Genomic DNA, 100,597 nt, shown 5'->3' with positions numbered 1-100,597 from the left:
GTTCTTATTTTAATACAAAAAAATAATCCAGATGCCAATCAATTTGACTGGTATCTGGATTTTTCATTAGGACTTATGTCCCAAGCTCTTTTATCATTAAAAATTACAGAACATTCCGTGTCGTGTTGCTCAATAATTTTTCATAAGCATATTCAAATTTTTGAACGTCACCGGCACCCATAAAAATAACTACTGCATTTTCATAGTCAAGTAGGGGCGAAACATTTTCCTCTTTGATTACTTGTCCGCCTTTTTGGATTTTGTCTCCTAAATCTTCAATCTTGACATTGCCTTTCGTTTCCCGTGCAGAGCCAAAAATGTCACATAAATAAACATGGTCAGCTAAATCCAAGGCTTCTGCGAATTCATCCATTAAAGCAATCGTTCGTGTGAAGGTATGGGGTTGGAAAACGGCAATGATTTCTTTGTCTGGGTATTTTTGACGAGCACCGTCGATCGTTGCTTTAATTTCAGCAGGATGATGCGCATAATCGTCTACAATGGTCATATCAGCAACTTTTTTTTCACTGAACCGGCGCTTAACACCTTGGAAAGAAAGCATTTCATCTGCAACCTCTTGCATATCAATTCCTTCCAAATAAGAGATACCAATTACACCTAGTGCATTGAAAATATTGTGTTGTCCAAAAGCCGGCAATTCAAAATGTCCGATAAATTTGTCTTGGATGTAAACATCAAACTCTGATCCTTTTGTTGTCCGTTGGATATTTCGCGCTTGAATGTCGTCGTTTTCATTAACCCCATAGTAATAAATAGGCACATCTGCTTCCAATTTCCGCAGATATGGATCATCACCAAAAGCGAAAATACCTTTTTTCACTTGGCTAGCCATCGTTTGAAATGCGGAGTATACATCCTCAATACTCTTGAAATAATCAGGATGATCAAAATCGATATTCGTCATAATTGCATAATCAGGTGCATAGGCTAAGAAATGCCGACGATATTCACAGGCTTCAAACGAGAAAAATTCTGCATTCGGTACACCGTGTCCAGTTCCATCACCAATCAAATAACTGGTTGGACGAACACCACTCAACACATGAGCCAACAAACCGGTAGTACTGGTTTTCCCGTGGGAACCGGTGACTGCGATACTGGTATAATCTTGAATGAAACGCCCGATGAAATCATGATAACGAATCACTTCAAGACCTAATTCTTTTGCCCGAACAATTTCTTCGTGGGTATCAGGAAAAGCATTTCCGGCAATCACAATCATGCCTTCTTGAATGTTATCTGCACTAAATGGTAGTAATTTGATATGATTTTTTTCTAAATCTCTTTGTGTAAAGAAATATTCTTCCACATCGGAGCCTTGTACGCGATAGCCTTTTTCAAAAAGGACCAATGCAAGAGAACTCATGCCTGAACCTTTGATTCCAACAAAATGATACAATTTATCGTTTTTCATTTATTCTATATCCTCTTTTCTCGATTTGCCTCTGCTCGATAGAGTATTCTTCTTTCATACATTGACACGACCATCATTATCTAACAAATCCTCCAAAATTTCAACGAGTTTATCCGAATTTAATGAATCGTCAAACTCACGACACACTTTCTAAAGGCTGGACATCTGTTTGTAGCAATTGTAATTTTCCTCTACAACGGCCGCAAACATAACGTTGGGTATTGATTTTTCGCTGTCTTTTTATCTTTTGTCCGCATTGTTGACACTGATACGTCAACTGTTTTCCAACTGTCGCTGGGGCATAACGACTGCCACCGGTTTCTGCCAATAATTTTTTAAAATCTTGATCTTTATGGCGATACCCTTTATTTTGCAAATGCAAATGGTAGTGACACAACTCATGTTTGATGATTCCCACGATAGCTGACTTATCCGCTGACAAAAACATTTTTTCATTGAAATCTAAATGATGATCTGACAAGTGATACCGTCCGCCGGTTGTTCGCAAGCGAGTGTTAAAAAGCGCACGATGAAGAAACGGACGATGGAAACTTTCTAAGGAAATTTTTTCCACTAACTGTTGTAATTCTTCTTGGGTCATTTTGATTTTCCAGGATCAAGCATCGTCAAACTGATGCGTCCTTTTTTTAAATCTACTTGTTCAATCCAAACCGTAACAATATCTCCCACTGCAACCACATCTTTGGGATGTTTCACGAATTGATTGCTTAGTTTGGAAATATGAACCAGTCCATCTTGCTTCACACCGATATCGACAAAAGCACCAAAATCAATTACGTTCCGAACGGTCCCTTTTAATTCCATTCCCGGTTGCAGATCTTCCATCGTCAACACATCTTTTCGTAGCAATGGTGCTGGCATTTCGTCTCGCATATCCCGTCCCGGTTGCAACAATGCCGCTAAAATATCCTTCAAGGTTTCCTTACCGGCATCAATTTTCCCATTCAAATCATTGACCGATACTTTTGAAAGCCGTTCTTTAGCAGCTTCCGTTCCTAATTCTCCAAGGGATACATCCAGCAGAGCAAGAATTTCTTTGGCAACCCCATAGCTTTCTGGGTGAATGCCTGTATTATCCAAAATATTTTTGCCATTTGGAATGCGTAAAAATCCGATAGCTTGTTCAAAGGCTTTTGGTCCTAAGCGAGGAACTTTTTTTAATTGTGTTCGTTGAGTGAACGCCCCATTTTCTTCACGATAGGTGAAAATATTTTGTGCAGTCGTTTTATTCAGTCCGGAAACGTGTTGCAACAACTGTGGGCTGGCAGTATTCACATCTACTCCTACTTGGTTAACAGCTGTTTCAACAACAAAATCCAATTGTTCAGCCAAACGTTTTTGTGAAACATCATGTTGATATTGCCCGACACCCACCGCTTTGGGGTCAATCTTCACTAATTCAGCAAGCGGATCTTGCAATCGACGTCCAATACTGATTGCGCTGCGTTCTTCTACCTGCAAATGAGGAAATTCTCCCCGAGCAATATCGCTGGCAGAATAAACAGAGGCTCCGGCTTCATTTACAATGACGTAAAAAACTTCCCGAGAGACTGTTTTTAATTGCTCGGCGACAAACTGCTCAGACTCACGACTGGCAGTTCCATTTCCAATCGCAACCATGTCCACCTGATATTTTTCAATCAAACGAATAAAAGCAGGACCGGCAGCTTTGCGTTTTTCCTGATTGGCTGGTTTATGAGGATAAATCACTTCAATTGCCAACACTTTTCCTGTGGCATCTAAAACCGCCAACTTGCACCCAGTTCGATAGGCAGGGTCAAAACCAAGCACGACTTTCCCCTTCAAAGGTGACTGTAATAGCAAGTTTCTCAAATTTTCACCAAAAATATGAATTGCCTGCTCATCCGCTTTTTCCGTCAATTCATTACGAATTTCCCGCTCGATTGCTGGACCGATAAACCGTTTATACGCATCTTGATAGGCTTCTGTAACAAAAGGAGTCGCCACTGAACGGCTATCTTTAATTAGTTGCCGTTGAAGATAGTCAAAAATTGTTTGCTCATCCACGACTAGCGAAACTTTTAAAATATCTTCTTTCTCTCCTCGATTCGTGGCTAAAATCCGATGTGAAACGATTTTACTGATGGGCTCAGCAAAATCATAATACATTTCATAAACTCCTTTTTCATCCTTCTCCTGATCCTTCACACTGCTGGTGTAGCTTCCTTTATTAAAAGTAAACGAACGAATCCAGGTACGGAATTTTGCTTCATCACCAAATTGTTCTGCCAAAATTTCATGGGCACCGGCTAAAGCTTCCTCCCCAGTAGTGATTTCATTTTCGCCTACGAATTCTAATGCTTTTTGAAAAACATCTTCCTTTAACGGAAATGTCAGTAGCCATTCTGCCAACGGTGCAAGACCCCGTTCTTTGGCAATCGTTGCTTTGGTTCGGCGTTTTTGTTTATAGGGACGATAGAGATCCTCCACTTGCTGCATCTTGGTTGCCTGCGTGATAGCTTGGGTCAATTCCGGCGTTAATTTTTCTTGTTCATCAATCAAACGCAGAACTTCTTTTTTCCGTTTTTCAATCGTTTCTAAATAATTATACCGTTCTTCGATTTCACGAATTTGAACTTCATCAAGATTCCCGGTTGCTTCTTTTCGATAGCGTGCAATAAAAGGAACCGTGTTGCCTTCATGCAGCAAAGTCAAAACCTTTGTCTGCTGTGCTTTCGTATATTGTGTCAATTCTTTTTGTAATAAAAGAAGGATTTCTTGATTCATCATCTCTGCCATTTTATTTCTACATTCCTTTCCTTTTACTGAGTTATTTTACCACAAAAAAAGAGTTGCAGCAGTCAAATCTACAACTCAAACCCTCTCGGTATGTCCTGTTGATGGGAAAAATTAAAAATCCGGTTGCCAAGGTCCTCGCAGATTTTGATACTCGATATCTTGCAGAATACCTTTTTCATCAAATACCACACCGTGAACGGAACCGCCAAAAACTGCTCCCCCATCAATGCCGATTTTATTATCTGATAGCCACAAATCAGTCGTCTGCATATCGCCATGAAGCATTGGTGTAATTGTATGACCAAAGACGATGGTTTTCCCTGTATTGTTTTTTCCCTCATGAAAAGGTTCCCTGATCCAAATAAAATCATGGTCACTGGTATCATGCCAATCTTTTTTTGTTAAATCGACACCGGCATGTACAAAAATATACTTTTTCCACTCATAATACAAAGGACGCTCGATTAAAAAAGCAACTAATTCTGAGTAGCGGCTGCGAATCATCATCGCAATCTCGGTAGGAGAATATTCCTCCGTGGCGCCTTTATGCAGCAGACTTTCCATCGTTTCTTTGCCACCATTTCGAAGATACGCTTGAAACCAATCTTCTGGGTGAACCAAAAATTGCAAAAAATATTCTTCGTGATTCCCCCGCAAATAAATGGCTCCATATTTTTCAACCAGTTCTTTCCCTAATAAGAAGCACTCCTTAGAATGAGGTCCTCGGTCGTTCAAATCCCCAATCAGCACCAACTGATGCAATGTCGGGTCAAAATTTGCCACTTCTTTAACAAATAAATCATATTCTCCATGAATATCGCTGATGGCAAACACGTAAGGTTTCATCTTCATCGCTTCTTTCTTTTTCTTTAGTATAACAAATTCGTAAAAATAGTAAAAAAATTACCCATTTTTAGTTTTATCGGTTCTTAACAAAAAGTAAAAATCATTGCGGAACATTCTCTTTCCTTGATAAACAGGTATACTAAAAGAAGAATGGAAGCGAGGAATTGCGTGAATCGACTAAAACAGACATTCCAACGTGTGACAAAAGAATTAAAAGAAGCCGTAGCGACTGGTGCGATTGCAACGGACCAAGCAGGATTTTCTAAAAAATGAAAAAGGACCCGTTCCTTGTGAACAGCTCCTTTTTCATTTTTTAGTTTAGTTCACTGACAGCATAATAATTTTCATCATTGTCAGCAAAGTTAAAGACTAATCGTTCTTCGAGTTGAACCATTTCGCCTACTGTGACACCTAATCCCTGCATTTTTTTATACAATGAAAGAACGTCTTTGGCAAAAAACATAATTGACGGTGTGTTGGAAGCAACTTCCGGTGAATGCTGCATAATGAATTCTCGATCATACAACACAAACCGCGCTTGCGCATTTTCAGAAGAGGCAATTTCAACTACTGCTGTTCCATCAACTTCTTGGCGATCAACAACAACAAAATCCAAGGCTTCCCAAAATTTTACCGAAGCATCGACATCTGTTACATACAGCATAATCTGCATTTCTGTACTAAACATTTTTCTTTCCCCCTACTGTTCCGTTTCAGGTTCTGATTTAAAATTCAATTTGATACCCGGTTCATCCGTTGTAATCTCCGTTACTTCGTAGGTCAAGCGCTTCACGATATCAAACAAAGGAGCGACCAATTCATCGATTTCTGCTTTTGTGACATCTTCTTGTGCTTTGATTTGACGGTTGATCACATGATTGATTTGACTTACTCTTCCTGCAAGAATAAAGGCATCAAACACAAGACGAAATTCCAATCTTGCACCCAAAATACTGTTGGTCTTAGGATAATTCGGTTCACTTGCTTCCAATGGGGCAAAGCCCACCTTTAATTCAGTTTGATATTCTTTGTCAGGAACACGTTGATCATAATGATACGCTTCCACGACAGGTTTTTGTCTTTGGATTTCCAAACGACTCACTCTCCTTCAAAAAAATTATAGCATATTCTGCAGTCCACGTGTCTTTTCCCGCTAAAAAGTTAGTCAGCCAAAGATTCCAAATAATCCAAGGCATCCTGAACATTTTTCACTGGAACGATTTTCATTTTTGTCTTCAGTTTTTTAGCCGCTGCTTTAGCTTCTTCATAGTTTGATTTTAGTTTTGGCTCATCTGATACATCATCATCCGGTGCAAAAAAGATTTCGGCACCGCTCTTGCTGGCACTGGCAACTTTTTTATCAATCCCACCAATACGACCAACTTCTCCTGTAGTGCTGATGGTGCCGGTTCCGGCGATTTCTTTTCCTTGTCGCAGATTTTTATCTGTCAATTGTTCATAAATTTCCAAAGTGAACATTAAGCCAGCGGAAGGCCCTCCGATATTGTCTAAATCAAAGTTGATTTTTTCCTGACTGGAAACTTCGGTATGATCTGTCAACGTGATACCAATTCCTGGTTTACCAGTCGTGGGTAACTTCATCAGTTTTCCTTCTGCTGTTTTTTCTTTGCCATCCTGCAAATAGGTAACCTGCATTTTTTGTCCGATTTTTTGATTTTGAACATATTTCATAAATTCTTCACTGCTTTTAAACGACTGACCATCCGCTGCCGTAACCGTATCACCGATTCCAATTTTTCCGTAAAAATCGGAATTTTTTTCGACACCCAATACATAAACACCTTTATAGCTCATCGTATAGTCTTTGTCTGCTAATTTTAAAGCCTGTTCGATTGCAGTATTTTGTGAGGATTCCATATAAAAAGCTTGAATTCGATTGTACTCATCATCTGTGGCTCCCCCAAGCAATTCCTTTTCACTGACCAAATCTTCAAAATCTGTAAGCTTGGCTTTAATCATCCGAAAAACTGTGGCTTGTCGAATTTCTACTGAGGTTAAGGAAAAGGAACCAGATGCCTCGTCTTCTTTACCATTGACAGTAATCAATTCCTTCAAATCAATCGTAGCTCCCGGCGCTTCCACATAATACGATGTAGGAATAATTGCACAGGCGGCAAGGATTAAGGCAGCCAACAACAGGAGGAGTCGTTTTAACGATACTTTATTTTTCACTAGAATCACGCTTCTTTACAATTTCTTGGTATACATTTGGTGGAAAATATTTTTGAACATCGCCACCAAAATGCAAAACCTCTTTTAAAAGACTGGAGCTAACGTGACTGTATTCCGGACTGGCCAATAAAAAGACCGTTTCGATTTCTGGTGCAAGATGGTGGTTCATCATCTGAATATCTTTTTCATATTCGTAATCTTTCACACTTCGAACCCCACGCAATAAAAAGTTGGCCCCTAATTTTTTTGCCGTCACAACTGTCAATTCTGTTTCCTGAGCAATGACTCGAACATTTTCTAAGTGAGCAACGCTTTTTTCAATCAGTCGTTTTCGTTCCTCTGATGTAAAAAAACTTTTTTTATTCGTGTTGACAAAAATGCCGATGATCAGTTCATCAAAAAGTTTGGCGCCCCGTTCAATGGTTTCTAAATGACCATTAGTAAACGGATCAAAACTTCCGGGAAATAATGCAATTTTCTTCATTTTAGACCTCTTCTCGATAAATCGTGATTTCAGTGATGCCATAGGTTTGGCGGCGAACGGCGGATAAGCGGCCGATTTGCTCTGGTAAAGAAACCTCTTTTGCTGTTTCGCAAACGATTCTGGCATTTTTTTTCAATAGCCCACCTGCCAGTAGTCCTTCAATGTCTTTGATGATTTCTTGTTTGGCATACGGCGGATCAAGAAAGACCAAATCAAACGTCTGTCCTTGTTTTTGCAGCTCATTGATAGCTGCTTTTGCCTCCATTTTTAAGGTATAAAATTTTTCTTCCTGTTTCGTCAAAGCAATATTTTCTTTGATGACCTTCATCGCAGAAAAGCTGCGATCCACACAGACTGCCTGTTCCATCCCACGAGAAATGGCTTCAATTGCCAAACCGCCGCTTCCTGCAAACAAATCCAAACAGTTTCCCCCATCAAAATATGGACCAATCATATTGAAAATCGATTCTTTGATTTTATCAGTCGTTGGCCGCGTATTGGCTCCTTCCAAACTTTTCAGCCGGCGACCGCGAAATTCTCCTGAAATTACACGCATCTGCTTTCCTCCAGTAAAAACTTTTCTTCAATTATACACAAAAAAGGTTGGCTTCCAAACCAATGGACCCCAACCCGTTTTCTATCAAACATTTTCAGCCAAGCGGATTTTTGTATTGATTTCTTCGTCATAATCCTCTGCTTGGTAAGCAGCCCTTGTTCCAATTTTGTCAGCAAAATTCATTTCAATATCTGGACGATAGGAAGGCTCAACTGAACGGACAAAGTGTAATCGTTCGATTTTTTCTTTCATTTCTCCAAAGTTTTCTTCATTGAGATAAATCACGACATATTTCATTTTACGGGAGACATAATGCACAAATCCCAGTCTTTTTAAATTTTTTAATTGTCGCAAACTGTAAACCCAAACCACCAATCCTCGTCGTTTGATCAATTCAAAGTTTGCTGTTGTATCAACTTGCATGACAACTTCCTCCACAACCGGAGTGTCCGCCCGTTTCAAAAAACGGATTTCCGGCATCAACTTTTATTTCATCAGAAATCGTTTGCGCAATCGTCAAACCGATTTCATCTAACAGTTCTTGCAAATCAGTTTCTGCCAAACGAAAATCTGCCACCGTTTCATTTAAATCCAGTGCTCGTTTTGCTTTACGTACCGATCTCTGTTTTTCCCGATAATCAGGTGCAAAATTTCCATAAGAAGCAATTTGCTCAAACTGATTTTTTTTTGCCTCAAAGACTGATTTTAACTGCATAGCAGCAGAGTCATTATAAAGGTTTTCTCGTTTCTGCCGATAAGTCGCAAAAACCGCAGAAGATTTCACCATATCCAGTACTGCTGTCAGCTGATCTTCTATTTTGAAAAAGTGATCATCATAAATCATTGTTCTTCACTTTCCTCTACCTTGGTTTCTCGTTCCTGTAATAAGACTACCATATTTTCTTTTGAAATGGCAACGGCTATTCCTTCAGAATCATCACGGAAAAATTTGGTATGTAAATATGGATCACTATAATAGGTCAATAACTGAAAGGTTGGATCATACACGGGAAATTCCATAACCCCTTGCGCTTTTTCGATTTTATGTTCTTGCAGTATTTTGCCCCACTCCTCTGAACTCAAAAAGAAGGGTTGGAGATTTCTTTTTTCTTTTACATCCTCAAAAATTGCCAATCGTTCCTCATTAAGAAATTCCTGTGGCGTTTCTAAAAAGTCTTTTAAAAGTTTTTCTGAAGACTGTTGCAAGTCAAAATCTGACTGATACTCCGGCAGTTGATCCATTCCTCGTAAAAGATTCAACAGCACGAAGGAATTTTCTGATTTTGCGTGATCGATTGGTGCCCAATCATCTGCTTCTTCCACGAAACTCGGCAGATTTCCATCAACGACTTGATAAGGAGCAAGCTTTAACAACGTTTCTTCATCGACAAAAGCGGCTGCAAATAATTTGCTATTTGCCTGATCAAAAAATAAAACTGCGAAACTGCCGTTATCAAAAGCAATTAATGGGCGATAATTCATATCCTCTTCCATCAGTTCCAAAGAAATCGATTCTTTTTGATACTCCAATAAAAAATTAGGGTAAATCATTGTTAATTGAGAAAGCTCACTCATGGTCATCCCCATAGCAAAAGGTTCTAGATTTTTTGCCGCTGTACCGGTGGTTTTGACCATCGTGATTTTTCCGTTTTTGCTGTTTACTTCAAGATATTCTTCCTCCAGCGTCGGATAGAGACTGACTGTTTCCCCATACCCCGAAGAATAGGATTTGATAGGTGTACCAAATTGTTGGTTGAAGGCTTTCACCGTCATGCCAATCGACGTTGCATATCCCTGTGCTTTAATGGGTTCATAATTCATAGTGGTCGGAATCCCGTCCACTGAAGTCGTCACCGATTGTCGAGGTTTTGACGGACTTTGGGGAAAGAAAACAGGCTGCAGATAAACAACCGATAAAGCCAGCAGAAACAACCCGATAAATAATCCCCCTCGCTTCACGCCAAAACCTCCTTCTCGTTATTTTTCTTTAACTTCAATCAGCAAATCATCGGTGGTGATTGCTTCGCCTTCTGTCACATAAATATGTTCTACCACACCATCAAAACGTGCTTCAATCGCTGTCTCCATCTTCATTGCCTCAGTGACCATCAGGGTATCTCCTCGTTCCACACGGTCCCCTTTTTTCACTAGAACACTTAAAACAGAGCCCGGCATAGTAGCGCCAATCTGCTCTTTATTCGTTGGTTCTGCTTTTCGCTTGGTTTGAACCGAGCTGATGATGGAATTATCTTTGATTACGATTTCGCGCCGTTGCCCATTTAAATTGAAAAACAATACTCGATTTCCTTCGATATCTGGTTCACCGATTTCGTCCAGTCGAATAATCAGGATTTTTCCCTTTTCTATTTCGACATTGATTGTTTCCCCTAAGCGCATTCCTTGGAAAAAGGTCGGTGTATCTAAAACTGTCACATCGGCAAATTGCTCGTTTGCTTTTTGATAATCAAGAAAAACTTGAGGATACATCAAATAGCTGAGCACTTCTCGCTGGTTAGGTTCATAATTGATTTTTTCTGTTAATTCGGCTTTTACCTTTTCAAAATTCACTGGTGCTGCCAAAGCTCCCGGACGTTCTTGAAATGCAGGGCGGCCTTTTAATATCGCTTTTTGTAGTTTTTTAGGGAAGCCTCCAACTGGTTGCCCCAGCTCACCTTGGAAGAAAGTCACCACGGATTCTGGGAAATTCAAATCTGTCCGCTCGTAAATATCATCTTCTGATAACTGGTTTTGTACCATGAACAATGCCATATCTCCAACAACTTTTGAAGATGGAGTAACTTTAATGATATCACCAAACATCAGATTGACTTTTTGATACATTTTTTTGATTTCATCCCATTTTTCGCCTAAGCCGACCGCTTTTGCCTGTTGTTGCAAATTCGAATACTGTCCACCGGGCATTTCATGGAGATAAACTTCTGTTTGTGGTGCATTCAACCCATTTTCAAAGGGTTTATAAAACATCCGCACATCTTCCCAGTAATGATTGATCTCTTGTGTATTTGCCACATCAATTTTTGGCTGACGAACATTTTGATCCAGCGCATAATACAAACTGCTCATACTTGGCTGGCTCGTTGATCCACTCATGGCACTCATGGCAACATCGACGATATCCACGCCGGCTTGTGTAGCGGCTGAATAGGTGATAATCCCATTTCCACTAGTATCATGGGTATGAAGATGGATAGGAATATCCACCGTTGCTTTCAGCTCACTGATTAAGCGATATGCAGCTTTAGGTTTCAATAATCCCGCCATATCTTTGATGGCAATTATATGAGCCCCAAGATTTTCCAGTTCTTTTGCCATATCTTTATAATATTGAACCGAATACTTTGCTCGGCTAGGATCGTTGATGTCCCCAGTATAACAAATTGTTGCTTCCGCAATTTTGCCAGTGTCACGAACTGCTTGAATACTTTTTTCCATTTGAGGAATCCAATTCAAGCTGTCAAAAATCCGAAAGACATCGATGCCTTGCTGTGCAGCTTCTTTGATAAATTCAACAAGAACGTTATCTGGATAGTTGGAATACCCTACCGCGTTTGATCCACGAAAGAGCATCTGTAACAGAGTATTCGGCATCAATTGACGAATTTTCTTCAATCGTTTCCAAGGGTCTTCATTTAAAAAGCGATACGCAACATCAAAGGTGGCTCCGCCCCACATCTCTGCAGAAAAAAGTTGTGGCAAAGCCTGCTCTGTCGCCGCAGCAATTTTTTCAAAATCATGCGTCCGTACTCGCGTTGCCAATAAACTTTGGTGGGCATCCCTGAAAGTTGTATCGGTTAAAAGTAATTCTTTTTTCGCCGTTACCCAGTTTGAAACTGCTTCTGCTCCGTCACGATCTAGAATTGTTTTTGCCGTTTCATGGAATCCTGTCACGATTTTCTTCGGCAACCGAGGTTCCGCAAAGAAATGTTTCGTGGTTTTCTCGATTCCCGGGAAACCATTAATCGTAATTTCACCAATATATTTCATGGTTTTATTGCCGCGGTCCCGAAGTCTTGGAAATTCAAATAACTGGGGTGTGCTGTCAATAAAGGTAGTTTTGGCATTTCCTGTTTGAAAAACAGAATGATTGATCACATTTTGCATAAAGGGAATATTGGTTTTGACTCCCCGAATCCGAAATTCCCGTAAACATCTTTGCATTTTTTGAATCGCCTGCTCAAAGGTTGCCCCATGAGTACACACCTTAACCAATAACGAGTCAAAATAAGGGGTAACTACCGCTCCCGCATAAGCATTTCCTACATCCAAACGAACACCAAAGCCGCCGGGTGAACGATAAGTATCGATTTTTCCCGTATCTGGCATAAACTGATTCAATGGGTCTTCTGTCGTAATCCGACATTGGATTGCCGCACCTGTGAATCGTAAATCTTTTTGTTCAGGAATTCCGATCTCTTTGTGAAGATCTTTTCCTTGAGCAATTAAAATCTGTGACGTAACAATATCAACATCAGTGATCAACTCTGTAATCGTATGCTCCACCTGAACCCGAGGATTGACTTCAATAAAATAAAATTGATCCCCTTCCACAAGAAATTCAACAGTCCCTGCATTGATATAACCGACATGCTTCATTAATTTTACTGCCGCTTGACAGATTTTTTCCCGTTGGTCTGCATTTAAGGAAACACATGGTGCAACTTCTACGACTTTTTGGTGTCGTCGCTGAACAGAGCAGTCCCGCTCAAATAAATGAACCACATTGCCATGGGTGTCTCCTAAAATCTGGACTTCAATATGTTTCGGATCTTGAACATACTTTTCAACATAAACTTCATCACTGCCAAATGCAGCTTTTGCTTCGCTTTTTGCTCGATCATAGCCATCACGAGCTTCTTTATCATCCCGTGCAACCCGCATGCCACGACCACCGCCGCCTAGTGCCGCTTTAATCATGATTGGATACCCATGAGTATTTCCAAAGGCCAATACTTCTTCAATGGAAGTAACCGGCCCCTCTGAACCGGGAATTGATTGGATACCTGCCGCAACGGCCGCTTCTTTGGCTTTGATTTTATCGCCGAAAATATCTAAATGATGGGTGGATGGTCCAATAAAAATAATGCCTTCTTGTTCACAGCGTTGGGCAAATTCCAGATTTTCTGAAAGAAAACCGTATCCGGGATGAATCGCCTCTGCTCCAGACTCTTTTGCGATACGCAAAATATCTTCAATATCCAGATAAGCATCAATCGGTTTTTTTCCTTTACCTACTAGATAAGCCTCATCTGCTTTAAAACGATGGACAGAATACTCATCTTCTGCCGCATAGATACCTACTGTTTGAATATGCAGTTCCGAGCAAGCTCGAAACACTCGAATGGCGATTTCGCCTCTGTTCGCAACAAGAATCTTTTTCATTAAACCACTCCTCAAGCATTTTTAGTTTGCCAAATCTAAACCATATTTTTTTCGTTTTTCTTCTGCACTAATGTTCAAAACAAATCCGATACAGATGGAAAGCATTAATAAACTTGAACCGCCTTGGCTCAGAAAAGGAAAAGTGATACCGGTTAAAGGAATCAAACCAGAGATTCCTCCCAAATTAACGAAAGTCTGAATCATAAACAGTGCACCAATACCGATACACATCATAGAATTAAAAGGATCAGAGGAACGAATTCCTACAAGAATGATCCGGGCAATCATATAAAACAATAATGCCAACACCAAAAGCGCGACAATTAACCCTAATTCTTCAATAACAATGGAAAAAATATAATCCGTATGGGCAAATTTCAAGAAACCTTTTTTCTGGATACTGTTTCCTAACCCGCGACCAAACAATCCGCCATTATAAATAGCGTAGTAACCGTTGACCATTTGATGACCTTTATTGAATTCATCAGCAAAAGGATTTTGAAAAGTTGCAAATCGACTATACACATGGGCGGGTAAAAACTTGCCATGGGTAAGGTTGATAACCTCAATAATTCCTATACTACCAAGAATTCCTGCGATTCCTAAAATCCATGTATAGATATAATTGATCCCGCTGGCAAAAAGAACCGTAAGAACGATCAATGCAATAATCGTAGCATTCCCAAAATCGGGCATCAACGCAATAATAATCAATGCAATAGCGATAGGAAACAAGGGTCTGCGTACCGTCTCAAAAAATGTTTTCCCTTGGATTGCCGATTGTCGATTGGATAATTTCAACGAAAGATACCAAATAGAAACGATTTTCATATATTCAGCCGGCTGAATCGAAAAGCCGCCTACTTGTAACCAACCTTTTGCTCCATTACTTTCTTCTCCGATAACGAGTACTAATAATAGTAAAGCGATGATTGTAATCATCGCCATCCAGGCAAACCCTTTTGTGCGAAAGACATCGGTTTTCATTTTATAGATCACCATGATTACCGCAAGACTCAAAACCCAGAATACCGCTTGGTTGATTACCGAAGACATGGTATTTTGATTGGTCTCCAGTAATACATATGAAGTCGAACTATAGACCATCACCAAGCCTAAAATACATAAAATAAGATATGGAATCAAAATTCCATAATCTAAAAGATGACGTTTTTTTATTTGCTTTGGCAAGTGTTAAACCTCCTTGCCGGATTCACTGTTTTTTGCTTGTTTTTCATACACTTCGCTGTATAAAATATTTAAATCCCGTTCAACATCACTTAATAATTGATGCCCCGCTTCTTTAGAAACAATCCCTAAACGAATTGCGTAAGCAACTTGACGAGAAAGACCATACATCTGCGTGTCGACAACTTCTTCAAAGGCTTTGCATTGAGAAATACACAAACTATTTTTTTGATCACGAATTAACCGTTTGATACGGTCGGCATCTTGTTTTAAAACATCTAGAGCAAACTCTGGAGAAATAGATTCCATTTTGCACCGAACCCCCTCTTTTGTTTCATCATTATAGCATATCTACAAAATATTTTGGATAGCTGGAAAGAAAGCTTTACTAGATTTTTCTGTAAATTCACGAAAAAGCCGAACGATTTTTCTAATTTATCGATTTTCAACTTTTTAATCACCCTCCGCCGTGAAACATCAATAGAATATGAAACATTCAAACAGAATATTTCTGCCTTATTAAAATCTTTTAAAAGTTTTTTCCATTAGAATCACGGTTTCTCATTCAAAAACCTATGAAGTTTTCCACAAAAAAACGTCGAAATGATTTCTCATCTCGACGTTTCTAACCATTCTATAAATCACTTACCATTTTTTTCTTTTTCGACGCTTTTTCCCGTTCGTTTTTGTTTAGGATTTGTTTCCGTAAACGAATACTTTCAGGAGTCACTTCACAGTATTCATCGTCATTCAAGAATTCCAATGATTCTTCTAATGTCAAAATCCGTGGTTTCTTGATTACAGAAGTTTGGTCCTTATTTGCTGAACGAACGTTGGTCATTTGCTTCGCTTTTGTAATATTGACAGTTAAGTCATTATCCCGAGAATTTTCGCCAACGATCATTCCTTCATAAACTTCCGTACCTGGTTCAACAAAAACGGTTCCCCGTTCTTCCGTACTCATGATGGAATACATTGTTGCTTTTCCTGTATCAATAGATACCAAGGCACCTTGGCGTCGTCCGCCAATTTGTCCTTGCAACATTGGAAGGTACTGATCAAAGGTGTGGTGCATGATTCCATAACCACGAGTCATTGAAAGAAATTCTGTCGTATAACCAATCAATCCACGAGCTGGTGCCAAGAAAATCAACCGTACTTGTCCATTTCCTGTATGGATCATATCTTGCATTTCAGCTTTACGCATCCCAAGAGATTCAATAACTGATCCCATGTATTCTTCCGGTGTATCGATTTGTACTCGTTCAAAAGGTTCACATTTCACACCGTCAACTTCTCGTTCAATAACTTCTGGGCGAGAAACTTGCAGTTCATAACCTTCACGACGCATATTTTCGATCAAGATCGACAAATGCAATTCACCACGACCAGAAACAATCCATGCATCCGGAGCAATTGCTTCTACTCGCAAAGAAACATCTGTTTGCAGCTGAGCCATCAAACGTTCTTCAATTTTACGAGCTGTTACGAATTTACCTTCACGACCAGCAAAAGGTGAATTGTTTACTAAGAAGGTCATTTGTAGGGTTGGTTCATCAATATGCAGAATTGGTAATGCTTCTTGATGATCGACTGGTGTCACTGTTTCACCAACAAAAATATCTTCCATACCTGAAACGGCAATCAAATCCCCAGCTTTTGCTTCTTGAATTTCTAAGCGTTTCAAGCCAAAGAAACCAAACAATTTTGTTACTCGGAATTTTTTCACTTCGCCATCCAATTTCATCAAAGCTACTTGGTCCCCAACACGGATTGTTCCACGGAATACACGACCAATACCGATACGTCCAACGTAGTCATTGTAATCCAATAATGAAACTTGGAATTGCAAAGGTTCTTCACTATTGTCTACCGGTGCCGGAATGTGTTCGATGATTGTATCAAAAACAGGCTCCATTGTGTGTTCTTGCGCTTCAGGATCATCAGAAAGACTTGATGTTCCATTAATTGCTGATGCATAAATCACTGGAAACTCTAATTGTTCATCATCTGCACCTAATTCGATAAATAGTTCTAACACTTCGTCAACTACATGTTCAGGACGTGCAGAAGGTTTATCAATTTTATTTACAACCACGATTGGTATTAAATGTTGTTCCAATGCTTTTTTCAACACAAAACGAGTTTGTGGCATCGTTCCTTCATACGCATCAACGACAAGAACTACCCCATCAACCATTTTCATGATCCGTTCAACTTCACCACCGAAGTCCGCATGTCCAGGTGTATCCATGATGTTGATTTTTGTTCCTTTATATTCAACCGCTGTATTTTTTGCTAAAATCGTAATTCCACGTTCTTTTTCAATCGCATTGGAGTCCATTGCCCGTTCTTGTAATTGGGTATGACTATCTAAGGTATCTGATTGTTTTAGCAATTCATCTACTAGCGTTGTTTTCCCGTGGTCAACGTGGGCAATAATGGCAACGTTGCGAATATCTGTTCTTAATTTCAATGTAATTTCTCCTTCTTTGTTCTCCTCAATAGCACTCGACGGCTAATTATAACAGAATATCTTTCTGAAATATAGTGAAAAGTTTTCATTTTTTTGAAAAAACGGTTGTCATCATGCTATTTTTGCTTGTGAAACTATGCCTCTTGAATAATTGCCCGCATTTCTTCATATGCTGCCGGAGTTCCCGCCAGAAAAAGTTCTCGACCATCCAGCTTTAGAGGTTCCCCATCAATGGCAGAAAATTTCATTCCTAATGCTTCCAGCAGGACATCTCCCGGTGCATAATCCCAAGGTGCTAAATTAGAAATATAGCCATTGCGACGGCCTAAAGCGATACCGATCAATTCTTTACCGGCACAACCAGACATCCTCACTCCCATAGCAATGTCGCCGATTTTTTGACAATTAAATGCATTTTGCTTATACAAGTTGGTATTCATCCCAACCATTCCTTCATTTAATGCTAAATTTTTTGGTGGTGTGATTTTACGGTCATTACAAAAAACGCCGATTTCCTTACCACCCCAAAGAAATTCATCCTTCATGACATTATAAACAAAACCAAAACGTCCGATGCCCTGTTCATAGACTGCTACCATGATACAAAAATTTTCTTGTTCCAAGACAAAGTTCATGGTTCCATCAATCGGATCGATAATAAATACGCGGCCTTGCAAATCCATTAATTTATCGCGACCATTTTCTTCTCCTAAAATTTTCGCCTCCGGATCAAAGGCTAAAATTTTGGCTGTCAAAAAGTCTTGTGTTGCTTTATCAAGATTAGTCACGAGATCTTTACGACTTGACTTGGTCTCCACCTGCAAAACTGTCTCATTCAAATTTTCTTTGATCGTTTCTCCAGCTTGGTAAATCCAGCTTTTAATCTGGTCAATCATTTCATCCATCACAAATTCAACCTTTCATTCTTAATTGTCCATTGGGTTCTTTTTTCGCCTCTTGGAGAGTATGATAAAGCGAGTAGCCCGAAAGCTTCTCAAACTCGCGTCCCAATTTCCGTTCTTCTCCCAGACTTTTGACGACGGTCTTAAATTTTTGATAGCTTTGGAGAAAAACTTCTGCTTTGAGCCCTTTTTCATTGGCGCGCTCCAGTTTTTCCCACATATCCATCACGATCACCATTTCTTCTGTTGACCAATCAAGATCAAGGGGATATTGATATTCCCGCATCTTTTCTCACCTCAAACATTCAATTCTTAGTGTAGCATAAAGTCTGACGAAAAATATAGAAAAAGAGCAGGTTTTCACCTGCTCCTAATCCTTTATTAAAATTTAGGTTAGATATGGATTGGCATACCTAAAGCAAGTTCTGAAGCATCCATCACGATTTCACCTAAAGATGGGTGTGGATGGATCGTCAATGCGATATCTTCGGCATTCATGCCAGATTCAATTGCTAACGCTAATTCAGAGACCATGTCACTTGCACCGACACCAGCAAGCTGTGCACCAATTAAGACATTGTCATCAACCGTCGTTACCAAACGAATGAATCCTTCAGTTTTTCCTAGAGATAATGCACGACCATTACCAGAGAATGGGAATTTGAAGGCTTTCGCATTCAACCCGGCCTCTTTTGCTTCTGCAATCGTCATCCCAACAGAAGCTAATTCAGGATCAGTAAAAGCAACAGCTGGCATTGCTTTGTAATCTACAGCAACTTTTTTACCTGAAATTGCTTCTGCAGCAATTTTTGCTTCATAGCTGGCTTTGTGAGCCAAGGCAGCACCGGGAACAATATCACCGATTGCAAAGATATTCGAAACATTCGTCCGACCTTGTTTGTCTACTGGGATCAAGCCACGTTCACCAATTTCAACGCCTGCTTGTTCCAAACCAAGATCATTTGTATTTGGACGACGCCCAACAGTAACCATGACATAATCAGCAGTGACAGATTCTTGTTTGCCATCTACTTCATAGTTAACGGTCACACTGTCACCATTGTCGATTGCTTCCTTCGCCATTGCTTTAGTAATGACTTTCATGCCTTTTTTCTTGAATTCTTCTTCAACGATTTTAACCATATCTTTTTCATAGGTTGGCAAAATTTGAGCTGTACCTTCAAGAATTGTTACTTCTGAACCAAGATTGGCATACGCGCCGCCTAATTCTGCACCGATAACACCGCCACCGATGATAACAAATTTCTTAGGAACTTCTTTTAATGCCAGACCGCCGGTAGAATCTAACACACGACCGCCAAATTTAAAGCCAGGAATTTCGATTGGACGAGAACCTGTTGCGACAATTGCATTGTTGAAAGAATACGTTTGTGCTGAATCTGGATGCATTACTCGCAACGTATGTTCATCAACAAAAAATGCTTCACCTTCAAGAATTTCTACTTTATGTTTCTTCAATAGGAAGCCAACACCGCTGGTTAATTTGTTAACAACGCCATTTTGTTTCCATTCTTGTGTTTTAGCAAAATCCAACGTAACGTTTTCGCTAGTTACGCCAAACAATGATGAATCCAAAGATTCTTGGTAATGATGACCAGCAGAAATCAATGCTTTTGAAGGAATACAACCAACGTTTAAACAAACGCCGCCAATATATTCCCGTTCAATGATTGCCACTTTTTGTCCCATTTCAGCAGCACGGATGGCAGCTACATAGCCGCCAGGTCCCGCACCGATTACAACTGTATCTAATTCAATAGCAAAATCTCCAACTACCATTTGTTTATCATCCTTCCATCAACATTAATTCTGGGTTAGCCAATAGACGTTTAATGTTGTTCATTGCTTTTTGAGCTGTTGCGCCGTCAACGATTCGGTGATCGAAACTCAATGATAATTTCATTACACGACCGACAACGATTTCTCCTTCTGCATTGACGATTGGTTGTTGAGAAATAGTTCCCACGCCAAGGATCGCAACTTCAGGGTAGTTGATAACTGGAGTGAACCAGCCGCCGCCGACAGAACCAATATTACTGATTGTAACTGTTCCGTTGCGCATATCATCTGCTGCTAATTTACCATCATGAGCTAATTTTGCTTTATCATTGATTTCATCAGCAATCGCAAACATTCCTTTTTGATCCGCGTTCTTAACATTTGGTACATATAAGCCATGATCTGTATCCGTTGCAATACCAATATTGAAATAATGTTTGTAAACAACTTCTTGGGATGCATCATCAATAGATGCATTCAATACAGGGAATTTTTTGACTGTCGCTGTCAAAGCTTTTACAACATAAGGTAAGAAAGTTAATTTTGTGCCATTTTCTGCAGCAACTTCCTTGAATTTCTTACGATGATCCCATAATGCAGAAACTTCCACATCATCATGCAATGTAACATGAGGTGCTGTGTGTTTGCTTGTAACCATTGCTTTTGCGATAGCTTTCCGAGTCGGCGTCAATGCTTCGCGTGTTTCCAAATCACTTAGATTTGAAGTAAATGCCTTTGGTTTTGCCGCAGGAGCTGCCGCTGGTTGTGCAGAAGCTGAAACGCTTTGTGCTGGTGCGGCTGCTGGAGCTTTTCCACCGCCGGACAAGAATTGATCAACATCTTCTTTAGTTACACGTCCGCCTTTTCCTGATGCTGTTACTTGAGAAATATCAACATCTTTTTCACGGGCATATTGACGAACAGAAGGCATTGCCAATACACGTTTGTTTGGATCTGCTGCTTCAACCACGGTAGCATTAGCTGCTGCTGGAGCTGCTGCTTTTTCTTCGCTTGCTGGTGCGGCCGCAGCAGAAGCATTATTGTGTCCCGGTGCATCGATTTCAACAAGGACATCGCCTACGTTTGCAACGGTGCCTTCTGGAACAACAATATTTTTCACTGTGCCTGTAACAGGAGAAGGAATTTCTTCTACTGATTTATCATTTTGTACTTCTAATAATGTGTCATCTTCGTTGATGGTATCACCGGCTTTAACGAACCATTTTACGATTTCGCCTTCTGCGATTCCTTCACCGATATCAGGCAATTTAAATTGATAGACGCCACCGGAAGTACTTTCTGTTGGCACTGCTGCTGGTTGTGCAGGTGTTTGTTCTTGTGCAGCTACACCGGCATCTCCTTCATTGTCTTCATGACCAGGTGCATCGATTTCAACAAGAACATCCCCTACATTTGCAACGGTACCTTCTGGAACGACGATATTTTTTACTGTACCTGTGACAGGAGAAGGGATTTCTTCTACTGATTTATCATTTTGTACTTCTAATAATGTGTCATCTTCATTGATGGTATCGCCTGGTTTTACAAACCATTTTACGATTTCACCTTCTGCAATTCCTTCACCAATGTCTGGTAATTTAAATTGAAAAGCCATTTTATTTTCTTCCCTTCTGAGTTAATTAGCGTTGATTAAAAATTCACGATTTCTTTCACTTTTGCTTCAATATCTGACGCATTTGGTAACCAGATATTTTCAGCTTGACCAAATGGGAAGACCGTATCTGGTGCAGAAACCCGACCAATCGGTGCTTGAAGTGACAATACTGCCCGCTCAGAAATTTCTGATACTACTTGGGCACCAACGCCGGCTTGTTTTTGTGCTTCTTGAACAACAACCACACGACCGGTTTTTTCAACGGATTTGATAATCGTTTCAACGTCTAAAGGTGCAACTGTACGCAAATCGATAATCTCCACATTGATATTTTCTTTTGCTAAATTGTCGGCAGCTTTGATTGCTTCACGAACCATTGCGCCATAAGTAATGATTGAAACATCGGAGCCTTCACGAGTTACTGCTGCTTTGTCCAAAGGTACTTCATAAGCTTCATCCGGCACTTCTTCCCGGAAGGAACGATATAGTTTCATGTGTTCCAAAAAGACAACAGGATCATTGCTGCGAATGGATGCAATCAATAGTCCTTTTGCATCGTAAGGATTTGATGGAATAACCACCCGAATACCTGGTGATTGAGCAATCAAGCCTTCTAAGTTATCTGAGTGCAATTCAGGGGTATGCACGCCACCACCAAATGGTGAACGGATTGTGATTGGCAAGTTGCGTGTTGCACCCATACGATAGCGGGTACGAGCCATTTGTCCTACGATTTCATCCATTACTTCAAAAACAAACCCAAAGAATTGGATTTCAGGTACTGGACGATAGCCTTCTAATGCTAAACCAAAGGCTAATCCGCCGATACCAGATTCAGCCAACGGTGTATCAAATACGCGTTCTTCGCCGAATTTAGCTTGCAGACCTTCCGTCGCCCGGAAAACACCGCCGTTTTTCCCAACGTCTTCACCAAATACTAAAACATTTTCGTCTTTCTCTATTTCAAGAGCTAAGGCATCAGTAATTGCTTGAATCATTGTTTTTTGCGCCATGACTATTTCGACTCCTTCGCTTCATAGATTGCAATTTGTTCTTTGATATTTTGTGGTTGTACTTCAAACATACTCTTCAAGAAATCTGAAACTTTTTGTTTTGGTACGCGATCGGCTTCTGCAATCGCAGCTTTGATTTCTTCTTTTGTTTGTTCGATTACTTGTTCTTCTTTTTCTTCAGACCATAATCCTTTGTCCGTCAAATATTTACGCATCCGGATCAATGGATCTTTTTGTTGCCATTCGCCATCTAATTCTTTCGAACGGTAACGGGTTGGGTCATCCCCTGACAATGTATGCGGACCATAACGGTAAGTCAATGTTTCAATTAAAACAGGTCCATTTCCGTTAGCTGCCCATTCACGAGCGGCTTTTGATACAGTATAAACAGCTAATGCGTCCATCCCATCAACTTGGATACCTGGGATACCAGCGGCTACTGCTTTTTGTGCCAAAGTTTTTGCTGCAGTTTGTTTTTCACGAGGGGTTGAAATAGCAAACCCGTTGTTTTGGATGAAGAATACTGCATTTGCATGATAAGCGCCAGCGAAGTTGATTGCTTCATAGAAATCACCTTGGGAAGAACCGCCATCACCAGTATAGACAAATGTAACATTTTTACTGCCACGTTTTTTCAATCCTAAAGCAACGCCGGCTGCTTGCACATATTGTGCGCCGATGATAATTTGTGGCGGCATTGCGTGGAGATCTTCTGGGTATAGGTTTCCGGCAGCGTGCCCTCTTGACCACAAGAAAGCTTCTTTTAATGGAAGTCCATGTTGTACAAGTTGAGGAACATCACGATACCCTGGGAATAGTCGATCTTCTTTTTCAAATGCGAAATGACTCGCTAATTGGCTGGCTTCTTGCCCGGCTGTCGGAGCATAAAAACCTAACCGTCCTTGTCTGTTGAGTGCTGTTGAGCGTTGGTCCAGTACACGTGACCAAACCATTTGAGTCATTAATTCTACTAGTTTTTCATCAGATAAATCAGGTACTAATGCCTCATCCACCACATTGCCGTCTTTGTCCAAAGCTTGGAATGTTGGAAAATCTGCATTGATTTTTTCTAACAAACTTTCGAAATCAATTTGTTTTTGATTCTTTGCCATCTTGTCACACTTTCCTCTCTTAGAAATTCTAGTCGGGTGAAACAGCCACATTAACTGTATCACTTTTTTTATCACTTACATTACTAAACTATCATTTCTCTGCTAGAAAGACAAGTAAAATGCAATCGTTTTAATTAAATAATTTTCAAAAAGCCCAAGTTTCATCAAAGCTTTAGTGAAACACATCACAATTACACAACCGTTTTCACTTTTCTTGCTGTATGAGAAATCATGAACAGAAATATTAATACAGTTTTTCAAGTTATATCATACAGTTTGTATTTTTTAAGCAGATTCTAGTGAAAAATATTCGGGAAGTTTTCAAAATGATTTCTTTCACAAAAAAATCCTTCGCCAAAAGACGAAAGATTTTAAAAAAATGATTAAATCCAATTATTTGTTTTCTTGATATAGATTTTTTTAGCAATTTGGACCACCAGCAGGTAACTGAGGATAATTCCAACAAACCAAATCCAGTAACTTGCAGGAAGCAAAACGAAACCAAAAACATCTCGAAGGGGAGATAAGACGACAAAAGTTCCTAAGGCAATAGCTATCATACTTGCTGCCAACACTGGTAACGAGGCCATACTTTGAAAAAATGGAACTTTTCTAGTTCGCAGCATATGCACCACTAGTGTTTGACTGACTAGACCGACCATAAACCACCCGGTTTGGAAAAGGCTTTGTTCAGCAAGCGTGTTACCGCTAAAAATAAACCACATCACAACATACGTTAAAATATCAAAGATACTGCTGACTGGACCAATAAAAAGTGTAAATTGAAGCAGGTTGCCAATCTCCCAGCGAACAGGCTTTTGCAGTTCTTCTTTATCCACGTTGTCCCAAGGAATCGTCAGTTGTGCCATATCGTAAATCAGATTTTGCACCAATAACTGAATCGATAGCATTGGGAGAAAAGGGAGAAAAGCACTGGCAACTAAAATTGAGAATACATTTCCAAAATTGGAACTGATTGTATTTTTGATGTATTTCATCATATTATTAAAAACTTTTCGACCTTCAATGACTCCTGTTTCCAAAACGTTTAAACTTTTTTCCAAAAGAATAATCGAACTGGCATCCTTCGTGATATCTGCCGCTGTATCTACAGATATTCCCACATCTGCTTTTCGTAGTGCAGGAGCATCATTGATTCCATCCCCCATAAAGCCTACGGTATGTCCTTTTTCTTGCAGACTGGCAATGATTCGTGATTTTTGCATAGGATTCAATTTAGCAAAAAGATTAGTATTTTCCACCAATTCAGCTAATTCTTTTTCGCTGATTTCTTCTATATCAGAGCCTAGTAAAATCCTGTTGACTTCGATCCCAACATCTTCGCAAACTTTTTTGGCAACGATAGGATTGTCGCCAGTCAGCACCTTGACGTTGACACCGTGTGCATGCAGAGATTGAATTGCTGATTTTGCTGATGCCTTGGCTGGATCAAGGAAGCCGACAAAACCGATTAAAATCATGTCTTGCTCATCTTCGATGGAATAGGTCGCGGCTGTATGAGCGTCCCGTTTGATTGCCACTGTCAGAACCCGCATACCTTTTTTATTCATTTGAATATTGACTTTCCGCATTTGTTTTCGCAGTTCATCCGTCAGAGGAATTGTTTTGCCGTCAAGTTCTGCATATTGACAAATTTGCTCCATCTCTTCAACAGCACCCTTTGTTACCATGATTTGATGCCCATCTGCTTTAACCACGGCGGTCATTCGTCGCCGAGAAAAATCAAAGGGAATCTCATCAATTTTAATTACTTCATTAAAGGGCAACGTACGATCCGTCTCTTGATAATAGTTGATTACCGCGATATCCATCAAATTTTTCCAACCGGTTTGGTAATTGGAATTCAAGAAAGCCATGTCCAATACTTGTTGATTTTCTTGACCTAACGGATTGAGATGTTCCACTAAGACCACCCGATCTTCGGTGATTGTTCCGGTTTTGTCTGTACATAAAACGTCCATGCTACCAAGATTTTGAATCGCTGGTAATTCTTTGACGATTACTTTTTTCTTTGAAAGCGCCAAGGCGCCCTTTGCTAAATTGCTGGTAACAATCATCGGCAACATTTCTGGCGTCAATCCTACAGCCACCGCAATTGCAAAAAAGAAGGCCGAGCTCCAATCACCTTTCGTAAAACCATTGATCAAAAAAACGACGGGAAATAATACAGCCACCATTCGCAATAACAGTTTGCTGACCTGAGTCAGTCCTGTTTCAAAAGCAGTTTTTCCTTTTTTTTTGGTAGCATTTTTGGCAATATCACCGAAAAAGGTCATCTGACCGGTCTTTAAAATAATGGCTATTCCTTGCCCACTTAAGACATCCGTTCCCATAAAAACCAGGTCCTGCATGTCTAAAGCTGAAACATTTTGTTCTTTGTCGATTCCTGCCTCGACAAATTTTTCTACCGGCATAGATTCTCCTGTCAATGAAGATTGATTCACAAAAAGGTCTTTCGTCCAGACTAAAATCGCATCTGCTGGAATCATATCACCGGTCGCCAAAGTAACAATATCTCCCGGTACGACTTCATCCATCGGTATTTCCCGTTTGATTCCTTCTCGTGTGACGCCACAAGTATTTTCGATCATTTCCTTGAGGGCCAAACTAGCTTTTTGGGAGCGATATTCTTGAATAAAAGTGATTAATACGCTGGCTAAAATCATAATTCCCATAACAATCGCCGCTTCAAAATCACCGGTAGCAGCAGAAACAATCATCAATAACGCTAAAACTAAAACAAAGGGATCTTTAAAACCACCAAAGAATAATAACCATGCTGGAGTTGGTTTTTCTGCATCAATCCGATTGGGACCAAATTCAGCCAATCGTTTTTGAGCATCCTCTTCCGAAAGTCCATTCAGTGAAGTTCGCAAATTCATGAATAGCTCTCTTTCTGAAAGGAGAGCAAGTTTTTTTAATTCCAATTCTTTTGAGTCGTTTTTTTTGTTTAACATTTTCTTTCCTCCTGTTTGCTAGGAGTTTAAGAAACAGAACTCCTAGCACTGATTTTCATGACTGATATTCTTATCTGGGGACTGGGGACTGGGGTGATCCATAACCATCATCCTTTCATTTTGTCACTGGTCAAGCACTAGAATTTCTTTTGTCTTTTCATCGAAAATATATGATTTTTCACAAATTCGATGACCAATTTTCCCTTCAAAAACGCAAAGAAAATCTGTATCACTGTACGAATTCAACAAAACACAAAAAAACGCGCGCTCAACAATGAACACGCGTAATACGAACGTTTTTGATCATCGTAGAGCTTTAGCACTATATAGCGTAGATCGTCATTATGACTATCAGCTGCATTATGGATGACCTTCACGATCTATCCCTGTTCAAACCAAACTAAGAATCTCTCGATCCTTTCGCGGCAGCAGCTTGTTTCTATATAGGAGCCTCACCTAACAATTATTTAATTACACTTCAACTATAAATCAGGATTACAAAATAGTCAATAAGTTGTTTATTTTATCTTGATTTTGACTATTTTAATTCGTTACAATAATAACGAGGTGATGGTTTGAATTTACGCAATTTATTGAAAAAAGAAGATAAGAGACGTTTGCTTTTGCTTGAATATCTTTACTTTAACAAAAAAGACGCAACCAACATGGACTTGCTGCAGGTGACAAAAAGTTCTCTTCCCATCTTGCGGGAAGACATCCAGCAGATCAATCAACAGATTCCGGAATTGAAGATTGAGCGAGTGCAAAGCGGCTATCGTTTAAGACATCTTCCAGGATTTGGTCTGGATTCGCTTTATAGTCGTTTGATTGGTCAAACCACCGAAATGCAGTTGTTGCATCTTTTGTTGCAAGAAAACTGCAAAGTACAGACGGAAGCCGCTGAACGATTATTTATCAGTACTACTTCCTGTAATCGCCTTTTAAAAAAATTAGCAGAAATTTTAGCAGAAAAAGAAGTGCGAATCGAAAGAAATCCTTTACGCTTGTGTGGAAATGAACCCTTCATCCGTTACTTGTTTACTAAATATTTCAAAGAGCATCGTAAAAATAATGTCACTTTTTTTCCAGAGACAGATCTGGATCAGCGTCTGAGTCAATGGATTGTTTCTTTTCTGAAAGAAAACCGACTGGATGAACAATATCTGCTCCATGAACAACTGGTCATTGCTGCTTCCGTAGCTATCCTCCGTTTGCAGAAGGGGCATTCGATGGTTGCTTGTTCTGCAGATAAATCCTTCATTCTATCAGAACCACAACTTCTGACAGAAATCCAACAGGAAGCACTCGGTAAAAATATCCCTTATTTTATTGAAGAAATTCTTTGGCCCTATTTTACCGACAGCTATTTCTTATCAACCAACCATTTTACCACTGCCAAAAAAAATAATCCTTGGGTAGCAAAAGTCTACGGTTTTGCAGAATACTATTTACAAGAATTAGAACAACACTTTTCTCTTTCCCTTCCATCACAAAAAAGACAGCAGATCTTACAGCTTCTCTGTGATGAGAATTTGATTTATACAAAAAATGGCGATATCGTGACAATTTTGAGGAATGATCGGCACCATTTTATCGAGGACTACCAGCAAAATTATCCAAATGAATTGCAGCAACTTCACCAATTCATCGATCATTTCCGATTGAAATATCGCGTACGAATTACGTCTGATCAACGATACCATCAACTCTTTATCTTACTGACGGCTCTGCCGGATTTATTGGAAAAATTGATGCCGCCGTTACGTATCCTCGTCATGTCAGACATCGCACCTTTTCATGGACAATTTCTAAAAGAAAAAGCACATCAACTTTTAGACGGAAATTTAATATTTTCAACTATTGAAAATATTTTTGATCATCACCATTTGATTCAGCAACAGTTACAGCAATTTGATTTGCTTCTCACTACCTTTGAGTTGCTCCATACTTTTCCAAAATTACCCGTGATAACCATTAAAGCTGCCCCGTCATTGGAAGACTTTCAGAAAATTCAACGTACCATCAATCACCTAATCCGAACTCGAGAACCCAGCTGAAGATGAAAAAAATCCAAACGATCGCCAGATTCTAGCGTTTGGATTTTTTTCTTATTTAAAATATTCTGCGATGGCAGCGGCAATTCGTTCACTTGCAAATCCGTCACCGTATGGGTTATTCGCCTGCGCCATTTGCTGATGGGCAGCGGAATCTTCCAATAATTTCTTCGTTTCCTGATAGACAATGGTCTCGTCAGTCCCTACTAATTTCAATGTTCCCGCCGCAATTCCTTCTGGACGTTCGGTCGTTTCTCGTAATACAAGAACTGGTACGCCCAAGGATGGCGCTTCTTCTTGTACCCCACCGGAATCAGTTAAAATCAGATAGCTCTTTGCTGCAAAATTATGAAAATCTACGACATCTAAAGGTTCGATCAACCGAACATTTTCAGCATTTCCCAAAATTTTTCGGGCAGTTTCCCGCACGCGGGGATTTTTATGCATTGGAAAAACAATCGAGACTTCCGGAAATTCCCTTGCGATTTTTGCCAACGCTCGAAAAACATGGACCATCGGCTCACCAAGATTTTCCCGCCGGTGCATCGTTACTAAAAGCAGTTTTTCCTTTGTTGAAAGGTTTTGATGATGATAATCTGCTGAGACCGTATATTTCATTGCATCGATTGCTGTATTTCCGGTAACCACGATGGCCGTTTCTTCTCGATGTTCCCGCCGTAAATTTTCGGCACTTTCTTTCGTAGGGGCAAAATAAAGATCTGCCAAAACATCTGTCAATTGGCGATTCATTTCCTCAGGATAGGGTGACCATTTGTTCCAAGTTCGCAAACCAGCTTCCACATGACCGATTTTTATTTGTTGATAAAAAGCCGCAGTTGCCGCCGCAAACGTCGTTGTCGTGTCTCCATGTACTAAAATAATATCGGGGCGTTCCGCAAGCAATATTGGCTCCAGTGCCAATAAGACTTTTGTTGTGATTCCCGTCAATGTCTGATTGGCGCTCATAATATTCAAATCATGATCCGGATGAATTTGAAACACCTGCAAAACCTGATCCAACATTTCCCGATGCTGTCCCGTCACTGTTACAATAGAGGTAAAACGCGGGTCTTGCTCCAATGTTTTAATCAGCGGTGCCATCTTGATTGCTTCCGGACGTGTCCCAAAGATAGACATTACTTTAATCGTCATTGTTTCACTTCCTTTTCCCCATTGTACCAAAAAAGCCCAGCAAGTCCACTCTCCTCAAAACAAAAATCGTGCCGGAAACATTCGCGGCACGATTTTTATTTACAGGTTATAGCATTGTTACTTTGTTGATAGTCGTAGCTTTTAGATTGTATCTCCGTTAAAAATTGAATTCTTAACAATCACATAGTCTACTTTGCGAATTGCTTCTAAATCCTTGCCACCAGCATAAGAAATTGATGATTGGAGATCCTGCTGCATTTCCACCAAGGTATCTTTCAATGATCCTTTGTGTTGAATCCAGATTTTTTTTCCTTCGACATTTTTCTTTTCGCCCTTTTGAAATTCAGAGGCACTGCCAAAATATTCTTTATAGACGATACCATTTTCGACTTTTGTTTCTCCCGGAGATTCTTCGTGTCCAGCAAATAGCGAGCCAATCATCACCATTGTTGCGCCAAACCGAATTGATTTTGCGATATCACCATGGGTACGAATTCCCCCATCCGCAATAATTGGTTTACGGGCCGCTTTTGCACACCAACGAACGGCAGCCAACTGCCAACCACCGGTACCAAAACCGGTTTTGATTTTTGTGATACATACTTTTCCTGGTCCAATACCGACTTTGGTAGCATCAGCCCCCGCATTTTCTAATTCGCGAACAGCTTCCGGAGTCCCAACATTGCCGGCAATTACAAAAGTTGTAGGTACTTGTCTTTTGATGTGTTGAATCATATCGATAACAGAATTGGCATGCCCATGAGCGATATCAATAGTAATATAATCAGGAATCAGATTTTCTTTTGCCAATTCTTCCACGAAGGTATATTCTGACGCTTTTACCCCCACACTAATGGAAGAAATTAATCCCCGTTGCTTCATTTTTTTAATAAAAGGAATCCGTGCCGCTTCATCAAAACGGTGCATGATATAGAAATAGCCGTTTTCTGCTAAAAATTCTGCAATTTTATCATCGATGATTGTCTGCATATTAGCAGGAACCACCGGCATTTTAAAGGTGTGACCACCGAGTGTTACTTGTGTATCACATTCGGATCGACTATTGACGATACACTTATTAGGAATCAATTGGATATCTTCATAATCAAATACTTTCATGTCAAACATAAATAGAACATCCTTTCTGTATCCAAAAAACAATTTAATCATCGGCGTCTCTTAGCGCCCTATGTAATTTAGCGCAATTAATCGGGGAAATCAATGATTTATCGAAATGTTTTTTATAAAAAAGAAAAATCGTTCGTAAATCACGAACGATTTTCGTTTATTCTATTTAAATAGACTGAAATAGCAATCTGTTTTTATGGCAAAATATTGCCTGCTGCCAAATACACACTGTACCAATCTTCTCTGATCATTTCGATTTCAGAAACTTTGGCGATTTCTTCGATTCGATGCGGCGTCATCGTTCCGGCAATCACTTGCATATTGGCTGGATGGCGTAAAATCCAAGCAGAGGCAATTCCAGTTGGTGTCGTGTTGTATTTTTCTGCCATTTCCTGTAATTTTTGATTCAATTCTGGGAATTTTTCGTTATCAATAAAAACGCCATCAAAGAAACCGTATTGATAAGGAGACCAGGCTTGGATCGTCATATCATGCAAGCGGGAATATTCTAAAATACCGCCATCGTGATCAAAACTGCCAGCATCCGTCATATTGACGTGCAATCCACGATCAATCATTTCTGAATGCTTAATTCCAAATTGTAATTGGTTTGCAAGCAATGGTTGCCGAACATATTTTTTCAACAAATCAATTTGTCCGGGATTTTGATTGCTGACACCAAAATATTTCACCTTGCCATCTGCTGCTAGTTGATCGAATGCTGCTGCTACTTCCTCAGGTTCAAACAACGTATCTGGACGGTGAAGCAATAACGCATCCACATAATCAACTCTCAATCGAGTCAGACTGCCCTCCACTGCTTCAATGATGTGTTTTTTCGAGAAATCATACATCACACCTGGAACAATGCCGCATTTTGTTTGAATAAATAAATCTTCGCGTTTGTAGTTGGTTTTTGCTAAAGCATCCGCAAAAATCGACTCACAACTTCCTTGCCCATAAATATCTGCATGGTCAAAGAAAGTAATCCCATTTTCAACTGCTGTTTCAATCACTTTTACCGGATCTTTTGCATTGTTGATCCGCATACAACCCAGAATCACGCTGGAAACTGCTAAATCTTCTGAACCAAACTTTACCTTTTTCATAAAAAATTCCTCCTTATTAACATTATGAGTTAAAATTTCTGTCAAAACTTTAACCTATTTTCATGCCGTATTCCCATCCACGAATGAGACCCGCCAAAGAATCGGCATATGTTGCTTTCATGTCAAATTGTACCACAACCATTCATGAAAAGGCTTCATTTTCTATGATAAATTTTGAAGATTAGCTTCCTGCTTTTTCTCCAATATCGTGGCGATAAAACATTTTGGACAGAGGTAATTCATCTAGCGTCTGATACACTTGCCTTTTTGCTTCATCCAAAGTACTGCCGGTCGCTTCTACCAAGAAAACCCTGCCTCCATTTGCCTGTAAGGTTCCGTTTTCTGATTCTGCAACCCCGGCATAAGACACACGAACTTTCGATGAAAGAATGGATGGAATCGGCATTCCCTGTTGGTATTTTTCTGGATAGCCTTCTGCGGCGACAACAACCCCAAGGGAAGCCTGTGGTGACCATGTAATTGTTGGTACTTTATCATTCAGCAAATCATCAATGATTTGAAACAAGCTTGAAGATAGTCGTGGTAAAACGACTTGTGTTTCCGGGTCACCAAACCGGGCATTAAATTCAATCACTTTGGGGCCTTTTTCTGTAGCAATCAAACCCGCATACAAAATTCCTTGAAAGGGAATGTTTTTTTCAATCATCCCTATGGCAGCCGGTTTCAAAACTTTTTCTACTGCTTCGGCTACCAACGCATCCGAAATTTGCGGAACTGGAGAATACGCCCCCATTCCACCAGTGTTGGGGCCATGATCACCATCGTACGCCCGCTTATGGTCTTGTGCGATGACCATTGGATAAACTTCGCTGCCTTTAACAAATGCCATTAATGAAAATTCCTCACCATCAAGAAATTCTTCGATTACGACCTTTGCTCCACTTTTGCCAAATTTATGGCGTGCCAGCATATCTTCTAACGCATGGATCGCTTGGGGCAATGTTTCTGCCACTACTACCCCTTTTCCTGCCGCTAATCCGTCTGCTTTGATAACAATCGGTACCCCTTGCTCTTTCACATATTCCACAGCAGGAGCAAGTTCTATAAAGGTTTGAAACGCCGCCGTTGGAATGCCATTGTCTTGCATCAATTTTTTCGCAAAATCCTTCGATCCTTCAATCTCGGCTGCTGCTTTAGTAGGGCCAAAAATTTTACAACCTGCCTGTTGGAAATCATCAACAATGCCATTCAATAAAGGAATTTCTGGTCCTACGAAAGTCCAAGCAATATTTTCTTTTTTAACAAAATCGATCAATGCCTCATGGTCGTCTTCTGGAATATCCACTAAACAAATCCCGTCTTTGGTCATTCCCGGATTTCCTTTAGCACAATAAACCGCAGTGACCTGTTTTTCTGCCAATAATTTTCTCGCAATGGCATGTTCTCTCCCACCGCTGCCGATTACTAATATTTTCATGGCTTCCTCCTAGAAACTTAGGTTAATGTCTAAAATGACGTACACCGGTAAAAATCATGGCAATATCGTATTTATTTGCCATGTCAATGGATTCTTGATCCTTGATGCTGCCACCAGGTTGAATGATTGCCCGGATTCCATGCTGGGCTGCAAATTCCACACTGTCACTCATTGGAAAAAATGCATCACTTGCCACTACAGCATCGGTTAACTTATTGTTTTCTTCTGCCTGCTGGATTGCAATTTTCATCGAACCTACTCGATTCATTTGACCAGCACCGATTCCCACAGTTTGGTATTGGTTTGCAAGAAGAATCGCATTTGATTTCACATGCTTGACTGCTTTCCAAGCAAATTGCAACGCTTGTTTTTCTGCTTCGGTTGGTTGCCGTTTCGTGACCACTTGCCACTGGCTTTCATCCTCTTGAAGAATATCTTGTTCTTGAATCAACACACCACCTAAAACCGAAACCATTTCTGTTTCTTTCGTTGCTGTTGAATCAAAATCGACTGTCATTAATCGCAAATTTTTCTTGCTAGCTAACACCTCAAAAGCTTCCGGCGTAAACGAGGGTGCCAGAATGATTTCTAAAAATAAACGATGCATTTTTTCAGCGATTGATAAATCAACTTCCCGATTCAACACCACTACTCCACCAAAAATCGAAATCGGATCAGCTTCATAGGCAAAATCATAGGCTTCCTCAATCGTTGCTCCTCTACCAATGCCACAAGGATTCATGTGCTTCAAAGCAACAACTGTCGGTTCAGAAAATTCTCTGGCAATCCGCAAAGCAGCATCAGCATCCTTGATATTATTGTAAGATAATTCTTTCCCATGCAACTGTGTTCCACTAGCAATGGAATAGGCAACCGGCAATGCTGATTGATAAAACGTTGCTCTTTGGTGACTATTTTCCCCATAACGCAATGACTGTTTCAACTCATAAGTGACAGTTACTTTTTCAGGAGTTTCTTTTTCAAACTTCTCTGTCAAAAACTCTGCAATCAATGCATCATAGGCAGCCGTGTGACGAAAAACTTTTGCAGCAAGCCGTTGTCTCGTAGTAAGAGTTACGCCCTCCTCAGCTAACTCCTGTAATACAACGGAATAATCGGCTGGATCAACGAGTACGGTAACTGAAGCATGGTTTTTTGCCGCTGAACGCAACATGCTAGGACCACCGATATCAATTTGTTCAATTGCCTCAGCAACGGTGACATCCGGCTGCTGAATCGTTTCTTTAAAGGGATAAAGATTGACTACAACTAAATCAATTGGCGAAATCTGATGGGCTTCCATTGCCGCAAGATGCGCTGATAAATCTCGCCGCGCCAACAATCCGCCATGAATTGCCGGATGGAGTGTTTTTACCCGTCCGTCCATCATCTCCGGGAAACCGGTGACTGACTCAATCGTAATCGTCTCGATATTTGCGTCAGCTAAAACTTTTTGCGTCCCTCCGGTGGAGATGATTTCAAATCCGGCTGCCAATAACCCTTTTGCCAATTCAAGAATGCCTGTTTTATCCGATACGCTAATCAATGCTCGTTTCATTTCTTGCTTCCTCCTGTTTGAATAGTTCTGCAATCGTTTTGGGATACAACTGATGTTCCACCCGATGAATTTTTTCTGTCAAAATTTCGAGAGTATCCTCCGGTAAGATCGATACACCTTTTTGTGCAACAATTGGTCCAGTATCAACGCCATCATCCACAAAATGAACGGTGACTCCGGTCATTTTCACTCCGTATGAAAAAGCGTCTTCGATTCCGTGAAGTCCCGGAAATGCCGGCAACAAAGAAGGATGAATATTAATAATCCGGTTAGGAAAAGCCTGTAATAATTTTTTACCGATAATTCGTAGATAACCGGCCAAAATCAAGTAATCAATCCGGTGGTCCGCAAATAAATCAAAAAGGGCTTCTTCATAGCAGTCTTTTGAAGGAAAATCTTTTGGCGAAAAAGTGAATGCTGGAATTCCATGCATTTCAGCCCGTTTCATTGCGTAGGACTCTTTTTTATCTGAAAAAAGCAAAACAAGTTCTCCGGGAATCTCTCGTCGTTGATAACTTTTCACAATTGCCTCAAAGTTACTGCCATTTCCTGATGCCAACACAGCGACCCTCATTCTGTTGATCCTTTCACCACTACTGCGTCCTTTTTCTTAGGAACAACTTTTCCGATGACAAAACTTTCTTCCCCTGATTTCAGCAAGGACGCTTGAACTTTCGCAAGGTTTTCTGGCGTAACAGCTAAAACCATTCCGATACCCATATTAAAAATTTCATACATTTCCGCTTCTGACAATTCACCGTATTTTTTTAGGACATGAAAAATCGGTAATACCGGCCAAGTTCCTTTTTCCATTTCAGCCGATAAATTTTCCGGCAGCATTCGAGGAATATTTTCAACAAAACCTCCCCCAGTAATATGGGCGACACCGGCAACCAGTTGTTCTTTAATTAATGGCAATAACGCCTTCACATAAATTTTTGTTGGCGTCAATAAAACAGTCCCCAGTGATTCATTTCCTAATTCTGGTAACTGCTGGCTTCCTGAAAAATGATGGTCGTCAAAAAAGATTTTCCGAACCAGTGAATAGCCGTTGGAATGGATTCCTGATGAGGGTAGTCCAACTAAATAATCACCGGCTTGGATAGTTTCCCCAGTAATCAACTGACTTTTTTCAGCGATACCAACAGCAAAACCAGCCAAATCGTATTCTCCCTCACCGTACATTCCAGGCATTTCTGCTGTTTCACCGCCAATCAAAGCTGCGCCAGCCTGTAGACAGCCCTCAGCAACCCCCGCTACCACTTGTTCCAATCGAGCGGGCTGATTTTTTCCGGTAGCAATATAGTCTAGAAAATACAATGGTTCTGCTCCTTGTGCCACGATATCATTCACACACATGGCAACACAATCAATGCCAATCGTATCATGTTTACCTTCTTGAATGGCAACCAGCAATTTCGTTCCGACGCCATCCGTTCCAGAAACCAATACCGGTTCTTTCACAGAAAGTGCGGAAAGATCAAAACAACCGCCAAAGCCACCCAGACTTCCCATCACACCGAGTCTTTTTGTTTTTTCTACATGTTTTTTGATTCGTTCAACCACTTCATAGCCGGCTTCCACATCTACCCCAGCTTTCGCGTATGCGTTTGTCACGTAATCTCTCCTTTAAAAAAATGATGTCTGTTCTTTCAGCGATGCAAGATATTTTTCTTCATAATCGTACAACGGCGTTGGGTAATCCCCGTTAAAATAGGCCATACACAAGCCGGTATAAGGAGCATCAAAGTTCAAGCCGATGGCGTCAATCAAGCCCTGTTCACTTAAAAAGCTCAACGAATCTGCCCCAATACATTGCTGAATCTCAGTAATGGAATGATTGGCCGCAATCAATTCTTTGCGGGTTTGAATGTCGATTCCGTAAAAACAAGGATATTTCAATGGCGGAGAAGCAATTCGCACGTGAACTTCTTTTGCTCCAGCCTCTTTTAGCAGTTGCACGATTCGACGACTTGTGGTTCCTCTGACAATGGAATCATCTACCATGATTACCCTTTTTCCCTCAACGACTCCCCGTACAGCAGAAAGTTTCATGCGCACTCCTTGTTCTCGCAATTCCTGTGTAGGTTGAATAAACGTTCGGGCAATGTATTGATTTTTTACCAAACCAAGCTCATAGGGAATTCCCGACGCTTCTGCATAGCCGCTTGCTGCCGATAAAGAGGAATTGGGAACACCAATTACCATGTCAGCTTCCACTGGTGCTTCTTTTGCTAAACGTCTACCCATGTTTTTTCTAGCAGTATGAACATTGACACCCGCGATATTTGAATCCGGACGAGCAAAATAGATATACTCCATCGCACAGATTGCTGGTTGCGTTTCTGTTGTATAAGTGGTGATGTGAATACCTTGATCATTAATCGTCACGATTTCTCCTGGTTGGACATCCCGTACAAAGGACGCACCAATCACTTCTAATGCACAGGTTTCAGAAGCAACCACGTACGCACCATTTTTCATTTGACCAATTGCTAAAGGACGAAAGCCATTAGGATCTAACGCTGCGATCAGACAGTCTTCTTTTATTAAAAGATAAGCAAAACCGCCCTTCACTTGGTTTAGAGCTTCTTTCAGTTGTTCTAAAAAAGTGGTTTGCTTGCTGCGTCGAAGTAAATGCATCAATAATTCTGTATCTGAATTAGAATGGAAAATCGCACCGTTTGCTTCTAAATCAGTCCGCAAACTCCGTGCATTCGTCAGATTACCATTGTGGGCTAAACCAATTTGGCAATCATAAAATTTGAAAAGAAAAGGCTGGATGTTGTCTACACTACCATTTCCCGCAGTAGCATAGCGCACATGTCCGATGGCTCCTTCTCCCTCCAGGCAAGCCAGTTGTCGGTCATCTCTGAAAACTTCGGATAGCAGACCTAAGTCTCGATGCCCTTTCAGCTTGCCGTTTTTATTCGCAACAATTCCTGCGCCTTCTTGCCCACGATGTTGTAAACTGTGCAAACCAAAATATGTCACCCGAGCTGCATCGGCATGCCCCCACACACCAAAGATTCCGCACTCCTCATTTAAGCTTTTTACTTCATAAGACATGGAATGGCTTCCTCCCAGGCTTCTTTTGCCATTTTCGTTGGTAACTGAATTTTGTCGTCCCTTAATTGAACCTTCAAGATGGCGTCATCTGTCACAACACCGATTGCTGTTGCGAATGAACCGACCATTTTTTCAAAGGCTTGTTGTCTTTCTGGTTTTACTGAAAGAACGAAGCGAGATTGAGTTTCAGAAAATAACCATTCTTTAGGGAAAGTCAAGGTTACATCAATCCCAAATTCATTTGGAAAAGCAGCTTCTGCAAGTGCAACAGCTAGACCCCCCTCTGAACAATCGTGGGCACTTGCAATCAATCCTGCCTGAATAGCAGCTAAAAGAATTTCTTGATTTTTCTTTTCAACGGCTAAATCAAAGGCCATCAATTTCCCCTCAATTTTCCCGATTTGCAATTTTTGAATTTCTGACCCATTAAAATCAGCTTGTGTATCGCCAAGAACGTAAATCAAATCTCCAACTTTCTTAAATTCCTGCGTTGTAATGTCGGCTACATTTTCAATCAGTCCGACCATTCCGATTACAGGAGTTGGGTAAACACTGCGGCCATTTGTTTCATTGTATAAAGAAACATTCCCCGAAATCACTGGAGTTTCTAAAACTTCACAGGCTTTTGCAATACCATCGGCCGAAGTCCACAACTCCCAAAAGCCTTCTGGTTTATCTGGGGACCCGTAATTTAGGCAGTCAGTGATTGCTAATGGTTTTCCACCGCTGGCAACAATATTTCTAGCAGCTTCTGCTACAGCCATCTGTCCGCCGATTTCAGGATTCAAATAGAGATACCGACCATTGCAGTCGGTGGTCATCGCCAGCGCTTTATTTGTTCCACGAATTCGTAATACTGCACCATCACTTCCCGGTGCCACAACGGTATTAGTTAAAACTTGACTATCATACGTTTCATAAATTGATTTTTTTGATGCGATGGTTGGTTGACGAAGCAACTCTAAATAAGTAGCAGCCCCATCAGAAATTACTGGATAAAAATCGGGAATTTTTTGAAAAGCGCTGATACGGGCAGGTTCTTTTCGCTCCTTCTGATAAACCGGTGCATCCTCTGCTAAGGCATCAACTGGAAGATCAGCGACTAAATGCCCTTTATGGTAAAGACGATACATACCGTCATCAGTTACTTCACCAATCGATACCGCCTCTAAATCGTACTTGCGAAATAAGGCAACGACTTCTTCTTCATGTCCTTGTTTGACACAAATCAACATACGTTCTTGCGATTCAGAGAGCATCATTTCATATGGTGTCATTTCGCTTTCCCGTTGAGGAACATCATCTAAAAATAGTTTTAACCCGGAACCAGCTTTCGATGCCATTTCAGAACTAGATGAAACCAATCCTGCTGCTCCCATGTCTTGAATTCCCACTAAAATATCCGCATGATCTAAAATCAATTCCAAACAGGCTTCCAGCAATAGTTTTTCCATGAAGGGGTCACCGACTTGAACGGCAGAACGTTGCTGTTCTTCCCCTTCAACAAATTCTTCCGAAGCAAATGTCGCACCATGAATCCCATCACGACCAGTTTTTGCCCCGACGTACATAATAGTATTTCCAACACCTTTTGCCTGACCCTTTTGAATATCTTTGTGCTCAATCAATCCAACACACATGGCATTGACCAGCGGATTGCCTTCATAGCAAGAATCAAAACTGATTTCGCCGCCAACTGTCGGAATACCGATACAATTGCCATACCCACTGATTCCGGCAACGATTTCTTCCAATAAATACTTTGTTCGTGAGTTGGTCAATTCACCAAACCGCAAAGAATCCAAAATAGCGATTGGTCGGGCCCCCATGCTGAAAATATCCCGAATAATCCCGCCAACACCTGTTGCCGCCCCTTCGTATGGTTCAACAGCAGATGGATGATTATGACTTTCCGCTTTAAAAACAACTGCCTGACCATCACCGATATCAACGATGCCTGCACCTTCTCCAGGACCTTGCAATACTTGTGGACCATCCGTGGGAAATTTTCTCAAAACTGGTTTGGAGTTTTTGTAGGAACAATGCTCACTCCACATGACAGAAAATAAACCAGTTTCTGTGTAATTTGGTAAACGACCCAAAATTTTCTCAATCAACTGGTATTCTTCTTCCGACAATCCCCAGTTGAGATAGGTCTTTTCTTCTTTGATCCATTCAGGTGTTGGTTCAGTCATAGTTATCATTGATTCATCGGCACCTTTCCAAAGTTTTTAATAATTGAAGCAAAGAACTTTTTGCCATCCTCAGAACCTAAAAGGTCCTCCACGGCTCGTTCAGGGTGAGGCATCATACCCAAAACATTCCCCGCCTCATTACAAATTCCGGCAATATTTGCTACGCTGCCGTTGATGTTTTCATTTTTGTAAGTAAAGACGATTTGATTGTTGTCTTGTAATTGTTGCAAGGTTTCCGCATCACAATAGTAATTGCCTTCCCCATGGGCTACTGGCAAATGAATCTCTGTTTTCTCTTCATATTCTGAAGTAAATGGTGTATTGGGATTCACTTCTAAAGAAACGGTCTTGCAAATAAAATGTAAGGAATCATTTTTTCGTAAAGCGCCTGGTAAAAGTCCAGCTTCTGTCAACAATTGAAACCCATTGCAAGTACCAAAGACCGGTTTTCCTTCTTCAGCAAAACGAATAACTTCCTGCATAATCGGTGCAAACCGGGCAATGGCGCCACAGCGTAAATAATCACCATAAGAAAATCCTCCCGGCAGCAACACACCATCAAAGCCAACCAGTGATTCGGCATCATGACGAACATAAGCAGCTTCCTGTCCCATGATGTCTTGTACCGCCCAGAGAAGATCCTTGTCGCAATTTGAACCGGGAAAAACAATGACTGCAAATCTCATTTTACTTTTCCTCCAACGTGATGATTTCAAACCGATAGCTTTCCATCGTGACATTTGCTAATAATTTATCGCAGATTTCTTCAATAGCGATTTCCACAGGGCGATTGGACGAAGCGACTTTGATTTCAAAATATTTCCCCATTCGTATTTCGGTAATTTCTTCGTACCCCAAACGATGAACGGCTCCTTTTACGGCTTCTCCTTGAGGATCCAAAACGGAATCTTTGTAAGTAACATAGACTTTCACTAAATACATGGTGACACTCCTTCACTGAATTTTTCTAAACGATTTAATACTTCTTGATAAACTGGAACCAAATCTCCTAATTCTCGACGATAGATATCTTTATCTAAATGATTTTGTGTTTGCAAATCCCAAAGACGACAGGTATCCGGGGTGATTTCATCTGCCAATAAAATCTTTCCGTTTGCTGTTCGACCGACTTCAATTTTAAAATCAATCAATTGAATATTGATCTCAGAAAATAATTTTTGCAATGCATGATTTAATTTCTGTGCCAAATGTTTAATATCATTGATTTCTTTTCCGGTTGCCAATTTCAGTAACCGAACATGCTCGTCATTGATAAACGGATCATCCAACCCATCATTCTTGTAATAAAACTCAACGATTGGAAAATCTAAAGGTGTTCCTTCTGAAAGGGCAAATCGTTTGGTGAAACTTCCTGCAGCATAATTACGAACGACAATTTCAAGTGGAATAATCTCGACTTTTTTCACTAATTGTTCGGTTTTAGATAAATTGCCAACAAAATGCGAAGGAATTCCTTCCTCCTTCAGCCATTGAAAAACCAAACCCGTAATCTGATTGTTCAAGGTTCCTTTTCCCACGACGATGTCTTTTTTTGCCCCATTCAATGCAGTTGCCTGATCTAAGTATTCTACCCATAAAACATCTGGTTGATCCGTGTAGAAAAGCTTTTTCGCCTTTCCTTCATAAACTAAACTCGCTTTTTCCATTCCTACGCCTCTTTTGTTTATATTTTCGCACACGATGCAGTTAATCGTTCGTGTTTGACTCGTGATTATTTTAACAACTTAGCAAAAGGTGGTCAATGTTACTGTGAATATTAATTATTATTTTATTAAAATCGTTCGTCTTTTGCGTAATTTACTTGTTAGATTTCTTCGTTATTATTTATTTTTTTGATAAAACGTTTACAAATAAGGATTGAAATGCTATAGTGAGAGTGTAATTTCAGGGTAAGTTTTTGAGGAGGATGTTTCATGGATTGTCAACGAAGTAACGTTGAGTATTTTTTGGCCACATTGTCAGTAGAAGATAAACTTCAATTATTCAATGATTTGCTCGCGGTCGATGAAGTCTACCATCTGAATAAAGACACATCGTTTTATACCTTTCGTAAATTAAAGCGGGCTTCTCAGCGACATTGCGAATGCCGCAAACGTACAATTCAATTCAAAAATCAAAAAAATGATGAACTCGTTATTCATCAAATTCACGAGCAACATATTTTCAAAAATCACTATCGCTTCCAAGTTTTTTATAATTTGGAAGAACAAAATTTTTCTTTCATTGAATTACTTTTAGAGGCATTGCGGGAAGAGCGAGTTTCTCAGTACACACATCAGCGGGTCGCTCTTGCATAATCTACTTATAAAATAACGTTGCTGAAATCCATTTTCTTATGGATTTCTTTTTTATTTCTTATCAACTTTACGAACTTTTCCCTTATCATAGATACCATACCAACTTGGAGGTCAATTATGGAAAAAAAGACACGTTCTGAACAAAAAAGAAAGAAAAACCTGCTGCCCCTGTTGATAGTCCTTCTTCTCCTTGTGCTTGGTGGCGGTGGCTTTATTGCTTATCAGGCATTTACTAAAAATCAAACAATGACAGCCAGTAAAAAACTAGTAAATAAGTACCTAACCACTCTCAAAAAACAAGATTTTGATACTTTGCCTTCACTTTTGACAAAAGATACCACTAAACGAAATGATTTTTCTACAAAAGAAATCGTTGAGAAATACCAAGCGATTTATCCCGGAATTGGTGCCGACAATCTCGTCGCAAAAAAAATCAAAGTCAACGAAAAAAGCGCTGATACCTATACATTTTCCTATTCCTTAACTATGACTACCTCTTTAGGTGAGTTAAAAGACTTGAATTATCAAGGGATAATCGATATCAGTGAAAAAGAACCAAAACTGGAATGGAGTCCGAGTTTGATTTTTCCGGGAATGTCTGGAAAAGATAAAATAAACGTCTCGGTTACTGATGCCACGCGCGGCGAAATCGTCGATCGAAACAACCAACCCCTAGCTGTCAATGCCACGTTAAAGCAATTAGGTGTTGTTCCCAATCAGTTAGGTGAAGGAACCGAGAAAGAAAAAAACATTCAAGCTATCGCAGATAAGTTTTCCCTTGAAAGTGACACAATTACTCAGGCGATCGAACAAGCCTGGGTCCAACCAGATTACTTCGTCCCTCTTAAAATTATCGATGGTGCAACAGATGATTTACCAACCGGTGCCAGCATTCAAGAAACCACCGGGCGAAATTACCCACTAGGCGAAGCGGCTGCCCAATTGATTGGGTATTTAGGCACGGTCACAGCAGAAGACATTGAAAAAAATCCAGAGTTAAGCAGTTCTGGAGAAATTGGCCGCTCAGGACTGGAAGCAGCTTACGATCAAGAGCTACGGGGCCAAAACGGTGGAAAGATTGCAATTACCAAAGAGGACGGTACAGAAAAAGACATTCTATTGGAACAAACTAAAAAAGATGGGGAAACCATTCAGCTCACCATCGATGCCGATCTCCAAAAAACAGCATTCCAAGCACTAGACAATAAAGCCGGTTCGACAGTCATCACACAACCAAAAACAGGTGATTTATTAGCTACGGTCAGTTCTCCAAGCTTTGATCCAAACAAAATGACGCACGGTATTTCGCAATCAGAATACGATGCCTATGAAAAAAATACAGCAAAACCCTTTTTATCTCGTTTTGCTACCAGGTATGCACCGGGGTCTACTTTCAAAACGATTACTGCCGGAATCGGCTTAGAAAACGGCACGATTGATCCGCAAAAAACAGTAGCAATCGATGGGTTAAAATGGCAAAAAGATCATTCGTGGGGAGACTATCAGGTAACGAGAGTCTCTGATGTCCCACAAGTCGATTTAGAAACCGCATTAGTGTATTCTGACAATATTTATATGGCACAGCAAACGCTAGCAATGGGTGAAACAAAATTTCGAGCTGGTTTAGATAAATTTATTTTCGGCGAAGAATTGGATCTGCCGATTGCCATGGAAACGCCGCAAATTTCTAATGAAAAATCGTTTGATTCAGAAATTCTTTTAGCAGATACAGGGTATGGCCAAGGGCAACTATTGATCACACCTATCCAGCAAGCTGCGATGTATTCCGTTTTTGCAAATCAGGGAACTTTGGTTTATCCTCGTCTTCTACTGAATGCAGAATCAAAAACGAAGGAATCTCTTTCTAAGGATGCCGTCGCTACAATCGTCACCGATTTACAGGCGGTAGTAAATGATCCAAATGGGACAGCTCACAGTCTTGCTTCCCTTGGTTTCCCTCTTGCTGCCAAAACTGGAACAGCAGAAATCAAAGAAAAACAAGACGAAAAAGGACAGGAAAATAGTTTCTTACTAGCCTTTGATGCAGAAAACAGCAATTACTTGATGGTTTCTATGCTTGAAGACCGACAAGAAAATGAATCTGCAACGGCTCTTGCAGCCGATGTTTTAACACAACTGGCTAATCAAGAGTAAAAAACAGCCCGAACAATCAAGAAGTCCTCCTCACGAAAACGTGACTGGAATATTCTCAATTGTTCGGGCTGTTTTAGGTTTATCTTTAAATCATGGTCTGCTAATCCAAACCTACTCGTTCAAAAATGGTAGCAACATTTCTCAAATGGTAGTGATAATCAAAGGCGTCGTCTAAATCTTCTTTGCTTAGAATCGAAGTGACAGCTTCATCTTCTTCTAAAAGCGGACGAAAAGCCGTTTGATGATCCCACGCATAGGCCGTTTTAGGTTGTACCAAATCATAGGCTTCTTCTCGAGTCATGCCATTGTCAATCAATTTCAGCATTACTCGCTGGCTATAAATCAATCCAAAAGTTGCATCCATATTTCGTTTCATATTTTCTGGAAAAACCGTCAGATTTTTTACGATATTTCCAAAGCGTTGCAGCATATAATCCAGTAAAATCGTAGTATCCGGTAAAATAATCCGCTCAGCAGAAGAATGGGAAATATCCCGTTCATGCCATAATGGGACATCTTCATAAGCCGTCAGCATATGCCCGCGAATGACCCGTGCAAGCCCGCTCATGTTTTCTGAGCCGATTGGATTTCGTTTGTGAGGCATCGCGGAGGAACCCTTTTGACCTTTTGCAAAAAATTCTTCCACTTCCCGAGTTTCTGATTTTTGCAGTCCGCGGATTTCGGTCGCAAAACGCTCAATACTCGTAGCAATCAAAGACATTGCAGCAAAATATTCCGCATGAAGATCCCGTGGTAAAATTTGGGTTGAAACTTCCTGTGGTCGAATACCCAAATGTTCACACACATAATTTTCGATAAATGGCGGAATATTAGCGAAAGTTCCGACTGCACCGGAAATTTTCCCGGCTTCGACTCCCTTAGCCGCATGTTCAAAACGTTCGATATTGCGTTTCATTTCTGAGTACCAAGTTGCTAATTTCAACCCAAATGTTGTTGGCTCTGCATGTACACCATGAGTCCGACCCATCATCACAGTATATTTATGTTCTTTCGCTTTTTCAGCAATAATCGCAGTAAACCGTTGCAGATCTGCTCTCAATAGATCATTGGCTTGTTTAATTAAATAGCCATAAGCTGTATCCACAACATCGGTACTAGTCAATCCGTAGTGAACCCATTTTCGTTCTTCACCCAAAGACTCTGAGACAGCGCGAGTAAATGCGACCACATCATGGCGAGTCTCCTGTTCAATTTCTGCGATTCGCTGCGGGTCGAAAGAAGCTTTTTCGCGAATCTTTTTGACGTCCTCTTTAGGAATTTCTCCTAATTCCGCCCAAGCTTCATCGGCTAAAATTTCTACTTCCAACCATGCTTGAAAACGATTCTCTTCCGTCCAAATTTTCCCCAATTCGGGTCTTGTATATCGTTCTAACATCAACCTGCTCCTTTTTAGTCCCAAATATTGGTTTGATAAATTTCTTCTAGCGTTTGATAAATATCTGTCGTGGGAATCGTTATATGTCCCATTTTTCGACCAGTCTTTGCTTCATTTTTTCCGTAATAATGAAATTGCCAATCTGGTTTCATTGCAATCAAATCATAGGTATCCGTTAATTCTTCTCCTAACACATTGATCATCACCGCATCCGTCAACAAACGTGCTTCTCCCAATGGCCAACCGCAAATTCCACGGATATGGGCGTCAAATTGGCTGAGGTTGCACGCCTCAATAGAATAATGTCCCGAATTATGAGGACGAGGAGCAAGTTCATTTACATACAAGCCGCCAGACTTCGTCAAAAACATTTCAATTGCCAATACACCACGAAGATCCAATGCTTGCGCTACAACTTTGGCGATTCGTTGGGCTTCTTCTGCAACTTCCGGCTGAATACGCGCCGGAGCAATGGTTTCATGTAGAATATTGTTTCGATGGATATTTTCTACTACCGGAAATGTGGTGAATTGTCCATTGCCATTACCTGCAATCATAACCGACAGTTCTTTTTCAAATGGAATCCACGCTTCTAATTCACAGGTTCCTTCTCTTAATAAATTCATTGATGGGGCCAAATCGGCTGTACTATAAAGAACGTATTGCCCTTTGCCATCATATCCTCCCCGAGTTGTTTTTAGCACACAGGGATAGCCAATACTGTCGATTGCATCTTGGATATCTGTGGGACTAATAATCGTTGCATAAGGGGCAATAACAATATTATTTGACTCCAAAAAAGATTTTTCCAATAATCGGTCTTGAGTGATTGCTAAAAGATCCGTTCCTTGGGGGACATAGGCTAATGGCAAAATGGCATTTAACGCATCCACACTGACATTTTCAAATTCATAGGTGATGACATCACAGCGTCTTGCTAATTCCTCCAACGCAAATACATCCTCATAGGAAGCAACGATATGCCAATCAGCGACTTGTGCTGTTGGACAATCTTCTGTGGGATCTAAAACCCCCACCCGAAATCCCATTTTTTTTGCGCTTAGGGTCATCATGCGCCCTAATTGTCCTCCGCCAACGATTCCAATCGTGGCACCAGGCATAAGCGGCTTAACCAAGTTGATCACTACTTTCCATTACAGATTCACGCATTTCTTTGCGCAATGTTGCCAGCTTTTCAGCTACTTCTAAATCATACATGGAAAGCATTTGCGCCGCAAGTAGTCCAGCGTTGATTGCACCAGCTTTTCCGATGGCAGTGGTTGCAACGGGAACACCGGCAGGCATTTGAACAATGGATAATAAAGAATCCAAACCATTTAATGTTCGTGATTGGACTGGAACGCCAATTACAGGCAGCGTTGTTTTTGCTGCGACCATCCCCGGTAGATGAGCTGCCCCTCCTGCACCAGCAATAATTACTTTGATGCCTCGTTGGCGGGCTTCTTCTGAAAAACGAAACATTTCATCTGGTGTGCGATGGGCGGAAACAACTTTTTTTTCAAATGGAATCTCTAAAAGTTCCAGTTGTTCACAGGCATGTTGCATTGTTTCCCAATCGGAGGTACTTCCCATAATAACAGATACTAAAGATTGCATATTGTCCCTTCTCCTTCTTTAGACTTCTCATTTATTGTATCGGGGTATCTACTGTCTGTCAAAATAAAATCGAATAATATCTAAATAATATTGATAATCGTTCGGATTATTAATAAAATAAAAAAACAGAACGAAAACTTTTCCGTTCTGCATTAAAAACTTATACACCTTCGATTTCTTTCAATGATTCTTCAACAGGTTCCTCTGTTTTTAGACCATTGAAAAGCAAGTTCAGAAGAATTGCTGTCAAACTACTCATGACAATGCCGTTACCAGTAAACATTTGAACCGTTTCTGGCAGCTCACTGAATAATTGCGGCATCATGTTGAAACCCAAACCAAAACCTAAGGACACTGCAATAATCAGTAAATTTTTATCATTGGCAAAATCAACCTTCGACAGCATACGCATTCCCTGAACGGCTACCATACCAAACATCACCAGCATGCCGCCGCCTAAAACTGCTTCAGGGATAATTTGAGCAAGAGCACCGATTTTTGGAAACAGTCCTAAAACAATCAAGAAAAACGCCGAGAAATAAATTGGCTTTTTCGTTTTGATTCCCGAAAGTTGAACCAAACCGACATTTTGTGAAAAACCGGTATAAGGAAATGTATTAAAAATTCCACCTAGAATCACTGCCAACCCTTCAGCGCGGTATCCCCGTTTTAAATCATCCTCTTTGATGCTTTTGCCAGTGATATCTCCAAGCGCAAAGTAAACACCTGTCGACTCCACCATGCTCACGATTGAAATAATAATCATTAGTAAAATCGACCAGATATCAAATGTCGGTTTACCAAAATAGAAAGGTTGCGGAATATGAAAAATCGGTGCATGTCCGATGGCTGAAAAGTCAACCAGACCCATTATGTACGCAAGCAATGTTCCACCAACCAGACCAATCAAGACAGAAATCGAACGAAGAAACCCTTTGGCAAAAATCTGGATACCAATAATCAATACGATCGTCACAAAAGCCAATAACAAATTATTGCGAGAACCAAACGTTTCTGCAGTTGCATCCCCGCCCCCCATTTTAGTGATGGCAACCGGAATCAATGTCAATCCAATAACGGTAATCACGGTTCCTGTAACTAATGGTGGGAAGAGCTTCTTTATTTTTGAAAAAAATCCAGCAATCAAAACAACAAAAATTCCTGAAGCGATGATCGAGCCGTAAATCGCTCCAACACCTGCTTTGGTACCAATCAAAATCAATGGTGCAACAGCTTGAATCGCACAGCCCAACACGACGGGCAAACCAATACCGAAAAACTTCGTCACCGTCAATTGCAACAAAGTAGCTATACCGCACATAAAAATATCAATGGAAATCAGATAGGTCATTTGTGATTCATTAAATCCCAATCCTGTGCCGATCAACAATGGTACGGCAACTGCTCCGGCATACATCGCCAATAAATGCTGTAATCCCAATACTGCTGCTTTTGTTTGTGTTTGTTTCAATTAAGCATCCTCCTTGATAAATTCCACCTTTCCTTCTGATAATGAAGCAATTCTTGCTAGAGAAACAACAGTTAAACCCATTTCCTCTAAAAGTTTGCGTCCATCTTGGAAGGATTTTTCAATGACAATGCCAATTCCTTCAACTTTTGCACCGGCTTGTTGGCATAATTCAATCAATCCCTTTGCCGCCTGACCATTTGCAAGAAAGTCGTCAATAATCAAAACATTGTCCTTATCTGATAAAAATTTTCTTGAAATCGAAATCGTGCTGGTCACTTGTTTGGTAAAAGAGTACACAGAAGAAGTCAACAGCTCTTCATCCATCGTTAAACTTTTAGATTTGCGGGCGAAAACCATCGGTACCTTCAACGCTTGTGCTGCATAAAGCGCAGGAGCAATCCCAGAAGCCTCAATGGTGACAACTTTTGTAATCCCAGCTTCACTAAAAACTTCAGCAAAACGGTGTCCGATTTTTTCCATTAGTTCGGGATCAACCTGATGGGTCACGAAGCTGTCCACTTTCAATACGCCTTCTCCCAATACCCGGCCATCTTTTTCAATTCGTTCTATAAGTTCTCTCATTTTTTTCGCTCCTTCTTTTTAAATACAGAAAAACACCTTTTTTGCGGGTAAGCAAAAAAGGTGCTAAATGCACTTTTTTTACTTATAGTCCGATATTTCCGGTATCGGGTAGAGACTGTCGACCAATTACGACGATATATAAGTTAAATTTTTATCTAAATATAGGCTAAAGTATGCCTGTCTACAATTAAAAACGCAAGGGATGAAAACCTTTTCTAGATAAAAAAATCCTAATCTTTAAAAAAGTTTTCTCTTATTCGTTGTCGTTTTTTTCCAAATCTCGATAATGTTCCATTTTTCGGCTGAATAGTTCGCCATTTGACGGTGGTGTATAAGTGATTGCATTAGCCCCCGCTTGAATCGTCTCTAAAATACTTTCTGCCGTAGGACCACCAGTGGCAATGATTGGTAATTCTGGATAATGTTTCCGAAAATGTCGGACTGTTTCGGCAGTTTCTTTTCCAGCACTAATATTGATGACCTTAATTCCTACCGCAATTTTTTCATCAATGGGCGTATATTTTGACGTGACTGTACTAATCACCGGAATATCTACAATTTGACAAACTTGTTCTACTGTTTCCACTGGTGTAGGTGCATTCAAAACGACACCAATCGATCCTTGGGCTTCAGCAAACATACTCATATATTGAGAACGCTGCCCCTGAGTTAGTCCACCACCAACACCAGAAAAAACCGGTATATCAGCCGCTTCGATAATGCTCTTCGTGATTGCCGGATGAGGAGTGAAGGGATACACCGCAATTACAGCATCGGCATTCGTATTGCGGATAATCGCAATATCTGTTGTAAAAATAATCGAACGAATTTTCTTGCCAAAAAAATGAATTCCGCTGGCTTTGCGAATCACATCAGGAACTCTGACGATGTCCTTGCGCAGTTCGGTGGTAATATTTGGAACAAATTGCTCAGTCATAGTGCCACTCCCTTTCTCCTACTGGTCGTACGTGTTCAACTGATATTCTTCAATGACACTTATGATTTTATCAGCATATGTTGGATCTGTCGCATATCCTGCTTCCTGCAAGGCTTGCGCCGCTTCTTTGTAATCTTTCGCCGCTAAAACCGGCTCATATTTTTTAGGATCCCAATCCACGCCATTAACAAAAAGCATCGTATGATCATCCATGGATTCCTCCCAAGAAGAATAGACCTTGAATTCCCCTTTAATGGTAATCCACTGCTCATTAACAAATTCTTTCGTTTCCAATTTGACCTTTTTTTGATCTCCAAATGCCTTGATACCAAATAAATTTTTGTACTTGCTTGCCAAAGTGCTTTCACCAAAATTCGATTCCAAGCCCGCCTGTCCTAAAATAATACTCGGTAAAATGCCATACCCTTTTTGCAGTTCTTGCGCATGTGGGGCCAGTGTGTCGATAAAAGTTTGGCGGTCCATTTCTTCCGGCTGATCTATCAACTGCTGCAATGGTTGCAACGGACTGCTTAAGCTCTTCACTGAAAAAACAAATGCCAGTCCAATGAGCAGAAAACCCGCTAAAATAGCAGGTAAGCGTACTTTCTGTTTCTTTCTTGATTTGTATTTTCTTACTGCCATTTTCCCCCTACTTTTCCGTTAATTCTCGAATAAATTCTTCGAAAGTTATATGGTGTGCCTCAATATATTCCGCACTTTCTTCTCCCACATATCGTAAATGCCATGGTTCATAAGTAATTTTGGTGATTGCTTCCTTACCATCAGGATAACGCACGATAAATCCAAATCTCCTTGCATTTTCCTGTAACCATTTCGCACCGGTGTGTTCACTGTAACTTTCGTCCAAAATCATGCTGGGATTACTTGCCAACCACTCTTGATCTACTACATCGATGGCCAAACCAGTGTGATGCTCACTGTATCCCGGCTCCGTCATTGTCTGCATTGCTCTTTTTTTCGCTGCCTCTTCAGATAAATTTTCTCGACTCATCAATTGTGCTACTCGGGTATTGAAAACCGAAGTCTGATCACTGACAGAGCGAAAAGCTGAAATCAGTTTTAACTGAATACCGGCTTTTTTTGCCGCCGCTACCAGTTCTTCATAGGGTTGCTGGATGCGCCGATCAATCTGTTGTCCGCCATCGACAGTTACTAATTGATTGGCAGAAACTTCTTTGCTGATTTTATGCTCTGGACTGACTAAAACCAATTGCCAATCTGTAGGTGAAACGTCTGGCAAGGCCTCCGCTGAACTTTCTGTTGTCTGTTTTGCGGGAGTTGTTTCTGAAGTCGTTTGCGATACCTTTGCTTTCGGCGCTGGGGCATCATGACTCATGAAAAGAGCGGTCGCTCCCACGATTCCCGCAATGAATAGTATAGTTATTCCTACTTTTTTAATAATAAAAATCCTCTCACTTTTGTTTCTGTTACTCCTCACTCATGTAGGTGTCTTCAAGATTTTGATTGACCCAGTCCAATAATGCGACTTTCTCGTTTTCAATCTGCTGTTGAATAACTGCAGGCAGACGGAAATTCAATATGTCATCAAAACCCCACTCATCATACGTGAGGGTCACCTTTAAATCAAGATAGTGCTGGTTTTTGTTTTCTTCACTATGGGGAATCATCTCCGCAGAAGCCAACTCTGACTGCAACCACTTTTGAGCAATTTTTGTTTTCATTTTTTTGTATTCACTAATGGCGCTGTTTCTTTTTTCAGGAAAAATAATGGTTTGCCGTAAAATCTTTTGTAGCAGCATCCATTCGTAATCACTGAAAAGATTCTTTATTTTCTGATTTTGTTCTGCGCTAAGGCTGGCTTTTCCCGCCTTCCACGCTACCCATTGCTCTTCTTCGCTCCCTAGAATGCCCTCAAAGAAATTTCTTTCCGTCGCATATTGTTCATGGATAGTATTCATTAATATTTGGATATAAACTTCATGCATAAAAAACGCCTCCTCAAAGTCAATTCTACTGAATTTACCGAAGAAAATCACCTGAAAAACTCGGATATTTCTCTTTTTTTAAATAAATCCATCTATGTCTGTCACGACTTCTGCTATACTTATCTTAAAAAAGGAGAGAAACGAAATGAAGAAATACAACTGGGGAATCATCGGACTAGGTGAAATCGCCCATCAATTTGCATCAGGTTTTTCACAGGAACAAAGTGTTTTATATGGTGTTGCTTCTCGTTCTTTGTCAAAAGCAAAAGAGTTTGCGAAAGAATACACTATTCAGCAGGCCTATGATTCGTATGAAGCCATGCTGGCTGATCCGGCAATCGACTGTGTTTATGTTGCTGTACCAAATCAATTTCACCATGCCCATATCCTGCAAGCGCTGAAAGCCGGCAAGCATGTTCTCTGCGAAAAGGCGATCACGTTAAATCAAGCAGAATTGGATGAAGCGGTTCAAACTGCAAAAGATAATCAGGTAATTTTACAAGAAGCAATGACAATTTTTAATATGCCTCTTTTCAAAGAACTGAATCGTATTATCCAAACCGGAAAACTTGGAAAATTAAAAATGATCCAAGCTCCTTTTGGCAGTTACAAAGAACCAGATCCGACAAATCGCTTTTTCAATCCCCAATTGGCGGGTGGCGCATTGCTAGATATTGGGACCTATGCTGTCTCCTTTGTCCGCCAATTTATGACCGCACCTCCAACCGTAGTTGCGAGTGATATGCTGCCATTTAAAACCGGCGTTGACGAACAATCTGTCACCATTTTACGAAACAAACACAATGAAATGGCGGCTGTCACACTGACCTTTCAAGCAAAAATGCCTAAAATCGGCGTTGCAGCCTTTGAGAACGGCTATATTACGGTTGCTGATTATCCTCGTGCTGACCAAGCAGAAATTTTTTATGTAGATGGTACAAAAGAATTTATTGAATCCGGCAATTCACAAAACGCATTAAATTATGAAGTCGATACAATGATCCAAACCATTGAAGGACAACCGAACCATTCGTTGCATTTGACACAAGACGTGATCCAAGTTCTAGATCAGATGCAAACAATATGGCGGAGCAAATAGCACCTTTTCCATCTAAATAAAAAAATCCGAACACTACAAAAAGAGTACTCCTCAAAACTCTGCGAGGAGACCTTTTTTACATAGCGTTCGGATTTTGTTCAATGAAATTTAACCTTCATCTTGTTTAGCAAATTCGGCTTTTATTTCGATGAAACTAGTGAAGGATTGCAAAAATTGAAACAGCATCGCCCGATTTTCAAATTCTTCTCTGCTTTGAGGCAATGGTTTTTTTCGATAATTTTCATAGACCTGCATGATTTCCGCCAAAATTTGTTTACCGTCATTGGCTTCGGCAAATTCATTTGCTGTCAGCTCCAATAAATGGCGGATATCTTCCACAAATTCTTCCTCCACAAAAATCTTATCCAATAAATCAATCATATCCCCTAATACCCGCAGCTGTGTACGCCGCATTGCAAAATACTCTTTGAAATACGCATCTGGATCGATCCATTGATTCTCCTGATCAATTTTTGCTCGTTTTTGCGCCTCATAAATGAAGCCCAACAGCCCTTGGCACTTTTCAATCAAATTCGTTTCTCCCTGTTGATTTAATTGGAGAGCCATTTGTCGTAAAAGCTTGCGGAACAGTTCTTCGATGACCAGTTGATCTTCTTTTAATTTTTTTTGAAGGTCCGGCATTGCTAAATTAAACAGCAAGGCAAAGCCCACACCAATTGTCATCAGCAAAAATTCATTCAATAAAAGCTGTGGCGCAAAGGAGACTTCGATGAGATAATGCGTCACCAAAACAGAATTGACGACGATTCCGTCTTCCAGTCCAAATTTTACTGACAGACTGATAAACAGCAGCAAATAAATGCCAAAAGCAACTGGATTGAAACCAATCACATGAAAACAAATAAAGGCGATGGCTGTTGCCAACAGCAAAGACAAGAGACGATTGAGTCCTGTCATCAAGGATGTCCGTTTGCTATTACCCACACTTAAAACAGCGATAATCCCCGCTGCCGGTGCGTAAAGCAGGTGAAGGCTGTTAGCAACAATCATTGCAAGTGCAGCGGCTGCCGCTGTTTTTATAGTTCTTAATCCAATTTTTATAACGAGCCCTCCTGATTCGTGATGATTTTCCGACTGTTTCTATAGTAACGAAAACAGTTATAACTGGCAATCATTTTGATAGTTCGATATGATAAAGGAAAAGGAGAATTTTATGTACTTCGGACGATTCAGAATTGGTATGCGCACCATGAAAACCGCCCTATCCGTCATGATCTGTATTCTGCTTTTTCGTTTTCTTGATCGAGGACAACCTTTGATTGCCGCACTCTCTGCTGTTTTCTCTTTACGCCAAGACCTAACCACCACCGTTTCTTTCGGACGTTCTCGCGTTCTTGGCAATACAATTGGCGGCATAATGGCGATTATTTTCTTTTTTATCAAGCAATATTTCCACAATGATTTTCTTGTAGAACTTTTTGTATTACCCCTCTTTGTGGCAGTGGTGATTATCGTATCTGACGGCATCAAAAACAATTCCGGTATTATTTCTGCCATTGCGACCATGCTGTTGATCTCGTTGAGTGTTCCCCAAGGAGAATCCTCCCTGTTTGCTATTCAGCGGGTGATTGATACCTTTATTGGTACCTTCATCGCCATTACGCTTAATTTCGTTATCCGTCCACCTGAAACAGAAACCGCACAGGCAATCACAGAAGATTTGGCGGTTTTAAAACGAAAGGAAGAAAAACTACAAATCATGCTAGTAGAAACTCAAAAAGAAATCGAACGTTCAAAAAATCATAAACACTAATTAACATAAAGCCCCAAAAAAACGGTTGGTCGTTTTTTCGGGGCTTTGTTTGTTTCCAATTTTTTAGTCCTCATTCATTTGATTTCAATGCCTCAATCATATCAACCTTCTTGAGTTTAAAGTAGATAACGATTCCTACCACAACCGTAAAGAAAATCGTAATTAAACTCGAATAAAGATAGCTGATAGAATGAATCGTTGGTGGAAACATCAACATATCCAGTTCCACTGTCTTCAAAACATAATCGTGTTCGATTTTTCCTAAGAATAATCCCGCCAAGATTCCTAAAATCGTCAAAATAATATTTTCCCGATAAATGTACATGGTCACTTCTTTGTCATAAAAACCTAGTACCTTGATGGTGGATAATTCTCTGATTCGCTCCGAGATATTGATATTGTTCAAATTATACAAGACGATGAATGCCAACAACCCGGCAGAAATAATCAGCACCCATACAACAATGTTCAATGTTTCGGTAGTATCGTCCAAAGCATGGGAAGAATCCGACAAGAAGGAAACATTGATAATTCCGTCATTTTCCATCAAGGTTTCAGCAATTTTTTCCTCCTGCTTTGTCGAAACTGTTGTTGAGAAGGTCAGAAATTCAGTATTGTAGGTTGGTGCTTCTTCAAATATTTTTTGATAATAGGTGGGTGTTACATAAGCGAAATGTCCGGTATAATTTTCAGCAATCGCCGCTACCTTCATCGAATACGTATGATCTGTTGATTTTAAATCGATGGTGTCTCCAATCTGTAAATTGAATAAATTGGCTAATTTTTCATTAATGATTGCCCCGTCGTCAGTCAAAGACAGGTTTTTATTCGTTTTACGATCGTTGAATAAAATAAAATCCGTTACCGAATCAGGATTTTTAGGAACATAAACTGTTACATCTTGTGGCGTTTGACCTTCTCCGGAAAGCATCAGTACCTCAGAAGAAATCGGCAACCGATCATCGAAATCAGGTAACGTCACCACGGTTTTTTCATACTTTTCCCGCTGTGTCGGTGTCACATTTTCATTGAAGGTGACGATTCCTTGATAATGCCAAATTTTTTCAAACTGAATCGGAACGATGTCGCTGATGGAATCTCTCAAACCAAAACCGGTCAAAATCATCGACGTACAGCCGGCAATGCCAAAAATCGTCATTAACATCCGCAGTTTATAACGGAACAAATTACGCATCGTTACTTTTTGTGTAAAACTCAACCGTCTCCAAAGAGGACGAATGGCTTCCAACCATACCCGTTTCCCCGCTTTAGGAGCTTTAGGACGCAATAAGCTGGCTGGCGCACTCAACAAGTCGATCCGCAACGTCAATAGTGCAACGCCTACTGTACAAACTAAGCCGACTCCGATACCGATCAGTGAATAATTCAGATACCACGGTGTAACAAATTTTTCTATATTGTAGAGTTGCCCATAAGCACTAATAATGATACTTGGAAATAAATAAAAACCTAAGGCTAAACCAAGAACGGAACCAATCAGACCTGCACTCAAGGAATAAAAGAGAAATTTCAGTGCAATTTCATGGTTCTTATAGCCCAATGCTTTGAACGTCCCAATTTCTGATCGTTTTTCCTCGATCATTCGGGTCATGGTTGTCAAACTGACCAAAGCCGCAATCAAAAAGAAAATAATCGGAAAGACAGTTGCTAGAGAAGAAATTCGATCGGCATTTTGCTTATATTCCGTATACCCCGGATTGTCCTCTCGGTCAGAGAAAAGATATTCTGCTGGTTCTAACTTATCTAAGCGAGCAGTCTCATTCTTTAATTGTAACTTTGCATCTTGAAGTTTTGGCATTTTTTCGCTGGTTTGTTTTTGAAATTCTGCCAGTCCATCCTGATACTGTGTTTCAGCTTCTGTTAATTTTTCATCAGCTTCTGCCAGTTCCGCTTCTCCAGCAGCTTTCTGCTCTGCCAGCTCTTGACGGCCAGCAGCAATCGCTGTTTTTCCTGCGTCAATCTGATTGCGACCAGCTTGGATCTGCGCTTCCGCCTGCTGAATTTGTTGTTTTTGCTGTTGCAACGTTTGTGCCGCCGTTGTTGCTTCTTGGAGGGCTTGTTCAATTTTGGCTGCTTCTGCTTGCAATGTTGAAAGTTGAGCGGTTATTTTTTGCTTCTCACTATTGACTGCTGCAACAAATTCTTGGAATTGTGCCGCATCCGTTTCCGGTGTTAAAGCGGCCGCCTGTGCAATCACTGCAGCGTCGCTTTTAATGCTTCGCAAGACGGATAACCAATTGGCTTGTTGGGCATCGATTGTTGCTGCCAGTTCTTCTTTGCTTAACGTGACCGCTTGTTGCAGTTGGTTTAACAATGTTTCGTATTGCGTCACCCCAGTGGTCGTTTCACTGATTGTTTTTTGCAATGCTTGTTGTTGCTTTTCTGCCTCTGCTGTTTGTTCCTGTCCTTCTGCCAATTTTTCTTCTGCGGCGGTCAATTGTTCTTTCTGGCTGGCAATTTGCTGCGCCTGCTGATTTAATTCTGCTTCTTTTTCTAGAAGTTCTTTTTCATTGGTGTCTAAGGTTTGTTCTGCTTGGGCGGTTTCATTTGCCAATAGAGCTCCATTTTCTGCTAATGTCTGTTTTCCCAGATCCAGTTCTTTTTTTGCTTGGACCAATTTTTCTTCCGCAGCATCTAACGCCTGTTCCCCGTCAGTGATTTGTTTTTTTACCTTGTCCAGTTCCGCTGCCGCTGTTTCTTTGACCTCGGCTAATCGTTCCTCTGGTCGGTCATCCAACGTAGTTTCCAGTTTTTCAAGTGCCCTATCAACCTTTTCTTCATAACTTTTCGTGTACGCTGTCTCATCCTTCGTGCTATTGAAAGTAACCAGAATGCGCGAATATACATCTAAAGCCAGATCTTTTTCTGAGACTACACCAAAATAATCAACGGAGCCTGTTCCAACATTGGTGTTTCCCCGCTTCACATTTTCAATAAATTCTGGTGAACGGACAAAACCAACCACTTTCAATTTGTGGGTGGTCACTTGATTTTGCGGATCATCCTCTTTAGCAATTTCAAAGGTATCACCGATTTTGTATTCCCCTTGTAAATCAGTGATTGCGTCCAGCGCAATTTCTCCAGATTTTTCTGGCAAACGCCCCTTCGTCAGGAGGTAGTCATTCAATGTATCCGACAACCCAAATAAACGAACCACCTGATTTGCTTTTGTCAAATTTAAATCCAGCATATATTGCGGTACTGCTTTTTTAACTTGTGGATCAGCTTTAATCAGATCCAGATCTTTTTGAGTAACCCCCAACGTAGATGCGACTGACCCATCTGCCAAACGTTGTTTCTGATAATAATCTTCTGCAGATTGAATCATATCCGGACCTGTTGCCCCGATGCCGGAAAAAAAAGCAACGCCTAAAAAAATAATCCCTAAGATTGAAAAAAAGCGTGCCGGAGAGTTTTTGATTTCTCGGAGACTTGTTTTAAGTAACGCTGATTTCTTCATTCTCTTCCTACCATTCTATTTCATCTACCGGTGTCGGCTGTTCATTGACCTCAATGCTGCGAACTTTTGCATCATTAATGCGGATCACTCGGTCAGCCATCGGTGCAATCTGAGAATTATGGGTAATGATTAAGACCGTCGTTCCCATATTCCGAGCCGTGTCCTGCAAAATCTGTAAAATTTGTTTTCCTGTTTCATAATCCAGCGCTCCTGTCGGTTCATCACACAACAAAAGTTTCGGTTTTTTTGCTAAAGCCCGGGCAATCGTCACCCGTTGTTGTTCTCCACCAGAAAGCTGGGCCGGAAAATTATTCATCCGTTTACCTAGACCGACCTGTAGTAAAACTTCTTCCGCATCCATGGCATCGTTCACAATTTGTGACGCTAACTCTACATTTTCTTTCGCAGTCAAATTCGGAACCAAATTATAAAATTGAAAAACAAAACCGACATCGTAACGGCGATATTCCGTTAATTGTTTTGCGTTAAATCCAGCAATATCCACTCCATCGATCACCACTTGACCACTGTCACAGGTGTCCATGCCGCCAAGTATATTTAAGACGGTGGATTTCCCCGCCCCACTCGGACCTAAGATAACTGCGATTTCTCCTTTTTCAACGGGAAAAGTGATTCCATCATTTGCCATAATCGTTGTGTCGCCCATTTGATATTTTTTTACTTCATTAATGACATCAATATAGCTCATCGTATCCTGCTCCTTTAGTTATTTCCCTTCTAGTGTACCATAATTCAGAAAGAAAACCGCGGCTATCTTTTAGGAAAGAAAAGGATTTCTTCAAAAAAAAACCGACTAATTTCTGTCGTAAAACAGAAACTAGTCGGTTCGGTCTGATTTGTTTTTATGCGTGGTAACGTTCTACTCCGTCAAGATATGTTGCGGCTAACGTCATATCTGGATTTAAAACGATAAAGTCTGCAGCACGATTTTTTGCGATTGATCCACAGGCATCGTCAATTTTACAACTGATAGCTGGTACTAATGAGCCCATCATCACTGCTTGTTCTGGTGTTGCAATTCCCCAGTCAACAACATTTTTGATAGCTTCCTTTAATCTCAAGATACTGCCGGCAAGATTTCCAGATTCTAAACGGGCGGTACCGTCTTTTACTACCACCGGAAATTCTCCCAACATATAATGTCCATCAGGCATTCCTCCGGCCATCATACAGTCGGTAATCAATGCCACATGATCATGTCCAGCTTTTTCCATCAAAATTTCTGCCGCTTGAGGATGAACATGATGACCATCACAAATCAATTCAGAAAAAACATGTTCCAATGACAATAATGCCCCAACCATACCTGGTTCACGGTGATTCAATCCCCGCATTCCATTGTAGGCATGAACGAAAACACTCGCTCCCGCTTCAACAGCGTGCTGTGCTTCTTCTAAGGTTGCATTACTGTGTCCTAAAGAAACCACCACACCTTCGCTGGTCACTTGTTCCACAAATTCTGCCACACCCTTACGTTCAGGTGCTAAAGCAATTTTTTTGATGATTCCGCCTGAAGCTTCTTGCCATTCATGGAAAGTTGCCAAATCAGGATCACCAAAATAAGAAGGATTTTGCGCACCTTTATGTTCTTCTGTAAAGAAAGGTCCTTCAAAATAAATACCTTGAATTTTAGCTCCGGTTACCTCTTGATGCACCTTGCCGACAGTTTCTGCTACATCCCGCAAACGTTCCTTGCTGGAAGTCAAAGTTGTAGGCAAGAAAGAAGTTACACCACAAGAAAGCAAGCCTTCACTCATTGCTTTGATTCCTTCTGCATCGTTATCCATCACGTCATGATTCATAAAACCGTGAATATGTGTATCCACTAAGCCGGGGGCAATCCATTTTCCGCTTTGATCGATTACTTTTGCGTCCTTGTCAGACAATTCAGAAGTAAAATCACCAAATTTTCCTTCTGTGATTTCTAAATAGCCGGGTCCTTTTACACCAGATTTCAAGAAAAACTTGTCAGCAAAAATAAATGTTTTCATTGCACTCGCTCCTTTAATTTTCTAATTTAAAACTACTCCTATTGCCAAAAGAAGTCAAGAAAAGGTCTACACCATTTTAAATTTTATTTATTTCTTCCATTTGTCGGTAACGAGTAAAATACTGTGCTGCGGCTTCTCTATTCTGAGAGGCTTCTAAAAGTTGTGCTTTTAACTGAAAGAGTTCTCCCAGATAGTAATAACTTTTTTTCGCATGAGCCAGCTCGATTCCCTGACTGACAAAAGTTAACGCCTGCTGATAGTCTTTTTGTTCCAGTAAAAAACTGCCATAGTTGAAGAAAATTTTTGTCAACCGATTATTGCGGCGTTGCGCTGGCAACCCTCCATAAAGAGTCATGCTTTTTTCCAGATGGGTTTGTGCTTGTGCTGTATCCCCTAAAGCTGAGTACACTCGACCGATACAACTAAGCAACTGGATCTCATTGGCTGACATATGGATTTTATTCACTTGAAAAGTATATGAAAGTCCCTGCTTAAGACTCAGCAAGGCACCATTATAGTCCTGATGCAGATAAAATTTGCAACTACCTTCATAGTAGTAATACAATTGAAGGTCTGTATCGAGATACAGTTGATTCAATACATGGGTCTGCTCCAACAACTCTTCTAATTTTTCATACTCATTATGAAAAAAATGATATTCCATCTGTTCTAAAATTTGTTGGCTTTTTTGAATATCATAGCGATGAAACAACATAACCTGATCAATAGTCACGTTCAAACGTTCACATAATTGTTGCATCACCAAAACATTAGGTAATTCTTCATTATTTTCGATACGACTCAAAACGCTTTGAGAACAGATATCCTGACTAAGCATTTTTTGCGATAACTGCCGCTCTTTGCGAATTTCCCGAATGACCCCGCCAAATGAAAATTTTTCCGCCATAAAACTCACCTTTTTTATATGCTAATTCGCATTATCATTATTGTTTAGTTTATCACATAATACAAAAAGAACACTAACTACCCTCTCAAGAAATCATGATTTTTTTTCGATTAATATATAGTAGGAGTTGATTACATGAGTGAAGCGCTGGTTACGTTTAAATGGAAGCACCGATTATTTAAAGGCCGGATCGAAAAGGAATATGAAAATTCTTTTTTAATCAATGTTGCTGAACCTTCCTGTGAAGAAATCACAGAAAAATTTGCAAATCGGCTGATTGTCAGCAAAAAAGATTGTGAACCTTCCCCGATATTACCTTAACAAAACGATAGCTGCTTCTTCTGGTTGCTTCTTGTAGCTATTTTTTCTCGTATTCTTATTTGTCAAAATAACAAACGGGACCTATTTTTGTCTACTAATACGATTTTTATTTCATTAATTTATCATTTAACATAAAAAACAGCATTCTCCAACACAGGGGCCGAAAGAAGTCCTCAGTTGGAAAATGCTGTTTTGCTTATTTTTGTTGATAGGTAGCTAAAAATTCTCGCATTTTAGCCGTCGTCCATTTTAAGTCGTCCATTTTTGGTAAATAAACGAGACGAAAATGATCCGGTGCTTCCCAGTTGAAGCCGCCGCCATGAACCAGCAAAATTTTATGCTGATGCAAGAAATCCAGAACAAATTGTTCATCATTCGTAATATTAAACCTTTTGGTATCGATTTTCGGGAAAATATAAAAGGCTGCTTTCGGTTTCACCGCGGATAAACCGGGAATATCATTGATTGCTTTGTAAATATATTCCCTTTGCTCATAAATACGTCCCCCGGGCAACAGCAAGTCATCCACACTTTGATACCCACCTAGAGCCGTTTGAATGATTTGTTGGGAAAGAACGTTCGAGCACAAGCGCATTGAAGACAGCATATTCAAACCTTCAATATAATCTTTTGCGTGGGCTTTGTTTCCGCTCAACACCATCCAGCCAACTCGAAAACCGGCTACACGATGAGATTTAGATAATCCATTCAAAGTAACGACAAAACGATCAGGTGCTAACGTAGCAATTGGGATATGTTGACGTCCATCCATCACCAATCGATCATAGATTTCATCAGAAAAAATAATCAAATCATTTTCTCTGGCAATCTCCACGATGCCTTCCAAAATTTCTTTTGGATACAATGCTCCTGTAGGATTATTGGGATTGATAATAATGATTGCTTTCGTTTTATCCGTGACCTTCGAACGAATATCGGCAAGATCTGGATACCATTCACTTTGTTCATCACAAATATAATGAACCGGTTTTCCTCCAGCTAAAGAAACAGAAGCGGTCCACAATGGGTAATCTGGAGCAGGTACAAGAATTTCATCGCCGTTGTTACACAACCCCTGCATACACAGGGTAATCAATTCACTGACGCCGTTTCCAGTATAAATATCATTGATAGTGACATTAGGAAATTTCTTTAACTGACAATATTGCTCGATTGCTTTGCGGGCAGCAAAAATTCCTTTCGAATCTGAATAGCCTTCTGAATCACGGACGTTCATAATCAAATCTCGAATGATTTCATTCGGTGCCTCAAACCCAAAAGGAGCCGGATTTCCAGTATTCAGCTTTAAAATACTGATTCCTTCCTCCTGCATTCGTTCTGCTTCTTCCAAAACCGGTCCTCGAACATCATAGCTGACGCCTTCAAGCTTATTTGATTTTGCAAAATTTTTCATCTTATCGGTTGTCTCCTTCAGCAATGGTATTTCTTATAACAGTAATTGAAGAAAGCCAAAATTACAATCCTTCGATTCTTCTTTTCAAAAAAGTTTTACTTTTATTCATCCTTTTGATACATCGTTATCAGATTAGCTAGCCAGTCCATGGCAATCCCGATAATTACCCCTAAAAACAAGCCAAACATCAAATTTTCTTTTGCCAGACCAATTAAGATTCCAACAACTATTCCTAACCCGGCAAACGTGCCGTCAAATTTTTTTCCATCCAAAAAAAACACCTCTTGACAAAAAAAATAATCTTGATATGATACTATTGTTGCAAAACTTGCGGTCGTGGCGGAATGGCAGACGCGCTGCCTTGAGGGGGCAGTGGGAGAAATCCCGTGGAAGTTCGAGTCTTCTCGGCCGCATACTTTTTTAAAGTAGAACGTTTCTTTCTCTTTATGTTTTCATTCATACCGTAGAAAATAACTAATTTGATAACAGCACATCTATACCTTTTTGCTTTCCACCAAAATAAAAAAATGATAAAATAACAAAGTAAGAGTAACAGATTTAAGCAGAAGATTCTTCCCCAAGACTTCGCTATCTGTTACTCTTTTTAAAAGTGATGTCTGTTGACTACTCAATAGTATAAAAGTTGTTCGATTATTGCAAGCAATAACCATTGTTTTTTGAGATGATTTTCATTAAAACTCGTTTCTTTTCCTAGAGTACCGGCTTTCTCTTGCAGCTTGGATATCTGCATTCCGCAGCAAGCTATGATAAGATAAAAGAAAGATTGGGAGGAATGACGATGAATGCGGGACTTCTACTGATACCACTTTTATTTATTCGGTTTATACTCTTGGGCTTATTGAACAAAGATGCCTTAAAGCGAGCGGCTTTCTTTCCTCCGATGAAGGGACTTGAAGAAATCTTTTATCTTCTTTATCAGCTGGCTACGCTCTTTATTTTTATTTATCTCTTCTTTTTAACCATTCATTTGGATGACTGGGTCAGTTTTGTCGGATTATCTACTTATGTATTAGGCTGTCTCTTATTACTCATGGCAACAATCACCTTTGCAGAAAAAAAGCAGTTAATAACAACCGGGTTGTTTCGTCTTTCCCGTAATCCAATGTATCTTGGGTACTTTATTTATTTTCTTGGCTGTGTTTTTCTCACTCGTTCGTGGGTTTTGTTTTTTTCGTTACTTCTCTTTCAATTTGCCGCCCACTGGATTATCTTATCGGAAGAACGTTGGTGTGAAGAGACCTTTGGCTTAGATTACCTCACCTACAAAAAGAAGGTTCCCCGCTATTTTTTATATGGAAAAGCAAAAAATTAACTAGCAGGAGGCGCTTATGCGAGCCAGTGAATTATTGACGACACTGTCTTTAAATCCCAAAAATGAGGATTACATTGGGATTTATTTTATGAAAAAAAACGTGATTCCCTTTACCACGATCAAAATAGACCAAGAGGGGCAACTGATTTTCTTTTCTGAAAAAGGAAAAGCCCCTCTTTCTATGAAAGAATTGCTACTAACCTTAATGAAAAATAAGCGACGGCAGCTGTTGTTTTGGGATGGAACGACTACTAAAAAAATTTATGGTATTCGAGAAGAAGACAATAAAATTGTCGTTTAAAAAGCCCGCGAAAATTCGCGGGCTTTTTACTCATATCTATTTGAAATAGCCGCTGCGACCCAATTCTTGTTCTCCATCCTCGATCAATCCTTTTAGTGAGCGATCCAAAACAGAACGTTTTTTCTCTTCTTTGGAAGTTCGGCGGTATTGTCCACGGGTCATGGTCACCTCAGAATGGTTGAATTTTCGCACGCTGGGGTCCAAATCATTTTTTTCCTGATAAGCTGTCGGTTCTGTATCAAAAAGCAAATAGCTCTCGCGCGATTTATTCATCGACTGAAACAATTCGTCTTCTGGAACATCACTTTGCTTTTGATCAGGAATAATCGAAGCCGGAATATATTTCGGTACAAAATAGGAGCGTCCAGAATATTCTCGCTTCACGGTGCTTTCCATTTTTTCCTGCGGTTTAGTTTTAACTTTGTACGTGGATCGGCGATGGTCCTCTCCAAACAGAGAGGTTTTACCAGTCAAACTAGGTTCAGGTGCTTGCTTTTTCCCATAATCCGGTAAATTTTCCCGATGCTTCTTTAACTCTTCTTGCTGACGAACAGAATGCCCTTGTTTTTCAGCTGTCATTTTTCGTGACCGTCGCAATGTTCGATCTGGATTATGAACCTCTGGATAGTCACTTTGCGAAGACTGATAGCCACGATTGCTCTCATGATTATCTGGAATTTTGGTTAAAATCCAATCATCCGTCTTAGAAAGCTGCCGTTTGTTTTCCCGTTGTATTTTGACCCCTTCCTCATCTGAATATGCTGGAAAGCGGTAATGTTTGCGTTTGATTTCTAAAAAATTGCCCATCCTTGTTCATCCTTTTGTCAGACTTTTCTCCATCATACCACAAAAAAAGTCCGTTGCCATTTACTTTGCTAGAAACTTCCTGAAAAGATTTGCGCCGTCTTACTGACAATAAGTTGATGATCAATAGCCTGTAATTGTGAAAGCGAAAAAGGCAACGTCCGGGTCGTTTTCAGTTCATTCACATGGATGGATTGATCGAATTCAGTTGGATTGACCACCAACAAAAGATAGTCAGCAGTATCAAATCGGAGAATCAGCAGCAAATTATGACAAAACAACACCTGTAATCCCCCCTGAGACAACAAAGGGGTTTCCTTTCGCAGCTGAAGCCATTTATAACAACTTTCATAACAACTCGTATCGATTTCCTCCCAAGGGAAAAATTTGCGATTTTCTGGATCGGTTCCCCCAGTCAATCCCGCTTCATCTCCATAATAAATACAAGGAATTCCCGGAAAAAACACCAGTAGAGCAAAAGCCAGTGAAACTTTTTGTTTATCGTTTTCTAATTCTGTAAGCAGTCGCACCGTGTCATGGGTTCCAAGGTTATTCAACGCCTGATAAAAAAAGTCTGGCGGATAATTTTCCTGTAATTGCGTCACGGCTTCAGCTGTTTGTTGGGGAGAACTCTTTCCCTTCAAAAAATTGAGCATTGCTGCCCGCAGCGGATAGTTCATCACTCCCTGCAAATGATTTCCCAAAGCATATTCTCTTCGCTGACCATAGGAAATCTTATTTGAGGCATCCTCCCAAACTTCACCGATTAAAAGACGTTCCTCATATTTTTCTAAATTTTTTCGAATCCCACGAATAAATGTTTCCGGCAATTCATCGGCGACATCTAGCCGCCAACCGTCAACGCCCAAACGATTCCACTTATCTAACACGCCATTTTCACCATAAATAAATTGCTGAAAATCAAGATTTGTTTTATCAATTTCCGGTAAGTCAGTGATTCCCCACCAAGACTTGTATTTTTCTGGGTATGAATCAAACTTGAACCAGGAAAAATAAGGACTCGCAGTTGACTGATAGGCACCTTCTTTTTCACCGTATGCCCCATCAAAATTGAAATAGCGGCTGTTTTTCCCCACATGACTGAATACGCCATCTAGCACCAGATGCATGTTGTTTTTGCGCAATGTATTAATCAACTGAACAAATTCTTCCTCGGTTCCCAGCATACTGTCGATTTTCAGATAATCGCCCGTATCATAGCGATGGTTGCTACGGGCTTCAAAAATCGGATTAAGATACAGCCCGGTAATTCCCATTTTTTTAAGATAAGGAAGTTTTTCAATGATTCCTTGCAGATTTCCCCCGAAAAAATCCCACCGTAAAATTTCTCCTTCCTCATCCTTCACGTACAACGGAGCATCCTTTGTTGTTCCGTATAAAAAAGAATTTGGTTTCGGTGCATTGACTTGCTGATTCGGATTTCCATTAAAAAAACGATCAGGGAAAATTTGATAAAAAATCGCTTCTCGGTACCATTTAGGGGCTTTATCTTCCACATAACAAGTCACTTGATAGTCAGAAATCGCTGATGCCTCTTTCACACAACAGCTTTCTCCGGCTGTATTTTTACCGTAATACAGTAGATCTTCTCCTTGAAACTGAATCTCAAAATGATAGAAATACAACCCTTTTCCTTCGTTGAAAAAAAAACTCGTATTGATATTCCGGAGAGCCAAAATTTTCAAGTTGAATACGATGGGCAGCGTGATAATCTTTATGGATAACCAAAAAAGCTGCTTCAACGTTGGGTTCCTTGATTGTTAAAGAAAATTTGACAAAGGCTTTTTCCACTACCGCACCAAAAGGATCTTTGTGCTGAATCTGCCAAGGGTCATAATAAATCTGTTTCATGCGTTTTCTCCACCACTTTTTGTTGGATTTATCTGCCAAATATCCTCTGCGTATCGTTGAACCGTCTCATCTGCTGAAAAACGACCCGCATTGGCGATATTGATCAAGCTTTTTCGTTGCCACAAAGTTTGATCCTGATACCACTGATTGATGGTTTCCTGTGCGTGACAATAAGCCTCAAAATCCCGCAGCAAGAAATATTCGTCATTGTATTTCAGCAAAGAATCAAAAATTTCCTGTCCTTCAAAATCGATATTAGGAATACTTCCATCAATCAACGCATTCAAGATTTTTTGCAGCATGGGCGATTCATCATACAGTGCTTTTGCTGAGTAATCACGGTTTTCGTAATAGGCATAGACTTCTTTTTCCGTCAAACCAAAAATAACGATATTTTCTTCTCCAACCGCATCCCGAATTTCTACATTGGCACCATCTAAAGTTGCAACTGTAATGGCACCATTTAACATCAATTTCATATTGCTAGTTCCCGATGCTTCCTTAGATGCCAAAGAAATTTGTTCACTGACATCTGCCGCAGGAATGATTCGTTCCGCTAAAGTAACATTATAATTTTCTAAAAAGACAATTTTCAATCGACCGGCAATCGTCGGATCGTTGTTTATCAGATTCCCAACCTCGTTGATTACTTTAATAATCGCTTTTGCGTAGCTGTAACTCGGTGCGGCTTTCGCCCCAAAAATAAAGACACGTGAAGGAATCGCCAATTCAGGATTTTCTTTTAATTCAAAATAAAGCTTCAAAATATGCAATAAATTCAACAATTGTCGTTTATAGGCATGGAGCCGTTTGATCTGTACATCGAAAATAGCCGTTGGATCTACTTGGATGCCGGTTGTTTCATAAATATAATCCGCTAATCGAATTTTATTTTCCTGTTTCGCAGCCGCCAACTCTTTCAACGTTTCTTCATCCTCTAAATAATTCAATAGCAAACGCAGATCTTCAGGATTTTTACGCCAAGAAGTTTTGATTTTTTTATCCAAGACTGCTGAAAGCGGCTCATTTGCCAGTTGTGACCAACGACGCTGCGCGATGCCATTGGTTTTATTATTGAAACGATCAGGATAAATCCCATAAAAATCATGTAATACTACACTTTTTAATAATTCTGAATGCAGTTTGGCCACACCGTTTGTGCTGTGACTGCCAATAATTGCTAAATGTGCCATGTGGACTTGTCCGTTTTGAATAATCCGTGTCCGTTGAATCAACGAATCATCATAAGCCAATTGCTTTTTCTCCACAAAACGACGATCGATTTCTTCAATAATTTGATACATCCGTGGCAGCAGTGATTTCATCAAGTCAATCGGCCATTTTTCCAAGGCTTCTGCCATGATGGTGTGGTTGGTATAGCTCATCACTTTGACGGTGATCTCCCACGCCTGTTCCCATTGCAGCCCCTGCTCGTCCAACAATAACCGCATCATTTCTGGAATACACAATGCCGGATGGGTATCATTGATGTGGATCGCAACAAATTCACTTAAGCAATCCAATGGTTTTTTTAATTTTAAAAAATACCGTAAAATACTTTGCACCCCAGCGGAAACAAAAAAATACTCCTGAGCCAAACGAACCATTCGCCCTCGTTCATTTGAATCATCCGGGTAAAGCACTGCGGTCAAATCCTCAAACTCCCGTCGATCTTGAATGCTTGTATATTTTGCTTCTTCTGAAGTTGGAATCTCTACCCCCCACAAACGCATGGTATTCACTACATCGTTTTGATACCCAATCATCGCCGTATCGTAGGGAACCGCCCGCAAGATTCGTTGGTTCTTATAAAACGGTTTTAATTTTCCTGACTCGTCCGGTACCATATAAACTTCTCCAGAAAAACGAACATCCACAGCTTTACTTTCTTTGCGAACTTCCCAAACATTTCCGCTTCTGAGCCATTCATCCGGCAATTCAACCTGATACCCATCCACAAATCGCTGTTTGAACAATCCGTAATCATAGCGGATGCCATTGCCGTTGCCCGGCAAACCACTAGATGCAATGGCATCCATAAAACACGATGCCAGACGTCCCAGTCCGCCATTTCCCAAGGCCATATCCTTTTCTACATTGGCTAATTCTTCTAAATCAATTCCCATCTCTGCCAACCCTTCCCGCACCAGCGGAAGAATCCCTAGATTTAATAAATTACTTTTCAGCATTTTTCCCGGTAAAAATTCGATAGAGAAATAATAAACCTGCTTTTTCTCTTCCGTTAAATAATTTTTCCAAGTTTGTCGCCAATTATCTGAATACAATCCCCGAACCACACTGCCCAACACAGTGAATAATTCTTGCGGAGAAGCATCCGTAATCTCCATTGCATATTTCTCTTTCAACCGTTGCCGCATATCGTTCTTAAACCTTTTTTTTGTCAACTGCATTTGTTTCTCTCCTTTTTTAAAAAGAGGATGCCATTGAGCGCTGTCAATGATTCATCCTCTTACTCTTTTCTTTATCTATTAAGGTTTCACCAGTTCTTTATACAACGAAAAATAATTCTCCGATGAAGTGGCCCAACTAAAATCTCGCGACATCGCCTGATAAATAAGATTGTTCCAAGCAGGCTGGGAAGTATGATACAAATTGACGGCTTTCATAACTGCCTCCAAGAAACGAAAAGCAGTAAACTCAATAAAACCAAATCCGGTTCCTTGTCCCGTAACCGGATTAAAAGGAACCACCGTGTCTTTTAGTCCACCAATTTCATGAACCACTGGCAAGGTGCCATAACGCATCGCCATCATTTGTGACAATCCACAGGGTTCAAAGGCAGAAGGCATCAGAAAAATATCTGCTCCGGCATACATCTGTTGTGCCAATTGAACATCAAAAGAAATCGATACGGCACATTTTTCCGGATACGCATGAGCAAATCGTCGAAACTGTTCCTCAAATTCCGGATCACCGGTTCCCAATAAAACAAACTGCACCTCTTGCTGCATCAACTGTGGAAATTCTTCCAACAATAAATGGAAACCTTTTTGGTAGGTCAAACGGCTCACTACCGCTAACAGTGGAATATTTTCGTCGATCGGCAAACCCATTTTTTGCTGCAATGCTTGCTTGTTCGTGCCTTTCCCTGTTAAATCATCCATCGAAAAAGCAGCCGGCAGTGCCGGATCTGTCTCTGGATCAAAGCTGTCATAATCGATTCCGTTGATAATTCCCCGCAATTTCCCAGCTTCCATACGCAAGATTACTTCCAGACCTGCACCAAAAGCTGAGGTTTTGATTTCTTCAGCATAAGAAGGACTGACGGTATTCACTCGATCGGCGTACAAAATCCCCGCTTTCATGAAATTCAAGCAGTCATCCAAACGGACAGTTCCGTCATGATACCGTTCCATCACCATGCCAAATAATTCCGGCAGCATTTCTCCGCTGTATTTCCCCTGAAACTCAATATTATGAATGGTTAACACCGTTCGAATGCCTCGATAATTTTGAATCCATCGATATTTTTCCTTCAACAAAAAAGGAACCATCGCCGTGTGATAATCATTCAAATGCAAAACATCGGGAATAAAGTTGATACGCTCCATCATTTCTATTAGCGCTTGTTGAAAATAAGCAAATCTTTCGCCATCATCGTAATAGCCATATAGATTGTCCCGAGCAAAGTAATACTGATTGTCAATAAAATAATAGGTAACGTTGCCCATAACCAAACGCTTGATGCCACAGTATTGGTTTCGCCAGCCCACGCGAACGGAAAAAGAAAACAACTCTTCACACTGTTCTTTGTATTCCTCAGGCATTTTTGTGAAATAGGGTAACACCACGCGGATATCCACCCCTTTTTTCGCCAACTCTTTAGGCAAAGCTCCGGCTACATCTCCTAGTCCACCAGTTTTGAAAAACGGGGCGCACTCAGCTGAAGCAAAAAGGATTTTCATTTTATTCGCCCCCATAAACATCAGAAAGCACGTGAGAATTCTTTTTGATGACTAATGGCATTTCCGGTGAACCGATAATTTTTACTCCCGGCTCTACAATGACATTTTTATCTAAAATCGCATATTTGACTACTGCGCCTTCGCCAATTTGATTGTTGGCCATGACGATGGTTTCTTCCACCACTGCATTTGTGGCAATTTTTGTGCTGCGGGAAACCAATGAACGATGAACGTGTCCTTCAATGATGCATCCCGAAGCAAATTGACTGTTCTCCACATCCGAAGTTTCAGAATAGTAGGTAGGTACTTCGTTTTTCAACTTGGTATAAATTTTCTGACTGGAGTACATCAGAGAACTGAACTGACGTTGATCTAACATGTCCATGTTTGCCCGATAATAGGAGGCGACATCATAAATATTACTCAAATAACCTGTATACTCATAGCTGGCGCTATTCAATTTTACGATCAATTCCCGTAAAAAAGATTCAAGGTTAACTGTACCGCCAGTTTTCTGAGCTTCTGTCAACTCATCGATCAATCGTTGGGTTTGAATCATGTAGATATCGGCACATAAGTTGACCGTTTCCGGTAACTGCAAGTCGTTTGCTGCCGTTACTGTTTCAATCGTTCCACCTTCAGTCAAATCCAAAATGATATCGGTAGGATAAACATTCTCCTTTGCAATTCGTTTATAGACAACCGTCATCTCATTCTTTTGCAGCTGATGAATTTTCAACAACGCCCGCAAATCGATATTGCATAAAATTTTGCTTCCCATAAACACCGTGTATTCCGATTTTGATTTTTCCAAATAATCAATCAACACATCATAATACTCACGGTTTTCAGCTTTTCGTTTGAGAAATTCTTGATAAACATGAATAAAGAAACGATTTTGGACACCATCAAGATTCCATTCTTTCCCACCACCGATATGATCAAAAACCGATTGAGTCTCCCCTTCATTAAATACCATAAATACTGTATTGATGTTGGCGTTTACGATACTTGAAAGATTAAAATCAATGAGGCGGTACTTGCAGTCAAAAGGCAAGGTTGCCAGTGGTCGGTGCTCCGTCAAAGGCAAAAGCTCATTGTATTGATGGAGATTTCCCAAAATCCCACACATTTTATTAGTCTTCATCGATGGTCACTCCAATCACTTCTGAATACCCCACAACTGCAATTTCTTCACTGCCGTCTATTTCTGCATTGTCACCGATAATCGCGTTTTCTCCAATAATCGCACGGTGAATTTTCACATTTTTACCGATTGTTGCACCCGGCATCACAATACTGTCGGAAATCGTCGATCCTTCTTTTACTTGAACATCTCCTGAGAGAATACTATGATCAATGCTGCCGGCAACATAACAACCGTCAACGATCAACGAATTTTTTGCCGAACCAGTTTCTGTCAAGAAATGCGGTGGAGAGATGGTATTTTTAGAATAGACCCGCCAACCTTTGTCGCGAATTTCCAGCTCCATTTCCGGCTCAATAAATTCCATGCTAGCTTCCCACAAGGAATCAATGGTTCCTACATCCTTCCAATAACCAGAAAAACGATAAGCGAATACATTCTCTCCGCTTTCCAAATAGGCAGGGATCACGTGTTTTCCAAAATCGATCATTTGTCCATCCTTTGAATAACTGCTGGTTAGGACACTACGCAGGCGGCCCCAATTAAAGATATAAATACCCATTGATGCTAAATTATTTTGCGGATGCTCTGGTTTTTCTTCAAACTCAATGATTCGATCATTTTCATCGGTGTTCATGATACCAAAACGAGACGCTTCTTTCCATGGAACTTCGATCACTGCCACGGACAATGAAGCATTGTTTTCCTTATGGGCTTCAAGCATCGCTTCATAATCCATTTTATAGATGTGATCTCCCGATAAAACCAATACATATTGCGGGTCCAATTGATCGATATACGCTATATTTTGATAAATGGCATGGGCGGTTCCTTCAAACCATTTACTGCCTTCCGAACTGGAAAATGGCTGCAAAATCGTTACACCGGAGTTGATTCCATCTAGTCCCCAACTGGCACCATTTCCAATATGATGGTTAAGAGCTAACGGTTGATACTGAGTCACCACACCTACTGTATGAATGCCGGAATTGGCACAATTACTTAAAGCAAAATCAATAATTCGGTACCGTCCGCCAAAAGGCACCGCTGGTTTGGCAATATTTTTTGTCAATTTACCCAATCTTGTTCCTTGTCCCCCAGCCAGGATCATCGCTAACATTTCTGTCTTCATTTTATTTCGGTGAAAACTCACCTGCCTCCTTTCTATCTCTTCCTAGTGACTGCCGACGTGTGTTGATTGTTTCTGGTTTAATAATCAATGCTCCAAGTGCCGGAACGATTGTTTTGATCCTGTACGAAAACTGTTTGAAAGCCTCTGCTTCCGTTTGACAGACCTCATTATTTTTGGTCCAGGTACCGCCAAATTCTATTTTTTCGGTATTCAATAATTCTTGATAGGTTCCCGGATATGGAACACCGATCACAAAGTCTTTGCGTTCCACCGGAGTCAAATTAAAGACTAAAATCAGAAAATCTTTTTTCGTTTTTCCCTGACGAATAAAACTCAGAACACTTTCTTGGGTATTGTCCGCATCAATAATTTCAATGGTTTCAACTTGGTCCTCCAACTCCCACAACGCTTTTTCCTGTTTGTAAAGCTGATTGAGGGTTTGGGTAAAGTACTGCATTTTTTGGTTGAGAGAATCCTCTAAATCCACCCATTCAAGACCATGATCGTATTTCCATTCAAGAAACTGACCCCACTCACTGCCCATAAACAACAATTTTTTTCCGGGATGCCCGATTAAATAAGTGTAAAGGTTTCTCAGTTGAGCAAATTGTTTGTAGCGATCTCCCCACATCTTGTGCATCAAACTTTTTTTCCCATGAACAACCTCGTCATGAGAAAGAGGGAGAATATAATTTTCATTCATCATGTACATAAATGAAAAGGTCAATAGGTTAAAATGATTCCGGCGAAGTAGTGGATCCATTTCAAAAAAACGCAAGACATCATTCATCCAGCCCATGTTCCACTTGTAATCAAAACCTAACGCACCAGTCTCAATCAATCCGGTAATTTTGGTTTCCGAAGAACTCTCTTCTGCAATCATGATTGTTGTTGGATGGGCCAGCTTTATGACCGCATTTAATTTTTGCAGAAAATAATAACCTTCTAGATTCCGATTGCCGCCTTCATGATTCGGCGTCCAAGGTCCTTCATCATAATCCCGATAAATCATATTCGATACCGCATCGACCCGTATTCCGTCAATGTGATACATTTCAATCCAAAACAACGCGCTGGAAATAAGAAAGCTTTGAACTTGCGGCTTACCTAAATCAAAATTGATTGACCCCCAACGAACATTACTTGCGCGATCAGGATCTTCGTATTCAAAAGTCGGTGTCCCGTCATAGTATGGCAGTGTGTCATCATTGATACAAAAATGTCCCGGTACCCAGTCAACAAAAACACCAATATTATTTAAATGACAAGTTTCCACAAACTGTTGAAACTCTTCTGGTGTACCATAATAAGAACTCAACGCAAAATACCCAATCAGCTGATAGCCCCATGAAGTTCCAAGGGGATGCTCCATCAAAGGCATAAATTCAATATGGGTATACCCCATTTTTTTTACATAGGGAATCAGTTCAGCTGTCAATTCTTTGAAGGTATAGGGCTCGCCATTTTCATGGTGTTTCCATGAACTGGCATGAATCTCATAAATATTTAATGGACGTTTGAAACTGCTTGAACGTTTTTTTCGTCCCTGCCACAGTCCATCCTTCCATTTTTTTTGCGGAATTGTATGAAGTATCGCTGCGTCTCCCGGTCGTTTTTCAAAACGAATCGCTAAAGGATCAATTTTAAAAATTTCTCGTCCATCGGCTTGACGAACCTTGAATTTATAAAGTTGACCTTCTTGGGGTCGATCCGTTGTTATTTCCCAGATACCAGATGATTCACGGTAAGACATCGGCAAGGAATCATCCCATTGATTGAAATCTCCTACTAGCCAGACTTGTTGCGCATTTGGTGCCCAAACACGAAAGACATAGTGCTTTTTTACCCGGTGAGCCCCCAGCAAATGCTGACTGTAAAAGTTTTCTCCGGTCAAAAAACGATTTTCTGCACTTATCAGTTCCATTTGTTCTACTTTTTCAGCCATCTTCATTTCCCTTCCCGAACGCTTGCAATCTTCATCTTGCAAAAATAACAAAAATCACTTTTTTCTTTTCTAATAATAGGATAACATACTTCTCATTTTTATGTGATAGTTTTTTCTATATTTATTCAATGAATTTTAGATAAAAATATTTAATAAATAAAACAAACGCTTACATTTTTATTTAAGTGATAATATACCTAAAATTAAGTATGAAACGAACAAAATTAAATACTTTATTCTTGATTAATCATAATTTATATTTTTTTACACCATTAGAATTTAACTATATTTTTGATAAATAAATGAGTTATTAAGTTTTCTAATTTATTTTCAAAAACAAAAAATCTTTCTCCAGATGAGAAAGATTTCTACTATGTCCTACTATTTTCAAGAAATTTTACGAACTAACAAAAGCAAACAGCATCCGACAATCATCAGCTGACTAATTACAAGTCCGGTAATCAGCCAGGAACCGACATCAGGTATTGTTTGAAAATTTATCAGTAGAAGAAGTGTCAGACCACCAATTCCTAAACTAAAAAAAGGATAGCTTTTCAGGTTATAGAAACAGGCGGCTCCGGCAAAAAGATTCCCAATACCCAAGATAAGTGTGAGCAGTAAGGCAAAAAGTAAAAAATCGCCGGGAAAATGTTCCACCAAAAATTTACTGGAGAGAACTGTCTGAGATTCGTTACCCAAAATATACACGCCATACCCAAGACTCAGGAGCGCCACTGTTATGTGCCCTCTCCATAAAAATGACCAACGGATTTTCACCCTCTTCACCTCTTTCAAAGGAAACGTTTTATATGATAATTATAATCTTTTTCTCATCATTAAGCAATTTAAACTATCTGATTATTCTAATGATTCGACAAACCGCTAAAACTTTTGTTTCCTTTTTATTTTTGTTATACTGAAAATTGACGAAAGGAGGTTCATCGAATGGACATCAAAATGTTGCTAATGATCTTCCTTATTAATTTTGCCTATATCACACTGAATACACTGCGCTTTTTATTAACAATGAAGGGGTATCGTTTAATCGCTCCTTTGGTTAGTATGGCAGAAATCATTATTTACATCGTAGGATTATCCATGGTCCTTGATCGCCTGGATAACCCTATTAATTTATTCGTTTACGCCCTCGGCTATGGCGTAGGTATCAGTGTTGGCATTAAAATTGAGGATGCTCTGGCTCTCGGGTATATCATGGTTACCGCAATCCTACCTTCCAATACAGAAGAAGAACGGAGTCTGCCAAAAATTTTACGGGAAAATGGCTATGGTGTTACACAGACCTTTGCGCAAGGATTAGAAGGCGAACGAATGGTTTTAGAAATTTTATCCCCGCGAAAAAGCGAACGGGACTTGTATCGTCTAATCAAAGAAGTCGAAGAACGGGCCTTCATTATTTCTTATGAGCCTAAATATATCTCTGGCGGTTTCTGGACAAAACGAGTTCGGAAACGACAAAAGCGGCAATAAAAAGTGAAAAAAACAGTTTCTCAGCTGTTTTTTTCACTTTTTTTGTTATTGTTTGTGAAAATATTCGACAACTTCTCATCCTTTTGTTATTATCAGTCATGTAGCTTGATGGGAGGTGTCTAAATGAAACAATATATACAGGAAAATCGATTAAAACGTTTCTTGCTCAGCTGCGGTGCTGCGGCGATTTTATCTTTTCTTTTACACATTCTGTCCATGGAACAAATTCTTGCTTTTTTACCCACTGACCCGCTTTCAGAAACGGCTTATCAGCAAATTGCCAGCTCGCAACTTTTTTTACATTTCTTCATTTTATCTGCCCTTTTATTTAGTTCAGGTTTGCTCATTTATTTTAAACGATCAACGAAGGATGAGTTTATCGAGGCGACGCAACTACTTGTCGCATGTCAATTGCTCCTGCTTCTTCGTACATTTATTTTTGTATTTGATCCTCATTCTTTTTCTTATCTTTTACTAGTGGGGATTCAGCTGCTTTTGGTTACGATGGCCTTATTCTTTTATTTTATGAACTTTTTGAAACACCCAGGTCATTTAATTTACGCCTTGATTACTTTAGCCTGCTTATTCATCTATCTTTTCAGTATTTTGTACACCCTGTTCTTGACAGAATTCAATTTACCAAATACCGGTAGTGTTTTGGTGGATGCATTTTTGATTGCAACCTTGAGTGTATTTGTTAAAAATGCAGAAGCTGTTGTTGCAGAATAAAAAAACCGGAAATTTTCAGTTTTTCGAAAATTTCCGGTTTTTTTAATTTGTTGCCCATAACTCTTTGATCAGCCCACCAGTATAAACCTTAAACATACTTTCAATTTTTTTCTTCTGGCTAGACGCTACCACAAGAAAGTAGTTGCCGTCCGCGTCAAAATCAATCTCTCCTACAACTTGATAGCGTAATTGTTCATTTGCTGTCTTTCCTTTATCGTGCAGGTAACTGATTGCTTGCGAACCTGATAGGATGAAATTTTTTTCAATCAGCCAATCTAAAACGACAGGAATAACGGTGGCTGCCCCAACTGACTGTTTCTGACGAATCGCCAAAATCAATTCACCATCAGAAAACTTCCCCTCATCAAACCCGCTGACAGACAACTCTCTGCGGGCTTTTTCAATTTCACCCTTAGGAATAAACGTGATTACTTCACCATTTTTTGTTTTCGTTATCGGATTATCCTTCACACTTTCCATCACAAAACGCTCCTTCATTGCTATTCTAAATCAATGATAGCAACAAAAAATGGCATAATCAATCAATACACTCGTTATATTCTAATAATAATCATTAATATTTAATCTTAATGGCTTTTTTCTTCCTTTTCATCCTTAATTAGGAAGGTTAAAGACTCCTGTCCAAGTTTGTTCATCAAATAATCAAGCAGACAAAACAGCCTAAAAGTAGGAATAGAATCCAATTCTAGACCAAAACTCTCTTTTTCACTTGAAATCACAGGCACCCTTACTTGGTTCGTTTCCTCTTGGAGAATCTGTGTTTCCAGCAGCGCCTTTAAAAAAATACTTTCACGAATCTTCCGCTGCTTGTTACTCCGTTCCAAAATAACTTCCACCTGATCAAAAAAATACTCCTCATTGACATCCCCAATCAACTGCTGCAGCTCCAACGGATTTTTCTCTGTCCTTCCTTCTCGGTTATTCGTAAAATAAACCGGCAAAGCACAGCTATTTCGTTGGTAAAGAACACTATAAAACCGAATCTGATTTCCTGCCTCAAAATACATTGGCAGTCGTTGCTTATCTGTCAGTGCGAAAAAGTATGTGCGCTGTTTCAATGCTTCTATTACCTCGTAGCAAATGCGCACTAAATCAGCTGTTTCTAGCCGTTCTTCTTGTAACCCGAGTATTTCTCCCGAAGGAATTTTCTCCTCATAAATTGGAAAATCAAGGGAGTAGCGGCGATCTTCTCGACGAACAAATCCCAATTGAATCATCTGGTCCAAAAATCGTTCAAAGTTCTTCTCCGGAAAAACAGCTTTCAGTTGACGCAAGGTCACAGTTGGCTGTTCCTGTAAAAAATCAGTGAGTTTTTCGAAGTTGGGATTTTTAAGAAGTTCTGGCATTTCTCCTGAATAAAAATAATGCATCGTCTTCCCTCTTTTATTCTCAAAAAAAGAAGAGGAAGTGAATCACTCACCCACTCTTCTTCAAATGAATTAGTTTGAAAAAGCTTCTGTTAATTGTGGTACAACTTGTTTCTTCCGGGAAACAACACCTTTTAACAAGGCACGGTTATTTGTCAGTGTCGTTTGAAAAGCAGCTTCTACAGCTTCTTTGGGTTCACCTACAACTAACAATTCAGAATCACTGGCTAAAATATCAGTAGCAATCAACAAGAATAGGTCATAGCCTTTTTTAGTATTTTCTAAGGCCATCGTTGTTTCCAATTCTGCTTGGCGATCAAAAACTTCTTTTAGATCTACCGTATTGACTTGGGCGATACGAACATTTTTATCACTCATTGGAAAACTCTTCGCATCTAAATCCAGCAGCGTTTCTGCAGATTTATCACTAAGGTTGGTCCCGGCTTTCAACATTGCCAAACCATATTCATTCAAGTCAACTTCCGCCAAAGCAGCCAATTCTGTTGCAGCGTTGACGTCTTCTTTGGTACAGGTTGGTGATTTAAACAGCAACGTATCAGAAATAATTGCGGATAACATGATTCCGGCGATTTGTTTAGGAACGTCGATTTCAGCTTCCTTATATAATTTTAAAACAATCGTACTGGTACATCCGACTGGTTCCGCACGATAATACAAAGGATTCGCTGTTTCAAAGTTGGCGATACGATGGTGGTCAACGACTGCCAAAATATTTACATCTGCAATATCTGCAATACTTTGTTGGAACTCATTATGATCGACAAGCATCACATCGGTTGCTTCTCCTGCTTTTTCAACAACTCGTGGTGCTTCCAATTGAAAATGATCCAAAGCGTATTGTGTTTCTTCGCTAGGGGCACCCAAAGCAACTGCTTCAGTATCCTTACCTAATTCTTTTTGTAAATGTGCAAAGGCGATTGCTGCGCCAATCGCATCTGTATCTGGGTTTTGATGACCAAAAACTAAAATTTTTGACATGTGATTCGCTCCTTTTTTTATTCACTTCATTCTAATAATAGCAAAAAACAGGAAAGATTCAATAAAAAATCTCCTCTTTCCTGTTTTGTTTATCTTGTTAAATAGCCGGTATAGTCGCTGGTATGTAGCAATTCTTTGGCATTTTGTACCCGTTCTTCTGTTGGGGGATTGATTCCTTCCAAAGGATAAGCAAGGTCCAATTCTTCCCACTTATATTTACCCATCGTATGATAAGGGAGGATTTCTACTTTATCAACATTATTTAATGATTTGATAAAGGTATCCAAACGAGTCAGAAATTCATCAAAATCACTTCTAAACGGTACCAACACATGGCGAATCCAAACAGGTTTATTGATTTCAGACAAATATTTTGCCATTTCCAAAATATTGTTGTTGCTTTGACCTGTCAATTCTCTATGTTTTTCGTCATCAATCTGTTTAATATCAAATAAAATCAAGTCGGTGTATTTCATCAGCTCTTGGAATTTTGAGAAAAATGGTTCTTTATAGGTAAAAGGATTTCCACAAGTATCCAACGTAGTATTGATGCCTTGTTCCTTGGCTTTTTTGAACAAATCAATCAAAAAATCAATTTGTAAAAGAGGTTCACCACCACTGACGGTCAAGCCGCCCTTTTTTCCCCAATAGCTTTTGTAATGCAATGCTTCTTCCAATACATCATCGGCGGTCCGATGTTTTGCTTTCGGGTCATTGATTTTCCATGTATCAGGATTATGACAGAATTGACAACGCATCCGACAGCCTTGCATAAATACAATGAAACGTACCCCAGGACCATCAACGGAGCCAAAACTTTCTGTAGAGTGGATATTGCCGATAATTGGTTGTTCAGTCACAGTTGACATAAACAGCTCCTCCTTTATATAAAAAAAACGAAAGCGAATAGAACTCCGTCCATCCGCCTTCGTTTTTGTACTATTTAATTTGTAGACAAGCCTACATTTTTTCGTGGAATGTACGGCTGATTACGTCTAATTGTTGTTCACGAGTCAAGTCGATAAATTTAACGGCATAACCAGAAACCCGAATTGTAAAGTTCGCATATTCTTCTTTTTCTGGATGTTCCATTGCATCAACTAATTTTTCTTTACCAAAGACGTTCACGTTCAAATGGTGTGCACCTTGATCAAAGTAACCGTTCAAGACATTTGTCAAGTTTGCTACTTGTTCTTCTTCATCATGTCCTAATGCATCAGGATTGATACTTTGTGTATTTGAGATACCATCCAAAGCATATTCGTAAGGCAATTTAGTCAATGAATTTAGTGAAGCCAACAAGCCGTGTTGTTCTGCACCGTAAGATGGGTTAGCACCTGGTGATAATGGTGCACCTGCAGGACGTCCGTCAGGTAGGCTACCGGTTGCTTTACCGTAAACAACATTTGATGTGATTGTCAAAATCGATGTTGTTGGTTCTGAATCACGGTAAGTATGGTAATGTTCCAATTTTTCTAAGAAAGTTTTCAATAACCAAACAGCGATATCATCTGCGCGGTCATCGTCATTCCCATATTTAGGGAATTCGCCTTCTGTCTTATAGTCAACGACTAGGCCGTCTTCGTCACGAACTGGGTAAACTTTTGCGTATTTGATTGCAGATAATGAATCGACAACATGAGAGAAGCCGGCAATACCAGTTGCAAATGTACGTTTCAAGTTTGTATCCATCAAAGCTAATTCAGCAGCTTCGTAGTAATAACGATCATGCATGTAATGAATGATATTCAATGTGTTGACATACATTCCAGCCAACCATTCCATCATGTCGTCATATTTTGCCATTACGTCATCATAATCCAACGCATCGTCAGAAGTGATTGCGCGATAAGCAGGTCCAACTTGTGCTTTTGATTTTTCATCCACACCACCGTTGATTGCATACAATAAAGCTTTTGCAAGGTTGGCACGAGCACCAAAGAATTGCATTTCTTTACCAGTTTGAGTAGCGGATACACAACAGCAGATTGCATAGTCATCCAACCATACAGGACGCATTACATCGTCATTTTCGTATTGGATTGATGATGTTTCGATAGAAATCTTCGCAGCATAATCTTTAAAGCCTTGAGGTAAACGTGAAGAATACAAGACAGTTAAGTTTGGTTCTGGTGAAGGTCCCATGTTTTGCAAAGTACGCAAGAAACGGAAGTCATTTTTTGTAACCAACGTACGTCCGTCTAAGCCCATACCAGCGATTGACAAAGTTGCCCAAACTGGATCGCCAGAGAACAATTCATTGTATGAAGGGATACGTGCGAATTTAACCATACGTAATTTCATTACCAAATGGTCGATCAATTCTTGTGCGCCTTCTTCTGTCAATGTACCATTTTTGATGTCACGTTGAATATAAACATCTAAGAAAGTTGATACACGGCCGATTGACATTGCCGCACCATTTTGTTCTTTGATTGCAGCAAGGTAACCAAAGTATAACCATTGAACGGCTTCTTGTGCGTCAGCAGCTGGACGTGAAATATCAAATCCATAAGCAGCAGCCATTTCTTTCATGCGTTTTAAGGCATTGTATTGGTCAGTGATTTCTTCACGCAAACGAATATCTTCGTCAGTGAATTGTCCATGTCCACAGTTTTCGTGATCTTTGAATTTTTGTTCCATCAAGTAATCGATACCGTATAATGCTACCCGACGATAATCGCCAACAATCCGTCCACGACCATAGGTATCGGGAAGACCTGTGATGATTTTGTTACGGCGAGCCGCACGAATTTCAGGTGTGTAGGCATCAAATACACCTTGATTATGTGTTTTATGATATTTGCTGAAGATTTCAGTAAATTTAGGATTTGGTTTGTAGCCATAGCTTTCAAGCGCTTCTTCTGCCATGCGAATACCGCCATAAGGCATGAAGGCACGTTTCAAAGGTTTATCTGTTTGGATACCGACGATTTTTTCTTGATCTTTTAGTTCTTCATCAATATAGCCAGCACCGTAAGCATTTGCTGCCGTAACAACATCCGCTTCCATGTCTAATACGCCGCCATTTTCACGTTCTTGTTTTTGCAAATCTTGCAATTTGCTCCAAAGTGTTTTGGTTGCATCTGTTGGTTCTGCTAAGAAAGCTGCATCCCCTTCATATGGCGTATAGTTCGCTTGGATAAAGTCGCGAGTGTTGATTTCTTCTTTCCAAAGTTTGCCTTTGAATCCATTCCATTGTTCCATTTAATGGACCTCCTTAATCTTTCTGTTCAATATGTAACAGCTTTACAAGGTTAGTATAACACAAGCGATTGGCTTTGCAAGCATTTTCTTGTTTTATTTTGAACAAGGAAGTGACTTACAAAAAATCGCCTCTTATAAACGTTGATACAATAGAATTCTCTTATGTGAAGCGCTTAATTTAATTTTTTCTAATAAAAAAAATCCTGCGATTTATTGCTACAAAAAACAGGTATCTGTAACAATACAGATACCTGTTTTTTAAATTAACTATATAACAGTTTTGTTTTCTTCGATGGCTGGATCTTTCACTTCCTGAACATGAAGGATTGTTCCGCCTTGTTTCTCATCCATAGCAAAGGAACCATTAGATGTTCGATCGCTGATTGGGTAATCATTCGACTGAATTTCTACTTGTTGTCCTTTTTGATTTTGTAAAATCAATTGACGCTGATCTCCAGGACCAATATAGGCAATTCGGTGCGGATTTTTTTTCAATTCTCTTAAGATCATCAAGCCGCGTTTGGCTCTGCCAAGGGGACTCAATTCTTGTGCTAGCATTCGTTTGACCGCTCCACGCTGCGTCACAATAACAACCGGTGTATCTCCTTCTGAATAAACGACCATTCCCCCAACAAGGTAATCATCTTCTTTCAGATTCATTGCCTTAACGCCAGCAGCTTTTGGTCCTACAACGGGCACTTCCGTCAATGGATAGCGCAAGCCAAATCCACGATTGCTTGCTAAAAAGACATCCTTCGTCTCTTCTTGATTAACAAGGTAGCAACTGATTAATTCGTCTTTTGCCTCTTTAAATTTGATAATCGATAACGGACGGCTCTTGTAGGTCCGCCAAGGTTCAAATTCTGACATTCGAGTTTGTTTAATCAGTCCCTGTTTTGTCATTAAAACAAAATTCTTTTGTGGATCTAATTCTTTGTAGCTGAAGACAGCTAAAATTGATTCATCAGTCGAAAAATTCATCATGGTTTGAGAAATATGCTCACCAATGTCTTTCCATTTCATATCTGGCAGCTCATGAACTGGACGATAAATCATATTTCCCTGAGTCGTAACTATCAACAAATGATCGAGCGTATTTGCCTGCTGGGTGAATAAGACAAAATCTCCATCCTTCATTCCCAGTTCATTTGGTTTCGATGCGCCATAAGAACGCAGACTGCTACGCTTGATATATCCTTCATGAGTTACTGAAACGACAACATCTTCTTGGGCAACCAAGACTTCCGTTTCAATCTTGATTTCTTCAATCTTATCTTGAATTTTTGTCAGTCGTGGATTACCGTATTTCTTTTTGACTTCCCTCAATTCTTTCTTGATGACTTTTAGGAGCTCCGACTCATTGTTCAAAATATTGTGTCGTTCCGCAATATAGATTTGCAGTTCTTTCGCTTCTTGCTGTAGTTGCGTGATGTCGGTATTTGTTAAACGATACAATTGTAACGTAACGATTGCTTCTGCCTGTTCTTCAGTAAAGCCATGGCGAACAACCAAATTATTTTTGGCATCTTTTTTATCTTTACTCCCACGAATCGTTGCGATAACTTGATCGAGAATCGACAGCGCTTTGATCAAGCCGTCCACAATATGTTGTCGGCGTTGCGCTTTCTCTAATTCGAAACGGCTGCGTTTCATAATCACTTCTTTGCGATGTTTGATATAGCTTTCGAGAATCCGCTTCAAGCCCACTTGTTTGGGACGCATTTCATCAATGGCGACCATATTGAAATTATAATTGATCTGCAACTCGGTGTTCTTGAAAAGATAATTTAGAATTCCTTCCGCATTGACATCTTTTTTCAGCTCAACCACGATTCGTAAACCCGTCCGGTCACTTTCATCCCGAACTTCAGCGATTCCTTCAATTTTTTTATTCAAGCGAATCTCGTCCATTTTTTTCACGAGTGTCGCTTTATTAACCTCGTAAGGAATCTCTGTGATGACGATTTGTTGCTTATTGCCTTTCATTGCTTCAATACTGGTCTGAGAACGTAAAATTACTTTTCCCCGACCTGTCTCATAAGCTTTTTGGATTTCTTCTTTTCCTTGTAAAATCCCTCCGGTTGGAAAATCCGGACCAGGAATAAATTCCAGTAATTTTTCCAACGGTGCAGTAGGATGATCGATTAAATAAATGGTTCCATTGATTACTTCATCCAAATTATGGGTAGGAATTTCTGTCGCATATCCGGCAGAGATTCCCGTTGACCCATTAACCAACAGATTAGGAAATTTTGCTGGTAAAACGGTCGGTTCTTTTTCAGTATCGTCAAAATTCCAAACTAAATCTACTGTTTCTTTTTCGATATCCTTCAGCATTTCGCCGCTTAATTCCGATAGGCGAGCTTCTGTGTACCGCATCGCAGCCGGTGGGTCACCATCCATACTCCCGTTATTTCCATGCATTTCGATCAGGACTTCCCGTAATTTCCAATCCTGACTCATGCGAACCATTGCTTCATAAATACTGCTGTCTCCATGAGGATGATAATTCCCCATAATATTTCCGACTGATTTCGCAGATTTACGGAAGCCTTTGTCATATGTGTTGCCATCTTTGTTCATCGCAAATAGAATTCGACGTTGCACGGGTTTTAAGCCATCGCGAATATCGGGCAATGCCCGTTCTTGGATGATGTATTTGGAGTAACGGCCAAACCGATCCCCCATTACTTCTTCTAAAGTCAATTCTTGAATGTCATGATGATGTTCCAAGAGGGCACCTCCTATTCGTTAAATAAATTGATTTCTTCAATTGTTTCTGGAACGTCCGTTTTTTCGGTAGTTTCTAAAGGTCCAGTCTCATTTTCCTTACGATCCAAAATACTGCCGTCTTCTTCCAAAGTAAACTGAACATGTCGTTCGATCCACTTTCGGCGGGGTTCGACTTTATCCCCCATCAAGGTTGTAACTCTACGCTCTGCTTGCGCTGCATCATCAATTCGCACACGAATTAAGGTTCGGGTAGCCGGGTCCATCGTGGTTTCCCACAGCTGTTCCGCATTCATTTCCCCCAGACCTTTGTATCGTTGCAACATGTAGCCCTTACCAACTTTTGTCGTTACCTCAGATAATTCTTCGTCGGTCCACGCATATTCAACCACGGCTTTTTTTCCGACACCCTTTGATACTTTATAAAGAGGGGGCAGCGCAATATAGATTTTTCCCGCTTCAATTAGCGGCTTCATATAGCGATAGAAAAAGGTTAGCAGTAACACTTGAATGTGGGCACCATCGGTATCCGCATCCGTCATGATGATGACTTTATCATAGTTGCAATCATCAATGGCAAATTCCGGCCCGACACCGGCACCAATCGTATAAATCATAGTATTGATTTCTTCGTTTTTTAAAATATCCTGCATTTTTGCTTTTTCTGTGTTGATAACTTTTCCTCGTAAAGGCAAAATTGCTTGGAATTTCCGATCCCGCCCTTGCTTGGCTGAGCCTCCGGCAGAATCTCCTTCCACAAGATACAATTCATTGCGTTTGGGATTTCGAGATTGGGCTGGTGTCAATTTTCCAGATAAAAGAGATTCCCCTTTTTTTCGTTTCTTTCCGGTGCGGCTTTCTTCCCGTGCTTTGCGGGCAGCCTCTCGTGCTTCCCGGGCTTTGACAGCTTTTCGAACCAGCATTTGGCTCATTTCGCTGTTTTCCTGCAAGTAAAAACCTAGTTGTTCTCCGATGACATTGTCCACCGCATTTCTGGCAATCGGTGTCCCTAGTTTTTCTTTGGTTTGCCCTTCAAATTGCAAAAGATTTTCCGGTACTCGAATCGACAACACCGCCGCCAATCCTTCACGAAAATCACTGCCTTCAAGATTTTTATCTTTTTCCTTTAATAAACCAACTTTACGGGCATACTCATTATAAGCCTTCGTCATGGAAGCCCGCATGCCGGCTTCATGGGTACCACCATCTTTTGTTCGGACATTATTAACGAAAGACAAGACATTTTCGGAATAACCATCATTGTATTGGTAGGCAATCTCTACTTCGATGCCTTCTTTTTCACCAGAAAAATAAATGACTGGAGACAAGGTATCCTTTTCTTCATTTAAATAGTTGACGAACTCTTTAATTCCTTCTTCAAAATGAAAGGTTTCTGATACAGGTTCTTCCCGCAAATCCGTTAAGGTGATTTTCACACCTCGTAACAAAAAGGCCGATTCCCGCAATCGTTCCGCCAAAATATCGTAGGAAAATTTCGTTGTTGAAAAAATCGTATCGTCCGGCATGAAGGTTACGGTAGTTCCGTTTTTCTTCCGCGTCTTGCCGATTTTTTTCAAGGTGCCGTCTGGCTTGCCGCCATTTTTAAATTCTTCTTGGTATTCCATACCGTCACGAACGATGGTCACCTTCAACCACTTCGAAAGGGCATTAACGACACTGGCACCAACACCGTGTAATCCACCAGAAGTTTTATAGCCGCCTTGACCAAATTTTCCGCCGGCATGTAAAACGGTAAAGATAACTTCAACAGTAGGAATCCCAGAAGCATGCATTCCGACCGGCATTCCCCGACCGCTGTCAGTAACTGAGATACTGTTATCGTGATTGATTGTCACACTAATTTCATTTCCATAACCGGACAATGCTTCATCAACTGCATTATCTACGATTTCATAAACTAAATGATGCAGACCACGGCTATCGGTTGAACCAATATACATTCCCGGTCTCTTACGAACAGCTTCCAAACCTTCTAAAACTTGAATCGAAGCATCATTGTATTCGTTGGTTTTATTTTTTGCCAAATTCAACGCTCCTTCATTTGAACTGTGCGAATCAATCGCACCATTTCTTATGATACTCTAAAAAGCAGCTGAAAAAAAGAGAGAAGCCAAAAATTTATTTTTTGACCACTCCCTTTGATGCTCCTGTATTTTTGTTAGAAAAAAATTCTAGGTATCAATTTATGCTTGATTAATTTTTCCTAATTCGATCTTGATGCATCGGTTCATGACGATATCATTACGGCCTGCAGCTCGCAAAATTTCTGCGGCTTCATCATTCTCGATACCTAATTGTGCCCAGAAAACTTTTGCATCTGTTTCTAGAAAATCGTGAGCGATTTCCGGCAAAAACTCCCCTCGACGGAAAATATCCACGATATCGATTGGTTCTGGAATATCCTGCAGACGATCATACACTTTTTCTCCCAAAATTTCTCCCTCAACGACTGGATTGACCGGAATAATCCGGTAGCCGTGCTCTTGTAGAATCTGTGCAATCCGGTAGCTAGTTCGTTCAGGATTTTTACTTAGCCCAACAACTGCGATGGTTTTTGCTTCATTTAAATAAGAAGCGATGGTTTTTAAATCTGGATTTTCAAAAGACATTTTTTCACCTCATTGGTATTTTTTGCTGTCTTCTCTTCGTGATTCTAGTTGTTCCACATTTCTATTCATGCTAAAATTGTCCTAGTCATTGAAGAGAGGTTTATACATGAAAATTATCATTCTGATGCTTACTGCTTATTTACTGGGATCGATTCCCTCCGGTGTTTGGGTCGGTAAACTTTTTTACAAAAAAGATATTCGTGAATTTGGTAGTGGCAATATGGGTACCACAAATACTTTTCGCGTATTGGGAAAAACAGCCGGTATCCTTGTTTTCGTCTTAGACGTTTTAAAAGGAACCCTTGCTACTTGTTTGCCTGCATTGTTTCATCTGACATCAATCAATCCCTTATGGTTTGGTATTTGTGCCATTTTAGGCCATACTTTCCCAATTTTTGCCGGCTTTAAAGGCGGCAAAGCCGTTGCAACCAGTGGTGGAATGCTTTTAGGCTACAGTCCGATTTTCTTTCTTTACTCCATCATCGTGTTTGTCATCGGATTGTTTTTTACCAGTATGGTTAGTCTGACAAGCATGATTGCGGCAGTCATCATTACAATTTCCACTGTTCTTTTACCTATCGTTGCTCCCGCTATTTTACCAAAACAAAATTGGTTGCTGACTTTTATCACGTTGGGAATCACGCTGTTTATTTTCTATCGCCATCGCGAAAACATCAAACGTATTAAAGAAGGAACTGAAAGCCGCGTGCCTTTTGGCTTGAACAGCAGTCGCAAAAAATAAAATCAATCGCTAGAAAAAGATCCCATGAAATCAAGTTTGCTTGTTTCATGGGCTTTTTTTCAGCTTATCTAAGAGTAATCGCATATTTTGTTTGGAAGCTTTCCCGACCGGCTAATTGTTGAATACCCAATTTTTCAACTAAGTCACCGGAAGCATCCAACGTATCGGCGATCCCTACCCACGGTTCGATACAAACAAATGGTGCTTCTTTTGGTGTTGGTGACCAAATACCGACATAAGGCATATTATTATACGTCAGAGTAACCCCGTGAGGAGATTTTTCACTGCAAATCGAAATTGAATTTAGCCCTTTTGTTTCATAAATCAAGGCGTCGTTTTTGAACAATTCATGAGTTAATCCGATATTAGTATTCGTTTGCCCTAATGTTCGTTGATCCATGTTCACATAATTACCTTCCAATGGTAAAATCAACCGAGATTTCCGTGGAGAAAATGCTAAGTAATAATCCTCAAAGGACAGTGCGGGATCTAAAGGCACGTTAAAAGCCGGATGCCCGCCAATTGAAAAGAACATTTCTTCTTCACTCAAATTGATAACTTCGTAACGAACCTGTATGCCGTCTCCCCCAAGTTCATAATGAACATACAGCTCAAAATCAAAGGGATAATTCTCCCGGGTTTCTTCTGAACTCTTCAACAAAAAGCTGACACTTTCTGCAGTATGGTTTACTACTTCAAAGTCCATATTTCGGGCAAACCCGTGTCGTGGCAAGGTATAGTTTTTCCCTTGATACTGATAGTGATCATTTTTAAGCGCACCCACGATTGGAAAAAGCAGCGGTGCATGCTTGCCCCAATATTCCGGGTCCCCTTTCCAAATATACTCTAATTGATTTTCCTTGTTTTTTAAGCTTTGAAGCTCCGCACCATGTTCAGCGATTACAGCGATCAGTTGATCGTTTTCAATGATGATCGACATGATTTTCTCCCCCTAGTAGGCGTGTTTATTTAATTCTTCTTTAAACCGGTCATTTAAGACGCGCAAATACGTTCCCTTCATTCCCAGTGAACGAGATTCGATGATTCCGGCTGATTCCAATTTTCTCAAAGCATTGACGATAACCGATCGGGTGATTCCGATTTCATCGGCAATATTTGAAGCTGTTAAGCGTCCTTCATTGCCTTCCAATGCTGCAAAAATCGCTTGTACAGCTTTTAATTCGCTGTAAGAAAGGGTGTTGATCGCCATTTGCACAGCCGTAGCACTGCGAACATCTTCTTCAATGCTGCGAGATTTTTGGTAAAGAAATTGCATTCCAACAACTGTTGCCCCGTATTCCGCTAAAACCAAATCATCATCGTCAAAGGAAGCATCGATGCGGGCAAGAATAATCGTTCCCAACCGTTCTCCGGCACCAAAAATCGGCACCACCGTTGTTAAACCATGAGGATATTGCTCCCGTGATTCAACTGGAAAGGCAGTCATATCACTGCTGATTGGAATATTTGCTTCTGTTTTTCCTAAATGATCCACGGTATCTGTATAGGATTTAGGAAATTGTTTTTCAACAAACATGCTTTTTACCCGATCATTGTTAACATCATGTTTTTCATTAAAGCCCAATAATGTTCCTTCACTGCTAATGATATAAGCATTGCAGTCAAGAATATCCCCCAAACTCATCGCCATTTTATCATAAGGCAGATCCGTACTCATATCAAAGGTATTTTTTTGTTGCAGCAATTCATTGATACGTCTGGTTTTTTCTAATAAAGTTGTCATTTTTTACTCCTCATCTCCCTATAAAATGTAGCGGCTCAAATCTTGGTCTTGGATGATTGATCCTAACTTTTCATTTACATAGCTTTCCGTAATAGTGATTTCTCCCATTTGCATATCCGGCGCTTCAAACAGTAGGTCCTCCAACAATTTTTCCAAAATCGTATGCAACCGTCGTGCCCCAATATTGTCGGTATCACGGTTTACATCAAACGCAATCTGTGCAATTCTTTCGATGGCTTCAATGGTAAAGGTGATTTTCACATTTTCAGTTTCCACCAATGCGATGTATTGTTTGATCAAAGCATTATTTGGTTCGGTCAAAATTTTAACAAAATCTTCAGCAGTCAAATCTTCCAGTTCTACACGAATTGGGAAACGTCCTTGTAATTCGGGAATCAGATCACTTGGTTTTGACAAATGAAAGGCACCGGAAGCAATGAATAAGATATGATCGGTTTGTAATGCACCATATTTCGTATTGACTTGCGATCCTTCAACAATTGGTAAAATATCCCGCTGTACCCCTTCCCGAGAAACTTCTCCTGACTGCTGTGATTTCGACGTGATTTTATCGATTTCATCAATAAAAATGATTCCGTTTGATTCTGCCAAGCGAATTGCCTCACTATGAATATCCGCATCGTTAACTAATTTTGAAGATTCTTCTTGAATCAATAGTTCTCGAGCTTCTTTGACCGTCACAGTCCGTTCGATTTTTTTCTGCGGTTTCAAAGCCCCTAAGGTTTCATTCAAATCGATTCCCATCTGTTCTAAGCCGTTGTTCATCATTGGTGCGGCGGTTTTTGGTTCTTCAATCTCAATCGTTACTTCTCGATTATCCAATAATCCTTTTTCCAATTGATCGAAAATCGCTTGTCGATTGGTTTTGATTTCTTCTGTCAATTCTTCTTTTGGTTCTTCTTTGGTTTGCTGTGCAGAAAAAATATTCATCATTTGTTCATAAGGGTTACTTGATTGTTTCTTTTCTTTTTTGATTCCCGGTACCAACACTTTTACCAACCGACGATTGGCTTTTTTGACCGCCCGAGAATAGACTCGACTATATTGTTCTTTTTGAACAATTTGAATCGCATTCTCCACTAGATCACGAACCATGGACTCCACGTCACGACCGACATACCCTACTTCTGTGAATTTTGTTGCTTCAACTTTGACAAAAGGTGCCTGAACAATTTTTGCCAAGCGACGGGCAATCTCCGTTTTTCCTACACCAGTAGGTCCGATCATCAGCATATTTTTAGGCGTGATCTCTTGTCGCATTGACTCTTCCAACTGCAAACGACGGTATCGGTTCCGTAAAGCAACGGCAACTGATTTTTTTGCTGCTTGCTGACCAATAATATACTGATCCAATTCTTTCACGATTTCTTTAGGTGTTTGATTTATTGCTTGCATAAAAAGTCTCCTCACTACATTTCTTCGACAATAATATTATGATTGGTAAAGACACAAATATCTGCGGCGATGTTTAATGCATTTTCTGCAATTTCTTTTGCGGTCATTTCATGACTGCTGTAAGTTCTCATCGCACGGGCTGCGGCTAGTGCATAGTTTCCACCAGATCCGATTGCTAAAATCCCATCATCAGGAGCAATCACTTCCCCAGTTCCTGAAACCAGCAGCATTTCCTTGTCATTCATTACAATCAGCATCGCTTCCAGTTTTTGCATGGACTGCTGTGTCCGCCATTCTTGTGCTAATTCAACAGCTGCTCGTTGGAGATTGCCATTGTATTCGTTCAATTTTCCTTCAAATTTTTCTTCCAATGTGAAGGCATCTGCGACACTTCCGGCAAATCCAACAACGACTTCGCCGTTATAAATACGTCGAACTTTGCGGGCGGTCCCTTTCATGACAACTTGTTCTCCCATTGTGACTTGACCGTCACCTGCCATGGCAAATTTGCCGTCTTTTTCAACAGCGCAGATCGTTGTTGAGTGAAATTGTGATTCCATTTCTTTTCCTCCTGTTTCGGTACTTAATTTTCCTGTTAAATCTTCTCTTTAAAAAAAAGTAAAACGAACATCCCAGCTATACTAATCAAGCTCTAGGATGAAATTGACGATAATTTTTTTGCAAACTTTCTTTTGTCACATGCGCATAAATTTGCGTCGTGGACAGATTGGCATGACCTAATAATTCCTGTACCGTCCGCATATCTGCGCCATTATTCAGTAAGTGAGTTGCAAACGTATGCCGCAGCATATGAGGATGGATTTTGCTGTCTAAACTGCTTTTTTTGATGATTTGATTCAAAATGTATTCAATACCCGTAGCAGTAATCGGATCTCCCAGATGATTCACAAAAACAACCGAATGCGTTTTCTTTTTCTTACTCATCAAACTCACACGACCGTTTTCAATATAGGTTTCTAACGCTTGCTGTGCAAAAGAACCGAAGGGGACATAACGTTCTTTGTTTCCTTTCCCACGAATCAATAATACTTCTCCCAACCAGTCAATATCAGTCAACTGAAGTCCGGCACACTCACTGACCCGCAAACCGGAACCGTACAAAATTTCTAATAACGCACGGTTTCGCTGCTGTAAAGGCTGATTTCCTTCAACACTGTCAAATAACACGGCCATTTCCTTTTCGTATAAAAAGCGAGGCAGTTTTCCAGTACGTTTTTTTAGATGGATATAGGTGAAAGGATTTTCTTCAATGATTTCTTGCTTCAACAAATATTGATAGAATGAGCGTAAACTTGCGATCTTCCGACTAATGGTATTGCGGCTATATTCTTTTTCATTTAAGAAGCTTAAATATACCCGAACATCTCGATGGTCAATCGTTAAAAAGTCGCCATCACCAGAATTTTTCAAGAAGTCTGAAAAATCTTCAAAATCTTCCTGATAGGCTTTTTGCGTTTTATCAGAGTAACCTCGTTCAACGATTAAATAACGATAAAACTCCTGAGGCCAATCTTTTTCCGCCATCTTTTCCCCTCTTTTCTAGTTCGAAATAACTGTAGCATATCCGGAAAAAAAAGACAAACTAGTTGTCAGAATTTAAACAATATTTTCAAGTTTTCTCACAATTTACACAATTTCTTCACAATTTCAGAGAAAAAACGAAGGTCAATCGCCCTCGTTTTTCGCAAATTATTCGTTTATCTTACTTCTTCCAATGCGGTTAATGCCCGTTGTGCCAAAGTTTCATAGCGCATTTTTTTATCTTTGATCCGTTCAGGTAATTCTGGCAATAAGCCAAAATTGGCATTCATTGGTTGGAAATGTTTTCCTTCTGCGTGAGTGATGTAATACGCCATGCTCCCCAACACTGTTTCTTGCGGGAAAGTCAGTGGCTCTTCTCCTTTTGCCAAACGAGCCGCATTGCGTCCTGCCAGCAAACCGCTCGCCGCACTTTCAACATAGCCTTCTACCCCTGTCATTTGACCAGCAAAAAATAAATCATTTCTTTTAGCTGATTGGTAAGTTGGCAACAGTAATTCAGGAGAGTTCATGAAGCTGTTGCGGTGCATAACACCATAACGAACAAACTCGGCCTGTTCCAGTCCCGGAATCATTTGGAAAACTCGTTTTTGCTCTCCCCATTTTAAATGCGTTTGAAAACCAACAATGTTATAAAGAGACGCTGCTGCATTATCCTGACGTAATTGAATAACCGCAAACGGACGTTTTCCTGTTTTAGGATCTTCCAAGCCGACTGGTTTCATTGGACCAAACAACATTGTCTTTGGTCCTCGACCTGCCATCACTTCGATTGGCATACAACCTTCAAAATATTTTTCTTTTTCGAATTCCTTTAGAGGGGCAACCTCTGCTTCAAGTAATGCATCGCGAAAGGCATTGAATTCCTCTTCTGTCATCGGACAATTCAGATAGGCTGCTTCCCCTTTATCATAGCGGGATTTTAAATAAACTTTCTCCATATCAATCGTGGACTTGTCAATGATCGGTGCTGCTGCATCATAAAAGTAAAAACCATCAGAACCGTTGAACTCTTTAATTGCTTCTGCAAGCGGAGCGGAAGTTAAAGGACCAGTGGCAATCACTGTGAGTCCTTCCGGAATTTCAGTGATTTCTTCTGCCATGATTGTAACATTGGGATGATTTTTTAGGCGTTCGGTTACTAATTCAGAAAAAGAATCCCGATCCACGGCTAAAGCTCCACCTGCAGGAACGGCTGTAGTATCAGCTGAAGAGACAATCACTGAATTCAAACGACGCATTTCTTCTTTTAAAACACCTACTGCATTGGCTAGACTATTTCCTCGTAGCGAGTTGGAACAAACCAATTCAGCAAAATTTTGGGAATGATGGGCTTCTGTTGATTTCTTGGGGCGCATCTCAAATAATTTTACCGGTACACCTGCTTCAGCGATTTGCCAAGCTGCTTCACTACCGGCTAACCCGGCACCAATTACATTTACGTGTGTCATAACTCATCCTCTTTTCTAGTTGGAAAAAATTAGTGCTTCCGCTTTTACAGAAGACACCAATTTTTTTACAATTATTTTTGAACGTTCTCTTCATAATCTCCATTGATACAAACGACTTGCTTGCCGCCTTTTACTTTCTTCTCGACAAGATATTTGCCACATTTTGGACAATCCCTGCCAACTGGTTTATCCCAAGAAGTAAAATCACAATCTGGGTAACGGGAGCAACCATAGAATAGCCGATTTTTTTTGGATTTCCGTTCAATAACCTGTCCTTCATGACACACTGGACACACCACCCCAATTTCCTTCACGATGGGTTTTGTGTTGCGGCATTCAGGGAAGTTGCTGCAGGCATAAAATTTTCCGTAACGTCCTAATTTGATTACCATCGGATGCCCACAAAGGTCACAATCAAAGCCGGCTGGTTCATCTTTAATTTGGATTTTTTCAATTTGTTCTTCGGCATTGGTCAATTCTTTTTCAAATGGGCGGTAGAAACGATCCACGACTTTGACCCAGTCTTCTTTGCCTTCTTCAACACCATCCAAGTCGCCTTCCATTTCGGCTGTAAAATTAACATCAATAATTTGTGGGAAGAATTCTTCAATCAAAGTATTGACGATTTCACCAAGTTCGGTCGGCTCAAAGCGTTTTTGCTGCAGCTTCACATAATACCGACGTTGAATCGTCTCCAATGTCGGTGCATAGGTTGAAGGCCGTCCCACACCTTTTTCTTCCAGCGTTCGAATCAAAGTTGCCTCGCTGAAACGAGCAGGTGGTTGTGTAAAATGTTGTTTTGGTTCGATCTGAACGGATTGAACCACATCACCGACAAGTAATTCCGGCAAAATATTTTCTTTGTCTTCTTTGCCATCGTCCCGACCTTCAACGTAAACCTGCATAAAACCCTTGAATTTGATTTTTGAACCGTTGGCAATAAAGATTACACCATTTTGTTCCAATGTCACTTTCATTGTATCCAAAACGGCCGGTGTCATTTGGCTGGCAACAAACCGTGACCAAATTAAAGTGTACAGTTTTAATTGGTCTTTGTCCAAATATTGTTTGATTTCATCAGGTGTCCGCAACACGCTTGATGGACGAACGGCTTCATGGGCATCTTGTGCCCCTTGAGCATTTTTTATTTTCCGTCCGCCATGAGCGGCAAATTCTTTGCCATACGTCGTTTCAATAAATTCAGCCGTTTCAGCTTTTGCGGATTCCGCAATCCGAGTAGAATCGGTACGCATGTAAGTGATTAATCCAACTGTTCCCTGTTTTCCTAAGGCAATTCCTTCATAAAGTTGTTGCGCAACCATCATGGTTTTTCGCGTCCGGAAGTTTAGTTTTCGAGCTGCTTCTTGTTGCATGCTACTGGTTGTAAACGGTGCTGCCGGATTACGTTTGCGTTCTTTTTTCTCAACTTTTTTTACATCATAGTCTTTGCTGTCCAAACGGCTTGTAATCTCTTTAATACTTTCCGCATTCGGTAATTTTTTCTTTTTACCGTCAAGTCCCCAGAAATTGGCTTTGAACTTTTTGCTGCCTTTTTTAAAATTGCCGTCAATCGACCAATATTCTTCTGGAATAAATTTACGAATTTCATTTTCCCGATCAATAATCATTTTCAGCGCAACGGATTGAACCCGTCCTGCACTCAACCCTTTTTTCACCTTACGCCATAAAATCGGACTGATGGAATATCCTACCAAACGGTCCAACACACGACGGGCTTGTTGGGCATCCACGAGATCGAGATCAATGGATCGAGGCTCTTTGAAGGCCGCTTTGACTGCCTCCTTAGTGATTTCATTGAAAACCACCCGATTCTTATCTGCTAAATCTAAATTAAGCAAATGAGCTAAATGCCATGCAATTGCTTCCCCTTCTCTATCCGGGTCACTTGCGAGATAAACTTTTTGGGCTTTTTTTGCCGCACTGCGCAATCCCTTGATAACATCGCCTTTCCCACGAATGGAGATGTAATGAGGTTCATAATTATTTTCAACATCGATTCCCATTTTGCTCTTTGGTAAATCTCGAATATGACCGACACTTGCAACGACTTTGTAATTTCTGCCAAGATATTTTTCAATTGTTTTTGCTTTCGCAGGTGATTCAACGATCACCAGATATTTGTACGCCATAAATAAAAATGGCTCCTCTCTTAACTTTTTCTACTATATTATATACTGTTTTGTGCAAGTTATGCTTCTATACAAATCGTAGCTTATCATATCCATTAGAAAAACGTTTGTCAAGAAAGGCGAAACACTTTTATTCAAAATTCGGCAATTCCTCAAGAATATCTGCAAGAGTTACAACACATTTTGCGCCGTCTTGGATCAACCGATGACACCCGGTGGAACGACCATTTAACAAGTCCCCCGGAAAGGCAAAGACTTCTCTGCCATTTTCCAAAGCCAGTTGCGCCGTAATCAGTGAACCACTACGTTCTTTGGCTTCAATCACACAGATTCCCTGACACAAACCGGCAATGATTCGATTCCGCATGGGAAAATGATGCTTTTTGGCTCCTGTTCCCTTCGGATACTCACTGATAATCAAATGATTTTCCTTCATTTCGGAATAAATAGGAAACGCTTCTTTCGGGTAACATTGATCGACGCCCGTTCCCACTACGCCAATTGTGTAGCCCTCTGCCTGAATCGTTCCGTGATGACTGTAACTATCGATTCCTTTTGCCAATCCGCTGATGATTCCATAATTTTCCCGTACAAGACCCGGAACAAATTGTTCTACAAGCCGTCTGCCATAGGAGGAAGCATCCCGCGCACCCACAACCGCAAGCAGCGGCAATTGGAGGCGTTGGATATGGCCTTCGTAAAATAAAATCAGTGGCGGATGGGGAATTTCTTTCAACAACACCGGATAGTCCTCGGAGAAAAAGGTAATAAATTTTTGTTTTGCTGCTTGCTCTTGAATAAAATCCGGTGTCAATTTTTGCCACGACTCTTTTATCACCTGAGAATAATTATTGACTCCAACAATTTCCACAACTTCCTGTGCCGAAAACGCCATCTGCTGAAACTTCATTGCAAACTGGACCATTTTCCATTTGCCGACAATTCCTAATCCTTTGCAATAGGTCAACCTAAAAATAAATTCTTCAATTGTTGTCAAAAAAATCCCTTCTTTCTTTGAATTCTTCAAAAGAAAGTTCGCAGAAAGAAAAGAATATTTTTTAAAGATATTTTTTTACCGGACCGAATGTTTTTCGATGAATCGGTGTCATGCCATATTTTTCCAGACCAGCTAAGTGTTCTTTCGTTCCGTAGCCGGCATTGCGATCGAAACCGTAATAAGGATAAACTTTATGGTATTCTACCATCAGCTGATCCCGAAATTCTTTGGCAACGATACTGGCAGCAGCGATCGAAATTGAACGAGCATCCCCTTTGATGATTTTATCTTGGGGAATCGCTAAATCCAATGCCATCGCGTCAATCAATAAGTGGGTGGGTTGGATAGCCAAATCATGAACTGCTAAGGTCATCGCTTTACGGCTGGCTTGGTAAATATTGACTTTATCGATTTCTTCATGATCGACTACGCCAATTCCGATGGCTAATGCCTGTTCCTGAATCTGATCAAATAATTCGGCACGTTTTTGATGGGATAATTGTTTGGAATCATTTAATCCAAGAATCTGGACATTCGTTGGTAAAATTACCGCAGCTGAGACAACCGGCCCCGCCAACGGTCCCCGCCCAACTTCATCGATACCAGCGATAAATCGGTGACCCTGAGTAATTAGGTTTTTCTCAAACTGGCTCATAAGCTCATACTGAGCAATCAACTGTTCTTGTTTCACTATGCGTTTTTCAAATTGTTGAAGCAATTTTTGAACCCCTGCACGGGCGTCTTGCCGCAATTCAGAAAGGTAGGGATTCTCCCGTTCACTGATTTGATTAAGTTTTTCTTTTATTTGCTGAATGGATTCATTTTTCATCCAATGTGTCTCCTGCTTCTTCGTATCGGTCGAGCGTAAATCGCCCCATTTTTCCATGGCGAATATCAAAAATAATCAACTCACTCCCCCGCTCATAATCATCTCGCAATCCTTTTTTTGCGGTGATGCTCATTAATAATTCAGG

Annotated in this window: 89 protein-coding genes, 1 tRNA gene and 2 riboswitches (1 of these 92 running past the window's edge); of the genes, 12 read left to right on the top strand and 78 right to left on the bottom strand. The window is 40.2% G+C overall.

Annotated features, from left to right (window positions below; genetic code table 11):
• Positions 1-103: 103 nt before the first annotated feature.
• From murC to mgtA, 23 genes are all read right to left on the bottom strand, one after another.
• Positions 104-1,435: a UDP-N-acetylmuramate--L-alanine ligase gene (gene murC / locus FFM66_RS05915; protein WP_137605301.1), complete on the bottom strand. Its 1,332-nt coding sequence runs from the start codon at positions 1,433-1,435 to the stop codon at positions 104-106.
• 136 nt (positions 1,436-1,571) lie between these two features.
• Entirely contained in the window at positions 1,572-2,036 is a 465-nt protein-coding gene (locus FFM66_RS05910; RefSeq protein ID WP_137605300.1) for a SprT family protein, read from the bottom strand.
• Entirely contained in the window at positions 2,033-4,216 is a 2,184-nt protein-coding gene (locus tag FFM66_RS05905; protein WP_137605299.1) for a Tex family protein, read from the bottom strand. The genes FFM66_RS05910 and FFM66_RS05905 overlap by 4 nt, the downstream gene beginning before the upstream one ends.
• A gap of 111 nt (positions 4,217-4,327) precedes the next feature.
• The gene (locus tag FFM66_RS05900; RefSeq protein ID WP_048605107.1) at positions 4,328-5,062 is read right to left on the bottom strand and encodes a metallophosphoesterase; all 735 of its coding nucleotides are present in this window, start codon (positions 5,060-5,062) and stop codon (positions 4,328-4,330) included.
• 313 nt (positions 5,063-5,375) lie between these two features.
• Positions 5,376-5,750 carry a VOC family protein gene (locus FFM66_RS05895; protein ID WP_048605106.1) on the bottom strand — a complete coding sequence of 125 codons (375 nt, stop codon included), beginning with the start codon at positions 5,748-5,750 and terminating at the stop codon, positions 5,376-5,378.
• Positions 5,751-5,762: 12 nt separating this feature from the next.
• Positions 5,763-6,155 carry a DUF1149 family protein gene (locus FFM66_RS05890; RefSeq protein WP_048605105.1) on the bottom strand — a complete coding sequence of 131 codons (393 nt, stop codon included), beginning with the start codon at positions 6,153-6,155 and terminating at the stop codon, positions 5,763-5,765.
• Positions 6,156-6,223: 68 nt separating this feature from the next.
• Positions 6,224-7,255 carry a SepM family pheromone-processing serine protease gene (locus tag FFM66_RS05885; RefSeq protein WP_137605298.1) on the bottom strand — a complete coding sequence of 344 codons (1,032 nt, stop codon included), beginning with the start codon at positions 7,253-7,255 and terminating at the stop codon, positions 6,224-6,226.
• Complete coding sequence (coaD, locus tag FFM66_RS05880; RefSeq protein ID WP_048605103.1) at positions 7,245-7,739, bottom strand: pantetheine-phosphate adenylyltransferase; 495 nt, start codon at positions 7,737-7,739, stop codon at positions 7,245-7,247. Before coaD ends, FFM66_RS05885 begins: the two co-directional genes overlap by 11 nt.
• Before the next feature lies 1 nt (position 7,740).
• Complete coding sequence (gene rsmD, locus FFM66_RS05875; RefSeq protein ID WP_137605297.1) at positions 7,741-8,295, bottom strand: 16S rRNA (guanine(966)-N(2))-methyltransferase RsmD; 555 nt, start codon at positions 8,293-8,295, stop codon at positions 7,741-7,743.
• Between the two features lie 84 nt (positions 8,296-8,379).
• Complete coding sequence (locus FFM66_RS05870) at positions 8,380-8,718, bottom strand: YlbG family protein (protein WP_048605101.1); 339 nt, start codon at positions 8,716-8,718, stop codon at positions 8,380-8,382.
• A complete protein-coding gene (locus FFM66_RS05865) occupies positions 8,708-9,139 on the bottom strand; it encodes a YlbF/YmcA family competence regulator (RefSeq protein ID WP_137605296.1) in 432 nt (143 codons plus the stop codon). The genes FFM66_RS05870 and FFM66_RS05865 overlap by 11 nt, the downstream gene beginning before the upstream one ends.
• Complete coding sequence (locus FFM66_RS05860) at positions 9,136-10,254, bottom strand: CAP-associated domain-containing protein (protein ID WP_137605295.1); 1,119 nt, start codon at positions 10,252-10,254, stop codon at positions 9,136-9,138. The genes FFM66_RS05865 and FFM66_RS05860 overlap by 4 nt, the downstream gene beginning before the upstream one ends.
• 18 nt (positions 10,255-10,272) lie before the next feature.
• Positions 10,273-13,695 carry a pyruvate carboxylase gene (locus tag FFM66_RS05855; RefSeq protein ID WP_137605294.1) on the bottom strand — a complete coding sequence of 1,141 codons (3,423 nt, stop codon included), beginning with the start codon at positions 13,693-13,695 and terminating at the stop codon, positions 10,273-10,275.
• A 21-nt stretch (positions 13,696-13,716) separates the two neighbouring features.
• Positions 13,717-14,886 carry an FtsW/RodA/SpoVE family cell cycle protein gene (locus tag FFM66_RS05850; protein ID WP_137605293.1) on the bottom strand — a complete coding sequence of 390 codons (1,170 nt, stop codon included), beginning with the start codon at positions 14,884-14,886 and terminating at the stop codon, positions 13,717-13,719.
• Positions 14,887-14,889: 3 nt separating this feature from the next.
• Entirely contained in the window at positions 14,890-15,192 is a 303-nt protein-coding gene (locus tag FFM66_RS05845) for an Fpa/YlaN family protein (RefSeq protein ID WP_048605096.1), read from the bottom strand.
• 325 nt (positions 15,193-15,517) lie between these two features.
• A complete protein-coding gene (gene typA / locus FFM66_RS05840) occupies positions 15,518-17,359 on the bottom strand; it encodes a translational GTPase TypA (RefSeq protein WP_048605095.1) in 1,842 nt (613 codons plus the stop codon).
• Positions 17,360-17,493: 134 nt separating this feature from the next.
• Positions 17,494-18,264: an inositol monophosphatase family protein gene (locus FFM66_RS05835; protein WP_137605292.1), complete on the bottom strand. Its 771-nt coding sequence runs from the start codon at positions 18,262-18,264 to the stop codon at positions 17,494-17,496.
• A 7-nt stretch (positions 18,265-18,271) separates the two neighbouring features.
• A complete protein-coding gene (locus FFM66_RS05830; protein ID WP_048605093.1) occupies positions 18,272-18,547 on the bottom strand; it encodes a UPF0223 family protein in 276 nt (91 codons plus the stop codon).
• A gap of 107 nt (positions 18,548-18,654) precedes the next feature.
• The gene (gene lpdA, locus FFM66_RS05825; RefSeq protein ID WP_048605092.1) at positions 18,655-20,061 is read right to left on the bottom strand and encodes a dihydrolipoyl dehydrogenase; all 1,407 of its coding nucleotides are present in this window, start codon (positions 20,059-20,061) and stop codon (positions 18,655-18,657) included.
• 7 nt (positions 20,062-20,068) lie between these two features.
• The gene (locus FFM66_RS05820) at positions 20,069-21,676 is read right to left on the bottom strand and encodes a dihydrolipoyllysine-residue acetyltransferase (protein ID WP_137605291.1); all 1,608 of its coding nucleotides are present in this window, start codon (positions 21,674-21,676) and stop codon (positions 20,069-20,071) included.
• Between the two features lie 35 nt (positions 21,677-21,711).
• Positions 21,712-22,689, bottom strand: coding sequence for an alpha-ketoacid dehydrogenase subunit beta (locus tag FFM66_RS05815; RefSeq protein ID WP_048605090.1), 978 nt, complete (start codon positions 22,687-22,689; stop codon positions 21,712-21,714).
• 2 nt (positions 22,690-22,691) lie between these two features.
• On the bottom strand, positions 22,692-23,801 hold the full coding sequence (gene pdhA, locus FFM66_RS05810) for a pyruvate dehydrogenase (acetyl-transferring) E1 component subunit alpha (protein ID WP_048605089.1): 1,110 nt from the start codon (positions 23,799-23,801) through the stop codon (positions 22,692-22,694).
• A 383-nt stretch (positions 23,802-24,184) separates the two neighbouring features.
• The gene (gene mgtA, locus FFM66_RS05805) at positions 24,185-26,779 is read right to left on the bottom strand and encodes a magnesium-translocating P-type ATPase (protein WP_137605290.1); all 2,595 of its coding nucleotides are present in this window, start codon (positions 26,777-26,779) and stop codon (positions 24,185-24,187) included.
• 295 nt (positions 26,780-27,074) lie between these two features.
• A riboswitch (M-box (ykoK) riboswitch) is annotated at positions 27,075-27,250 on the bottom strand.
• A gap of 104 nt (positions 27,251-27,354) precedes the next feature.
• Here mgtA and FFM66_RS05800 point away from each other — a divergent pair.
• Positions 27,355-28,836 (top strand): AcpB/EbpR/MafR family transcriptional regulator, encoded by a 1,482-nt coding sequence (locus FFM66_RS05800; RefSeq protein WP_137605289.1) that lies wholly within the window; start codon positions 27,355-27,357, stop codon positions 28,834-28,836.
• A gap of 51 nt (positions 28,837-28,887) precedes the next feature.
• On the opposite strand, the gene wecB is transcribed toward FFM66_RS05800, so the two are convergent.
• The 12 genes from wecB to purC form a co-directional block, all read right to left on the bottom strand.
• Entirely contained in the window at positions 28,888-29,985 is a 1,098-nt protein-coding gene (gene wecB, locus FFM66_RS05795) for a non-hydrolyzing UDP-N-acetylglucosamine 2-epimerase (protein ID WP_048605086.1), read from the bottom strand.
• A gap of 141 nt (positions 29,986-30,126) precedes the next feature.
• Positions 30,127-31,104, bottom strand: coding sequence for a GMP reductase (gene guaC / locus FFM66_RS05790; protein WP_137605304.1), 978 nt, complete (start codon positions 31,102-31,104; stop codon positions 30,127-30,129).
• Between the two features lie 203 nt (positions 31,105-31,307).
• Positions 31,308-32,222, bottom strand: coding sequence for an aldo/keto reductase (locus tag FFM66_RS05785; protein ID WP_137605288.1), 915 nt, complete (start codon positions 32,220-32,222; stop codon positions 31,308-31,310).
• Positions 32,223-32,403: 181 nt separating this feature from the next.
• Positions 32,404-33,660: a phosphoribosylamine--glycine ligase gene (purD, locus tag FFM66_RS05780; RefSeq protein ID WP_137605287.1), complete on the bottom strand. Its 1,257-nt coding sequence runs from the start codon at positions 33,658-33,660 to the stop codon at positions 32,404-32,406.
• A gap of 22 nt (positions 33,661-33,682) precedes the next feature.
• Positions 33,683-35,218 carry a bifunctional phosphoribosylaminoimidazolecarboxamide formyltransferase/IMP cyclohydrolase gene (purH, locus tag FFM66_RS05775; RefSeq protein WP_137605286.1) on the bottom strand — a complete coding sequence of 512 codons (1,536 nt, stop codon included), beginning with the start codon at positions 35,216-35,218 and terminating at the stop codon, positions 33,683-33,685.
• A complete protein-coding gene (purN, locus tag FFM66_RS05770; protein WP_137605285.1) occupies positions 35,199-35,792 on the bottom strand; it encodes a phosphoribosylglycinamide formyltransferase in 594 nt (197 codons plus the stop codon). Before purN ends, purH begins: the two co-directional genes overlap by 20 nt.
• Positions 35,789-36,835 carry a phosphoribosylformylglycinamidine cyclo-ligase gene (gene purM / locus FFM66_RS05765; RefSeq protein ID WP_137605284.1) on the bottom strand — a complete coding sequence of 349 codons (1,047 nt, stop codon included), beginning with the start codon at positions 36,833-36,835 and terminating at the stop codon, positions 35,789-35,791. The genes purN and purM overlap by 4 nt, the downstream gene beginning before the upstream one ends.
• A gap of 12 nt (positions 36,836-36,847) precedes the next feature.
• A complete protein-coding gene (purF, locus tag FFM66_RS05760; protein ID WP_137605283.1) occupies positions 36,848-38,287 on the bottom strand; it encodes an amidophosphoribosyltransferase in 1,440 nt (479 codons plus the stop codon).
• On the bottom strand, positions 38,272-40,491 hold the full coding sequence (gene purL / locus FFM66_RS05755) for a phosphoribosylformylglycinamidine synthase subunit PurL (protein WP_137605282.1): 2,220 nt from the start codon (positions 40,489-40,491) through the stop codon (positions 38,272-38,274). Before purL ends, purF begins: the two co-directional genes overlap by 16 nt.
• Entirely contained in the window at positions 40,488-41,168 is a 681-nt protein-coding gene (gene purQ / locus FFM66_RS05750; RefSeq protein WP_048605077.1) for a phosphoribosylformylglycinamidine synthase subunit PurQ, read from the bottom strand. Before purQ ends, purL begins: the two co-directional genes overlap by 4 nt.
• 1 nt (position 41,169) lies before the next feature.
• Positions 41,170-41,424, bottom strand: coding sequence for a phosphoribosylformylglycinamidine synthase subunit PurS (purS, locus tag FFM66_RS05745; RefSeq protein WP_048605076.1), 255 nt, complete (start codon positions 41,422-41,424; stop codon positions 41,170-41,172).
• Positions 41,415-42,149: a phosphoribosylaminoimidazolesuccinocarboxamide synthase gene (purC, locus tag FFM66_RS05740; protein WP_137605281.1), complete on the bottom strand. Its 735-nt coding sequence runs from the start codon at positions 42,147-42,149 to the stop codon at positions 41,415-41,417. Before purC ends, purS begins: the two co-directional genes overlap by 10 nt.
• A gap of 267 nt (positions 42,150-42,416) precedes the next feature.
• On the opposite strand from purC, the gene FFM66_RS05735 reads away from it, so the two are divergent.
• Positions 42,417-42,800, top strand: a complete 384-nt coding sequence (locus FFM66_RS05735; RefSeq protein WP_048605074.1) for a hypothetical protein — start codon at positions 42,417-42,419, stop codon at positions 42,798-42,800.
• 117 nt (positions 42,801-42,917) lie between these two features.
• Positions 42,918-44,954: a penicillin-binding protein PBP4(5) gene (gene pbp4, locus FFM66_RS05730; protein WP_137605280.1), complete on the top strand. Its 2,037-nt coding sequence runs from the start codon at positions 42,918-42,920 to the stop codon at positions 44,952-44,954.
• Positions 44,955-45,054: 100 nt separating this feature from the next.
• On the opposite strand, the gene purB is transcribed toward pbp4, so the two are convergent.
• From purB to FFM66_RS05685, 9 genes are all read right to left on the bottom strand, one after another.
• The gene (gene purB / locus FFM66_RS05725) at positions 45,055-46,350 is read right to left on the bottom strand and encodes an adenylosuccinate lyase (RefSeq protein WP_137605279.1); all 1,296 of its coding nucleotides are present in this window, start codon (positions 46,348-46,350) and stop codon (positions 45,055-45,057) included.
• A gap of 14 nt (positions 46,351-46,364) precedes the next feature.
• Entirely contained in the window at positions 46,365-47,486 is a 1,122-nt protein-coding gene (purK, locus tag FFM66_RS05720; RefSeq protein ID WP_171000802.1) for a 5-(carboxyamino)imidazole ribonucleotide synthase, read from the bottom strand.
• On the bottom strand, positions 47,479-47,967 hold the full coding sequence (gene purE, locus FFM66_RS05715; protein ID WP_137605278.1) for a 5-(carboxyamino)imidazole ribonucleotide mutase: 489 nt from the start codon (positions 47,965-47,967) through the stop codon (positions 47,479-47,481). The genes purK and purE overlap by 8 nt, the downstream gene beginning before the upstream one ends.
• 160 nt (positions 47,968-48,127) lie before the next feature.
• Positions 48,128-49,438 carry a nucleobase:cation symporter-2 family protein gene (locus tag FFM66_RS05710; RefSeq protein ID WP_082147282.1) on the bottom strand — a complete coding sequence of 437 codons (1,311 nt, stop codon included), beginning with the start codon at positions 49,436-49,438 and terminating at the stop codon, positions 48,128-48,130.
• Positions 49,439-50,020, bottom strand: coding sequence for a xanthine phosphoribosyltransferase (locus tag FFM66_RS05705; RefSeq protein ID WP_048605069.1), 582 nt, complete (start codon positions 50,018-50,020; stop codon positions 49,439-49,441).
• A 65-nt stretch (positions 50,021-50,085) separates the two neighbouring features.
• Positions 50,086-50,182: riboswitch (purine riboswitch) on the bottom strand.
• 91 nt (positions 50,183-50,273) lie between these two features.
• Complete coding sequence (locus FFM66_RS05700) at positions 50,274-50,957, bottom strand: beta/alpha barrel domain-containing protein (protein WP_048605068.1); 684 nt, start codon at positions 50,955-50,957, stop codon at positions 50,274-50,276.
• An 18-nt stretch (positions 50,958-50,975) separates the two neighbouring features.
• On the bottom strand, positions 50,976-51,599 hold the full coding sequence (locus FFM66_RS05695) for a glycoside hydrolase family 73 protein (protein ID WP_048605067.1): 624 nt from the start codon (positions 51,597-51,599) through the stop codon (positions 50,976-50,978).
• Positions 51,600-51,606: 7 nt separating this feature from the next.
• Positions 51,607-52,314, bottom strand: a complete 708-nt coding sequence (locus FFM66_RS05690) for a M15 family metallopeptidase (RefSeq protein ID WP_082147290.1) — start codon at positions 52,312-52,314, stop codon at positions 51,607-51,609.
• A 91-nt stretch (positions 52,315-52,405) separates the two neighbouring features.
• On the bottom strand, positions 52,406-52,924 hold the full coding sequence (locus FFM66_RS05685) for a hypothetical protein (RefSeq protein WP_048605066.1): 519 nt from the start codon (positions 52,922-52,924) through the stop codon (positions 52,406-52,408).
• Between the two features lie 145 nt (positions 52,925-53,069).
• On the opposite strand from FFM66_RS05685, the gene FFM66_RS05680 reads away from it, so the two are divergent.
• Positions 53,070-54,023, top strand: a complete 954-nt coding sequence (locus tag FFM66_RS05680; RefSeq protein ID WP_137605277.1) for a Gfo/Idh/MocA family protein — start codon at positions 53,070-53,072, stop codon at positions 54,021-54,023.
• 108 nt (positions 54,024-54,131) lie between these two features.
• Here the strand turns inward: FFM66_RS05680 and FFM66_RS05675 are convergent, their stop codons facing one another.
• Complete coding sequence (locus FFM66_RS05675; RefSeq protein WP_137605276.1) at positions 54,132-55,085, bottom strand: aromatic acid exporter family protein; 954 nt, start codon at positions 55,083-55,085, stop codon at positions 54,132-54,134.
• Between the two features lie 112 nt (positions 55,086-55,197).
• On the opposite strand from FFM66_RS05675, the gene FFM66_RS05670 reads away from it, so the two are divergent.
• The gene (locus FFM66_RS05670) at positions 55,198-55,797 is read left to right on the top strand and encodes an FUSC family protein (RefSeq protein WP_048605063.1); all 600 of its coding nucleotides are present in this window, start codon (positions 55,198-55,200) and stop codon (positions 55,795-55,797) included.
• A 70-nt stretch (positions 55,798-55,867) separates the two neighbouring features.
• Here FFM66_RS05670 and FFM66_RS05665 read toward each other — a convergent pair whose 3' ends face one another.
• From FFM66_RS05665 to FFM66_RS05650, 4 genes are all read right to left on the bottom strand, one after another.
• Positions 55,868-59,278, bottom strand: a complete 3,411-nt coding sequence (locus FFM66_RS05665) for an ABC transporter permease (protein WP_137605275.1) — start codon at positions 59,276-59,278, stop codon at positions 55,868-55,870.
• A gap of 7 nt (positions 59,279-59,285) precedes the next feature.
• Positions 59,286-59,987, bottom strand: a complete 702-nt coding sequence (locus tag FFM66_RS05660; RefSeq protein WP_048605061.1) for an ABC transporter ATP-binding protein — start codon at positions 59,985-59,987, stop codon at positions 59,286-59,288.
• Positions 59,988-60,141: 154 nt separating this feature from the next.
• Positions 60,142-61,290: an N-acetylglucosamine-6-phosphate deacetylase gene (nagA, locus tag FFM66_RS05655; protein ID WP_137605274.1), complete on the bottom strand. Its 1,149-nt coding sequence runs from the start codon at positions 61,288-61,290 to the stop codon at positions 60,142-60,144.
• Positions 61,291-61,366: 76 nt separating this feature from the next.
• A complete protein-coding gene (locus tag FFM66_RS05650; protein ID WP_048605059.1) occupies positions 61,367-62,197 on the bottom strand; it encodes a helix-turn-helix domain-containing protein in 831 nt (276 codons plus the stop codon).
• A 135-nt stretch (positions 62,198-62,332) separates the two neighbouring features.
• On the opposite strand from FFM66_RS05650, the gene FFM66_RS05645 reads away from it, so the two are divergent.
• Positions 62,333-62,518 (top strand): hypothetical protein, encoded by a 186-nt coding sequence (locus FFM66_RS05645; protein WP_048605058.1) that lies wholly within the window; start codon positions 62,333-62,335, stop codon positions 62,516-62,518.
• A 196-nt stretch (positions 62,519-62,714) separates the two neighbouring features.
• Here FFM66_RS05645 and FFM66_RS05640 read toward each other — a convergent pair whose 3' ends face one another.
• Both FFM66_RS05640 and FFM66_RS11340 read right to left on the bottom strand, forming a co-directional pair.
• Positions 62,715-63,932, bottom strand: a complete 1,218-nt coding sequence (locus FFM66_RS05640; RefSeq protein ID WP_137605273.1) for a pyridoxal phosphate-dependent aminotransferase — start codon at positions 63,930-63,932, stop codon at positions 62,715-62,717.
• Positions 63,933-64,033: 101 nt separating this feature from the next.
• On the bottom strand, positions 64,034-64,204 hold the full coding sequence (locus FFM66_RS11340) for a hypothetical protein (RefSeq protein ID WP_171000801.1): 171 nt from the start codon (positions 64,202-64,204) through the stop codon (positions 64,034-64,036).
• Between the two features lie 58 nt (positions 64,205-64,262).
• Between FFM66_RS11340 and FFM66_RS05635 the strand changes: the two genes are divergently transcribed.
• The 3 genes from FFM66_RS05635 to FFM66_RS05625 all read left to right on the top strand — a co-directional run bounded on the left by FFM66_RS05635 (position 64,263) and on the right by FFM66_RS05625 (position 65,566).
• Positions 64,263-64,345, top strand: a tRNA-Leu gene (locus tag FFM66_RS05635).
• A gap of 386 nt (positions 64,346-64,731) precedes the next feature.
• Positions 64,732-65,265, top strand: coding sequence for a methyltransferase family protein (locus tag FFM66_RS05630; protein WP_048605056.1), 534 nt, complete (start codon positions 64,732-64,734; stop codon positions 65,263-65,265).
• A gap of 16 nt (positions 65,266-65,281) precedes the next feature.
• Entirely contained in the window at positions 65,282-65,566 is a 285-nt protein-coding gene (locus FFM66_RS05625; RefSeq protein WP_137605272.1) for a hypothetical protein, read from the top strand.
• A 36-nt stretch (positions 65,567-65,602) separates the two neighbouring features.
• On the opposite strand, the gene FFM66_RS05620 is transcribed toward FFM66_RS05625, so the two are convergent.
• The 9 genes from FFM66_RS05620 to FFM66_RS05580 form a co-directional block, all read right to left on the bottom strand.
• A complete protein-coding gene (locus FFM66_RS05620; RefSeq protein ID WP_137605271.1) occupies positions 65,603-66,373 on the bottom strand; it encodes a hypothetical protein in 771 nt (256 codons plus the stop codon).
• Positions 66,374-66,441: 68 nt separating this feature from the next.
• Positions 66,442-68,016, bottom strand: a complete 1,575-nt coding sequence (locus FFM66_RS05615) for a glycoside hydrolase family 13 protein (RefSeq protein ID WP_137605270.1) — start codon at positions 68,014-68,016, stop codon at positions 66,442-66,444.
• Positions 67,997-68,242, bottom strand: coding sequence for a hypothetical protein (locus FFM66_RS05610; RefSeq protein WP_137605269.1), 246 nt, complete (start codon positions 68,240-68,242; stop codon positions 67,997-67,999). The genes FFM66_RS05615 and FFM66_RS05610 overlap by 20 nt, the downstream gene beginning before the upstream one ends.
• Positions 68,239-70,647 (bottom strand): glycogen/starch/alpha-glucan phosphorylase, encoded by a 2,409-nt coding sequence (locus tag FFM66_RS05605; RefSeq protein ID WP_371851511.1) that lies wholly within the window; start codon positions 70,645-70,647, stop codon positions 68,239-68,241. Before FFM66_RS05605 ends, FFM66_RS05610 begins: the two co-directional genes overlap by 4 nt.
• 84 nt (positions 70,648-70,731) lie before the next feature.
• A complete protein-coding gene (gene glgA / locus FFM66_RS05600) occupies positions 70,732-72,168 on the bottom strand; it encodes a glycogen synthase GlgA (protein ID WP_137605267.1) in 1,437 nt (478 codons plus the stop codon).
• Position 72,169: 1 nt separating this feature from the next.
• Entirely contained in the window at positions 72,170-73,315 is a 1,146-nt protein-coding gene (gene glgD / locus FFM66_RS05595; RefSeq protein WP_048605050.1) for a glucose-1-phosphate adenylyltransferase subunit GlgD, read from the bottom strand.
• The gene (locus tag FFM66_RS05590; RefSeq protein WP_048605049.1) at positions 73,305-74,447 is read right to left on the bottom strand and encodes a glucose-1-phosphate adenylyltransferase; all 1,143 of its coding nucleotides are present in this window, start codon (positions 74,445-74,447) and stop codon (positions 73,305-73,307) included. The genes glgD and FFM66_RS05590 overlap by 11 nt, the downstream gene beginning before the upstream one ends.
• Before the next feature lies 1 nt (position 74,448).
• Positions 74,449-76,392: a 1,4-alpha-glucan branching protein GlgB gene (gene glgB, locus FFM66_RS05585; RefSeq protein WP_137605266.1), complete on the bottom strand. Its 1,944-nt coding sequence runs from the start codon at positions 76,390-76,392 to the stop codon at positions 74,449-74,451.
• A 387-nt stretch (positions 76,393-76,779) separates the two neighbouring features.
• Positions 76,780-77,169, bottom strand: coding sequence for a hypothetical protein (locus FFM66_RS05580; RefSeq protein ID WP_137605265.1), 390 nt, complete (start codon positions 77,167-77,169; stop codon positions 76,780-76,782).
• Positions 77,170-77,337: 168 nt separating this feature from the next.
• Between FFM66_RS05580 and FFM66_RS05575 the strand changes: the two genes are divergently transcribed.
• On the top strand, positions 77,338-77,880 hold the full coding sequence (locus FFM66_RS05575) for a DUF2179 domain-containing protein (protein ID WP_048605046.1): 543 nt from the start codon (positions 77,338-77,340) through the stop codon (positions 77,878-77,880).
• Between the two features lie 123 nt (positions 77,881-78,003).
• A complete protein-coding gene (locus FFM66_RS05570; RefSeq protein WP_137605264.1) occupies positions 78,004-78,609 on the top strand; it encodes a hypothetical protein in 606 nt (201 codons plus the stop codon).
• A 42-nt stretch (positions 78,610-78,651) separates the two neighbouring features.
• On the opposite strand, the gene FFM66_RS05565 is transcribed toward FFM66_RS05570, so the two are convergent.
• The 8 genes from FFM66_RS05565 to FFM66_RS05530 form a co-directional block, all read right to left on the bottom strand.
• Positions 78,652-79,089, bottom strand: a complete 438-nt coding sequence (locus tag FFM66_RS05565; RefSeq protein WP_137605263.1) for a hypothetical protein — start codon at positions 79,087-79,089, stop codon at positions 78,652-78,654.
• A gap of 107 nt (positions 79,090-79,196) precedes the next feature.
• Positions 79,197-80,000 (bottom strand): DUF1803 domain-containing protein, encoded by an 804-nt coding sequence (locus FFM66_RS05560; RefSeq protein ID WP_137605262.1) that lies wholly within the window; start codon positions 79,998-80,000, stop codon positions 79,197-79,199.
• A gap of 69 nt (positions 80,001-80,069) precedes the next feature.
• Positions 80,070-80,996 carry a manganese-dependent inorganic pyrophosphatase gene (locus tag FFM66_RS05555; RefSeq protein WP_137605261.1) on the bottom strand — a complete coding sequence of 309 codons (927 nt, stop codon included), beginning with the start codon at positions 80,994-80,996 and terminating at the stop codon, positions 80,070-80,072.
• An 89-nt stretch (positions 80,997-81,085) separates the two neighbouring features.
• Positions 81,086-81,865, bottom strand: coding sequence for a pyruvate formate-lyase-activating protein (gene pflA / locus FFM66_RS05550; protein WP_048605041.1), 780 nt, complete (start codon positions 81,863-81,865; stop codon positions 81,086-81,088).
• Between the two features lie 91 nt (positions 81,866-81,956).
• Positions 81,957-84,203, bottom strand: coding sequence for a formate C-acetyltransferase (gene pflB / locus FFM66_RS05545; RefSeq protein WP_048605040.1), 2,247 nt, complete (start codon positions 84,201-84,203; stop codon positions 81,957-81,959).
• 267 nt (positions 84,204-84,470) lie between these two features.
• Positions 84,471-86,936, bottom strand: a complete 2,466-nt coding sequence (parC, locus tag FFM66_RS05540; protein WP_048605039.1) for a DNA topoisomerase IV subunit A — start codon at positions 86,934-86,936, stop codon at positions 84,471-84,473.
• Positions 86,937-86,947: 11 nt separating this feature from the next.
• The gene (gene parE, locus FFM66_RS05535; RefSeq protein WP_048605038.1) at positions 86,948-88,978 is read right to left on the bottom strand and encodes a DNA topoisomerase IV subunit B; all 2,031 of its coding nucleotides are present in this window, start codon (positions 88,976-88,978) and stop codon (positions 86,948-86,950) included.
• Between the two features lie 159 nt (positions 88,979-89,137).
• Entirely contained in the window at positions 89,138-89,563 is a 426-nt protein-coding gene (locus FFM66_RS05530; protein WP_137605260.1) for a CoA-binding protein, read from the bottom strand.
• Between the two features lie 106 nt (positions 89,564-89,669).
• Between FFM66_RS05530 and plsY the strand changes: the two genes are divergently transcribed.
• Positions 89,670-90,305, top strand: a complete 636-nt coding sequence (gene plsY / locus FFM66_RS05525; RefSeq protein WP_137605259.1) for a glycerol-3-phosphate 1-O-acyltransferase PlsY — start codon at positions 89,670-89,672, stop codon at positions 90,303-90,305.
• Between the two features lie 64 nt (positions 90,306-90,369).
• Here plsY and FFM66_RS05520 read toward each other — a convergent pair whose 3' ends face one another.
• The 10 genes from FFM66_RS05520 to ylqF form a co-directional block, all read right to left on the bottom strand.
• Positions 90,370-91,245 carry an aldose 1-epimerase family protein gene (locus FFM66_RS05520; RefSeq protein WP_048605036.1) on the bottom strand — a complete coding sequence of 292 codons (876 nt, stop codon included), beginning with the start codon at positions 91,243-91,245 and terminating at the stop codon, positions 90,370-90,372.
• A gap of 12 nt (positions 91,246-91,257) precedes the next feature.
• Complete coding sequence (gene codY / locus FFM66_RS05515; protein ID WP_137605258.1) at positions 91,258-92,049, bottom strand: GTP-sensing pleiotropic transcriptional regulator CodY; 792 nt, start codon at positions 92,047-92,049, stop codon at positions 91,258-91,260.
• An 18-nt stretch (positions 92,050-92,067) separates the two neighbouring features.
• On the bottom strand, positions 92,068-93,465 hold the full coding sequence (hslU, locus tag FFM66_RS05510) for an ATP-dependent protease ATPase subunit HslU (protein ID WP_137605257.1): 1,398 nt from the start codon (positions 93,463-93,465) through the stop codon (positions 92,068-92,070).
• 14 nt (positions 93,466-93,479) lie between these two features.
• Positions 93,480-94,025: an ATP-dependent protease subunit HslV gene (gene hslV, locus FFM66_RS05505; RefSeq protein ID WP_048605033.1), complete on the bottom strand. Its 546-nt coding sequence runs from the start codon at positions 94,023-94,025 to the stop codon at positions 93,480-93,482.
• 85 nt (positions 94,026-94,110) lie between these two features.
• Entirely contained in the window at positions 94,111-95,010 is a 900-nt protein-coding gene (gene xerC, locus FFM66_RS05500; protein WP_137605256.1) for a tyrosine recombinase XerC, read from the bottom strand.
• 173 nt (positions 95,011-95,183) lie between these two features.
• Complete coding sequence (gene trmFO, locus FFM66_RS05495) at positions 95,184-96,476, bottom strand: FADH(2)-oxidizing methylenetetrahydrofolate--tRNA-(uracil(54)-C(5))-methyltransferase TrmFO (protein ID WP_048605031.1); 1,293 nt, start codon at positions 96,474-96,476, stop codon at positions 95,184-95,186.
• Positions 96,477-96,547: 71 nt separating this feature from the next.
• Positions 96,548-98,626, bottom strand: coding sequence for a type I DNA topoisomerase (gene topA / locus FFM66_RS05490; protein ID WP_048605030.1), 2,079 nt, complete (start codon positions 98,624-98,626; stop codon positions 96,548-96,550).
• A 130-nt stretch (positions 98,627-98,756) separates the two neighbouring features.
• Positions 98,757-99,623, bottom strand: coding sequence for a DNA-processing protein DprA (gene dprA, locus FFM66_RS05485; protein WP_048605029.1), 867 nt, complete (start codon positions 99,621-99,623; stop codon positions 98,757-98,759).
• A gap of 61 nt (positions 99,624-99,684) precedes the next feature.
• Complete coding sequence (gene rnhB / locus FFM66_RS05480; RefSeq protein WP_137605255.1) at positions 99,685-100,452, bottom strand: ribonuclease HII; 768 nt, start codon at positions 100,450-100,452, stop codon at positions 99,685-99,687.
• Positions 100,442-100,597 carry the 3' portion of a ribosome biogenesis GTPase YlqF gene (gene ylqF / locus FFM66_RS05475; RefSeq protein ID WP_137605254.1) on the bottom strand. 711 nt of this gene lie beyond the right edge of the window, so only the last 156 of its 867 coding nucleotides appear in the window; its start codon lies off the right edge, out of view — the gene reads right to left on this strand; its stop codon occupies positions 100,442-100,444. The genes rnhB and ylqF overlap by 11 nt, the downstream gene beginning before the upstream one ends.

Origin of the sequence: Enterococcus songbeiensis (assembly GCF_005405265.1) — a bacterium.
Taxonomy (GTDB): domain Bacteria; phylum Bacillota; class Bacilli; order Lactobacillales; family Enterococcaceae; genus Enterococcus_C; species Enterococcus_C songbeiensis.
The sequence above is the reverse complement of the archived record's forward strand: the minus strand, read 5'-3'. Positions and strand labels throughout refer to the sequence as shown.

Bases quoted from the DNA above. Each gene is read 5' to 3' on its own strand.
- murC (WP_137605301.1), bottom strand. From the start codon at position 1,435: ATGAAAAACGATAAATTGTATCATTTTGTTGGAATCAAAGGTTCAGGC.
- FFM66_RS05910 (WP_137605300.1), bottom strand. From the start codon at position 2,036: ATGACCCAAGAAGAATTACAACAGTTAGTGGAAAAAATTTCCTTAGAA.
- FFM66_RS05905 (WP_137605299.1), bottom strand. From the start codon at position 4,216: ATGGCAGAGATGATGAATCAAGAAATCCTTCTTTTATTACAAAAAGAA.
- FFM66_RS05900 (WP_048605107.1), bottom strand. From the start codon at position 5,062: ATGAAACCTTACGTGTTTGCCATCAGCGATATTCATGGAGAATATGAT.
- FFM66_RS05895 (WP_048605106.1), bottom strand. From the start codon at position 5,750: ATGTTTAGTACAGAAATGCAGATTATGCTGTATGTAACAGATGTCGAT.
- coaD (WP_048605103.1), bottom strand. From the start codon at position 7,739: ATGAAGAAAATTGCATTATTTCCCGGAAGTTTTGATCCGTTTACTAAT.
- rsmD (WP_137605297.1), bottom strand. From the start codon at position 8,295: ATGCGTGTAATTTCAGGAGAATTTCGCGGTCGCCGGCTGAAAAGTTTG.
- FFM66_RS05870 (WP_048605101.1), bottom strand. From the start codon at position 8,718: ATGCAAGTTGATACAACAGCAAACTTTGAATTGATCAAACGACGAGGA.
- FFM66_RS05865 (WP_137605296.1), bottom strand. From the start codon at position 9,139: ATGATTTATGATGATCACTTTTTCAAAATAGAAGATCAGCTGACAGCA.
- FFM66_RS05855 (WP_137605294.1), bottom strand. From the start codon at position 13,695: ATGAAAAAGATTCTTGTTGCGAACAGAGGCGAAATCGCCATTCGAGTG.
- FFM66_RS05845 (WP_048605096.1), bottom strand. From the start codon at position 15,192: ATGGAATCTATTTCTCCAGAGTTTGCTCTAGATGTTTTAAAACAAGAT.
- FFM66_RS05835 (WP_137605292.1), bottom strand. From the start codon at position 18,264: ATGGATGAAATGATTGACCAGATTAAAAGCTGGATTTACCAAGCTGGA.
- FFM66_RS05830 (WP_048605093.1), bottom strand. From the start codon at position 18,547: ATGCGGGAATATCAATATCCCCTTGATCTTGATTGGTCAACAGAAGAA.
- lpdA (WP_048605092.1), bottom strand. From the start codon at position 20,061: ATGGTAGTTGGAGATTTTGCTATTGAATTAGATACAGTTGTAATCGGT.
- FFM66_RS05820 (WP_137605291.1), bottom strand. From the start codon at position 21,676: ATGGCTTTTCAATTTAAATTACCAGACATTGGTGAAGGAATTGCAGAA.
- FFM66_RS05815 (WP_048605090.1), bottom strand. From the start codon at position 22,689: ATGGCGCAAAAAACAATGATTCAAGCAATTACTGATGCCTTAGCTCTT.
- pdhA (WP_048605089.1), bottom strand. From the start codon at position 23,801: ATGGCAAAGAATCAAAAACAAATTGATTTCGAAAGTTTGTTAGAAAAA.
- mgtA (WP_137605290.1), bottom strand. From the start codon at position 26,779: ATGTTAAACAAAAAAAACGACTCAAAAGAATTGGAATTAAAAAAACTT.
- wecB (WP_048605086.1), bottom strand. From the start codon at position 29,985: ATGACGATTAAAGTAATGTCTATCTTTGGGACACGTCCGGAAGCAATC.
- guaC (WP_137605304.1), bottom strand. From the start codon at position 31,104: ATGAAAGTATTTGATTATGAAGATATCCAATTGATTCCTAATAAGTGT.
- FFM66_RS05785 (WP_137605288.1), bottom strand. From the start codon at position 32,222: ATGAAAAAGGTAAAGTTTGGTTCAGAAGATTTAGCAGTTTCCAGCGTG.
- purD (WP_137605287.1), bottom strand. From the start codon at position 33,660: ATGAAAATATTAGTAATCGGCAGCGGTGGGAGAGAACATGCCATTGCG.
- purH (WP_137605286.1), bottom strand. From the start codon at position 35,218: ATGAAACGAGCATTGATTAGCGTATCGGATAAAACAGGCATTCTTGAA.
- purN (WP_137605285.1), bottom strand. From the start codon at position 35,792: ATGAGGGTCGCTGTGTTGGCATCAGGAAATGGCAGTAACTTTGAGGCA.
- purF (WP_137605283.1), bottom strand. From the start codon at position 38,287: ATGTCTTATGAAGTAAAAAGCTTAAATGAGGAGTGCGGAATCTTTGGT.
- purL (WP_137605282.1), bottom strand. From the start codon at position 40,491: ATGATAACTATGACTGAACCAACACCTGAATGGATCAAAGAAGAAAAG.
- purQ (WP_048605077.1), bottom strand. From the start codon at position 41,168: ATGAGATTTGCAGTCATTGTTTTTCCCGGTTCAAATTGCGACAAGGAT.
- purS (WP_048605076.1), bottom strand. From the start codon at position 41,424: ATGTATTTAGTGAAAGTCTATGTTACTTACAAAGATTCCGTTTTGGAT.
- purC (WP_137605281.1), bottom strand. From the start codon at position 42,149: ATGGAAAAAGCGAGTTTAGTTTATGAAGGAAAGGCGAAAAAGCTTTTC.
- FFM66_RS05735 (WP_048605074.1), top strand. From the start codon at position 42,417: ATGGATTGTCAACGAAGTAACGTTGAGTATTTTTTGGCCACATTGTCA.
- pbp4 (WP_137605280.1), top strand. From the start codon at position 42,918: ATGGAAAAAAAGACACGTTCTGAACAAAAAAGAAAGAAAAACCTGCTG.
- purB (WP_137605279.1), bottom strand. From the start codon at position 46,350: ATGTTAGAACGATATACAAGACCCGAATTGGGGAAAATTTGGACGGAA.
- purE (WP_137605278.1), bottom strand. From the start codon at position 47,967: ATGCAATCTTTAGTATCTGTTATTATGGGAAGTACCTCCGATTGGGAA.
- FFM66_RS05705 (WP_048605069.1), bottom strand. From the start codon at position 50,020: ATGAGAGAACTTATAGAACGAATTGAAAAAGATGGCCGGGTATTGGGA.
- FFM66_RS05700 (WP_048605068.1), bottom strand. From the start codon at position 50,957: ATGACTGAGCAATTTGTTCCAAATATTACCACCGAACTGCGCAAGGAC.
- FFM66_RS05695 (WP_048605067.1), bottom strand. From the start codon at position 51,599: ATGGCAGTAAGAAAATACAAATCAAGAAAGAAACAGAAAGTACGCTTA.
- FFM66_RS05690 (WP_082147290.1), bottom strand. From the start codon at position 52,314: ATGAGTCATGATGCCCCAGCGCCGAAAGCAAAGGTATCGCAAACGACT.
- FFM66_RS05685 (WP_048605066.1), bottom strand. From the start codon at position 52,924: ATGCATGAAGTTTATATCCAAATATTAATGAATACTATCCATGAACAA.
- FFM66_RS05680 (WP_137605277.1), top strand. From the start codon at position 53,070: ATGAAGAAATACAACTGGGGAATCATCGGACTAGGTGAAATCGCCCAT.
- FFM66_RS05670 (WP_048605063.1), top strand. From the start codon at position 55,198: ATGTACTTCGGACGATTCAGAATTGGTATGCGCACCATGAAAACCGCC.
- FFM66_RS05665 (WP_137605275.1), bottom strand. From the start codon at position 59,278: ATGAAGAAATCAGCGTTACTTAAAACAAGTCTCCGAGAAATCAAAAAC.
- FFM66_RS05660 (WP_048605061.1), bottom strand. From the start codon at position 59,987: ATGAGCTATATTGATGTCATTAATGAAGTAAAAAAATATCAAATGGGC.
- nagA (WP_137605274.1), bottom strand. From the start codon at position 61,290: ATGAAAACATTTATTTTTGCTGACAAGTTTTTCTTGAAATCTGGTGTA.
- FFM66_RS05650 (WP_048605059.1), bottom strand. From the start codon at position 62,197: ATGGCGGAAAAATTTTCATTTGGCGGGGTCATTCGGGAAATTCGCAAA.
- FFM66_RS05645 (WP_048605058.1), top strand. From the start codon at position 62,333: ATGAGTGAAGCGCTGGTTACGTTTAAATGGAAGCACCGATTATTTAAA.
- FFM66_RS05640 (WP_137605273.1), bottom strand. From the start codon at position 63,932: ATGAAAAATTTTGCAAAATCAAATAAGCTTGAAGGCGTCAGCTATGAT.
- FFM66_RS05630 (WP_048605056.1), top strand. From the start codon at position 64,732: ATGAATGCGGGACTTCTACTGATACCACTTTTATTTATTCGGTTTATA.
- FFM66_RS05625 (WP_137605272.1), top strand. From the start codon at position 65,282: ATGCGAGCCAGTGAATTATTGACGACACTGTCTTTAAATCCCAAAAAT.
- FFM66_RS05620 (WP_137605271.1), bottom strand. From the start codon at position 66,373: ATGGGCAATTTTTTAGAAATCAAACGCAAACATTACCGCTTTCCAGCA.
- FFM66_RS05610 (WP_137605269.1), bottom strand. From the start codon at position 68,242: ATGAAACAGATTTATTATGACCCTTGGCAGATTCAGCACAAAGATCCT.
- glgA (WP_137605267.1), bottom strand. From the start codon at position 72,168: ATGAAAATCCTTTTTGCTTCAGCTGAGTGCGCCCCGTTTTTCAAAACT.
- glgD (WP_048605050.1), bottom strand. From the start codon at position 73,315: ATGAAGACTAATAAAATGTGTGGGATTTTGGGAAATCTCCATCAATAC.
- FFM66_RS05590 (WP_048605049.1), bottom strand. From the start codon at position 74,447: ATGAAGACAGAAATGTTAGCGATGATCCTGGCTGGGGGACAAGGAACA.
- glgB (WP_137605266.1), bottom strand. From the start codon at position 76,392: ATGGCTGAAAAAGTAGAACAAATGGAACTGATAAGTGCAGAAAATCGT.
- FFM66_RS05575 (WP_048605046.1), top strand. From the start codon at position 77,338: ATGGACATCAAAATGTTGCTAATGATCTTCCTTATTAATTTTGCCTAT.
- FFM66_RS05570 (WP_137605264.1), top strand. From the start codon at position 78,004: ATGAAACAATATATACAGGAAAATCGATTAAAACGTTTCTTGCTCAGC.
- FFM66_RS05565 (WP_137605263.1), bottom strand. From the start codon at position 79,089: ATGGAAAGTGTGAAGGATAATCCGATAACGAAAACAAAAAATGGTGAA.
- FFM66_RS05560 (WP_137605262.1), bottom strand. From the start codon at position 80,000: ATGCATTATTTTTATTCAGGAGAAATGCCAGAACTTCTTAAAAATCCC.
- FFM66_RS05555 (WP_137605261.1), bottom strand. From the start codon at position 80,996: ATGTCAAAAATTTTAGTTTTTGGTCATCAAAACCCAGATACAGATGCG.
- pflA (WP_048605041.1), bottom strand. From the start codon at position 81,865: ATGTCAACTGTGACTGAACAACCAATTATCGGCAATATCCACTCTACA.
- pflB (WP_048605040.1), bottom strand. From the start codon at position 84,203: ATGGAACAATGGAATGGATTCAAAGGCAAACTTTGGAAAGAAGAAATC.
- FFM66_RS05530 (WP_137605260.1), bottom strand. From the start codon at position 89,563: ATGTCTTTTGAAAATCCAGATTTAAAAACCATCGCTTCTTATTTAAAT.
- plsY (WP_137605259.1), top strand. From the start codon at position 89,670: ATGAAAATTATCATTCTGATGCTTACTGCTTATTTACTGGGATCGATT.
- FFM66_RS05520 (WP_048605036.1), bottom strand. From the start codon at position 91,245: ATGTCGATCATCATTGAAAACGATCAACTGATCGCTGTAATCGCTGAA.
- codY (WP_137605258.1), bottom strand. From the start codon at position 92,049: ATGACAACTTTATTAGAAAAAACCAGACGTATCAATGAATTGCTGCAA.
- hslU (WP_137605257.1), bottom strand. From the start codon at position 93,465: ATGCAAGCAATAAATCAAACACCTAAAGAAATCGTGAAAGAATTGGAT.
- hslV (WP_048605033.1), bottom strand. From the start codon at position 94,025: ATGGAATCACAATTTCACTCAACAACGATCTGCGCTGTTGAAAAAGAC.
- xerC (WP_137605256.1), bottom strand. From the start codon at position 95,010: ATGGCGGAAAAAGATTGGCCTCAGGAGTTTTATCGTTATTTAATCGTT.
- trmFO (WP_048605031.1), bottom strand. From the start codon at position 96,476: ATGACACACGTAAATGTAATTGGTGCCGGGTTAGCCGGTAGTGAAGCA.
- topA (WP_048605030.1), bottom strand. From the start codon at position 98,626: ATGGCGTACAAATATCTGGTGATCGTTGAATCACCTGCGAAAGCAAAA.
- rnhB (WP_137605255.1), bottom strand. From the start codon at position 100,452: ATGAAAAATGAATCCATTCAGCAAATAAAAGAAAAACTTAATCAAATC.